98 protein-coding genes, 3 tRNA genes, 1 other RNA gene and 1 pseudogene are annotated in these 105,779 nt (G+C 69.1%); 52 read left to right on the top strand and 51 right to left on the bottom strand.

Going from position 1 to position 105,779, the window contains the following annotated elements; genetic code table 11:
- Nucleotides 1–45: 45 nt before the first annotated feature.
- The 7 genes and pseudogenes from ACPYOG_RS00565 to ACPYOG_RS00595 all read left to right on the top strand — a co-directional run bounded on the left by ACPYOG_RS00565 (nt 46) and on the right by ACPYOG_RS00595 (nt 6,630).
- Complete coding sequence (locus ACPYOG_RS00565; RefSeq protein ID WP_481292410.1) at nt 46–990, top strand: carbohydrate ABC transporter permease; 945 nt, start codon at nt 46–48, stop codon at nt 988–990.
- Nucleotides 987–1,916: a carbohydrate ABC transporter permease gene (locus tag ACPYOG_RS00570; protein WP_481292322.1), complete on the top strand. Its 930-nt coding sequence runs from the start codon at nt 987–989 to the stop codon at nt 1,914–1,916. Before ACPYOG_RS00565 ends, ACPYOG_RS00570 begins: the two co-directional genes overlap by 4 nt.
- A 34-nt stretch (nt 1,917–1,950) precedes the next feature.
- The gene (locus ACPYOG_RS00575) at nt 1,951–2,976 is read left to right on the top strand and encodes a glycoside hydrolase family 130 protein (RefSeq protein WP_481292323.1); all 1,026 of its coding nucleotides are present in this window, start codon (nt 1,951–1,953) and stop codon (nt 2,974–2,976) included.
- Nucleotides 2,973–4,043, top strand: coding sequence for a glycoside hydrolase family 130 protein (locus tag ACPYOG_RS00580; RefSeq protein WP_481292324.1), 1,071 nt, complete (start codon nt 2,973–2,975; stop codon nt 4,041–4,043). The genes ACPYOG_RS00575 and ACPYOG_RS00580 overlap by 4 nt, the downstream gene beginning before the upstream one ends.
- Before the next feature lie 72 nt (nt 4,044–4,115).
- The gene (locus ACPYOG_RS00585; protein ID WP_090041781.1) at nt 4,116–4,457 is read left to right on the top strand and encodes a YciI family protein; all 342 of its coding nucleotides are present in this window, start codon (nt 4,116–4,118) and stop codon (nt 4,455–4,457) included.
- A 16-nt stretch (nt 4,458–4,473) separates the two neighbouring features.
- Nucleotides 4,474–5,738 (top strand): annotated as a pseudogene (locus tag ACPYOG_RS00590) (RNA polymerase sigma factor).
- Between the two features lie 49 nt (nt 5,739–5,787).
- Entirely contained in the window at nt 5,788–6,630 is an 843-nt protein-coding gene (locus tag ACPYOG_RS00595; RefSeq protein ID WP_481292325.1) for an NAD(P)-dependent oxidoreductase, read from the top strand.
- Nucleotides 6,631–6,764: 134 nt separating this feature from the next.
- Here the strand turns inward: ACPYOG_RS00595 and ACPYOG_RS00600 are convergent, their stop codons facing one another.
- Nucleotides 6,765–7,670 (bottom strand): NAD(P)H-binding protein, encoded by a 906-nt coding sequence (locus ACPYOG_RS00600; RefSeq protein WP_481292326.1) that lies wholly within the window; start codon nt 7,668–7,670, stop codon nt 6,765–6,767.
- 66 nt (nt 7,671–7,736) lie between these two features.
- On the opposite strand from ACPYOG_RS00600, the gene ACPYOG_RS00605 reads away from it, so the two are divergent.
- The 6 genes from ACPYOG_RS00605 to ACPYOG_RS00630 all read left to right on the top strand — a co-directional run bounded on the left by ACPYOG_RS00605 (nt 7,737) and on the right by ACPYOG_RS00630 (nt 14,187).
- Entirely contained in the window at nt 7,737–8,072 is a 336-nt protein-coding gene (locus ACPYOG_RS00605; RefSeq protein WP_481292327.1) for a metalloregulator ArsR/SmtB family transcription factor, read from the top strand.
- Nucleotides 8,073–8,277: 205 nt separating this feature from the next.
- Complete coding sequence (locus ACPYOG_RS00610) at nt 8,278–8,886, top strand: hypothetical protein (protein ID WP_481292328.1); 609 nt, start codon at nt 8,278–8,280, stop codon at nt 8,884–8,886.
- A 79-nt stretch (nt 8,887–8,965) separates the two neighbouring features.
- Nucleotides 8,966–9,778 carry an ABC transporter ATP-binding protein gene (locus ACPYOG_RS00615; protein WP_481292329.1) on the top strand — a complete coding sequence of 271 codons (813 nt, stop codon included), beginning with the start codon at nt 8,966–8,968 and terminating at the stop codon, nt 9,776–9,778.
- Nucleotides 9,771–10,538, top strand: a complete 768-nt coding sequence (locus tag ACPYOG_RS00620; RefSeq protein WP_481292330.1) for an ABC transporter permease — start codon at nt 9,771–9,773, stop codon at nt 10,536–10,538. The genes ACPYOG_RS00615 and ACPYOG_RS00620 overlap by 8 nt, the downstream gene beginning before the upstream one ends.
- A gap of 190 nt (nt 10,539–10,728) precedes the next feature.
- Nucleotides 10,729–11,895 carry an acyltransferase family protein gene (locus ACPYOG_RS00625; protein ID WP_481292331.1) on the top strand — a complete coding sequence of 389 codons (1,167 nt, stop codon included), beginning with the start codon at nt 10,729–10,731 and terminating at the stop codon, nt 11,893–11,895.
- Between the two features lie 1,473 nt (nt 11,896–13,368).
- The gene (locus ACPYOG_RS00630) at nt 13,369–14,187 is read left to right on the top strand and encodes a hypothetical protein (protein WP_481292332.1); all 819 of its coding nucleotides are present in this window, start codon (nt 13,369–13,371) and stop codon (nt 14,185–14,187) included.
- A 599-nt stretch (nt 14,188–14,786) separates the two neighbouring features.
- Here ACPYOG_RS00630 and ACPYOG_RS00635 read toward each other — a convergent pair.
- Together ACPYOG_RS00635 and ACPYOG_RS00640 are read right to left on the bottom strand one after the other, a co-directional pair.
- Nucleotides 14,787–15,176, bottom strand: coding sequence for a HepT-like ribonuclease domain-containing protein (locus tag ACPYOG_RS00635; RefSeq protein WP_481292333.1), 390 nt, complete (start codon nt 15,174–15,176; stop codon nt 14,787–14,789).
- The gene (locus tag ACPYOG_RS00640) at nt 15,166–15,471 is read right to left on the bottom strand and encodes a nucleotidyltransferase family protein (RefSeq protein ID WP_481292334.1); all 306 of its coding nucleotides are present in this window, start codon (nt 15,469–15,471) and stop codon (nt 15,166–15,168) included. Before ACPYOG_RS00640 ends, ACPYOG_RS00635 begins: the two co-directional genes overlap by 11 nt.
- Before the next feature lie 352 nt (nt 15,472–15,823).
- On the opposite strand from ACPYOG_RS00640, the gene ACPYOG_RS00645 reads away from it, so the two are divergent.
- Nucleotides 15,824–17,038 carry a hypothetical protein gene (locus tag ACPYOG_RS00645; RefSeq protein ID WP_481292335.1) on the top strand — a complete coding sequence of 405 codons (1,215 nt, stop codon included), beginning with the start codon at nt 15,824–15,826 and terminating at the stop codon, nt 17,036–17,038.
- A 270-nt stretch (nt 17,039–17,308) separates the two neighbouring features.
- Nucleotides 17,309–18,448, top strand: coding sequence for a hypothetical protein (locus ACPYOG_RS00650; RefSeq protein WP_481292336.1), 1,140 nt, complete (start codon nt 17,309–17,311; stop codon nt 18,446–18,448).
- A gap of 308 nt (nt 18,449–18,756) precedes the next feature.
- Here the strand turns inward: ACPYOG_RS00650 and ACPYOG_RS00655 are convergent.
- Nucleotides 18,757–18,832, bottom strand: a tRNA-Lys gene (locus ACPYOG_RS00655).
- A 78-nt stretch (nt 18,833–18,910) separates the two neighbouring features.
- On the bottom strand, nt 18,911–20,002 hold the full coding sequence (locus ACPYOG_RS00660; protein ID WP_481292337.1) for an AI-2E family transporter: 1,092 nt from the start codon (nt 20,000–20,002) through the stop codon (nt 18,911–18,913).
- Between the two features lie 176 nt (nt 20,003–20,178).
- Here ACPYOG_RS00660 and ACPYOG_RS00665 point away from each other — a divergent pair, with 176 nt between their 5' ends.
- A complete protein-coding gene (locus ACPYOG_RS00665) occupies nt 20,179–20,547 on the top strand; it encodes a DUF7882 family protein (protein ID WP_481292338.1) in 369 nt (122 codons plus the stop codon).
- 18 nt (nt 20,548–20,565) lie between these two features.
- On the opposite strand, the gene ACPYOG_RS00670 is transcribed toward ACPYOG_RS00665, so the two are convergent.
- Nucleotides 20,566–20,910 carry a hypothetical protein gene (locus ACPYOG_RS00670; RefSeq protein WP_481292339.1) on the bottom strand — a complete coding sequence of 115 codons (345 nt, stop codon included), beginning with the start codon at nt 20,908–20,910 and terminating at the stop codon, nt 20,566–20,568.
- Between the two features lie 60 nt (nt 20,911–20,970).
- Here ACPYOG_RS00670 and ACPYOG_RS00675 point away from each other — a divergent pair, with 60 nt between their 5' ends.
- The gene (locus tag ACPYOG_RS00675; protein ID WP_481292340.1) at nt 20,971–21,771 is read left to right on the top strand and encodes an inositol monophosphatase family protein; all 801 of its coding nucleotides are present in this window, start codon (nt 20,971–20,973) and stop codon (nt 21,769–21,771) included.
- Nucleotides 21,772–21,811: 40 nt separating this feature from the next.
- On the opposite strand, the gene ACPYOG_RS00680 is transcribed toward ACPYOG_RS00675, so the two are convergent.
- Nucleotides 21,812–22,150, bottom strand: coding sequence for an ArsR/SmtB family transcription factor (locus tag ACPYOG_RS00680; RefSeq protein WP_481292341.1), 339 nt, complete (start codon nt 22,148–22,150; stop codon nt 21,812–21,814).
- Nucleotides 22,151–22,251: 101 nt separating this feature from the next.
- On the opposite strand from ACPYOG_RS00680, the gene ACPYOG_RS00685 reads away from it, so the two are divergent.
- The 5 genes from ACPYOG_RS00685 to ACPYOG_RS00705 all read left to right on the top strand — a co-directional run bounded on the left by ACPYOG_RS00685 (nt 22,252) and on the right by ACPYOG_RS00705 (nt 27,515).
- Nucleotides 22,252–23,184 (top strand): ABC transporter ATP-binding protein, encoded by a 933-nt coding sequence (locus tag ACPYOG_RS00685; RefSeq protein WP_481292342.1) that lies wholly within the window; start codon nt 22,252–22,254, stop codon nt 23,182–23,184.
- Nucleotides 23,185–23,187: 3 nt separating this feature from the next.
- On the top strand, nt 23,188–24,441 hold the full coding sequence (locus ACPYOG_RS00690) for an ABC transporter permease (protein WP_481292343.1): 1,254 nt from the start codon (nt 23,188–23,190) through the stop codon (nt 24,439–24,441).
- Nucleotides 24,441–25,421, top strand: coding sequence for an NAD(P)H-quinone oxidoreductase (locus tag ACPYOG_RS00695; protein WP_481292344.1), 981 nt, complete (start codon nt 24,441–24,443; stop codon nt 25,419–25,421). Before ACPYOG_RS00690 ends, ACPYOG_RS00695 begins: the two co-directional genes overlap by 1 nt.
- Before the next feature lie 92 nt (nt 25,422–25,513).
- Nucleotides 25,514–26,527, top strand: a complete 1,014-nt coding sequence (locus ACPYOG_RS00700) for an adenosine deaminase (RefSeq protein WP_481292345.1) — start codon at nt 25,514–25,516, stop codon at nt 26,525–26,527.
- Between the two features lie 124 nt (nt 26,528–26,651).
- Nucleotides 26,652–27,515 (top strand): ZIP family metal transporter, encoded by an 864-nt coding sequence (locus ACPYOG_RS00705; protein ID WP_481292346.1) that lies wholly within the window; start codon nt 26,652–26,654, stop codon nt 27,513–27,515.
- A gap of 133 nt (nt 27,516–27,648) precedes the next feature.
- Here ACPYOG_RS00705 and ACPYOG_RS00710 read toward each other — a convergent pair whose 3' ends face one another.
- A complete protein-coding gene (locus ACPYOG_RS00710; protein WP_481292347.1) occupies nt 27,649–29,523 on the bottom strand; it encodes an alkyl/aryl-sulfatase in 1,875 nt (624 codons plus the stop codon).
- A gap of 218 nt (nt 29,524–29,741) precedes the next feature.
- Between ACPYOG_RS00710 and ACPYOG_RS00715 the strand changes: the two genes are divergently transcribed.
- Nucleotides 29,742–30,227: a hypothetical protein gene (locus tag ACPYOG_RS00715; protein WP_481292348.1), complete on the top strand. Its 486-nt coding sequence runs from the start codon at nt 29,742–29,744 to the stop codon at nt 30,225–30,227.
- A gap of 67 nt (nt 30,228–30,294) precedes the next feature.
- Here ACPYOG_RS00715 and ssrA read toward each other — a convergent pair.
- Nucleotides 30,295–30,689: a transfer-messenger RNA gene (ssrA, locus tag ACPYOG_RS00720) on the bottom strand.
- Between the two features lie 127 nt (nt 30,690–30,816).
- Here ssrA and ACPYOG_RS00725 point away from each other — a divergent pair.
- The gene (locus tag ACPYOG_RS00725) at nt 30,817–31,485 is read left to right on the top strand and encodes an SIMPL domain-containing protein (RefSeq protein WP_481292349.1); all 669 of its coding nucleotides are present in this window, start codon (nt 30,817–30,819) and stop codon (nt 31,483–31,485) included.
- A gap of 30 nt (nt 31,486–31,515) precedes the next feature.
- On the opposite strand, the gene ACPYOG_RS00730 is transcribed toward ACPYOG_RS00725, so the two are convergent.
- From ACPYOG_RS00730 to prfB, 6 genes are all read right to left on the bottom strand, one after another.
- The gene (locus tag ACPYOG_RS00730) at nt 31,516–32,322 is read right to left on the bottom strand and encodes a DUF5666 domain-containing protein (protein WP_481292350.1); all 807 of its coding nucleotides are present in this window, start codon (nt 32,320–32,322) and stop codon (nt 31,516–31,518) included.
- Between the two features lie 72 nt (nt 32,323–32,394).
- On the bottom strand, nt 32,395–33,135 hold the full coding sequence (locus ACPYOG_RS00735) for a tyrosine-protein phosphatase (RefSeq protein WP_481292351.1): 741 nt from the start codon (nt 33,133–33,135) through the stop codon (nt 32,395–32,397).
- A 60-nt stretch (nt 33,136–33,195) separates the two neighbouring features.
- Nucleotides 33,196–33,672, bottom strand: a complete 477-nt coding sequence (smpB, locus tag ACPYOG_RS00740; RefSeq protein WP_090036476.1) for an SsrA-binding protein SmpB — start codon at nt 33,670–33,672, stop codon at nt 33,196–33,198.
- Between the two features lie 88 nt (nt 33,673–33,760).
- Nucleotides 33,761–34,666 (bottom strand): permease-like cell division protein FtsX, encoded by a 906-nt coding sequence (ftsX, locus tag ACPYOG_RS00745; protein ID WP_090036474.1) that lies wholly within the window; start codon nt 34,664–34,666, stop codon nt 33,761–33,763.
- Nucleotides 34,663–35,685, bottom strand: coding sequence for a cell division ATP-binding protein FtsE (ftsE, locus tag ACPYOG_RS00750; RefSeq protein ID WP_481292352.1), 1,023 nt, complete (start codon nt 35,683–35,685; stop codon nt 34,663–34,665). Before ftsE ends, ftsX begins: the two co-directional genes overlap by 4 nt.
- Before the next feature lie 141 nt (nt 35,686–35,826).
- The gene (prfB, locus tag ACPYOG_RS00755; protein ID WP_090036469.1) at nt 35,827–36,945 is read right to left on the bottom strand and encodes a peptide chain release factor 2; all 1,119 of its coding nucleotides are present in this window, start codon (nt 36,943–36,945) and stop codon (nt 35,827–35,829) included.
- Nucleotides 36,946–37,021: 76 nt separating this feature from the next.
- On the opposite strand from prfB, the gene ACPYOG_RS00760 reads away from it, so the two are divergent.
- The 4 genes from ACPYOG_RS00760 (at nt 37,022) to ACPYOG_RS00775 (ending at nt 40,454) form a co-directional block, all read left to right on the top strand.
- Nucleotides 37,022–38,287 carry an MFS transporter gene (locus ACPYOG_RS00760; RefSeq protein WP_481292353.1) on the top strand — a complete coding sequence of 422 codons (1,266 nt, stop codon included), beginning with the start codon at nt 37,022–37,024 and terminating at the stop codon, nt 38,285–38,287.
- Nucleotides 38,288–38,349: 62 nt separating this feature from the next.
- A complete protein-coding gene (locus ACPYOG_RS00765) occupies nt 38,350–39,387 on the top strand; it encodes an LLM class flavin-dependent oxidoreductase (RefSeq protein WP_481292354.1) in 1,038 nt (345 codons plus the stop codon).
- Between the two features lie 36 nt (nt 39,388–39,423).
- Nucleotides 39,424–39,505: transfer RNA gene (locus tag ACPYOG_RS00770), tRNA-Leu, on the top strand.
- A 199-nt stretch (nt 39,506–39,704) separates the two neighbouring features.
- Nucleotides 39,705–40,454 carry a DedA family protein gene (locus ACPYOG_RS00775; protein WP_481292355.1) on the top strand — a complete coding sequence of 250 codons (750 nt, stop codon included), beginning with the start codon at nt 39,705–39,707 and terminating at the stop codon, nt 40,452–40,454.
- A 47-nt stretch (nt 40,455–40,501) separates the two neighbouring features.
- Here ACPYOG_RS00775 and ACPYOG_RS00780 read toward each other — a convergent pair whose 3' ends face one another.
- The 4 genes from ACPYOG_RS00780 to murI form a co-directional block, all read right to left on the bottom strand.
- Complete coding sequence (locus tag ACPYOG_RS00780) at nt 40,502–41,404, bottom strand: cation diffusion facilitator family transporter (RefSeq protein WP_481292356.1); 903 nt, start codon at nt 41,402–41,404, stop codon at nt 40,502–40,504.
- A 72-nt stretch (nt 41,405–41,476) separates the two neighbouring features.
- Nucleotides 41,477–42,064 (bottom strand): RdgB/HAM1 family non-canonical purine NTP pyrophosphatase, encoded by a 588-nt coding sequence (rdgB, locus tag ACPYOG_RS00785; RefSeq protein WP_481292411.1) that lies wholly within the window; start codon nt 42,062–42,064, stop codon nt 41,477–41,479.
- Between the two features lie 2 nt (nt 42,065–42,066).
- Nucleotides 42,067–42,819 (bottom strand): ribonuclease PH, encoded by a 753-nt coding sequence (rph, locus tag ACPYOG_RS00790; protein WP_481292357.1) that lies wholly within the window; start codon nt 42,817–42,819, stop codon nt 42,067–42,069.
- 28 nt (nt 42,820–42,847) lie between these two features.
- A complete protein-coding gene (murI, locus tag ACPYOG_RS00795) occupies nt 42,848–43,666 on the bottom strand; it encodes a glutamate racemase (protein WP_481292358.1) in 819 nt (272 codons plus the stop codon).
- Nucleotides 43,667–43,733: 67 nt separating this feature from the next.
- Between murI and ACPYOG_RS00800 the strand changes: the two genes are divergently transcribed.
- Entirely contained in the window at nt 43,734–45,053 is a 1,320-nt protein-coding gene (locus ACPYOG_RS00800; RefSeq protein ID WP_481292359.1) for a nicotinate phosphoribosyltransferase, read from the top strand.
- 53 nt (nt 45,054–45,106) lie between these two features.
- Here the strand turns inward: ACPYOG_RS00800 and ACPYOG_RS00805 are convergent, their stop codons facing one another.
- From ACPYOG_RS00805 to ACPYOG_RS00815, 3 genes are all read right to left on the bottom strand, one after another.
- Nucleotides 45,107–45,385: a DUF3039 domain-containing protein gene (locus tag ACPYOG_RS00805; protein ID WP_481292360.1), complete on the bottom strand. Its 279-nt coding sequence runs from the start codon at nt 45,383–45,385 to the stop codon at nt 45,107–45,109.
- 110 nt (nt 45,386–45,495) lie between these two features.
- A complete protein-coding gene (locus tag ACPYOG_RS00810; RefSeq protein WP_481292361.1) occupies nt 45,496–47,073 on the bottom strand; it encodes a hypothetical protein in 1,578 nt (525 codons plus the stop codon).
- Nucleotides 47,049–48,092, bottom strand: a complete 1,044-nt coding sequence (locus ACPYOG_RS00815) for an ABC transporter ATP-binding protein (protein WP_481292412.1) — start codon at nt 48,090–48,092, stop codon at nt 47,049–47,051. The genes ACPYOG_RS00810 and ACPYOG_RS00815 overlap by 25 nt, the downstream gene beginning before the upstream one ends.
- 375 nt (nt 48,093–48,467) lie before the next feature.
- Here ACPYOG_RS00815 and ACPYOG_RS00820 point away from each other — a divergent pair, with 375 nt between their 5' ends.
- The 6 genes from ACPYOG_RS00820 to ACPYOG_RS00845 all read left to right on the top strand — a co-directional run bounded on the left by ACPYOG_RS00820 (nt 48,468) and on the right by ACPYOG_RS00845 (nt 52,773).
- Nucleotides 48,468–49,160, top strand: coding sequence for a phosphocholine cytidylyltransferase family protein (locus ACPYOG_RS00820; RefSeq protein WP_090036450.1), 693 nt, complete (start codon nt 48,468–48,470; stop codon nt 49,158–49,160).
- Nucleotides 49,161–49,210: 50 nt separating this feature from the next.
- Nucleotides 49,211–50,095 carry an ABC transporter permease gene (locus tag ACPYOG_RS00825; protein WP_481292362.1) on the top strand — a complete coding sequence of 295 codons (885 nt, stop codon included), beginning with the start codon at nt 49,211–49,213 and terminating at the stop codon, nt 50,093–50,095.
- Nucleotides 50,096–50,830: an ABC transporter ATP-binding protein gene (locus ACPYOG_RS00830; RefSeq protein ID WP_481292363.1), complete on the top strand. Its 735-nt coding sequence runs from the start codon at nt 50,096–50,098 to the stop codon at nt 50,828–50,830.
- 206 nt (nt 50,831–51,036) lie between these two features.
- On the top strand, nt 51,037–51,288 hold the full coding sequence (locus ACPYOG_RS00835) for a hypothetical protein (RefSeq protein ID WP_481292364.1): 252 nt from the start codon (nt 51,037–51,039) through the stop codon (nt 51,286–51,288).
- Between the two features lie 150 nt (nt 51,289–51,438).
- Nucleotides 51,439–51,750 (top strand): helix-turn-helix domain-containing protein, encoded by a 312-nt coding sequence (locus tag ACPYOG_RS00840; protein ID WP_481292365.1) that lies wholly within the window; start codon nt 51,439–51,441, stop codon nt 51,748–51,750.
- Between the two features lie 27 nt (nt 51,751–51,777).
- A complete protein-coding gene (locus ACPYOG_RS00845) occupies nt 51,778–52,773 on the top strand; it encodes a hypothetical protein (RefSeq protein ID WP_481292366.1) in 996 nt (331 codons plus the stop codon).
- Between the two features lie 42 nt (nt 52,774–52,815).
- On the opposite strand, the gene ACPYOG_RS00850 is transcribed toward ACPYOG_RS00845, so the two are convergent.
- The 4 genes from ACPYOG_RS00850 to ACPYOG_RS00865 form a co-directional block, all read right to left on the bottom strand.
- The gene (locus tag ACPYOG_RS00850) at nt 52,816–53,700 is read right to left on the bottom strand and encodes a glycosyltransferase family 2 protein (protein ID WP_481292367.1); all 885 of its coding nucleotides are present in this window, start codon (nt 53,698–53,700) and stop codon (nt 52,816–52,818) included.
- On the bottom strand, nt 53,693–54,511 hold the full coding sequence (locus ACPYOG_RS00855) for a CDP-alcohol phosphatidyltransferase family protein (RefSeq protein WP_481292368.1): 819 nt from the start codon (nt 54,509–54,511) through the stop codon (nt 53,693–53,695). Before ACPYOG_RS00855 ends, ACPYOG_RS00850 begins: the two co-directional genes overlap by 8 nt.
- Nucleotides 54,512–54,513: 2 nt before the next feature.
- Nucleotides 54,514–55,557, bottom strand: coding sequence for a glycosyltransferase family 2 protein (locus ACPYOG_RS00860; RefSeq protein WP_481292369.1), 1,044 nt, complete (start codon nt 55,555–55,557; stop codon nt 54,514–54,516).
- A 147-nt stretch (nt 55,558–55,704) separates the two neighbouring features.
- Nucleotides 55,705–57,384 (bottom strand): S1C family serine protease, encoded by a 1,680-nt coding sequence (locus ACPYOG_RS00865; protein WP_481292370.1) that lies wholly within the window; start codon nt 57,382–57,384, stop codon nt 55,705–55,707.
- 144 nt (nt 57,385–57,528) lie between these two features.
- Here ACPYOG_RS00865 and ACPYOG_RS00870 point away from each other — a divergent pair, with 144 nt between their 5' ends.
- Nucleotides 57,529–58,725 carry a pyridoxal phosphate-dependent aminotransferase gene (locus ACPYOG_RS00870; protein ID WP_481292371.1) on the top strand — a complete coding sequence of 399 codons (1,197 nt, stop codon included), beginning with the start codon at nt 57,529–57,531 and terminating at the stop codon, nt 58,723–58,725.
- A gap of 13 nt (nt 58,726–58,738) precedes the next feature.
- Here the strand turns inward: ACPYOG_RS00870 and ACPYOG_RS00875 are convergent, their stop codons facing one another.
- The 7 genes from ACPYOG_RS00875 to ACPYOG_RS00905 are packed head-to-tail and all read right to left on the bottom strand — an operon-like array spanning nt 58,739 to nt 64,770.
- Nucleotides 58,739–59,575: a carbon-nitrogen hydrolase family protein gene (locus ACPYOG_RS00875; protein ID WP_481292372.1), complete on the bottom strand. Its 837-nt coding sequence runs from the start codon at nt 59,573–59,575 to the stop codon at nt 58,739–58,741.
- Nucleotides 59,572–61,350, bottom strand: coding sequence for a sensor histidine kinase (locus ACPYOG_RS00880; protein WP_481292373.1), 1,779 nt, complete (start codon nt 61,348–61,350; stop codon nt 59,572–59,574). The genes ACPYOG_RS00875 and ACPYOG_RS00880 overlap by 4 nt, the downstream gene beginning before the upstream one ends.
- A complete protein-coding gene (locus tag ACPYOG_RS00885; RefSeq protein ID WP_481292374.1) occupies nt 61,347–61,763 on the bottom strand; it encodes a response regulator in 417 nt (138 codons plus the stop codon). The genes ACPYOG_RS00880 and ACPYOG_RS00885 overlap by 4 nt, the downstream gene beginning before the upstream one ends.
- Nucleotides 61,756–61,914 (bottom strand): hypothetical protein, encoded by a 159-nt coding sequence (locus ACPYOG_RS00890; RefSeq protein WP_481292375.1) that lies wholly within the window; start codon nt 61,912–61,914, stop codon nt 61,756–61,758. The genes ACPYOG_RS00885 and ACPYOG_RS00890 overlap by 8 nt, the downstream gene beginning before the upstream one ends.
- Entirely contained in the window at nt 61,911–62,684 is a 774-nt protein-coding gene (locus ACPYOG_RS00895; protein ID WP_481292376.1) for a PHP domain-containing protein, read from the bottom strand. Before ACPYOG_RS00895 ends, ACPYOG_RS00890 begins: the two co-directional genes overlap by 4 nt.
- Nucleotides 62,681–63,691, bottom strand: coding sequence for an ATP-grasp domain-containing protein (locus tag ACPYOG_RS00900; RefSeq protein WP_481292377.1), 1,011 nt, complete (start codon nt 63,689–63,691; stop codon nt 62,681–62,683). Before ACPYOG_RS00900 ends, ACPYOG_RS00895 begins: the two co-directional genes overlap by 4 nt.
- The gene (locus tag ACPYOG_RS00905) at nt 63,688–64,770 is read right to left on the bottom strand and encodes a PIG-L deacetylase family protein (RefSeq protein WP_481292378.1); all 1,083 of its coding nucleotides are present in this window, start codon (nt 64,768–64,770) and stop codon (nt 63,688–63,690) included. The genes ACPYOG_RS00900 and ACPYOG_RS00905 overlap by 4 nt, the downstream gene beginning before the upstream one ends.
- Before the next feature lie 119 nt (nt 64,771–64,889).
- Here ACPYOG_RS00905 and ACPYOG_RS00910 point away from each other — a divergent pair.
- Both ACPYOG_RS00910 and ACPYOG_RS00915 read left to right on the top strand, forming a co-directional pair.
- Nucleotides 64,890–64,966, top strand: a tRNA-Met gene (locus tag ACPYOG_RS00910).
- A gap of 103 nt (nt 64,967–65,069) precedes the next feature.
- Nucleotides 65,070–66,206, top strand: coding sequence for an ROK family transcriptional regulator (locus ACPYOG_RS00915; protein WP_481292379.1), 1,137 nt, complete (start codon nt 65,070–65,072; stop codon nt 66,204–66,206).
- A gap of 21 nt (nt 66,207–66,227) precedes the next feature.
- On the opposite strand, the gene ACPYOG_RS00920 is transcribed toward ACPYOG_RS00915, so the two are convergent.
- Entirely contained in the window at nt 66,228–67,418 is a 1,191-nt protein-coding gene (locus ACPYOG_RS00920; RefSeq protein ID WP_481292380.1) for an ROK family transcriptional regulator, read from the bottom strand.
- A gap of 97 nt (nt 67,419–67,515) precedes the next feature.
- The gene (locus ACPYOG_RS00925; RefSeq protein ID WP_481292381.1) at nt 67,516–68,190 is read right to left on the bottom strand and encodes a winged helix-turn-helix transcriptional regulator; all 675 of its coding nucleotides are present in this window, start codon (nt 68,188–68,190) and stop codon (nt 67,516–67,518) included.
- A gap of 119 nt (nt 68,191–68,309) precedes the next feature.
- Between ACPYOG_RS00925 and ACPYOG_RS00930 the strand changes: the two genes are divergently transcribed.
- Nucleotides 68,310–69,824, top strand: a complete 1,515-nt coding sequence (locus ACPYOG_RS00930) for an MDR family MFS transporter (protein WP_481292382.1) — start codon at nt 68,310–68,312, stop codon at nt 69,822–69,824.
- Nucleotides 69,825–69,898: 74 nt separating this feature from the next.
- Nucleotides 69,899–70,195, top strand: coding sequence for a DUF2277 domain-containing protein (locus tag ACPYOG_RS00935; RefSeq protein WP_481292383.1), 297 nt, complete (start codon nt 69,899–69,901; stop codon nt 70,193–70,195).
- Between the two features lie 65 nt (nt 70,196–70,260).
- Here the strand turns inward: ACPYOG_RS00935 and ACPYOG_RS00940 are convergent, their stop codons facing one another.
- Together ACPYOG_RS00940 and ACPYOG_RS00945 are read right to left on the bottom strand one after the other, a co-directional pair.
- Nucleotides 70,261–73,197 carry a UPF0182 family membrane protein gene (locus tag ACPYOG_RS00940; RefSeq protein ID WP_481292384.1) on the bottom strand — a complete coding sequence of 979 codons (2,937 nt, stop codon included), beginning with the start codon at nt 73,195–73,197 and terminating at the stop codon, nt 70,261–70,263.
- 83 nt (nt 73,198–73,280) lie between these two features.
- Entirely contained in the window at nt 73,281–74,420 is a 1,140-nt protein-coding gene (locus ACPYOG_RS00945) for a YlbL family protein (protein ID WP_481292385.1), read from the bottom strand.
- A gap of 214 nt (nt 74,421–74,634) precedes the next feature.
- On the opposite strand from ACPYOG_RS00945, the gene ACPYOG_RS00950 reads away from it, so the two are divergent.
- Together ACPYOG_RS00950 and ACPYOG_RS00955 are read left to right on the top strand one after the other, a co-directional pair.
- The gene (locus ACPYOG_RS00950) at nt 74,635–75,984 is read left to right on the top strand and encodes a zinc-dependent metalloprotease (protein WP_481292386.1); all 1,350 of its coding nucleotides are present in this window, start codon (nt 74,635–74,637) and stop codon (nt 75,982–75,984) included.
- A 99-nt stretch (nt 75,985–76,083) separates the two neighbouring features.
- Nucleotides 76,084–76,953 (top strand): hypothetical protein, encoded by an 870-nt coding sequence (locus ACPYOG_RS00955; protein ID WP_481292387.1) that lies wholly within the window; start codon nt 76,084–76,086, stop codon nt 76,951–76,953.
- Here ACPYOG_RS00955 and ACPYOG_RS00960 read toward each other — a convergent pair.
- A complete protein-coding gene (locus ACPYOG_RS00960) occupies nt 76,898–78,661 on the bottom strand; it encodes an ATP-dependent helicase (protein ID WP_481292388.1) in 1,764 nt (587 codons plus the stop codon). The two genes, ACPYOG_RS00955 and ACPYOG_RS00960, sit on opposite strands and share 56 nt — an antisense overlap.
- Nucleotides 78,658–79,677 carry an NAD(+) diphosphatase gene (gene nudC / locus ACPYOG_RS00965; RefSeq protein ID WP_481292389.1) on the bottom strand — a complete coding sequence of 340 codons (1,020 nt, stop codon included), beginning with the start codon at nt 79,675–79,677 and terminating at the stop codon, nt 78,658–78,660. Before nudC ends, ACPYOG_RS00960 begins: the two co-directional genes overlap by 4 nt.
- A 60-nt stretch (nt 79,678–79,737) precedes the next feature.
- Between nudC and ACPYOG_RS00970 the strand changes: the two genes are divergently transcribed.
- Complete coding sequence (locus ACPYOG_RS00970; RefSeq protein WP_481292390.1) at nt 79,738–80,826, top strand: phosphotransferase; 1,089 nt, start codon at nt 79,738–79,740, stop codon at nt 80,824–80,826.
- On the opposite strand, the gene ACPYOG_RS00975 is transcribed toward ACPYOG_RS00970, so the two are convergent.
- Complete coding sequence (locus ACPYOG_RS00975; RefSeq protein ID WP_481292391.1) at nt 80,757–84,128, bottom strand: ATP-dependent helicase; 3,372 nt, start codon at nt 84,126–84,128, stop codon at nt 80,757–80,759. The genes ACPYOG_RS00970 and ACPYOG_RS00975 overlap by 70 nt on opposite strands.
- Nucleotides 84,125–87,316 carry an ATP-dependent helicase gene (locus tag ACPYOG_RS00980; RefSeq protein ID WP_481292392.1) on the bottom strand — a complete coding sequence of 1,064 codons (3,192 nt, stop codon included), beginning with the start codon at nt 87,314–87,316 and terminating at the stop codon, nt 84,125–84,127. Before ACPYOG_RS00980 ends, ACPYOG_RS00975 begins: the two co-directional genes overlap by 4 nt.
- Before the next feature lie 107 nt (nt 87,317–87,423).
- Between ACPYOG_RS00980 and ACPYOG_RS00985 the strand changes: the two genes are divergently transcribed.
- Together ACPYOG_RS00985 and ACPYOG_RS00990 are read left to right on the top strand one after the other, a co-directional pair.
- The gene (locus ACPYOG_RS00985) at nt 87,424–87,648 is read left to right on the top strand and encodes a DUF3107 domain-containing protein (RefSeq protein WP_481292393.1); all 225 of its coding nucleotides are present in this window, start codon (nt 87,424–87,426) and stop codon (nt 87,646–87,648) included.
- Nucleotides 87,649–87,658: 10 nt separating this feature from the next.
- Complete coding sequence (locus tag ACPYOG_RS00990) at nt 87,659–87,961, top strand: hypothetical protein (protein ID WP_481292394.1); 303 nt, start codon at nt 87,659–87,661, stop codon at nt 87,959–87,961.
- 12 nt (nt 87,962–87,973) lie between these two features.
- On the opposite strand, the gene ACPYOG_RS00995 is transcribed toward ACPYOG_RS00990, so the two are convergent.
- On the bottom strand, nt 87,974–88,690 hold the full coding sequence (locus tag ACPYOG_RS00995; RefSeq protein WP_481292395.1) for a ferritin-like fold-containing protein: 717 nt from the start codon (nt 88,688–88,690) through the stop codon (nt 87,974–87,976).
- A 125-nt stretch (nt 88,691–88,815) separates the two neighbouring features.
- Here ACPYOG_RS00995 and ACPYOG_RS01000 point away from each other — a divergent pair, with 125 nt between their 5' ends.
- Nucleotides 88,816–90,318, top strand: coding sequence for a DEAD/DEAH box helicase (locus ACPYOG_RS01000; protein WP_481292396.1), 1,503 nt, complete (start codon nt 88,816–88,818; stop codon nt 90,316–90,318).
- A gap of 172 nt (nt 90,319–90,490) precedes the next feature.
- Here the strand turns inward: ACPYOG_RS01000 and ACPYOG_RS01005 are convergent, their stop codons facing one another.
- Nucleotides 90,491–91,618, bottom strand: a complete 1,128-nt coding sequence (locus tag ACPYOG_RS01005) for an aggregation-promoting factor C-terminal-like domain-containing protein (protein WP_481292397.1) — start codon at nt 91,616–91,618, stop codon at nt 90,491–90,493.
- Between the two features lie 70 nt (nt 91,619–91,688).
- The gene (locus ACPYOG_RS01010) at nt 91,689–92,561 is read right to left on the bottom strand and encodes a PHP domain-containing protein (protein ID WP_481292398.1); all 873 of its coding nucleotides are present in this window, start codon (nt 92,559–92,561) and stop codon (nt 91,689–91,691) included.
- Between the two features lie 114 nt (nt 92,562–92,675).
- Here ACPYOG_RS01010 and ACPYOG_RS01015 point away from each other — a divergent pair, with 114 nt between their 5' ends.
- Nucleotides 92,676–94,262 (top strand): aminopeptidase P family protein, encoded by a 1,587-nt coding sequence (locus ACPYOG_RS01015; RefSeq protein WP_481292399.1) that lies wholly within the window; start codon nt 92,676–92,678, stop codon nt 94,260–94,262.
- A 23-nt stretch (nt 94,263–94,285) separates the two neighbouring features.
- Here ACPYOG_RS01015 and ACPYOG_RS01020 read toward each other — a convergent pair whose 3' ends face one another.
- The gene (locus ACPYOG_RS01020) at nt 94,286–94,888 is read right to left on the bottom strand and encodes a YflT domain-containing protein (protein WP_481292400.1); all 603 of its coding nucleotides are present in this window, start codon (nt 94,886–94,888) and stop codon (nt 94,286–94,288) included.
- Nucleotides 94,889–94,966: 78 nt separating this feature from the next.
- Between ACPYOG_RS01020 and ACPYOG_RS01025 the strand changes: the two genes are divergently transcribed.
- Genes ACPYOG_RS01025 through ACPYOG_RS01035 form a run of 3 tightly spaced genes read left to right on the top strand, consistent with a single transcriptional unit; the run spans nt 94,967 to nt 97,938 of the window.
- Nucleotides 94,967–96,289, top strand: a complete 1,323-nt coding sequence (locus ACPYOG_RS01025; protein WP_481292401.1) for a magnesium transporter MgtE N-terminal domain-containing protein — start codon at nt 94,967–94,969, stop codon at nt 96,287–96,289.
- Complete coding sequence (locus ACPYOG_RS01030; RefSeq protein ID WP_090036388.1) at nt 96,276–96,797, top strand: DUF1003 domain-containing protein; 522 nt, start codon at nt 96,276–96,278, stop codon at nt 96,795–96,797. The genes ACPYOG_RS01025 and ACPYOG_RS01030 overlap by 14 nt, the downstream gene beginning before the upstream one ends.
- On the top strand, nt 96,790–97,938 hold the full coding sequence (locus tag ACPYOG_RS01035) for an Mrp/NBP35 family ATP-binding protein (protein ID WP_481292402.1): 1,149 nt from the start codon (nt 96,790–96,792) through the stop codon (nt 97,936–97,938). The genes ACPYOG_RS01030 and ACPYOG_RS01035 overlap by 8 nt, the downstream gene beginning before the upstream one ends.
- 190 nt (nt 97,939–98,128) lie before the next feature.
- Here the strand turns inward: ACPYOG_RS01035 and ACPYOG_RS01040 are convergent, their stop codons facing one another.
- From ACPYOG_RS01040 to ACPYOG_RS01050, 3 genes are read right to left on the bottom strand one after another with little or no spacing between them, the layout of a single operon-like run.
- A complete protein-coding gene (locus ACPYOG_RS01040) occupies nt 98,129–99,658 on the bottom strand; it encodes a pyridoxal phosphate-dependent decarboxylase family protein (protein ID WP_481292403.1) in 1,530 nt (509 codons plus the stop codon).
- The gene (locus ACPYOG_RS01045) at nt 99,645–101,036 is read right to left on the bottom strand and encodes an MFS transporter (RefSeq protein WP_481292404.1); all 1,392 of its coding nucleotides are present in this window, start codon (nt 101,034–101,036) and stop codon (nt 99,645–99,647) included. Before ACPYOG_RS01045 ends, ACPYOG_RS01040 begins: the two co-directional genes overlap by 14 nt.
- A gap of 38 nt (nt 101,037–101,074) precedes the next feature.
- Nucleotides 101,075–101,440: a twin-arginine translocase TatA/TatE family subunit gene (locus tag ACPYOG_RS01050; protein ID WP_481292405.1), complete on the bottom strand. Its 366-nt coding sequence runs from the start codon at nt 101,438–101,440 to the stop codon at nt 101,075–101,077.
- Between the two features lie 80 nt (nt 101,441–101,520).
- Here ACPYOG_RS01050 and ACPYOG_RS01055 point away from each other — a divergent pair, with 80 nt between their 5' ends.
- Nucleotides 101,521–102,153 (top strand): O-methyltransferase, encoded by a 633-nt coding sequence (locus ACPYOG_RS01055; RefSeq protein ID WP_481292406.1) that lies wholly within the window; start codon nt 101,521–101,523, stop codon nt 102,151–102,153.
- 84 nt (nt 102,154–102,237) lie between these two features.
- Here ACPYOG_RS01055 and ACPYOG_RS01060 read toward each other — a convergent pair whose 3' ends face one another.
- From ACPYOG_RS01060 to dapE, 3 genes are all read right to left on the bottom strand, one after another.
- Entirely contained in the window at nt 102,238–102,411 is a 174-nt protein-coding gene (locus ACPYOG_RS01060; RefSeq protein WP_018190460.1) for a DUF3117 domain-containing protein, read from the bottom strand.
- A gap of 68 nt (nt 102,412–102,479) precedes the next feature.
- Nucleotides 102,480–103,754: a hypothetical protein gene (locus ACPYOG_RS01065; protein ID WP_481292407.1), complete on the bottom strand. Its 1,275-nt coding sequence runs from the start codon at nt 103,752–103,754 to the stop codon at nt 102,480–102,482.
- Nucleotides 103,723–104,820, bottom strand: a complete 1,098-nt coding sequence (gene dapE, locus ACPYOG_RS01070; RefSeq protein ID WP_481292408.1) for a succinyl-diaminopimelate desuccinylase — start codon at nt 104,818–104,820, stop codon at nt 103,723–103,725. Before dapE ends, ACPYOG_RS01065 begins: the two co-directional genes overlap by 32 nt.
- A 17-nt stretch (nt 104,821–104,837) precedes the next feature.
- Here dapE and dapD point away from each other — a divergent pair.
- The coding region (dapD, locus tag ACPYOG_RS01075; RefSeq protein ID WP_481292409.1) for a 2,3,4,5-tetrahydropyridine-2,6-dicarboxylate N-succinyltransferase at nt 104,838–105,779 on the top strand (942 nt) is incomplete at its 3' end.

Below are 105,779 nucleotides of genomic sequence, written 5' to 3' on the forward strand. Positions count from 1 at the left end.
CCGTCGTCGGCAGCGTCAGATGTGTATAAGAGACAGGTTGAATGCCTGGATGTAGTTGGCGAGTCCCACGAATGGCCGGTCGACGTTCGCGCCCGGCGCCCCGTCGTCCAGCGCATCCTGGGAACCAACCCGCTGGGCTGGCTGTTCAGCGCGCCGTACCTGGTCTTCGTGATCGCGATCTTCGCGTTCCCGCTCTGCTTCTCGGTGTACATGTCGTTCTTCGACTACTTCTTCGCGGCGCCGGGCGCGAACGTCGACCGGCCATTCGTGGGACTCGCCAACTACATCCAGGCATTCAACGACCCCGCCGTGCTGCAGTCGTTCGTGAACGTCGGGATCTTCCTGATCATCAACGTTCCGCTCACCGTGGTGCTCGCCCTGCTGCTGGCCTCCGGGCTCAACAGCATCGTCCGGTTCCGGACCTTCCTGCGCGTGAGCTACTACGTGCCGTACGTCACGGCCAGTGTCGCGACGATCGCCGTCTGGTTGTTCCTGTTCGGGCAGAACGGACTCGTCAATCAGCTGCTCGGGCCGCTGGCGCCCAGCCCCAGCTGGCTCTCCAACCCGGCGCTGGCCATGCCGTCGATCGCGATCTACGTCACCTGGAAGGGCCTCGGGTTCTACATCCTGCTGTACCTGGCCGCGCTGCAGAACGTGCCGACCGAGCTGTACGAGTCGGCCGCGACCGACGGCGCCGGCAAGGTGCGGCAGTTCTTCTCCGTGACCCTGCCGGGCGTTCGACCCGCGACCGTGCTCGTGCTGCTGCTAGCTACGATCACCGGGGCCAACCTGTTCACCGAGCCGTACCTGCTGACCGGGGGCGGTGGACCGGAGGGTCGCTCGACCTCGCCGGTGCTGCTGATCTACCAGCAAGGCATCCAGCAGGGCCACCCGGGGTACGCCAGCGCCATCGGGGTCATGCTCGTGATCGGCGTGCTCATCATCGGTTGGCTGCAGAACCGCTTCGTCGGTGGGAGGAACGAATCATGACCGCACAGACCACCACGACGCCGCGCGGCGGAGGCCGCCGGCCGGGTCGGCGTCCCGGCCGGGGACGCCGCGACCTGGGGACGCCACGGCGGCTGACCCGAGGACAGGTCATCCTGCAGGGCATCGTGCTCACCATCGGCGCGATCGCCTTCCTCTTCCCCTTCTACTACATGCTGGTCGGGTCGCTGCAGAACGCGCCGGACACCTCCATCACCGGAGCCTTCCCGAACCCCGCGAACCTGACACTGAACAACTATGTGCAGATCAACTCCCGCATCAACCTGCTCACCGGGCTGGTGAACTCCGGGATCTTCACCGGCGGCGTGCTGCTGTTCACCGTCGTGTTCGGCGTCCTCGCGGGCTACTCCCTGGCCGTGCTGCAGTGGAGGGGACGCGGCGTCACGTTCGCGCTGGCGCTGCTGGTGCAGACCGTGCCGTTCCAGCTGCTGATGATCCCGCTGTACGTGCTGATCGCCCGCAACTACGGACTCGCCGACAACTATCTCGGGATGATCCTGCCGTTCGCGATCAACTCCGCGGCCGTGCTCATCTTCCGGCAGTACTTCCTCCAGCTCCCGCGCGAGCTGTTCGACGCTGCACGGGTGGATGGCGCGGGCGAGTTCCGGCTGCTGTGGCGCGTCGCGCTGCCGCTCGTCCGGCCCGCCCTCGTGACGGTCCTGCTGCTGACCTTCATCGGCCCGTGGAACGAGTTCCTCTGGCCGTTCCTGATCACGAAGGAGGCGAGCCTGCAGCCGCTGGCCGTCTCGCTGGCGAACTATATCTCGACAGTGGCCGGCTCGACGGCGAACCCGTACGGCGCCATCCTCTCCGGCGCGGTCGTGCTCGCAGCCCCGGTCGTGGTGCTGTTCATCGTGTTCCAGCGCTACTTCACCTCGACCGACCTGGGCTCGTCCGTCAAGGGCTGAGCCGCATCCGCACACCTCGAACATCCAAGGAACCATGGACACGCTCCACACCGCGCCCGCCGAGCACGACGCTCTGCTGGCCAGCTACCGCGAGGCGCTCGCGCACACGAACGCCCTCACCGACCGCATCTCCACCGACCAGTTCTCGGCGCACTACCCCGAACGTCCCGACTGGGCGATCGGACCGTTCGTCCGCGACGACGAGCTGACCTTCCGTCTGGAGGGTCAGTGGGACGACCCGACGGGGGTGGGATGGACGAGCGACTCGATCTTCAACCCGACGGTCATCGAGCGGGGCGACGAGCTGCACCTCTTCTACCGCGCGTCGCCACGGAAGGAGTCCACGGCCAGCCGGATCGGTCACGCTGTGCGCCGCGACGGCAAGTGGCACGACTCCCCCGCCAATCCGCTGGTCTTCCCCACCTTCGCGAACGAGACGCTCGGCTGCGAGGACCCGAAGGTCTACGCACTCGACGACGGCTACGTCCTGTTCTACAACGCCATCTGGCGCCGGGAGGACGGCTCCATAGCGGTGGACATCATGTCCGCCGTCTCCGACGACCTCGAGCACTGGGAGAAGCGTGGGCTCGTCGTTCCCCACGACGTTTCCGAGTACTGGGCGAAGGGCGCAGTCGTCCCCCGCGACGAGCACGGCCGGGCGGTGCGGATCGGCGGCGACTACCTGATGTTCCTCTCGGAGGGATGCGGTGGCCGCCCCACCATCGGACGGTCCTCGGACGGCCTCGACTGGCGGTTCGAGGTGCAGCCGTACCTCGACTTGTCGCCGCTGGCCGGCTCCCTGTTCGAGGTCGCCTGCGCTGTCGTCACCGACGACCGCCTCGTGCTCGACTTCTTCTACGCCGACGAGGGCGGCGATTTCGCCGCCGCCCAAGCGCTCTACCGGCTGGAGGATCCGTTCGCCCAGCGGGAGCTCAACCGGGGAGGCTCGCTCGCCTGGGGCGGCCTCCAGAGGCTGGACGGTCGCTGGACGTTCGCCCAAGGCTGGGATGCGCCCGCAGGCCTCCGCGAACTGTACTTCTACCGGGAGGTGGACGCATGACCGCGTTTCCGTATCGGCTCTCGCGCGCGGGAGTCGTCATGACGCCTGCGCCCGGCGACCCGCTCGAAGCGGAGGGCGTGCTCAATCCGGCGTCCGGCCGCGGGCCCGACGGGGAGCTGTACCTGCTGCCCCGGCTGGTGGCCGAGGGCAACGTCTCCCGTGTGGGCCTCGCCCGGGTGGTGCTGGAGGACGGCGTCCCGGTCGCCGTCGAGCGGCTCGGCGTCGTGCTCGAGCCCGACCGGCCGTTCGAGCGGGGACGGACGAACGCCGGCGTGGAGGACCCGCGCACCACATTCATCCCGTCGCTCGGGCTGCACGTGATGACCTATGTGTCCTACGGTCCCCTCGGCCCCCGCACCGCGGTCGCCGTCTCGGACGACCTCCGCGCCTGGCGGAGGCTCGGGCCCGTCTCGTTCGAGTACGACGACGAGCTCGGGATGGACCTCAGCCTGTTCCACAACAAGGACACCGTCTTCTTCCCCGAGCCGGTCACGGCGCCGGACGGCACTCCGAGCCTGGCCGTGCTGCACCGTCCGGTGTGGGACCTGGACGGGATCCGGGCCGGGGAGGGCGAGCATCCACCCGCCGTCGCGGGCGGAGGAGAGTCGCGGCCGAGCATCTGGATCGCGTTCCTCCCGCTCGCTACCGTGCAGGGCGACCTCCGGGAGCTGACCCGCTGGCGGCAGAACCGTTTCCTCGCCGGTCCCGAGTTCCCGTTCGAGGAGCTCAAGATCGGTGCAGGGCCGGCGCCGCGCCGCGTCCCGGAGGGCTGGCTGCTGCTCCACCACGGCGTCACGGGCCGGCTGGAGCCGGGAGTCGACCAGCAGAAGAACGTCAACTACTCGGCAGGCGCGATGATCCTCGACGCCGACGAGCCGTGGCGGGTGCTCGACCGTACGCGTGAGCCGCTGCTGGCGGCCGAGACCGAGGACGAGCGGAGCGGCATCGTGCCGAACGTCGTCTTTCCGACGGCGATCGAGACCGTGGATGGCCGCGACTGGGTCTTCTACGGGATGGCCGACTCGAAGATCGGAGTGGCGCTTCTGGAGCGCGACGTGTCGAATTAGGGTCAGGCCGTTCGTGTACACGGTGAGAACGCCATCCACTTCCCCGACCGGCGTTCGGAGAGGATCACCACCATGACCCAGTACCTGCTCAGCGTGTACCAGCCCGACGGCCCCATCCCGGAGCCGGAGGTGATGTCCCGGATCGAACGAGACGTGAACGCCGTGAACGCCGAGATGCGCTCCGCTGGCGTGTGGGTGTTCTCGGAGGGGCTGATGCCGCCGTCGTCCGCGACGGTGCTCCGGCCTGCGCACGGGGAGGTTCTGCTCACCGACGGTCCGTTCGCCGAGGGCAAGGAGCACCTCGGCGGCTTCACGATCGTCGACGTGCCCGATCTGGATGCGGCGCTCGAGTGGGGGCGCCGGGTCGCGCTCGCCACGACTCTGCCCATCGAAGTGCGTCCGTTCGCGGGCTGACGGGCACGACAGCCGCATGGACGAGGCCGCCGTCGCGCGAGAGTTCCGGGAGCAGTACGGCCGTGCCGTCTCCGTGCTGTACCGGAGCCTCGGCGACCTCGACCGCGCGGAGGACGCGGTGCAGGAGGCGTTCGCCGTCGCGGTCGCGCGCTGGCCGCGCGACGGAGTGCCGGCGCCTGCCGGATGGATCATCACCACCGCACGCCGGCGTGCCATCGACCGCCTGCGGCGCGAGGCGGTCGGTCGCGGCAAGGAGGCGGAGGCCGAACTGTTGCGTCAGCTCACGGCCGAGCCGCCCCGGGCGGCGGACGACGTCCCGGACGACCGCCTGCGCCTCATCTTCACCTGCTGCCACCCGGCGCTGTCACCCGAGGCGCGCGTCGCGCTGACGCTGCGGCTTCTCGGCGGCCTCACGACCGCCGAGGTCGCCCGTGCGTTCCTCGTCCCCGAGCCGACGATGGCCCAGCGCATCTCACGGGCGAAGGCGAAGATCCGCGATGCGCGCATCGCGTACCGCATCCCATCGAGTCGCGACCTGCCGGCCCGGCTGGGCTCGGTGCTCTCGGTGGTGTACCTCGTCTTAGCGAAGGATATGCGGCGAGCGCGGGCGACCGGCTCGTGCGCGAGGAGCTGTGCGACGAGGCGATCCGGCTGGCGCGGGCGCTCCGCTCCCTCCTTCCGGATGAGGAGGAGGTGGTCGGGCTCCTGGCGCTGCTGCTGCTGGTGGATGCGCGGCGGGCAGCCCGAGTGGATGCCGCGGGCGCCCTGATCCCGCTCCCTGAGCAGGACCGGACCCTCTGGAACGCCGGGCTGATCGCCGAGGGCCACGCTCTCGTCCGCGCGTGCCTGCTGCGGGGACGGCCTGGTCCGTTCCAGCTGCAGGCCGCCATCCAGGCCGTTCACGATGATGCGACGACCGCTGGGGACACGGACTGGCGGCAGATCGTCGCCCTCTACGACCAACTGCTGCGCGCCTCCCCCACACCCGTGGTGGCGCTGAACCGAGCCGTCGCGGTCGCCGAGGTTGATGGGCCGGAGGCGGGACTCGCGGCGATCGAGCCACTCCGCGAGGAGCTGGCCGGCTTCTACCTGCTGCACGGGATCCGCGCGGGACTTCTGCTGCAGGCGGGACGCGGCGAGGAGGCAGCGGACGAGTACGGGGTGGCCGCCGCCCTCTGCGGGAGCGAGCCGGAGCGGGCGTTCCTGCTCCGTCGCCGCGACGCGGTGGCGGGCGGGTCGGCTGCGGGCGAGTCCGCAGCGGGCAGGTCGGCTGCGCTCTGATCCCCCGGCCCCCTTCCTCCCGCTCGGTGGGAAGCGCACAGTGGGGTGCATGGACATCGCCTTCCTCGGGCTCGGACGCATGGGTCGCGAGCTGGTCCCCCACCTGATCGACGCGGGCCATCGCGTCACCGCCTGGAACCGCTCCCCGGGCCCCACCGAGGTCGTCGGCCGGCGGGGAGCCCGCATCGCCGCGACCGCCGCGGAGGCCGTCGAGGGGGTGGAGGTCGTGATCAGCGTGCTGTTCGGTCCGGAGGCGGTCCGCGAGACGATCGTGCAGCCGTCCCTCCCGATTCCGCCGGGCGCCCTGTGGATCGACCTCACGACGGTGGCGCCCTCGGACGCGGCCGACTTCGACGCCTGGGCGTCCTCGGCCGGGGTGCGCTATGTCCATTCCCCGGTGATCGGCTCCCTCGCTCCTGCCCGCGCCGGCCGTCTGGCCGTGCTGATCGGCGGCCGGAAGGATGCCGTCCGCGAGGCACGCAATGTCGTCATCCTCTGGGCCGACCCCGACAAGCTCCGCACCTTCGACTCCCCCGCACAGGCCGCCGTGGCGAAGCTCGTCGCCAACCTGGCACTCGCCATCTCCACCGAAGCGCTCAGCGAGACCCTCCGGCTCGGCACGACGGGAGGACTCTCCGCCGACGAGGTGCTCGCGGTGCTCCCGCTCACGACGATCGCCTCCATCGCCGGGATGAAGGGTCCCGTCATCGCCTCCGGCGACTTCGGGGACACGCAGTTCTCGGCCGCCCTCCTGGCCAAGGACCTCCGCCTGATCCTCGCAACAGCCGATAGTCCGCTCCCCGCGGCCGCGCTCGTCGCCGCCGAGCTGCAGCGAGCTATCGACGCCGGCCTCGGCGAGAGCGACTTCTCCGTCCTGGCCCGGGACCGCTAGCTGCGCCGCCCCCCTTTCCCGCCCCCCTTTCCCGCCGAAGTGCTCGTTGTTGCAGTCGACACGCCGTGCGGCCGCGCAACAACGAGCACTTCGGCGGGGCTGGAGGCCCGTAGGGCGGCGGCCCGCATCTAGCCCTACGCCCGCCGGGCGGCCCACCACCGCGCGGCGCGGAGGTCGCTGAGACCGAACCCTCCGACGGGCAGCGCTGCGCGGATCCGCTCATCGTCGAACGCCCGCGATGGGCGGAGGTCCGCGGGAAGCTCGGCGGCGGGCGGTGCAGCTTCGCTGACGCCCTCCGCCAGCATCCGGGCCTGCGCCTTCGCCACGAGCGGAACCACCATCGTCCACTCCGTCAGCTGGGCGAGCACCCGGATCGTCCAGACGGGGATCGGAAGGAACACCGGCCGGCGCCCGGCCACGCGGGCGATGTGCCTCACCGCCTCGCCGAGTGTCAGCTCGTCGGCGCCCATGACCGCGACCGTCGGCTCCGCGATGCGACCCTCCAGTGCGGCGCGCAGCACGTCGACCGCATCCTCGATCGGGGTCGGACGAACCGTCCGCTCACGAAACCCGACCGTTCCGAAGACGGGCAGCGTCCGCACGGCCCGCGTCACGTGGTCGACCATATGGTCGCCCGGCCCGTAGATCATGCCGAACTTGAGGATGGTGTGGTCCAGTCCTGAGTTCCGGATCAGCTCCTCCGCGGCCCATTTGGTCTCGTGGTAGGCCGACCCGCAGTCGGGCCGTGCCCGGAGGAAGCTGACCATGACGATCCGCTTCACCCCTGCCCGCCGTGCCGCTTCGACGACCGCGCGCGTCCCGTCGACGTGCACGCTCTGGAACGTCTGGTCGCCGATCTCCCGATTGATGCCCGCGCAGTGAGCGACCGCATCGCAGCCCGCGAAGGCCGCTGCGAGCGCGTCCACGTCGCCGATCCGCACGCCGGTACGCCGGGAGACCGCGACCGTGTCCGCCGCGTCGAGGCTCTGAGCGAGGTGTCGCCCGACGAATCCGGTACCACCGGTGATGGCTACACGCACGTTGCACTCCTTCGCTTATGAGCAAGATAGCTAAACACTATCTAGCTATAGTGCTATATTGCAACCATGACCGACAGCGCGACCGAGATCTTCGCCGCTCTCGCCCACCCGACCCGGCGTCAGATCCTGCAAGACCTGAAGGACGGCGAACTCCCCGCCGGCGAGATCGCCGCGCGCTTCAGCGCCACCGGTCCGACCATCTCGCGCCACCTCGCCGTACTCCGCCAGGCGGGCCTCGTCGCCGAGCGCCGCGACGGGAACCGCATCCTCTACTCCCTCGTCACGGATCGGCTCGCGCTCTCCGTCGGCGACTTCCTCTCCACGGTCTGCCCGGAGCAGATCGTGCTGCGCGAGGTCCGCAAGCGCGGCCGCGGCCGCACGCCCACTCCGTCGGAGGCCTGAGCCCAGGAACGTGGTGTGACGCTTTCGTCGACCGTGGAGAGGCAACTGTCAAGAATGAACAACGCACCACCACAATCGAAGGCGACATGACGAGCACCCCTGCTGAGTTGCGGACAGAAATTCGCCAAGTCGGCGTCGAAACCGAAGACCTTCTCCCCGGCGAACGACGCACGGAATGAACGCCATTGGGACGCGACTTCGCACATTGATCGACATCGGAAGTGATGCACTTTTCGACGACACGTTCGCGACACTCGCTACTTCTGACGATGTCGGTGGCTCGCCCGAGTTCCATGCTGCACTGCAATTGAAAAATGGGTTCTATGCATTCGAGTCCGCACTGCTTGTGCGCGGGGTGGGCGACGGACCCGGCAGCCTTTCCGCCTGGAATGGACCCGATCTCTGGAGATCCGCGTACGGGGGCCTGGATGCTGGTCTCACCTTCTTCGCAGAGGACATTTTCGGCGCCCAGTTCGCCCTCGATGGCACCCGCGTGGTCTCCTTCGACCCCGAGACGGGAGAGCGTGATCCCTTCGCCGGGTCTTTGGAGGCGTGGGCAAGCCACGTACTAGCGGACTACTCGATGCTCACCGGTTACCCCCTGGCTCATGACTGGCAGATGGCGCACGGGCCGCTCGCACCGGGATTTCGGCTGGTTCCGCGCATCCCCTTCGTTCTCGGCGGAGAGTTCACGGTCGAAAATCTGGTCCCGATGCGCGACGACGAAGCGATGCGCGTCAGGGCCGGAGTGGCAGCACAGCTCAAGGGCCTGCCGGACGGAACCCAGGTTGAGATCGAGATAGACGGCCCCTAACGCTCCCCGTGACCGTTTCTAGTGAGATTCATAGGGTTCGGTCATCGCCCGACCGAGCAGGTGCCGCCACACTGGCGTTGTGAGTGAATCGGATCAACCGCCATCGACGCCGGAAGCCGTCCCGCCGCGATCACCAGCGTTGCGGGTCGACGACCTCACTGTTGCCTATCAGCAGCGAACGGCGGTTCGGGGCGTCAGCTTCGAGATCGAGAGGGGCGAGATCTTCGGACTCCTCGGCCCCAACGGTGCGGGAAAGACGAGCACGCTCAGCGCGATCGAGGGGCTCGTGAAGCCCAAGTCGGGGCAGGTACTGGTGGATGGCGTCGACGCGCGCAAGAATCCGCTGGATACGAAAGCGCGCCTCGGTGTTCAACTGCAGACGTCCAGTTTCCAGCCGGAACTGAGTATCGAGCAGATCGCCCGGCTCTACGGCGGCCTCTACGGGGTGCGGCTGACACGCGACAGGATCGCAGACAGCCTCCAAGCCATCGGGCTCGAGGAGGACAGGGGCAAGCGTTTCAAGCAGCTCTCGGGTGGTCAACAGCAGCGGCTGGCTCTGTACATCGCCACGATCCACGATCCACTCCTTCTGCTGCTCGACGAACCGACCGCGGGGCTGGACCCGCAGTCGAGGCGGGGCCTGTGGCGCCGCATCGAGCAATTACGTGGTGAGGGCAGCAGCATTCTTCTGACGACGCACTCGATGGAGGAGGCTCAGGCGGTCTGCGATCGTGTCGCGATCATCGATCATGGGACGCTGCTGACGCTCGGCACCCCAGCCGACCTGATCGCGAAACACCAGGACGATCCGCGTGTCCTCGAGGTCGCCCACGGGACAGTGACGCTGGAAGATGTCTTCATCGGGCTGACGGGAAGTGAGATCCGTGACTGAGACCGCCTTCGCTCGCCCCCCGATCGGCCTCGCCCTCCGCGCGCTGCTCCGAGCGGACACGATCGTGCTCCTCCGAAGCACTGTCGCGACCGTTCTGAGTCTCGTCCTTCCCATCGTGATCCTGATCGCCACAACACTAGGGAAGGCCGGATCGCGGCTGGGCTCACCAGCCATCATCATCGGGCTGGCCCTCACCCTCGGCCTGATCACGTCCTGTCTGCTCGGTTACAGCCTGACCCTCGCGCACGACCGCGAAGCGGGTGTCCTGCAACGACTCCGGGTCAGTCCGGCGCCGACATGGACCATCATGACCAGTCGACTCTGCGTGCAGATCGCCTCGAACCTCATTGCCTCGATCATTGTGGTCATCGTCGGCGCCGCCCTGCACGGTTTGACTCCGGGTCCCGGTCAATACGCGTTGGCACTCGCCGTCGCCGTCCTCGGCGCCGCCATGTTCCTCTCCATCGGACAGGCGCTGGTCGCACTCGTGCCATCGACGACCGCGATCAACGCGATCGGTCGGATCCTTTTCATCATCCTGGTCCTGCTGGGACTCGTCGGCTCTTCCGGAATCCTCGGCGACACGATGAAGTCGGTCGCGGCCTGGTCCCCGGTCGGAGCGCTCATGACATTGTTCTCCGACGCTCTGACGGGAGCCGCGTGGACGGATCAGGACGGGTACGCGCTTCTTGCGTGCCTCGGCTACGTCATCGTCTTCGCGTTCCTCGGTATCCGCTGGTTCCGCTGGGAGACCCACTGAGCCGGCGACACGCAGAGCCGTCTGCAGAGGGCGGGCCGCGGCCCAACCCGATCCCGCTCTTTCTGTAGCATGCTCTGAGCAGGCCCATCGGTCACCAACACGGGATCGGCGACCGCGCCGCCTCCGATCAACCGCCCCCGCACGCACCCACCTTCATCCGTCGAGGTGCATTGCGTCCACGAGGAAGATGATGCGCAAAGTAGAACTGGACTCCCTCCGCGGAGCAGCGGCCTTCGCCGTCCTGCTCTGGCACACCACCGCCAGCTCGCTCCACACCTTCCTGATCGGGTCCCAGTTCGCCCCGGTTGCGAGCCCCTTATACAACGCGATCATGTATTCGCCGCTGCGCATCATCAGCGCCGGCCCCGAAGCCGTGTGGCTGTTCTTCATCCTCTCCGGATTCGTGCTCACCCGGTCCGCGGCATCCCCGCACTACCGGTGGGACGCCTACTACCCCAGCCGGATCATCCGCCTCTATCTGCCCATCATCGCCGCCGTCCTCCTCACCGCGCTGACCTTCGTGGTTCTTCCCCGCGAGGTAACGCCCGCCAACAGCCCCTTCGTAGGCGGGCTTCCGAACTCGTACTCCTTCGGCCTCATGGTGCGCGACATGACGCTCCTCAACGGCACGAGCACCGCCAACGTGCCGCTCTGGTCGCTGCAGTGGGAGGTGCTCTTCTCGATCCTGCTCCCCCTGTATGTCCTAGTGGCTCGGGCGCTGCCGAAGACCTCGGTCGTCCTCTCGGTGGCCCTCATCATTGCGAGCGCTTGGTCCGACTCCCTCGTCCTGCTTTACATGCCTATGTTCCTCATCGGCTCGGTTCTGGGCTTCTACTGGGAGCCCATCGCCGACCGGTTGCATATCTTCTCCTCCGGCGGAGCGCGAAGCACGATCATCGGCTCCGCCGCACTCGTAGCCGCCATCTTCGCAATCACCTCGCTCTACACGTTCAACAACTTCATCCACGCGCAGACCGGTGTTTGGGCGTACTTCACGAACAACGCCTTCACGCTGCTGCGTCTCGCCGGCATCTGCCTTCTACTCCTGCTCGCGCTCACCTTCCCACCCCTGCGCGCCGTACTGCGCTGGCGCCCGTTCGTGGCTCTGGGCACCATCTCCTTCAGCCTCTACCTGACCCACGGGCCCATCGCCATCGGACTCGCGTTCGTGATGGGCCCCGGCATTCTCACCACGATCGTGCAGATCGTCGCGAGCCTGGCCGTCGCGATCGGCTTCTACTTCGCGATCGAGAAGTGGGCGCACCGGCTGGCCCGCTACGTCGCACGGGCCATTCGCGAGCGGTGGCAGGGGGCGGCAGTCGCCCCGCACAGCGCCGCCGAGCAGAACCCGGCGTAGGAGCCTGTCCCGATCGCCGGAACCGGGAGCATCACCGCTGGAGACCGCTGAGCCGTAACAGGGAATCACGCTCCTGCGCTCCGCAACGTTGCTGTCTCCGGCAGCTACGGTCGCCGCAGCGCGGATCGGATGGACACGGTTTCTAGCGCTTTTGGCGTGATCCATCTACTGAAAGCCTTGGCTGAGCGCGTTGGCGGATGCCCAGAGAACTGAACACTCGCGGCAGTCAGACGCGCTTCGAGTTCCCCCTCGAGTTCAGCGATATGGCCGGCATCCGCGATGATGTTCACATTCTTCCGTGGCGAGGCGTGGTACGAGTTTGCGCCTAAACCGGAACCCTCCCGCTTCGTTGCACGATCGCGGCCTCAGCCGGTGAAGTGACGAACTTCGCGCCAGGCTGGATCGCGGGCTGTCAGTTCCGCTGGCCCGGTGGCGGCCAGTTGAGCTCGACCGCTTCATAGATGAGTCTGCCGGGAAGATAGCGGTGACATGTTCCGCACTCCAGGCATTCGTCGTCGAAGGTGAGCAGCTCGCCATCCGCAGGACAATGCCATCCGCCTCCGCGGCCGAGGCCCGAGGCAGCCGGCTTCACAGGATCGCTCGCCGCCCATCGCTCAAGCTCGCCCCGAAGATGCGGTGACACTCCCACGCCCTCCCGAGTGCAGGTCAGCCAGTCATCCACCTCTGACATCAGTGACCCACATCGCGGGCAGAACGCATCCATGCCCCGACCCAAAATCACGGCGCCACAGCACTGTCAGCTTCACTCGCTGGGTTGCTCGCCCCAGTAGGGCTCAGTCACGACGATGGTAGCGGCCGGCCAACTCCGCGCGAGAAGCAGCTAACAGACGGATGCCCTCGACAATCCACTCTGATTCAGCGCCCGCGGACAACTTCTCGTCGTCATATCGCGCGATCCACCGCCGCAACGCTTCTTGAAGTGTTGGAGTCAGCCGCAGGTTCTCGATCGGTATGCGCTCGCCGCCGCGGCCGTTGCGCAACCAGAACAGCTCGTTTCCATAGTCTGGCCACCACTCCGGTTGTGCGATCGCGAGAGAAGCCCTCGCGACAGTTGCTTCCCATCGCGCTCGCAATTCTGGAAGGGAGCGCTCGCAAGTACTCTTCAGCCTCCGAGTCGGTGGTGAGCGGTAGCGGCAAGGCTACGGCGAAGGTCCCCCAACGACGTTCATCCGGTTCGATGGCGGTGGTGAACCGTCGTTGCGAGCCGGTCTCCCAAATGAGTCCGGCGATTCGCCCATCGGGAGCTTCCACCCAAGCGTCGCCACAGTCGCCGTACGAGACGAACATCCCGAGCTCGAAGCCGTCTATCTTCGCCTTCGGATAGACGTCAGTGGAAGAGCTTTCGTCACTCACTGTTATCTCGACCTCCACTGAAATGCTAGGCCGCTGCGTCCAATACCCAGGACACGCCGCAACCTCGTTCGAGTCCTCCCGCACGGCAGAATCTCTCGTATGAACGGCGAACTCGCGGCGCTCGTCGCGCTCTGTCTGCACGGCAACGACTGGCTCGCGTCAGGAACCGAACCCGCTCCCGCCCTCGATGCGGAGAATTCGGCGTTCCGGTCCGTCGACTCGGTGCATGTGACGTGCCCGCAACGTCGCTTCCTTGGGCACCACATGTGGGAGGCCGACGGTGTCGCCGCGTGGTTGCAATTCGTGAGGAATACGGGAGGCCGCCGTCTCTCTCTGGTCGTCGGCGACCTACAGCCGTCTGGTCTGCGGGGTGCGGTCGCGGCATCATTCTCAAATGGCGGCCGGTGGGCGCTGGTCGATGACGCCCCTACCCCGCGCCTCTGGCAGTCGCACTGGGCCGTTCACGATCGGAACCGCACGGACAATCGGATCTGGGCTGTGCAACTCAGCGGGTCCCCACTCGGCCGATCCCGGTTCGCGCAACGCGCGCCATCGTCGGCGCGAGACGACCTCCGGGTCGCGCTCGATTCGATCAAGGGATTCGCGGGGTCCGACGCCGTGCTGGACTCCTGGACCATGTGGTTCACAGAGGCTCTGCGTCTCCTCGACGCTCCGGAGCCCGTCATCCCATACAACCCCGACCTCGCCCCAGCGACCTTTCCGCTGGAATCACGACAGTTGCTGGCGGCGGCGGTCAAAGCGTGGGTGTTCGGCGGGATGGGATCGTGGAATGACCTCGGCTTCTCCGACACGGCTCGTCAAGCGGAGTATTACCGCCGTACCGACGCCCTATACCGAAGCGTCCTCGAAGCACTCCTCTCGATCACTAGTGAACAACAACTGTCAATCACGGAATGATTGCGCTCACGACCGTCTCGATTAGCCTGCCAATGGCGTGTCGGAGGCCGGCGAAGAAACCACCACTGGCGTATCGAGCTTCGGCACGAGCGCTCTCGCTCGCTGGATCCCCGCATGCACCGCCGCCCCTGGCCGAACGACGAAGCACCCCCAGCTTTCCATCCTCACCTCCGGTTGCGAGGCAACCGACGGATGAAGGCTATCGATCTCTTGGGTCGAAAGGTTGCGGGACACGATTCGCCTCCACTTGCTGAGAAGCGCCGGCAGCCCCTCGATTCGATACCTAGCCGTCCTGTAAAAACTTGCAGGCCAAGGGACGCGCCCATGAGATGTGGGCGAACGGCCACATCCCACGCCGATCCCGAAAACGAGAAAGCCCCCGATCCCCGTGTTTTCAAGGGATCGGGGGCTTCTCGCCACCTCACGGTGTCGTGGTGCGCCCCCAGGGACTTGAACCCGGATACGGGCCGCCGCAGGGGGTCCGCAAGCTCGAAAATCCGCGGAATTATGCGCCTTTTGGTTGACTAGAGCTCGTTTGGATCTCATACGATCTCACCCAGTTGTGGGCAAAATGTGGGCACGCTGGGAAAGTTTTGGGCCTACGCGCTCGGGCCGGCATCGCGGTCCTGGAGCGACGGCTCCGCCTCATCGACTTCGGCGAGCAAGCTTTCGAACACCGGGATCAGCTCGGGGAGGTCGTCCGTCAGGATCTCCCACACTCGTCGCTGATCCACCTGCGCATACGCGTGCACCAGGATGTTTCGCGTCGCGATGATCGCATGAACGTTCGGGATCCGCGCCGCGGTGTCGGCGTCGGCCGCGCGCAGATTCTTGAGCGCCTCGCCGAGGATCTCGAGTTGCCGTTCGACTGCGGCTTGCAGCACCCAGTCGCCTAGATACGCCGCTTGCTCATGACCTTCTGCAATGGATGCGGCTTTCGTCGCGGCCTCGCGCGCATCCCAAAGGAATGCCGGCGACTCAGGCAGCATAAAGATCCTCGGCGCTGCCGAACGCGGATCGTGCGAAGTATGGATTGCGCACAGCGCCGGCATCGACCAGATCGACCCCGCGACCAACAATCCGCTCCAAGTCTTCCTTCAGCTCGAAGTAGTCATGGAAAAGGCCACCGCGTCCGGGCAGAAAATCGACGAGAAAATCGACATCGCTCTTGTCTGCGTCGAAGTTTGTGCTGAGCACCGAGCCAAAGATGCGAAGTCGCCGGACCCCGTGTGCTTCACAGGCGCGCCCAATCGCCTGCACATCTACAGGAACGGCGGTGATCATGGCAGCGATTATCCCACGAGGGACGAATGGACCGCGAAGAAGGAAGTCTGAGGTACGGAAAAGTGAAGCGGCGCTTCGACGATCTGCCGCCCCTTCTGGGGCAGGTCGTGACCGCCGCATTCTGCGAGCCTGATCACGCGACACCAACTAATCGTTAGAGACGCTAGCAGCGTCGGGGCTAGGTACGGAGTTCTCGTTGTACGTGACCAGCAAAGTAGATCTTCCCGAAGAAGTCGTGGAGGCTCACGCCAACGGAACGCTTGTCTTCTTCGTCGGGGCAGGAGCCTCGGCACCCGCGAGAGCATCGACGTGGCGAAGCCGCCGGTCTACCTCAGCTTGAGATACTTTCGCTGTGTCATATGACTTCGATGTGTTCCTTGGCCGCGAACCTGGTCTGACCGAGCTCGGCGCCGTCCTCGACCAGATCCCTGGGCTTGCAATCTCGGACCCTTCCGCTGACGTGTGGCAGGTCGTTCGAGGGGCGCGGGGCAAGCTTTCGTTTTCACTCGATCTTCCCGTCAGGATCGAGACCGAGGATCTTCCCGAAAGAATCAGTGCGGCTATGTTTGCTCCGCTGTCCTTCATCGCGATCAGTGCCGACGGGGCTGATGAGCGAGAGATTGCTGCTGCTCGTAGGGCAGCCAAAGCCCTGGCTGACAGATTCGAAGGTGTCGCGGTAGACCGTCAGAGTGATGAGATCTGGCCCCGGTCATCGAGGCGTAAGGCGGCGAAGCCGGAACGCAAGACGATTGTGTCGCTTGTCGAGTTCTCGTGGTTCTTGCCAGCGTCTCGCGTGGCCCCCGACCTCATACGGGACTGGCTCGAGTTGTGCCGGAGGCATGTCCCGGAAGTCCTCCCGCGGCGCTACGGCGAATTCGAACCACTCCAAGGCAAGCTCGCCGAGGGCGGCCCAGAACAGTTCTTGCGCGAATGGGAGCTGGCTGACGACACGATGTACTTCGCGGGTTCGCTTCCTGTCACGGGAGGATCCCTCCCCATCGGCGGCGAGCGCAGGAGAGGGCACGGCCGAATCGTCAAGGCGGTCGAGGTTTCCGTGCTTCTCTCTGCGTTCGACGACCCTCGGTGGACATCGGGGTTCCGCCAGCTCTTCGTCGATTTCGCCGAACGATCTGGAAGCGTGTACGCCTATGGCGAGGTGACACGAGGATACGAATGGTCGGGGCGCCAGCCGTGGTTCTCGTTGAGGGATACAGAGCGGACGAGCTACCCCAACAGAGGCGAATGGCTCGGCCTGCTGCCCTACCCGACGTTTTGGAGCTGGTACGGGAATGTGTACCGCCCATACTTGGAGGGCATCGTCCTGCAAGGGACGACTCAAACCCTCAACGGCGGCCTGCTCCACGAGCTGAGCGCCCAGCCGACCGACAGAGATGCGCTGTTTGCGCTCGCGGTCTCAGACAGCGCGCGCACTCGGAGCGGCTGGATCCCAAGCTCTCTGCAACTCAGCTTGCTCCCGAATCCGCAAGGGCTCTACCCGGATCCCATGGCTCCTGCGCAGACCATTCCGGAGGGGCTCCGAGTGAAGCCGGCACATCCCGCCTCTTGAGACTCGATCGGACTGCCTCTCGTGGGTTCTGAGCTGCAGCTACCTCGACCGGCTTTCCGATCAGCTCGTTCCGCGAACAAGTAGCCACTTAGACCAAAGCCCGTAACGAGTCGCATCTCGGCGACGCGAACCGTACTGGCCGAGTCCCCCGAAGCACTGCTAGTCGCAAAGTCGGCCACCAATCCATGGAACAGAGGCTAGGCGATTTTGGAGCCGCCTTCGGTCGTCGCTCTGCTTGTCCGTGAATTCATGCGTCTGTAAGCTCCACGCGTGACCCATGCTGATGCGGCGGACTCGGACTCCGCGAGCGACGGCGCGCCCCTCACCGTGCCGCGTGGGGTGCCATTGAGCATGTGGGAGTGGTTGTTGCCTCCGGTGTTCATCGTCGTCCTGGTCGGAGTGGTCGCCTGGTTCATGCCGGTTGCCTCGCTGAAGCCATACGCGATCACGACTGCGGCGATCGTCGTCGCCGCTGCGACCGTTCATGCAGTCTTCGGCTTTCGTGCCTACACGCGGTGGGACGAGGCCGATGTCAAATGGCACGCACGTTCCATGACGGCGGCAATCGCGACGATCGCTGTCTTCGCACTTCCGTTCGGGTACGGCCTGGCGAGCGCGTCGCTGTTTGCAACGGTCGGCTACAGGGTCGCAGCCGATCGCGGGCTCGGTATTGAACGTGTGCGCTCGGCACTTTCAGTTCGCGCGTGGATCCGCTTGAAAGTCATCGCCCTCATCGTGGGGATAATCGCAATGGTCGCCGATCCACTCGCGTCGGCATTCGGCCTCGGTTTGGTTGCCTGGGCAGTGCTAATCGCGGCGTCATTTGCCTTTGGCTTCACTCGCCGAAGTCAACCTCCAGGCTACGACCCGCTTCCCGTCAGCGCCGGACACGATACCGAGGGCGTGACGGATAGAGGTCTCGCTAGGGTCCTCCGCTTTCGAGACTCAGCGCTTGCCACGAGCGCCAGCAATAATGGCCATCAACCCCTGGAACAGACGTCCGGCTTAGAGCAAGCCTCGAATGAAATCCCTCACGCGAAGACATCACGGGCGGGCGTGCCCACCAGCAGTCGGTTACTCATCAACCGCCCGACAATCTCGTCTCGACGGCCGCGAAAGGCCTCGGGAACCACGCGATCCCAGTCTTCGGCCCGTGGTATGTCAACGAAGCGACCCAAGAAGAACTCGAAGGCGTTACCACCCTCCCGATACTCGACGCTCTCTTTCGTTGAGTATCGGACGCTGAATTCGCCGGCGTCGGTCACAGCGTCAACTCTTTCACTGTTCTGGGGAGGACACGAGGCGGCGCTCCGCTCGCTACTTCTGGCCCGTGGAGCTTATGGCGAGTTAGGATCCGGTTCGCTGGCGGCCCAGTTCTTGTCATCCTCAGAGGCATCGTCCTCGTTGTGAGGCACGGCATTCCAGAAGACCCGCAGGTCCTTCCCACCGCTTAGGCCGCTTGGCTTCGCAGCCCAGTCGAGGAAGCGCTCGATCCGTTCGCCCATGCAGGGACTCTAACGCGGGGCCGCGTCGGCTGACCGTCATCAGTCCTCCGCGGCTCCCGCGTTCCAAAATCGGATCGGCACGGAGCGGCGAGATCAGATGTGGGCAAAATGTGGGCAAACGACCTCATCACGGACCGAGCCGCGAAAACGAAGAAGCCCCCGATCCCATTGTTTCCAAGGGATCGGGGGCTTCTCGGCACCTTCGCGGTGTCATGGTGCGCCCCCAGGGACTTGAACCCTGAACCCATTGATTAAGAGTCAATTGCTCTGCCGATTGAGCTAGAGGCGCATCCGGTCCGGAATCCCGAACCGAGGCTCAACACTAGCATCCGATCTGCGGTTGTCGCCAATCGGAGGAGGCTCCCGATCAGGCCAGATCCTTCCGCGGCATGACGACTTCCCGGATGATCAGGATGATGCCGGCTGAGATCGGAATGGCGACCAGCGCGCCGGGCAGACCGAACAGCGTGGAGCCGGCGAGCGCCGAGATGAGGACGACGGAGCCTGGCACTTGCACGGCTTTGCCCATGACGCGCGGAGTGAGGATGTACGCCTCCACCTGCATGTAGACGAGCATGAGAACGAGCACGACGATCCCGCTCACCGGCGAGTGGATGAACGCCAGCACCGTCATCAGGATGGTCGTCAGCACGGTTCCGATCAGCGGGATCAGGGTGATGAAGAAGGCGACGAGCGCGATGAGGAAGGCGCCGGGGACGCCCGTCGCCAGCAGCAGGATGAGACTGTACACGGCGTTGCAGAAGGCGAGGATCACCATCCCGCTCAGGTACTTTCCGAAGTTCTCCAGGATCCGCTCGGTGTAGCCCTGGAACGCGCCGCGGTGGGACCGCCTGACCAGCCGGTACGCGGCCTGCTTGGTCGAGTCGTAGGACGCGATGAAGTAGATGGTCAGGATGGCGATGAAGAAGCCGGTGGCGGCGGCGTTCAGCACCGAGAGCCCGAACCCGACGAGTCCGTTCCCGACAGTGGCCCAGGTCTTCGGGCTCTGCGCCTGCTGGCCGATCCAGGACACGACCTGGCCGGCGACGCCGTTGCTCCCGGCGTTCACGGCGTCGAACCAGCCCTCGGCCCGGAGGGAGGCGATCTCCTTGGGGATGGCGGTCGCGAGGAATGAGATCTGCTGCACCACCAGGGGCACCACCACCAGGATGATCCCCACCATCACGGCGACGACGATCAGGATGACGGTGACGATCGCCCAGGCGCGGCCCATCCCGCGACGCTGGAACCAGCGGATGAGCGGGTCGAGCCCCACGGTCGCGAACATGGCGAGGAACACCGAGAAGATGATGGAGCGCAGGCCGTACAGCATGAACCCGGTCGCCACCGCGCCGATGGCACCGAGGGCGACGAGGTAGCCGAAGAGGAGCGGACTGCGCTGCAGGATCGAGTCCCGCTGACGGCTCCTGCCGCCCTCTGGGCGCTGGATGTACCGCATGGTGCCTCCACTCCGCCCTCGCGGGCTACCGCGAGCGTATTGGCACCGCAGGGCACCCAACAAGAGGGATGCGCCGTCGGCCCGATTCACGACTGCAATCTCTTCCGCAGACATGTCTTTCGTGCACGAAGAGGTTCACACTGGCAGGACAACCGCGCAGCCCGAGGAGGTAGCGCATGGGAACACTGACGTACGACTCGATCGTGATCGAGTTCGACGACCGGCTGCTGGCCCACCTGCAGATCGTGATCGTCAACAAGCTGCGCCGGCGGGAGTCCTTCGCGATGTCGTGGAGGGACGCACCGGAGGTCGGAGACGGCCGCAGCACCATCTGGCTGGACCCCAGCATCCCGATCTACTTCAAATTCGACGGGTCGCGGGTGCCCGCGATCAACCGGGATTGGGTGGAGCGGCTCGCCGACTCGGCCGCGAGCTCGCACGGGCTCGTCGTGATGGGTGAGGATGGCGAACTGACCGAGCGTCCCGCGCGTCTCGGTCCGGTGGCCGCGCCCGTGCCGATGGGAGTGGTCGTTCACACCCGCTGAACCGCAGGCTGCTTCCGGTCAGAGGCGCTCGTCGTAGTCGCGCGCGTCGGACTCGTTGACCTCCTCGCCCGACTCCGTCTGCGGCTTGTGGGGAGCCAGTTTCGCGGTCAACTCCTGGAGGTGGGCGACGAGGTCAGGATCCTCCAGTTCGGCTCCCATCAGCTCAACCGGCTCGCTGACGATCTGGCTGGCAGGCCCGAGGAGCAGCTCTACGCGGTCGAAGTCCCCCTGCGTCGTGCGCCCGGGGACGAACACGGTGTCCGCGATACCGTGCCGAGCCAGCGCCCGCGCGTACTCGAGCAGGGTCTCCGCCAGAGTGTCCCCGGTGTAGAACGTGCTGCCCGCGTAGACGATTCTTCGCATGCCTCCACAGGTACCCTCTGGACGCCCGCCTGCCAAGCCCGCCCCGCTAGGCTCGACGCTGTGACCGACTCCGCAGCGCCCAGCTCTCTGTCCGACGACCTGGCTCTCGCCCTGCGTCTGGCCGACGAGGCGGACCGCATCTCGCTGGGCAGCTTCCGCGACCGCGACCTCCACGTCGAGACGAAACCGGACCGCTCCCCCGTCACCGAGGCCGACCTGGCGGTCGAGCGCGCGATCCGCGAGGGGCTCGCGGCGGAACGGCCGGCCGACGGCATCCTCGGCGAGGAGTACGGCGTCGAGGGCGACTCGGCGCGGCAGTGGATCGTCGACCCGATCGACGGGACGGCGAACTACCTGCGGGGCGTCCCGGTCTGGGGAACACTGATCGCGCTGGCCGTCGACGGCACGCCGCGGGTGGGCGTCGTCAGCTCCCCCGCCCTCGGCCGGCGCTGGTGGGCGGTGTCCGGTGGTGGAGCATGGACGACGGATGCGCCCGGCGCCGAGCCGCGCAGCATCCGGGTGTCCGGCGTCTCGGACCTCGACGATGCGTCGGTGAGCTTCCAGAGCATCGCCCAGTGGGACGAGGCCGGGTACCTCGACCGGCTCATCGCCCTCACGCGGCGCATCTGGCGCGACCGGGCGTACGGCGACATGTGGTCGTACATGCTGCTGGCGGAGGGTCTTCTGGATGCGGTGGGCGAGTTCGGCGTGAAGACCTACGACCTTGCGGCGCTCATCCCGATCGTCGAGGAGGCCGGGGGCACGTTCACGTCCGTCGATGGCACTCCCGGGCCGGGCAACGGGTCGTCGCTGGCTTCGAACGGCCTGCTCCATCCCGCCCTGCTCGAAGCGCTCGCCTAGGAGGTCCGGTCGGAGCGGACCCGGGGCGGTGCCCGCGTGCTCAGGCCTCGTGGCCGGAGCCGCCGAGCACCGCATCCAAGGCACGGAAGCTCTGCTCGTGGACGAGCCGGTAGCGATCGATCCAGGCGGTCAGCTCTTCGAGCGCACCGGCGTCGAGGTGCACCGGCCGACGCTGCGCCTCGCGCGTGCGGGTGACGAGACCGGCCTGCTCGAGCACCTGGATGTGGCGCGACACCGCCTGCGTCGTGATCGGGAACGGCTCGGCCAGCTCGTTCACGGTCGCCGGTCCCCGGCTGAGGCGGGCGATCATCGCACGGCGCACGGGATCGGCCAGCGCCTGGAACGCGCGGTCGAGCCAATCATCCACTGCGTCCGTCATGCCCAAACCGCCTCTTTATCAACCTGGCTATTGAACAATAGGTCCGACCACTTCGGCCGGTCAAGCCCGGGATGTCACCCGCTGCCCCTAGGCTGACTCCGGTGAGCGCATCCACCCCCACGACCTCGGAGCCGCTGGTCCACATTGCGAACTTCCGCATGGACTTCGGCCGCACCACCGTAATCCGCGATCTGTCCTTCGGCATCGAGCGCGGCGAGACGTTCGGCTTCCTCGGGAGCAACGGCTCGGGCAAGACGACCACGATCCGTGCGCTGCTCGGCATCTACCAGCCGACCGCGGGCGTCCTCCACATCGACGGCCGCCCGTTCAGCCCGGAAGCCGGTGAGCGCCTCGGCTATCTCCCCGAGGAGCGCGGGCTATACAAGAAGGAGTCCGTGATCGACGTGATGGTCTACTTCGGCCGGCTCAAAGGGCTCGGCGCGGAGCAGTCGCGGCGGTGGTCGCGCGAGTACCTGGAACGCGTCGGCATCGGCGAGAAGGAGAAAGTGCGCCTCGACAAGCTCTCCGGCGGCCAGCAGCAGAAGGTGCAGCTCGGCGTGACGATCATGAACGAGCCGGAGCTCCTCATCCTGGACGAGCCGACCAAGGGCTTCGACCCGGTCAACCGGCGCCTGCTCATGGACATCATCGACGACCAGAAGCGCGCCGGATCCACCGTCATGATGGTGACCCACCAGATGGAGGAGGTGGAGCGCCTCTGCGACCGCGTCATCCTGCTGAAGGACGGCGTGGCCCGGGCCTACGGGACCGTGGAGGAGGTGCAGGAGCAGTTCGGGGGCACGGTCATCCACGTCGACCACCGCGGGGACCTCCCCGGCTCCCCCGCGTACCGCGTCCTCTCCGACGACGACGGCCATGCCGAGCTCGAACTGGCCGACGGAGGCGATCCGGCCGAGATCCTCCGGAGCCTGGTGGATGGAGGCGTCGAAGTCTCGCGCTTCGCGCCCACCCGAAAATCTCTCGACGACATCTTCGTCGAGGTCTACGGAGCAGAGAGCCGCGAGGAGGACTGAGCCATGGCCCGTCACAACCTGAGCACCGTCGTGTCGTTCGAGTTCCGGCGCACCGTCACCAAGCGGCGGTTCTGGGCGATCACGCTCATCCTCCCGATCCTGGTGTTCGGGCTCGGCTCGCTGATCATCGCCTCGAACGTCTCGACCGCGCAGACCGCCGACAAGCAGAAGAACGAACGGTTCGAGTTCCTCTACTCGGATGCCTCCGGCCTCATCGATCCGGCGATCGCCAAGGAGTACGGCGGCACCGAGATCCGATCGGACGCCGAGGGAGTCGAGGAGGTGCAGGTCGGCGGGACGCCCGCCTATTTCGCCTACCCTGCCGACCCCGCCAAACAGACCGTGAAGGTCTTCGGCGAGGATGCCGGCATCTTCCAGAACAGCAAGTACTCGGCGGTCGCCCAGTCCCTCCTGTCCACCAGTGTCGAGCACCGGATGGGCAATCCGACTGACGTCGCGGTGCTGCGCGGCGCGGTGAACACCTCCACGACCACGTTCAAGGACGGCAAACCGGCGCCCGGGTTCGAGGCGATCCTGCCGGCGCTGCTGTTCCTGGCCGCGTTCTTCATCGTCATCGTCTTCCTCGGCAACCAGATGCTGAATTCCACCCTGGAGGAGAAGGAGAACCGCGTCACAGAGATGATCCTGACGACGATCAATCCGACGAACCTCCTGATCGGCAAGGTGATCTCGCTGTTCGCCGTCGGCATCATCCAGATCGCGGTCTTCGCGCTGCCGACGGTGATCGGGTACGTGTTCTTCCGCGACCAGCTGCAGATCCCGAGCCTCGACCTGAGCACCCTGGTCTTCGAGCCGCAGAAGATGATCGTCGGCACCCTGATCCTCATCGGCGGCTTCGCGCTGTTCACCGGGGCGCTCGTGGCCGTCGGCGCGATCATGCCGACGGCGAAGGATGCGGCGCCGCTGTTCTCGGTCGTCGTCTTCGCGGTCATCATCCCGCTGTACGCGTCCGGCTTCGCCGTCAGTTCTCCCCAGTCGCCGATCGTGCAGGTGCTGGCCTTCTTCCCGTTCACCGCACCGATCACCGCGCTCATCCTCAATGCGTTCGGCTCGCTGCCGCTCTGGCAGGCGATCGTCATCATCGTCGAGCTCTTCGTGTTGTCGGTCGTGGTGCTGCGGATCGCCGTGCGCCTGTTCCGGTACGGGTCGATCGAGTACTCCAGCAAGGTCAAGATCCGGGATGTGCTCGGCCGCCGCCCGGAGAAGGCGGAACCGCAGCCGATGGGGCTCTCCTGATGCGCGCGGTCGTGGTGCCGCAACCCGGTGACGCCGAGGTGCTGACGCTCGCCGAGCGCCCCGAGCCGGCGCCCACAGCGCACGAGGTGCGCATCCGCGTCACCGCCGCCGGTCTCAACGGCGCAGACATCAGCCAGCGTCGCGGCTTCTACCCCTCCCCGGACGGTGCGCCGGAGTGGCCAGGGCTCGAGGTGTCGGGCATCGTGGATGCGGTCGGCGCCGACGTGCAGGAGTGGCGGGTCGGCGACCGCGTCTGCGCACTGCTCTCCGGCGGCGGCTACGCCGAGTACGCGACGGTCGATGCAGGGCTCGTCCTGCCGGTTCCCGACGGGATCGATCTCGTCGAGGCGGCGGGACTCCCGGAGGTCGCAGCGACCGTGTGGTCCAACGTCTTCGACCTCGGCCGGCTGTCTGCCGGAGAGGCGCTCCTCGTGCACGGCGGCTCCAGCGGCATCGGGACCATGGCCATCCAGCTCGGTCACGCGTTCGGCGCTCAGGTCATCGCGACCGCCGGCAGCGACGACAAGGCGGCGTTCTGCCGCGAGGTCGGCGCGGACGCGGCCGTGAACTACACGACGCAGGACTTCGTGGAGGCCGCACGCGCCTTCACCGACGGGCGCGGAGTCGATGTGGTGCTCGACATCGTGGGGGGCGCCTACATCGCCCGCGACCTGGACGCGCTGGCGACCGGCGGCCGCATTCTGTGCATCGCCACACGCGACCGGACGCCCGCGTCCGTCGACATGGGCCTGCTGATGCGCAAGCGGGCGACGCTGATCGGGACGACGCTCCGCGCTCGCCCGCTCTCCGAGCGCGTCGCGATCATCGCGGCGGTCCGCGAGCAGGTCTGGCCGCTCCTGGCCGAGGGACGCATCCATCCGGTCATCGACTCGGTGTTCCCGCTCGAGGATGTGCCGGCCGCCCATCGGCGGATGGAGTCCTCCTCCCACCGCGGGAAGATCCTGCTCCGCGTCGGCTGAGCGCATCCACTGGCCGGGCGATCCCGCCGGGCGTGGCGGGCTCGCTCCGTCCGTGCACGGCGGCGCCCTCCACGGGTGGGAGGATCGTGAACATGACCGACGAGCTCTCCGACGCCGCCCTCCTCGCCCTGCCGAAAGCCGAACTGCACCTCCACATCGAGGGCACGCTCGAGCCGGAGCTGGCCTTCGAGCTCGCCGAGCGCAACGGCGTCGACCTGCCGTACGCGACCGTCGAGGAGCTGTCGGCACAGTACGACTTCGACGATCTGCAGTCGTTCCTGAACCTCTACTACGCGACCATGGCCGTGCTACGGACCCGGAAGGACTTCGCTGAGCTGACCCGGCGCTATCTCCGCCGCGCGGCCGCGCAGGGCGTCCGCCACGCCGAGTTGTTCTTCGACCCGCAGGCGCACACGTCGCGCGGGGTCGCGTTCGACGACGTGGTCGACGGCCTCGGTGACGCGCTGGACGAGGCGCAGCGCGACCTCGGGATGTCCGGCGGCCTCATCCTGTGCTTCCTGCGCGACCAGCCGGTCGCGTCCGCGGAAGAGGCCCTCACCGCGGGCCTCGCCCGAACCGATCGCATCATCGGGGTCGGGCTCGACTCCGCCGAGGTCGGCTACCCGCCGTCGCTCTTCGAAGGTGTCTACGCACGGGCCCGCGACGCCGGCCTGCACGTCGTCGCACACGCCGGCGAGGAGGGTCCGCCGTCTTACGTCTGGGAGGCCCTGGACCTGCTCCACGCCGAACGGATCGACCATGGCATCCGTTCGATCGAGGACCCGGCGCTGGTCGCGCGACTGGCCGAGGAGCGCATCCCGCTCACCGTCTGCCCGCTCTCGAACGTGCGCCTGCAAGCAACCCCCGACCTTCGCGACCATCCGCTGCTGCGACTGGACGCAGCGGGAGTCCGGGTCACCGTCAACTCCGACGATCCCGCCTACTTCGGCGGCTACGCGGGCCAGAACTTCACGGCCGTCCGGGATGCGCTGGGCCTCACCGCGGACCAGGCGCGGCGCTTCGCCCGCACCTCCATCGAATCCTCGTTCGCCACGGCCGCCCGCAAGGAGGAACTGCTGGCCGAACTCGACAAGTGGCGGCCCTGACAGCCGGGTTTGCGCGTCGTTACGCCTCGGTTGCCAGCCCACTCACAGTTAGGGCAGGCTTACCTTAGGAGGTGCTGCTTTCGCAGCCCTCGCCATCCCTCCCGCCACACCACCTAGGAGATGCATGTCCCCCCTCAGCGTCGTCTTGCTCGGCGCGGTCGCCGGCCTCACCATCTTCTTGGGGCTGCCATTGGGCCGTGTGAAGTCGAGCACCGTCGGGCTGAAGGCCGCTCTGAACGCCATCGCCACGGGGATCCTGCTCTTCCTGCTCTGGGATGTGCTCTCGCAGGCGTGGGAGCCGGTCGATGGCGCCCTGCAGAAGCACGACATCGGCACCGCGCTGCTGAACGGCGTGCTCATGGCGGTGTGCATCGGCATCGGACTGCTCAGCCTCGTCTACGTCGACCGCCACCTGCGTCGCCGCGCGGTCGCCCAGGCATCCCCCATCGCGGCGGCAACACACGGCGGCACGCCCATCAGCCCGCCCGGGTCGGCCGGGATCGCCCTGGCCGCGCCTCCCTCCACGGAGCACGCCGTCGGCGCCCGCCGCCTCGCCCTGACCATCGCGATCGGCATCGGCCTTCACAACTTCGCTGAAGGTCTTGCCATCGGAACCTCGGCCGCTCAAGGGCAGCTCGCCTTCGCCGTCCTCCTGGTCATCGGCTTCGGCCTCCACAACGCGACCGAGGGGTTCGGCATCGTGGCGCCGCTCAGCGGAACGCGCCCGTCGTGGGGCTACCTCGCCCTGCTCGGCGTGATCGGCGGAGGACCGACCTTCGTCGGCACGATCGTCGGCCAAGCGTTCAGCAGCGACATCGTCTCGATCGGCTTCCTCGGCCTTGCCGCCGGATCGATCCTCTACGTCGTCATCGAACTTCTCGCCGTCGCCCGCCGCACGGGCATGAAGACCCTGGTCGCCTGGTGCATCTTCGGCGGCCTCCTCGCGGGCTTCCTCACCGACGCCATCGTCACCGCTGCGGGAGCCTGAGGGCAACATTCGTCACGAATGTGCGTTCCGCGACGCTGTGGGGCAACATTCGTGACGAATGTGCATTCCGCGGCGCTGTGGGGCAACATCCGTCACGAATGCCTGCTCCCCCACCACACTTGTCGCGTGACGCTCAGGGCACGACGATGTTGAACGACGGGTCGCCGGGGGTGAGCACGCCGAGCAGCGAAGCGAGCTCGCGCTGATCGCCGGCGATGTCCATCCCGGGAGACGTCATGTCGCCAGCGATCAGAGCCAGCAGGCGTCCCTTGGACAGGGTCAGAGTGGCCGCAGCCGCCGCCGCATCCGTCATCCGCTTGCGGTAGGTGAGGACGCCGTTCTTCAGCGTGAGCCGGTGGTCGGTGCCCGTATCGGTGATGGCGACATCAAGGGTGAGGTCGAGATCCCATGCCCGCGGTCCGTCCACGGAGATCGCGACCACGTCGAAGATTTGCTCGACGCTGAGCTGTGCGGCGATGGCCGGGCTGTTCGTCGTCGCCGGCGTCCCGAAATTGCCCTCCCGCAGCTCCGTGGCGCCCGACAGGAAGAAGTTTCGCCAGGTCCCGTTCTCCGCTCCGTAGGCGAGCTGCTCGAGCGTGTCCGCGTAGAGCGATCGGGCGACCTCGTTCTCGGCCTCCACGAAGACGGCGTGATCGAGGAGGGTGCACGCCCAGCGGAAGTCGCCCGCGTCGTACGCCTCGCGCGCGAGCGCGATGACCCTGTCGATTCCGCCGATCGCTTCCACATAGCGCTCAGCCTGCTCCGCGGGAGGATGCGGCCAGAGTCGTGCGGGGTTGCCGTCGAACCAGCCCATGTACCGCTGATAAATGGCTTTGACGTTGTGGCTCACCGTGCCGTAGTAGCCGTGGGTGTTCCAGGCGTTCTGAAGGGCGGGAGGAAGCTGGATGGTCTCGGCGATCTCGGCGCCGGTGAAACCCTGATTCAGCAGATGCAGGGTCTGGTCGTGGAGGTACGCGTATAGATCGCGCTGGTCTGCGAGGTATCTCATCGCACGCTCCCTGCCCCAGGTAGGCCAGTGGTGCGACGCGAAGACCACATCCGTGCGGTCTCCGAAGGTGTCGATCGCTTCGGTCAGGTAGATCGACCAGACGTGCGGGTCGCGCACGAGCGCGCCGCGAAGCGTGAGGAGGTTGTGCATCGTATGGGTCGCGTTCTCGGCCATGCACAGCGCCCGGTGCTGCGGAAAGTAGAAGTGCATCTCTGCCGGCGCCTCGGTGCCGGGAGCCAGCTGGAACTCGAACTCGACCCCGTCGATCGTGTGCGTCTCTCCGGTCGCGTGGATCTCGAGGGTCGGCACGATCAGCCCGGCCTCGCCGAGCGACGTCGTCTGCCCGAGCCCCGCTCCCACCTGCCCCCGAGGCCCGCGAGCGAGCGCAGCCCCGTACATGTAGCCGGCGCGACGCGACATGGCCGTCCCCGCGTACACGTTCTCGGCGACGGCATGCTCCACGAACCCCTCCGGAGCGATGACCTGGATGCGTCCCGCTTCGACATCCTCCACCGAAGCGACTCCGAAGACCCCTCCGAAATGATCGGCGTGACTGTGGGTGTAGATGACCGCCGTCACCTGCCGCTCGCCGCGATACCGCCTGTAGAGGGCCAGGGCTGCAGCTGCCGTCTCCGTGGAGATCAGCGGATCGATGACGATCACGCCGCTGTCGCCCTCGACGAACGTGATGTTCGAAAGATCGAGACCGCGGATCTGGTAGATACCGGGGACGACCTCGTACAGCCCCTGACGCGAGGTCAGCTGGGATTGGCGCCACAGGCTCGGGTTCACCGACGCCGGGGCCTCGCCTTCCAGGAAGGCGTAACTGTCGTTGTCCCACACCACCCGGCCGTCGGCGGCCCTGATCACCGCGGGTTCGAGTGCTCCGAGGAAGCCCCTGTCCGCATCGTCGAAGTCGGTCCGATCGGAGAAGGGGAGGGCCGCGGCGACCTCCCGTTGAGCCGCTTCCACAGCGGGAGTCGGGTCGTTCTGCTTCATCACGCACTCCTCTTGCTCGGCCGGCACCAGCCGGGGCGAGGACGCCGACAACGGCGGCGGCGAGCGCAGTCTATACAGAGTGACCCAGCCCTGATAACCCTGATCTCGCGAGTGATCCGCAGGCGTCGCACCCGAAGAATCCGTGAGAGTCTCGCGCTGTTTGGTCGCTTTGTCATCGCGTTGATTCCGTGAGGCGCGCATACCTCTACGCTTCAGATATGGACCAGCCGTCGTACGTCATATCGCTGTACGTCCGACTTCTTTGGTATTGGGTGCTGATCGGCCTCTTCGCGTCGGGTGTCTTCGCCATAGCAGCGGGTGACCTGTGGCTCGGCTTGGGCCAAATGGTCTTGGCGCTCGCGTTCGGCTATTGGATGTTGTTTCGTGTAGCCCATCGTCTTGTGATCGAGGGAGACATCCTTCATTGGTTCACTCCACTGAATCGCGGGGAGGCTCCGCTGGGAAAACTGGTCTCCGTCGCGCCGACCGTCATTCAATCCGTGATGATCTTTTCATTCAGGGGTGGACGCTCAGTCCAGACGGTGAGCAGCCGTGGCTTCGTCGGATTCGCACATGCCGTCGAGGTCGCGGCGCCAGGCGCGCGGATGCGACTGAATGTTGCGGACCGAATCCAAAGGGCGCTGCCGCCTTCCGAACCGTTCCCACGCAGATTGAGCGATTGGGATCCGGACAACGACGGCTGACGCCACCCGAGCGACCGCGCCCCATTGCTGCGATCACACTATTCAACAACGCGCGACAGCGACCGAATGGTGGAGATGGGGGGAATCGAACCCCCGTCCACTGCTGTGGTCATATGCCTTCTACGGGCGTAGCCAGTGCATTCGCTTTCTCGGCCCCGGAATTTGTCGCTGGCATCTACTCCGACGGGCCCAGTATCAGTGGAAGTCCCTCTGCGCCCTGATGCTCAACGCAGAAGCAAGTCCCCTAGCTGACGCCAGGATCCGGGTAGGGAACGATTCCCGGACTGACGGTCTCTCAAATGGCGGAGGTGAACTTACGCCGCGAGGGCGAAGTCGGCCTTGGCCGAGACAGTGCTGTTGTTATTGGCACTTATTTTTTTGCATGGATCGTTAACGAGATAACCATGCGTCCTCGACCCGCTTCTCACAATCTCGCAGACAATGTCGAAACCGATCATCCCCATGAGCGGCCGTGAGGCCGGGTCGCTGTCACGCGCTGTTGAATTGTCCAGGTGCAGATCCCACCGCTAGGCGGCGAGCTTCTCATCTTACAACACCGCCGAGCGGGCGTTTATGTCACGATCGAGGAATGGCTGAGACGATCATCTCCGTCCAGGGCGAGTACGAGCTGCGCTACCCCGCAGAACGCGGCGCCGTGCGGATCCGGGTGTCCTACGACGGCCCCTCCCGGGATGAGGTGCTCGCGCTCACGACGCAGCGGCACCTGTCGCTCACGAGCGAGTTGCGTGAACTGCACCATCCACAGAGCGGACCCGTCACCCAGTGGTCGTCCGACCAGCTGCGGGTCTGGGGTGACCGCCCCTGGACCGGCGACGGTCGCCGGCTCGATGTCGTCCACCACGCCGAGGTCGGCATCGACGCCCTGTTCAGCGACCTCGCGGCCCTGTCGGACTGGGTCGGCACCACCTCACTCCTCGACGGCGTCACCATCGACGGCGTGATCTGGTCGCTGACCGAGGCGCGGAGGCAGACGCTCACGCAGGAGGCCCGGCGACGCGCCGTCGAGAACGCCGTAGCGAAGGCCACCGTCTACGCCACGAGCCTCGATCTGAGCACCGTGAAGCCGTTGGCGCTCAGCGATCCGGGCATGCTCGGGGACGGTTCAGCGCCCGGCCAGCCTCCGCAGCCGCTGTTCGCACGCGCGGTCTCCTCCGGCGAGGGCGCCGCGACCCTGGCGCTGAAGCCGGAGGAACTGACGATCGCCGTACAGGTGCACGCGCGCTTCGCCGCGAGCTGACGACCCGGGACGCGGCCCGAAACGGACGAGCTAGGACCCGGGGGTTGCGGGCGATCCGGGCGTCGAGGGTGGCCGGGTCGGGAACGCGGCGAGTTTCAGGATGCGCGAAGCGGTCACCGAGCCGTCTGTGCCCTTCCCGATGACGATCACCTCGTCCCCCTGGGCGAAGTCGGACTTCGAGGCCGACTGGCCGGGCGTGCCGAAGATCGTCGACGACGTGACCGCCACCTCCACGGACCCGCCGTTCTGCCGGTCGATGGTCCAGGTGTCACCCGAGATGGATGCGATGGTGCCGCGCAGCAGGACGCGTCCCTGCTGGGTCCCGCCGCCGTTCTGGCCGCCGCCCCCTCCGCCGTTGCCATTGCCCTTGCCCTTCCCGGGCTGCCCGGGGAGCCCAGGCATGGGCGCCCCATTGTGTCCGGGCGGGAGGACGTGCGAGATGGTCCGCTCCCCGACATGCGCGACGACGCTGGCCACGGCGAGCGCGCCGGCCGTCACGATCCCGAGGACGACGACGATCGAGAGGACGAGCGTGGCGATCGCGAAGGCGAGCCCGTGCCGCTTGTAGAACGGCTCGCCCAGCACCGCCCGATAGCCGCCGGGGCCGTAGGGCCCAGGGCCGCCAGGCGCCGCGCCGTAGGGCCCAGGGCCGCCAGGCGCCGCGCCGTAGGGCCCAGGGCCGCCAGGCGCCGCGCCGTAGGGTGCGGAGCCGCCCGGCACCGCACCATACCGGGCTGTGCCATTCGGCCCCGCACCGTCTGGCGCCGCACCAAACGGCCCCGGCGGCGTTCGGCCGGGCTCCGACGGAAGCGGTTCGGTGGGCTGGGTGTCGCTCATCCTCTTATGGAACCGCCGCGACCCTTGTCCCCGCTGGGAGCTCGTTATGCGTCCCATGAGAATGCACGCCCATCAGGCCGGCGCTACGAGCACCGATCGCAACCGGACGAGCTCGAACTCATCGAGTCCCGCGTCGAGCAGGTACGCCCGGACGCTGCCCGCGCGCTGCTCGATCCGGTCGATGGTCGTCTCCAGTGCCTCCCTCGGGCTCCCGCCGAGGATGACGCGGAGATCCGGCGTCACCTGGACCCCGTAGCCGCGGACGAGCGCGAGCATCCCCTCGATCCAGGGTCCCGCCAGATTCTCTTCGCTGAGCTCGTAGTCGGCGAGGACGGTCTCGCGGTCGACGCCGACGGCCAGCAGAGCCAGCGCGACGACGATGCCCGTGCGATCCTTGCCCGCTGTGCAGTGCACGACGACGGGTGCGCCGCCGGTGTCGGCGATCTCCCGCAGCGCCCGGACGATCACCTCGGTGTGCTGGAAGACGATCTTCTCGTACAGGTCGACGATGGTCGACCCGATGCTCGACGCGGATGCGCCGGAGCCCTCGAAGACGGGGAGGCGCAGCACGTCCACCTCCAGCCCATCCAGGTCGTCCGGCAGCGCCTCGACCTCGAAGTCGTCGCGGAGGTCGATGACGATGCGGATACCCAGCTCGCGCAGCCCGTCGCGACCGTCCTCGCCGAGCCGCCCGAGCGCGTCCGCCCGGAACAGCTTGCCCGGACGAGTCACGCCGCCGTCGACCGGATACCCGCCGACATCCCGGAAGTTGTAGGTACCGGTGATCGGGATGCGCTGAGCCGTCGAATCCATGCGGCTAGTTTGTCAGTTCCCCCCGACATCGAACTCCCCGGCCGACTACTCCGCCGGCTCTCACTCCCCCAGGTGGCCGCGGGTGGACATCGCGCGCTGCGCCTCGCGCTGGTCCTGCCGCTCGCGCAGCGCCTGCCGCTTGTCGTACTCGCGCTTGCCCTTGGCGACGGCGATCTCGACCTTGGCGCGCCCCTCGTTGAAGTAGATCGAGAGCGGGACGATCGTGTACCCGCCCTGCTTCACCTTGTTCTCGATCTTGACGATCTGCGCCTTGTGCAACAGCAGCTTCCGCTTGCGCCGTGGGGCGTGGTTGTTCCAGGTGCCGTCGGCGTACTCGGGGATGTGGACGGCATCCAGCCACGCCTCGCCGCCGTCGACGAACGCGTAGCCGTCCACCAGCGACGCCCGGCCCAGCCGCAGCGACTTCACTTCGGTTCCGGTGAGCACCAGGCCCGCTTCGTAGGTGTCCTCGATCGTGTAGTCGTGGCGCGCTCGGCGATTGGTGGCCACGACCTTCTGGCCACGTTCCTTCGGCACAGCTCACTCCTGACGTCGGCACGGATCTGCAGTTCGGCGTGTTCGCCGGGCAGCAGACCAGTCTATCCGGTGCCGGATCTCTTCGGGGTCAGACCTTCAGATAGCGTTTGATCGCGAAGTTCGCCGACGCAGCCGCGAGCACCACCCCGACCACGATCACGAGCGGGATCACCAGCCAGGCCTGTTCCATCCCGACGAAGTTGATCGACTTCATGCGCGGGCCCAGATAGTCGTGCACGAAGAAGCGCACGCCAAGAGCGATCACCGTCGACGCGAGGATCGACCCGACGAGCGCAGCGATCACGCCCTCGATGATGAACGGCGTCTGGATGAAGCGGTTCGACGCTCCCACCAGGCGCATGATCCCGATCTCCCGTCTTCGCGAGAAAGCCGAGAGCCGGATGGTGGTGGCGATGAGGAGCACCGCCGCGATCAGCATCACCACCGCTATGCCGATCGCCGTCAGACTGGCGGCGTTCAGGATGTTGAAGATCTGGTCCAGGTAACTGCGCTGATCCACCACGCTCTGCACACCCGGGGTGCCGGAGAGCGTCTCGGTGAGGACGGCCGACTGATTCGGGTTCTTGAGGTTCACCCAGAAGGTCTGCGAGATCATCTCCGGCGTGACGAAGTCCGCGATCTGGCTCCCCTTGAACTCCTGCTTGAACTGCTCATAGGCCTGCTGGTGGTCCTGGAAGTAGAACTTCTTGATGTACGGCGAGAGCTCTGGCGATTGCAGCTGCTTCTTGACCGCCTCGATGGATTGAGTGGTCGCCGCACCGCCCGGGCAGTTGTCCGTCTCGGTGCACATGTACACGACCACCTGAGCCCGGTCGTACCAGTACGTCTTCATCTGGCCGATCTGCATCTGCAGGAGGGCGGCGGTGCCGACGAAGGTCAGCGAGATGAACGTGACGAGGACGACCGAGATGACCATCGACAGGTTGCGGCGGAGGCCGTTTCCGACCTCGGACCAGATGAGCCCGAACCTCATTTCGTCGGCCCCACATTCTGGTCGTCATCGCGCTCGGAGCCCTCGCGGAGGCCGCGCAGGTCGAGGTTGGCGGTGAAGTTGAGGTGCTCCGGCAGTTCCTCCGACGCAGGGGCTGGAGGGACGGGCGCGGTGGCGAACTGCACGGGCGCGGGAGCCTGCTGCGGTACGGATACCGGCGCGGTCGGCGTGGAGGTGGGCGAGTGCGGGCGCGACATCGGTGCCTGCGCGGGCGCAACAGGTGCCGCCGGGGCTGCGGGCATCGCCGCAGCGTAGGCGGGAGTCGCCGCCGAGACCGGCTCATCCCGTTCGAGCGGCTGAGCGATCGGGACGGCGGCGGTGAAGCCGTAGCCTCCGTGACGCTCGTCCCGGACGATCTGGCCGCCGACGAGCTCGATCACGCGGCGCTTCATCTGATCGACGATGCCGGCCTCGTGCGTGGCCATCAGCACCGTGGTGCCACCCGCGTTGATGCGCTCGAGCACCGCCATGATGCCGGCGCTCGTCGCGGGGTCGAGGTTTCCGGTCGGCTCGTCGGCGAGGAGCACCTGCGGCTTGTTCACGACCGCTCGTGCGATCGCGACGCGCTGTTGCTCACCTCCGGAGAGCTCGTGCGGGAGGCGCTGGGCCTTGCCGTCCAGCCCGACCATCTTCAGCACATCCGGAACCGCTTCCTGGATGAAGCCGCGGGACTTGCCGATCACCTGCAGCGTGAACGCGACGTTCTGGAACACCGTCTTGTTCGGCAGCAGGCGGAAGTCCTGGAAGACGACGCCGATGTTGCGGCGGAAGTACGGCACCTTGCGCGACGAGATCGTGCCCAAATCCTGCCCGAGCACATGGATCGTGCCCTTGGTCGGCTTCTCCTCTTTGAGGATGAGCCGCAGGCAGCTGGACTTGCCGGACCCCGAGGCGCCGACGAGAAAGACGAACTCTCCGCGCAGCACTTCGAGGTTGATGCCGTTCAGTGCCGGGCGCGCTGTGCCCGGATACTGCTTGGATACGTGTTCGAACCGGATCATGACCCCTTGAGACTATGCAGTCCCGGGCCGATCCGCAGCAACGACATGCCCGTTGCGGTCAAGCTGACAGTGAGCCGGACGCGCGGTGCGCGTGGTCCGCATCCGGGCTATGAGCCGCCCGGTCCGGCGAGCGGCGACGGCCTAGGCGTTGGCCTCGGCCTTGTTGCCTGCCCGCCAGCGGATCCCTGCGGCGATGAAGCCGTCGAGGTCGCCGTCGAACACCGCGCTCGGGTTGCCGGACTCAAAACTCGTGCGCAGATCCTTCACGAGCTGCTGCCCGTACAGGAAGTAGGAGCGCATCTGGTCGCCCCAGCTGGCCGTGATCGTCCCGGCGAGCTCTTTCTTTTTGGCGGCCTCCTCCTCTTTCTGGAGCAGCAGGAGGCGGGTCTGGAGCACGCGCATGGCCGCTGCGCGGTTCTGGATCTGGGACTTCTCGTTCTGCATGGAGACCACGAGTCCGGTCGGAAGGTGCGTGATCCGCACAGCCGAGTCGGTCGTATTGACCGACTGGCCGCCCGGGCCGGAGGAACGGAAGACGTCGACACGGATGTCGCCCTCCGGAACGTCGACCTCGGTCGCCTCCTCCATCAGCGGGATGACCTCGACGGCGGCGAACGACGTCTGTCGCTTGTCCGCCGAGCCGAACGGGCTGATGCGCGCCAGGCGGTGCGTTCCGGCCTCGACGGAGAGCGTCCCGAAGGCATAGGGCGCATCCACCTCGAAGGTGGCGGACTTGATTCCCGCGCCCTCCGCGTAGGACGTGTCCATCACCTTCACCGGGTACTTGTGCCGCTCCGCCCAGCGCAGGTACATGCGCAGCAGCATCTCGGCGAAGTCGGTGGCGTCGTCGCCGCCGGCGCCGGAGCGGATCGTGACGATGGCTGCTCGCTCGTCGTACTCGCCGCTGAGCAGGGTCTGCACCTCGAGCTCGCCGAGGGCGCTCTGGAGGGATGCGAGCTCGGCACGCGCTTCGGCGGCGGACTCCTCGTCCTCGGCCTCGTTGGCCAGCTCGACCAGCACCTCCAGGTCGTCCAGTCGCCGCTGGATGGCTGTGATCCGCGCCAGCTCGGACTGGCGGTGGCTCAAAGCGCTCGTCACCTTCTGGGCGTTGACGGTGTCGTCCCAGAGATCCGGCGCACCCGCCTTCTCGCTGAGATCCGCGATCTCGGCGCGCAGCCGGTCGACGCCGACCACCGCCGTGATGTCGGCGAAGGTAGAGCGGAGGTCGGCGATCTGAGAGGAGAGGTCGAGTTCGATCATGTCGCGCTCCAGCCTACCGGCCCGTGCCGAGCGGGCGGACGGGGGCACCGCGACAAAGTTGTACGGTGTTAACGAGATGACTTCCGACGAGCGCCCCTTCAGTTTCCGCTCGGTCGCCCTCGCCGCCTTCCTCCCCACGCTCCTCTTCTCCATCGGGGAGGGCGCGATCATCCCGATCATCCCCGTCGCCGCCGGCAACCTCGGTGCCGGCCTTGCGATGGCCGGTTTCATCGCCTCGATGGTGATGCTGGGCGAACTGGTCGGCGACATCCCGAGTGGATGGATCGTGTCACGCGTCGGCGAGCGCACCTCGATGATCGGTGCGGCGGTCATCGCGATCGGGGGCGTCGTGATCTGCCTCCTCGCTCCGAACTACTGGGTGCTGATGGTCGGGATCTTCGTGGTCGGGGTCGCGACCGCCGTCTTCGCGCTCGCCCGCCACGCCTTCATGACCTCCTACGTCCCGGCCCGCTACCGGGCGCGGGCACTGTCGACGCTCGGCGGGATCTTCCGCGGCGGCTGGTTCATCGGGCCTCTGATCGCCTCCGCGGTGATCGCAGGGACCGGATCCACCCAGTCGGTGTTCTGGATCTTCATCGTCAGCTGCCTCGGCTCCGTGATCGTGCTGCTCGCCCTGCCCGACCCCGAGAAGATGTTCGGCCCCTCGCCGCTCGTCACCGACGAGGCCGGCGCGCAGGTGACGACCGGCGAAGAGGAGGCGGAAGAGCGCACCCACGGTCTCTTCCGCACGATCTGGTCCTTCCGCGAGGTCCTGATGCGGATGGGCGCAGGCGTCTCGCTGGTCGCCGCTGTACGCTCGGCGCGCACGGTGCTCATGCCGCTGTGGGCCGTCTCCATCGGCCTGAGCGAGTCCAACACCGCACTGATCATCGGCATCGCCGGCGCGGTGGACTTCGCCCTCTTCTATGCGAGCGGCCAGATCATGGACCGGTTCGGCCGCATGTGGAGTGCCATCCCCTCCATGATCGGCCTGGGCCTCGGCTTCGTGGTGCTCGCCTTCTCGCACGACGTGGATGCGCGCATCGCCTGGTACATCGGCGTATCGCTGTTCCTCTCGGTCGCCAACGGCATCGGCTCCGGCATCGTGATGACTCTCGGGGCGGATCTGGCCCCGAAAGACCGCCCGGCGCCCTTCCTTGGCGCGTGGCGGTTCTCCGCCGACGCCGGGCAAGCGGCCGCTCCCTTGTTCGTGTCCCTGCTCACGGCCCTCGTGTCCCTCTCGTTCGCGAGCGGGGCCATGGGGCTGCTCGGGCTCGCCGGCGCGGCGATGCTGGCCCGCTACATCCCGCGTTACGTGCCCCGCAGGCCCCGCCCGGCCTGAGCGAGGAATACCCTCGGACCGGCTGCGCTTACTTCCATGCAGACGCATGAATCGAGGATGAGATGACCGGGATGATCGAGCTGGGGATGGACACGTTCGGCGACGTGACGCTGGACGCGGACCGAAAGCCGCTTCCGCAGGCGCAGGTGCTGCGCAACGTGGTGGCCGAAGGGGTGCTGGCCGACCGGGTGGGACTCGACTTCTTCGGCGTGGGCGAGCACCACCGCACGGACTTCGCCGTGTCCGCGCCCGAGGTCGTCCTGGCGGCGATCGCCGGTCAGACGGAGCGCATCCACCTCGGCTCGGCGGTGACCGTGCTGAGCTCGGACGATCCCGTTCGCGTCTTCCAGCGGTTCGCCACTCTCGATGGCGTCTCGGGCGGCCGCGCGGAGGTCATCCTCGGGCGCGGATCCTTCATCGAGTCCTTCCCGCTGTTCGGGTTCGACCTCGCCCAGTACGAGGAGCTCTTCGAGGAGAAGCTGAGCCTGTTCGCCGAGGTGCGCAGGCAGGAGCCGGTGACCTGGACCGGCGAATTGCGGCCACCGCTCACCGGGCAATCGGTCTATCCGCACCTCGAGCACGGGCTCCTGAAGACGTGGATCGGAGTCGGTGGAAGCCCGGAGTCGGTCGTCCGCGCCGCACACTACGGCTTCCCGCTCATGCTCGCCAGCATCGGCGGCGGTCCGATGCGGTTCGAACCCCTGGCCCAGCTGTACCGGAACGCTCTGGAGCAGTTCGGACAGGATACGACGCTGCCGATCGGCATCCACTCCCCCGGCTTCGTCGCCGAGACGGATCAGGAGGCCAAGGACACGCTCTGGCCGCATTATGAGGTGATGAGCAACCGGATCGGGCGCGAGCGGGGCTGGCCGCCCGCCTCCCGTGCGCGCTTCGAGCACGAGGCCGGGCCGGATGGCGCACTGGTCGTGGGCTCGCCGGAGACGGTGGCTCAGAAGATCGCGTATGCGGCGAACGGCCTCGGCGCTTCGCGCTTCGACCTCAAGATGAGCAACGGCACACTCCCCCACGAGGACCTGATGCGCTCGATCGAGTTGTACGGCACGGAGGTCGCCCCGCGTGTCCGCGAACTCATGGGATGAGCTAGGGTCGTAGCCGCGCGCAGCGCGCTGCGCACCGCGGGAGTGGTGAAACTGGCAGACACGCAGGATTTAGGTTCCTGTGCTTCACAGCGTGAGGGTTCGAGTCCCTTCTCCCGCACTCACGATTCGTGACGAATGTCGCGTCTTGCCGCGAGTAAGTGCACATTCGTCACGAACGTCGATAGGGATTCGCCGGCGTAGACCTGCGGGATGATCTTTTGCCGGCGGGGCGTGATTCGCACGCTTCGTGCAGGTTCACTCATCCCGCCGACGCTAAACTCGGGCACAGCTTTCCCACCGATCCTTCCTGGAGAACTGTGATCCATCACGCCGGCCTCATCCCGTGGCTCGACCCGAACACGATCATCCATTCGGCGGGTCCGTGGGCGCTGCTGGTGGTCTGCGGCATCGTGTTCGCCGAGACCGGGCTGCTGATCGGCTTCCTGTTCCCGGGCGACACTCTGCTCATCATCTCCGGGCTGCTCACGCACACGTCCACGGTGTTCGGCGTCGACATCTGGTGGGTGGCCCTCGCGATCGCGTTCGCCGCCTTCCTCGGCGGAGAAGTGGGTTACCTCATCGGCCACAAGGCGGGCCCGAGGGTCTTCGAACGCAAAGAGACCGGTCTGTTCTCGATGGAGAACGTGCGCCGCACCAATCACTTCTTCGAGCGCTTCGGCGCCCTCGCGGTCATCATCGCCCGGTTCGTCCCCATCGTGCGCACGTTCGCGCCGGTCGCAGCGGGCGTCGGCCACATGAACTACCGGAAGTACTCGCTCTACAATGCCCTCGGCGCACTGCTGTGGGGCGCCGGGATGACGTACTTCGGCTTCCTGATCGGCTACATCCCGCCGATCGCCACCTTCGTCTCGAGCTACATCGACGTCATCCTGATCGGCGCGGTCGTGGTCACGCTCGTCCCGACGCTGTACCACTACATCCAGTCCACCCGGAAGGCGAAGCGGAACGCTGCGGCCGCGGCAGCGGCAGCCCAGGCGGCTGCCGTTCAGGACGAGGCGGCTGCGCCCGTCGCGGACGAGCCGGCGCCCTCGCGCCCGGAGGCCTGAGCCGCCGCTGCGATTCCGCTCCCGCCCGGCTCCGCCGCGGCGACGCGTCAGCGGTGGAACTCGTCCTCGTGGGCGGCGTGCTCGGCGGGCTCGAGCTGGAACGTGGAGTGCTCCACGTCGAAGTGCTTCGCCAGGCACCCGGACAGCTCGTCCAGCAGGGTGCCGGTCCGCCCCTCCCGGAAGACCGCAGGCTCGCACACCACGTGCGCGCTGAACACGGGCGCTCCGGAGGTGATGGCCCAGACGTGCACGTCGTGCACCGCCACGACGCCGCGCGTGCCGAGGATGTGATCCCGGATCTCGGCCACATCCGTGTCCGCGGGAGCCGCCTCGCTCAGGACGCGCACGACATCCCGGAGCAGCACGAAGGCCCGCGGCACGATCAGCGCCGCGATCAGCAGCGAGGCGATCGCGTCCGCCGGGGCGAACCCGGTGAGCAGGATCACGACGGCGGCGACGATCACCGTGGCCGAACCGACGAGATCGCCGAACACCTCCAGGTACGCTCCGCGCATGTTGATCGAATGCTCCGCCGCCGGACGCAGCAGCAGCAACGCGCCGAAGTTCGCCACCAGGCCGATCGAGGCGACGATCAGCATGGGGATGCTGTGCACCTCGGTCTCGCCTCCGACCAGCCGGCCGATCGCGCCGATCGTCACGACGACGGCGACGACGACGAGGATGAGCCCGTTGAGGAGCGCGCCGAAGACCTCCATGCGCCGGTAGCCGAACGTCTGCCTGTCCGTCGCCGGGCGGGCGGCGACGATCGTCGCGACCAGGGCGATCAGCAGCCCGGCCAGGTCGCTGAGCATGTGACCGGCGTCCGCGAGGAGCGAGAGGGAGCCGCTCAGCCACGCGCCGAGGACCTCGACGACGAGGACCACCGCCACGATGCCGATAGCGATCAGCAGGCGATTGCGGTTGGCCGTGCGGCCGTGGTCGTGACTCATCTCAGCTTCAACGGTAGAGAGAAGTCGGCGCCCCCGCCAGGGGTGCCTGCCAGTTGGGAATGAGTGCCGTTCTCAGCTGAGTTCCCGCAGCGCGGGAACGATGGCGGCCAGGGCCCGCGCTCGGTGGCTCTCGGCGTTCTTCACCTCGGCCGACAGCTCCGCCGCCGTGACGTCGTGGCCCACCGGCAGGAAGATCGGGTCGTAGCCGTGCCCGTTCTCCCCACGCGGCTCGCGGGCGATGGCGCCGGGCCAGATTCCCTGCACGACGGTCGGCTCGCCTCCCGGGACGATCAGCGCCAGCGTGGCGGTGAAGTGCGCGCCGCGTTCCGCATCCGGGATGTCGGCGAGCTGGTCGAGGAGCAGCCGGAGGTTCGCGGCGGCGTCGCCGTGCGAGCCCGCCCAGCGGGCGGAGAAGATCCCTGGTGCGCCGCCCATCACATCCACGCAGATCCCGGAGTCGTCGGCGAGAGCCGGGTGCCCGGTGTGAGCGGCCGCGGCACGCGCCTTGAGGAGGGCGTTCTCCTCGAAGCTGATCCCGTCCTCCACCGGCTCCGGACCGTCGTACGCGACGATCTCGAGTCCGGGGATCTCGTGTCCCAGGATCTCCTGGAACTCCCGGGCCTTGTGCGGGTTGTGGGTGGCGAGGACGACGCGGACCACCGTCACGCCTCCGCGGCGGCCACCGGCGTCAGCGTCGCCGATTGGATGTGCGCGAGGTCCGTCGTGCCGGCGAGTGCCAGGTCCAGCAGGGAGTCGAGCTCCCGCCGGTCGAACGGCGCGCCCTCGGCGGTGCCCTGGACCTCGACGAACAGGCCGCGACCTGTCACGACCACGTTCATGTCCGTCTCGGCACGCACATCCTCGACGTAGGCGAGGTCGAGCATCGGCGTCCCGTCGATGATGCCGACCGAGACGGCCGAGACCGAGTCGATCAACGGCGTGGCCTTCTGCCCGATGAAGCGGTGCTCCCGACCCCACTCGAGCGCCTCGGCCAGGGCGACGTAGGCGCCGGTGATCGCGGCCGTGCGCGTCCCTCCGTCGGCCTGCAGCACGTCGCAGTCGAGCACGATCGTGTTCTCGCCGAGCGCCTTCATGTCGACGACTGCACGCAGGCTCCGGCCGACCAGCCGGCTGATCTCGTGCGTGCGGCCGCCGACGCGTCCCTTCACGGACTCCCGGTCCATCCGCTCGTTGGTGGAGCGCGGCAGCATGGCGTACTCGGCGGTGACCCAGCCACGGCCCTTCCCGGCCATCCAGCGCGGGACGCCGTTGGTGAAGGAGGCCGTGCACAGCACGCGGGTGTTGCCGAAGGAGATCAGCGCCGACCCTTCGGCCTGGCGGCTCCAGCCCCGCTCGATGGTGACCGGTCGCAGCTGGTCCGGGGTGCGCCCATCGGCGCGGGTGATGTCGGTCACGGGATCTCCTGGGTAGGGTGGGGATGATTCAGAGGGGCAGGTCGATGACGCCGGTGTGCACCAGATCGACGCGGGAGACCTCCGGGCCGATGAAGCGGTGGGCCAGGCGGAGGAAGTAGTCGGCGTCCGAGCCGGTGGCCTCGTAGCGGATGGTGGGAGGCAGTGGCGAGCGCCGCTCCAGCCCTTGGCCGACGAGCGTGCGGTAGACGTCTTTCGCGGTCTCGGTGTCGCTGGAGACCAGGGAGACGCCCTCGCCCATCACGTACGAGATCGCGCCCTTCAGGAAGGGGTAGTGCGTGCAGCCGAGGACGAGCGTGTCGATGTCCGCGTCGCGGAGCGGCCGGAGGTAGTCGGCGGTGACACGCAGCACCTCCTCGCCGCTGGTGACTCCGGACTCGACGAACTCGACGAAGCGCGGGCACGCCTGGGTGAAGAGCTGCAGGGTGGGAGCCGCGGCGAACGCGTCCTCGTATGCACGGGAGGCGATGGTCCCCGCGGTCCCGATCACGCCGACGCGGCCGGTGCGGGTGGCGGCGACGGCGCGGCGCACGGCCGGCTGGATGACCTCGATGACGGGCACCTCGTATCGTTCGCGCGCATCCCTCAGCATGGCGGACGAGGCGGTGTTGCAGGCGATCACCAGCAGCTTGACGCCCTGGTCGACCAGGAAGTCGAGCACCTCGAGCGAGTAGCGGCGGACGTCGGCGATCGACTTCGGCCCGTAGGGCGAGTGGGCGGTGTCGCCGACATAGAGCAGCGACTCGTTGGGCAACTGGTCGCGGATCGCGCGGGCGACGGTGAGCCCGCCGACACCCGAGTCGAAGATCCCAATCGGCGCATCCGTCACAGCAGACCAGCCTACCCGCCCGCCGTCCCGGGCCGGCCGCGATCCGCCGGTGGGTAGGCTGGGCCGCGTGATCGAGAGAGCCGCCTCCTCCGCGTTCCTGACCGACCGCTACGAGCTGACGATGCTCGACGCAGCACTCCTCGCCGGCACCCACGACCGCGAGTGCGTGTTCGAGGCCTTCACCCGGCACCTCCCGGCCGGCCGGCGCTATGGGGTGCTCGCGGGCACGGGCCGGCTCCTGGAGCTCATCGAGCAGTTCCGGTTCGAGGATGCGGAGCTGCGGTTCCTGCGCGAGAACCACGTCGTGCGGGACGAGACCATCGACTGGCTCGCCGACTACCGCTTCTCGGGGACCATCCGCGGATATCGCGAAGGGGAGCTGTTCTTCCCCGGGTCGCCGTTCCTCGCCGTCGATGCTCCCTTCGCCGAGGGGGTCCTCCTGGAGACTCTGCTGCTGAGCGTGTTCAACTACGACTCCGCGGTCGCCTCCGCGGCCGCGCGCATGGTGTCGGCGGCGGGCGGGCGTCCTCTGGCCGAGATGGGCTCCCGTCGCGCGAACGAACGCTCCGCGGTCGCCGCAGCGCGCGCGGCCTTCATCGCCGGGTTCTCCGCCACCTCCAATCTGGAGGCGGGCCGCACCTGGGGCGTCCCCACGATGGGCACCGCGGCGCACGCGTTCACGCTGCTGCACGACAGCGAAGAGGCCGCGTTCCGGGCCCAAGTGGATGCGCTCGGCCCCGGCACGACGCTGCTGGTCGACACCTTCGACGTCGAGAAGGCGATCGAGACGGCCGTCCGCGTGGCGGGTCCCGAGCTGGGGGCGGTGCGCCTGGACTCGGGCGACCTCCCGAAGCTCGTGAAGCAGGTGCGCGACCAGCTGGACTCCCTCGGCGCCACGAAGACGCGCATCACCGTCACCAACGATCTGGACGAGTTCACCATCGCGGCACTCGCCGTCTCCCCCGTCGACTCGTACGGGGTGGGGACCTCGGTGGTCACCGGTTCGGGCTACCCCGCCTCGGGGATGGTCTACAAGCTCGTCGCGCATCGCCCCAGCGGGACCGAAGGCGAGTGGATCTCGGTCGCGAAGAATTCGGACGGCAAGGCCGGCGTCGGGGGGCGGAAGCACCCGGTGCGGCGTCTGGACGGGTCAGGGACGGCGGTCGCCGAGGTGGTCCATATCGTCGAGAGAGGCGACACGCCGGATGACACGGGCCGCGACCTCCTCGTCCCCCTCATCACCGACGGGGAGGTGCACGGCGAGCACCTCGGCGCCTCCGGGACGCGCCGGGCGCGTGAACACCGGGAGCTCGCGATGAGCGAATTGCCCGATGAGGCGTTCCGGCTCGGCCGGGGCGACCCGGTGCTGCCCACGATCTTCGAGTGATCGCGGTCACCCGGTCGGGGCGCTGACCGGCGGCCGGCGCCGGCGCCGAACCCTCAGTCTCCCTGCAGTCCCTCGTAGATCTCGCGGCAGGTGGGGCAGACCGGGAACCGCTGCGGGTCGCGGTTCGGCGTCCACATCTTGCCGCACAGCGCCTTCACCGGCTTGCCGGTGACCGCGGACTCGAGGATCTGCTCCTTCTTCACATAGTGCGAGAAGCGCTCGTGATCGCCGGGCTCCTCGTTCTGGAGGAACTCCTGGAGCTCGCGTTCGAGCGTGGTCGCACCGCCGCCGGAGGGTTGTCCGCCCGGCTCGGAGATGCTCGCGTCGTTCATGCCTCCAGTGTAGACACGTGGATGGACCCACATTCGTGACGAATGTCGCGTTCATCGAGCTGGAGGCGCACATTCGTCACGAACGTCAGCAGGGAGGGCGGGCCTCCCGCTCAGTCGTTGCGGTTGGCGAACGCCATCAGCTCCGGCCCGCGGCGGTCGAAGAGGCGACCGCCCAGCCAGAGTCCGATGAACAGCGTCCCGAAGCCGATGACCACCGCAGCGACCGGAGCGACGGCGAGCCAGAACTCGTCGACGGTGAACCCGAGAACGAGGAGGATCAGCACCGGCGAGGCGAGGATCAGGATGGCGAAGAAGCTCAGCGACTGCGCCAGCGCCGCGGAGGCCCCGGAGGTCTGCGGCTGCGTGAAGGCGCTGTCGCCCGGTTTGGTCGCCGGGTAGGGGAAGAGAGCGGACGAGATGCTCGAGAGACCCAGGCCGATCACCAGGATGGCTCCGCTGAGGGCCGCCACGGACGGCAGGACCGCCCAGTCGCCGTACGCGATGGTCGTCGCGATCGAGCCGATCACCAGCACCGGGATTCCGACCAGGACCGGCGGGAACATCCGCCCGGCCCGGTCCGCGATGCCGCGAGCGCCCGACACGAGATGCAGCCAGATGGCGGTGTTGTCGTAAGCGACATCGTTGTGGATGCTCCAGCCGAGGAACAGGCACACCAACGGCAACGGCACGAGGGCGATGAAGTGCGCGGGCAAGCCGGCGAGCGTCAGGGCGACGACGACGAAGACGGGGATCACCGGGACGGGCACCAGAGACACCCAGTACCGGCCGTCCCTCCCCCAGTACGTCATCGACCGTGCGGCGACGGCCGCCGTGGGTCCCCCCGGCAGACGGTCGAACCAGCCGAGGCCGTGGTATGCCTTGGAGCGGGCTTCCCGCTCCGGTGACGCGACGATGTGGCCGACCAGTCCGATCCAGACGAGCCAGAGGACGCCGAGGGCCGCCAGGGCGACGAGCAGCTGCAGCAGCGCCGTTCCCCAGTCCCCCTGGGCGGCGGCGCCGGGCACGGACCACGCAGCGCCGAGCGGCGTCCACTGAAGCCACCCGGCGAACGCGTCGAGCGTTCCCAGGCCGTCGCGGCCCCAGTCCACGGTTCCCAGCAGAACGATCACCGGCGCGATGACGACGAGCACGAGGATGCCGATCACACTCCCGGCCTCGCGCGGGCGCCGCGTCGCCAGGAAGGCGTGGGCGATGGCCGTCGTGACGCGCGAAGCGAGCACGCAGGTGAGCACGGCCACCGCCGCCGAGACAACGGCGAGGAGTACCGTGCCGGGGTTCTGGGACCACGTGATCACCGTCGCGGCGCTGCAGACGATGAGCACGAGCGACGGCACGCCGATGAGCCCGGCCAGCAGCAGCCCGGTGGCGAGGCTGCGATTCGGGATGCCGAACAGCGCGAACTCGCGGGGGTCGAGCGTATCGTCGACTCCGAAGAGCAGGGGAAGCAGCGCGAACGCCGCAACGACCACCGAGCCGATGACGACGAGCACCGTGTGCGTGCCGGAGGCGTCGGAGACGACGCGGGCGGCGACGAGCGAGCCGACCACGAGGACGGTGACGGTTCCTCCGTAGAGCAGGCCGAGCACCAGGCCGAAGACCTGCCAGGGGCTGCGCCGGAAGGCGTTGCCCATGATCCGCAGCTTCAGTCCGAGAAACTGTGCAACCACTCCATGCCTTCCGCTGCCTTGCGACCGCCGGCGAGATCGACGAAGCGCTCTTCGAGCGTCTGTTCGCCCCGGACCTCGTCGATGGTTCCGGAGGCGAGCACCTGTCCGCGCACGATGATGGCGACGCTGTCGCAGACGCGCTGGATCATGTCCATTCCGTGGCTGGAGACGACGACCGTCCCGCCTGCAGCGGTGTAGCGCTGCAGGATGTCGATGATGTTCGCGGCCGAGACCGGGTCGACGGACTCGAACGGCTCGTCGAGCACGAGAAGGCGCGGCGAGTGGATCATCGCTGCCGCCAGCGCGATCTTCTTCGTCATGCCGGCGGAGTAGTCGGCGACCAGCCGGTCCAGAGCGTCTTCGATGCCGAACGCCGTGGCGAGGTCGGTCGTGCGGGCGCGCACCGTCTTCGCGCTGAGGCCGCGCAGCGTCCCCGCGTAGCGCAGGAACTGCGCCCCGGTCAGCCGATCGAACAGCCGGAGCTTGTCGGGCAGCACACCGATGATGTGCTTGGCGCGCACCGGCTCCGTCCACACGTCGACTCCGTGGACGACGACGCGGCCGGCGTCGGGCCGGAGCAGGCCGGTGACGATGGACAGGGTCGTGGTCTTGCCGGCGCCGTTCGGCCCGACGATGCCGTACAGCGAGCCTTCGGCGATGTCGAGCGTCACGCCGTCGACCGCCACTATGTCGCCGTACCGCTTGTGCACTCCGTGGATGGCGAGCACCGTCGGGCGGACGATGAGCGTCTTCGCGGGCTCCTCCACGGCGACCGTGGGTTCCTGTTGCGTCGGGGCCTGCTGAATCGGTGCCTGCTGCGGCTGGGCCTGCGGGCTCGGCGCCTTGGTGCGCGGAGTCGTCCGAGGCTTCGCGGTGGTGGTTCGCGTGCGCGGCGCACGGGTGCTCGTCCCGGCCGCCGCAGCGGCCGTCTTGGCGGGCGCGCGCTGAGCGGTGCTCCGCGGAGTTGCGCCGCGATCGGCCGCGCTCTCGGCGCCCGGCGTGTCGGCGGAATCCGCCATGTTCTCCCCCCTCTGTGAGTCCTCCACGGCTCGCTCCGCTTCCTGGGTCCGCTCGGCGGACTCGGTGCTGGGGGGACGTGCGTGGTCGAAACTCACACCCGCTAACGTACCAACACACGCCTGCATGCGAACCCCCCGGTCCGGAGTGATGCGGTGCGTTACGCCTCGGAATGTCCTGTGAGGAACATAACGACCCAACAACGACCGGGGTCAACCCCTGCCCCCAGGCAGGGGGCACCGGTACTCTGGCTGAGGCATAAAGGCGTGTCTGCACGCGTAAGCGCGGATGAATCCTGGGTGAACCTCCTGGGATCAGACCGGCGGCGACCAACAGGGAGCCACCGATCTGGTTCGCGTCTGACCAAGGAGATGATTGTGACGACCCAGGTAGTGATTCTCGCGGCCGGCATGGGAAGCCGGCTCGGACGGAGCCTCCCGAAGCCGCTGACCGAGCTGAGCGACGGCCGCACGATCATGCAGCAGCAGTTCGACAACATCCACGCGGCTTTCGGCAAGGATGCCCAGGTCACGATCGTCGTCGGCTACAAGCTGGAGCACATCATCGAGGCGTTCCCCGACGCCCAGTTCGTCTACAACGAGCAGTACGACCAGACGAACACCTCCAAGAGCCTCATGCGCGCCCTGCAGGCGTCCGCACCCGGCGGCGTGCTCTGGATGAACGGCGACGTCGTCTTCGACCCGGCCGTCCTCGTCCGCGCGGCCGCCATCGTCGCCCGCGACCAGAGCTTCGTCACCGTCAACACGTCGTCGGTCGCCGATGAAGAGGTCAAGTACACGACGGGTCCCGAGGGCTACATCCACGAGCTGTCGAAGACCGTGAAGAACGGCCTCGGCGAGGCGGTCGGCATCAACTACGTCTCCGCCGCCGACAAGGCGACCCTGCTGCGCCAGCTGCAGCGAGTCGGAGACCAGGACTACTTCGAGCGCGGCGTCGAGCTCGCGATCGAGCAGGACCGCATGCTCGTCGAGCCGGTCGACATCTCCGACCTGTACGCGGTCGAGGTCGACTTCCAGGAGGACCTCGAGCGCGCGAATCTTTTCGTATAGTCGAGGTCGCGTGAGTCCTCACGCAGCTTCGATCAATACGATGGGTTCCCGTGACCAGTATCCCCACTGAGGTACGCCCTGCCCAGCGCTCGCCTTTCACGCGCTACCGGCACGCTCTGTGGTTACTGACCAAGCGCGATCTGCGCGTCCGCTACTCCACGAGCGCCCTCGGCTACGTCTGGTCGATTCTCGACCCGCTCGTGATGAGCGGGATCTACTGGTTCGTTTTCACGGTCATCTTCAAGCGCAACGTCGGTGAGAACCCGTACATCGTGTTCCTCCTCGCCGCCCTGCTGCCGTGGATGTGGTTCAACGGCGCCGTGTCGGACAGCACCCGCGCCTACATCCGCGAGGCGAAGCTGATCCGTTCGACGATGATCCCCCGCACGATCTGGGTCAACCGGATCGTGGCCTCCAAGGGGATCGAGTTCCTGCTGTCCCTGCCGGTGCTCGCGTTCTTCGCCATCCTGAGCGGCGCGCGGCTCAATGTGGATGTGCTGCTCTTCCCGGTCGCGATCCTCATCCAGACGGTGCTGACCGTCGGCGTGGGTTTGATCGTCGGACCGCTGGTGGTGTTCTTCCGCGACCTCGAGCGCGCGGCCAAGCTGGCGCTGCGGTTCCTGTTCTACGCGTCCCCGATCATCTACAGCGCCCGGGACCTGCCGGGAGGCTGCGGGGACGGGGTTGCGGCGCGGCACTGCGCCGCCTACCTGACCACCCATCCCGGAGCCTCGAACGACGTGCTGTTCTCGCTGCACTTCTGGTCGGCGTTCAACCCGCTGACCGGCATCTTCAGCCTGTACCGATCCGCCTTCTTCGGCGAGGAGCTGGACTGGTTCCTGGTGGGCGTGAGCGCCGCGATGTCCGTCGTACTGCTCGGGATCGGGTGGGCTGTCTTCAAGCGCTTCGAGCGCGACGTGCTGAAGGAGATCTGAGTGGCCCCCGTCATCGCCGTCGACGGTCTCGGCGTCCGCTTCCGCCGCAACCGCGGAGCGCGCCGTTCGTTCAAGGACCTCTTCTCCACCCGGGAGCGCCGCATGCGTCCCGACGACTTCTGGGCGCTGCGGGATGTGAGCTTCCACGTCCGTCCCGGCGAGTCGATCGGCGTCGTCGGGCGCAACGGCCAGGGCAAGTCGACCTTGCTGAAGCTGGTCGCCGGCGTTCTTCTTCCGGATGAGGGATCGGTGACGGTGACCGAAGGCGTCGCGCCCCTGATCGAGATCACCGGCGGCTTCGTCGACGATCTGACGGTGCGCGACAACGTCTACCTGACCGCGGGACTGCACGGGATGTCGCGGTCGCAGATCGACGACCGGTTCGAGGAGATCATCGACTTCGCCGAGATCGGCGACTTCGTCGACACTCCTTACAAGCACCTCTCGAGCGGCATGAAGGTGCGCATCGCGTTCTCCGTGATCGCTCAGCTCGAGGAGCCGGTTCTCCTCGTGGACGAGGTGCTCGCGGTCGGCGACCGCGGCTTCCGCGAGAAGTGCTACCGGCGGATCGAGGAGCTCCTCGCCGGCGGCCGGACGCTGTTCTTCGTCTCGCACAACGAGAAGGATCTCCGCCGCTTCTGCGAACGCGGACTGTACCTCGACAAGGGCGCCCTCGTGCTGGACGGCCCGATCGACGACGTGCTCGAGCTGTACAACACCGACTACAGCAGCTGACGGATCCCCTGGTCACAGTAGAATTCCGCTGTCGCGTGGAATCGTCCACAGAAAAAAATTCGGCGAGTTATCCCCGGAAGTGGTGTTCGTGCCCGGTTAAGGGCCATCGGGCGTCGGAGGGGCTGGTTAGCGTCAATCGCATGAATCGTCTCCGGTTTCTTCGCAGTCCTTCCCCGGCCCCTCGTCCCCGGCGCCTCGCCTATCCCGTGCCCTGGCGCGTCGACCGCTCGACAGCACCGCATCTCCGTCTGGTCAACATCGGGCGCGAGACGCTCCGCGGGGTGACGGTGAGCGTCGCCGGTAGCTCCCGGCTGCAGGTGAGCGGCCCGACCTCCGTGCCTCCGGGTGAGAGCGTCCGGGCCAGCGTGACGAGCGCCGATCCCGCACGCGACACCCTCCTCGTCGTGCGCTGGTTCCCGCCCGACGGTCGCGAGTATCTCTGGCAGGTCAGCCTGTGACCTCTGCCCTCGGGTCGCCCGGCGACCCGAGGGCAGGCCGAGCAAATGCGTGGAACGAAAGCATTTCCGGGGAGAAAGGCGTGAGGTCCGGCGATCGGGGTGCAGGCGCTCTTGAGCCGGAGGGTACGCGCGTTCTTCACTGGAAGGACCATGAAGAACCCCGTCGCACCCGCCGCCGAGCTGCTCGGCGAGCGCATCCGCCTCGCGCGCATCCAACTCGGCCTCAGCCAGGAGGCGATCGCGAGCCTCGCCACCATGCACGTCACCAACTACGGAAAGATCGAACGCGGAGACGCGAATCCGAGCCTCTTGACCATCCTCCGGATCGCCACCGTCCTCGGGACCGACATCGCCACCCTCACGGTGGACATCGGCAGCGAACACCTCCCGCCCGGCAACCGCGTGCTCCGCGCAGGCGAATACCTGGAGGAACGCCGGCGTCGCGCGCGCCGCTCCCGGTAGCGGCGGATCGGCCTACACTCTGAGGAGATGGCCAAGAAGCAGCAACCGTTCGTCTCCGTCACGGGAGGTCCGCAGCCGGGCGGGGACACTCCCCGCGCACTGAATGCGACCCTCGATCGCTTCCTCGGCATCCAGCGGCCCGCTGTGATCGCCCACCTGCGAAGCATCCGGCGGCGGCATCCAGACGCGTCCGCCGAGGAGCTCGCGCGGATCCTGGAGCGACGGTACCTGGCCGCAGTGACCAGTGGAGGCGCCGCGGTCGGGGCGACGGCGGTCATCCCGGCGATCGGGACCGGCGTGACGCTGGCCTTGTCCGGGCTCGAGACGGCCGGTTTCCTCGAGGCGACGGCCCTCTTCGCCCAGTCGATGAGCGAACTCCACGGCATCGCCGTCGAGGATCCGGAGCGTGGACGGGCTCTCGTCCTCACCATGATGCTCGGCCGCGAAGGCTCCGATCTCGTCCGTCAGCTCGCCGGCCAGTTCGCCGGGGGCGGAGTGACCCGCACCGCGTATTGGGGCGAGCTGGTCACCTCGAGCCTGCCGTCGATGGTCGTCGGTCCCCTGGTGGACCGGCTGAAGCGGGTGTTCATCCGCCAGTTCGCTGTTCGTGGCAGCGCCGGCATCCTGGCCCGTGCGATCCCGTTCGGCATCGGAGCGGTCGTCGGCGGGACCGGAAACCACATCGTCGGCCGGCGCGTCGTGCAGAACGCGCGCCTGGCGTTCGGGCCTCCTCCCCTCGTGATCCCGGAAGTCCTGACGCCCGTGGAGGGTCCCGGTGCCGTGCGCCGGCTGGGATCGGCCACAGGGAGCCAGGTCGCGCGCTTCGGATCGGCGACGGGGAACCAGGTCGCTCGGATCGGATCGGCAACAGGTACGCGCGTGATCCGCGCGGGCAAGGCGGTGCGCGGTGCCCTGCCTCGGCGGAGCGGGACCGGCGATGCGAGCGATGCCGGGCCGGCGCGCGAGCTGACGGCAGGGACTGCATCCACTGGTCCCGACATGCCGCACGAACCGCACCCGTAACGGCGTGTCGGGACCAGCCGTTCGCGCGAAGCGGGGCAGGGCTCAGACGATCGGCGGGCGCCCGGCAACGGTCATGCGCCAGACCGTGCGCCAGCGCAGCGGGCGGCGGTCGCCCGGATCGGAGCGCCATCCTTCCGCCCAGCCCGCGAACCAGGCGCGCAGCACGGCCGGCTTGCGGAACCAGCGGAGCAGCTGGATGCCCGTCCACGACCCGACGTAGAGCGGCACCAGCACCGCCGGGAGGTTGCGGCGCGCCAGCCAGACGCGGTTCCGGGCGTTGAGCCGGTAGTAGTACGAGTGGCGGGTCGGCGAGACGGCCGGGTGCTCGGCGACCAGGTCTCCGGCGTACCAGACGCGCTTGCCCTGATCCCAGACCTTCCAGGCCAGGTCGATGCCTTCGTGCGCGTAGAAGAACGGGTCGGCCCAGCCTCCCGCACGCTCGAACACAGCGCGCGGGAGCACGACCACGGCTTCCAGCACGGCGAACACGTTGCTCGACCGGCCTGGATCGCCCTTCCGGATGCGCGGGATCCAGCGGCGCGGCGCGGTGCCGCCATCGGGCACGCGCAGCTGCGGCTGCACCATCCCGATGCTCGCGTCGCCCTGCAGGAGCGCGACGGCGTCGGCGAGGAAGCTGCGCGACGGGATGCGCGCATCGTCGTCGAGGAAGAACAGCCACTCCCCCGACACGAGCGGGACACCGGCGTTCCGTCCGGCCGGGATGCCGACGTTCTCGGGCAGCGCCAGCGTTCGCACGTCGTGGGGCAGGGCGGGTTCGGCGGTGGAGGGTTCCCAGCCGTTGCCGACCACGACCACGTCGATGTCCACGCCCTCCTGCGCGAGCACGGACTCCAGCCCCTGCCGGAGCTCTGCCGGCCGCGTGCCCTGGGTGAGCACCACGACGGCGACGGCCGGCTGGTCAGCCACGGACCCGCCGCGATGCCATGATGGCCACGAAGTGCCCCACCAGCGACAGGATCGCCAGCGGGACGAGCGCCGAGAGCAGGATGCGGTCGGCCAGCGTCGAGCCGATGAACAGACCGATGATCGAGAACACGAAGATCAGGATGGTCAGCTCCACCGAGTGGTAGAGGCGGTGGAACGGCACGAACCGGGCCGCGCGACGCAGAGTGGCGACGAGACCGTGCGTCGGCGAGTACTCCGCCTGAGTGTCGGCGAGTTTCGGAAGGCCGGCGCTCGCCCGAGAGACACGCACCAGGTCGTTGAGTGCCTTGTTGAGCACCATGACGAGCGCGAGCAGGGTGCCGAGGTTCGTCCAGAGGAGGTCCTGCGGCGCCTCGAACGGGAGGCCGGCAGCCCGAACGCCCAGCACGATCGCGATGAGGGTCTCGGTCGTGTAGTGGCCGACGGCATCCAGGAAGACCCCGGCCGGCGAAGAGGTGCGGCGCCAGCGGGCCACTTCGCCGTCGCAGCAGTCGACGAGCATCTGCAGCTGGCCGAGGACGAGCGCCACGGCGGCTCCCGCGATCCCCGGGATGAGAAGGGATGCCGCGGTGGCCCATCCGACCAGGATCATCAGCCCGGTGACGCCGTTGGCCGAGATGGACGTCTTCAGCAGGATCCAGGTGACATACGGCGAGAGGTTGCGGAGGTAGAGCGACGCCGTCCAGTGTTCGGCGTTGCGGCGTCCACGCACCTCGGGAGGCTGCGCGACGGCCCTCAGCTCGGCGATCGAGGAGGGATGGGCGCCGTGGGACGCAGCTCCGGGTGCAGTCATGCCTACCTTCCGGTGTGGGCGGTGATATTGCGGGTGAGCGAGAGGAAGCCGAGGATGAAGCCGATCCCCCAGCTGAAGTGGATGCACGGCAAGACTACGAGAAACCACAGGAACGGACGGAATCCGTCGCGGCGACCCCACAGCAGGGCGGAGACCAGGACGAGCGCCACATAGAGCGCCGGGATCGCGAAGCCCCACAGCAGCCAGGGTGCTCCGCCGAGGAGCGCCTGGACGATGCCGGCGACGCCGAGCAGCGTCCCGATCGCCACGCCGAGCACCATGACCGGCGGCGCGAAATAGCGCAGGCCGTTGGAGGCCGGGAAGCGCCGGGCGAGTTCGCCGCGCCAGATGCCGGTCGAGAAGAACTGCCGGGCCAGGCGGTAGAGGTTGGGCCGCGGGCGGTACGTCACTTTGAGCCGGGGGGTGAACCACACCGTGCCCCCGGCGGTGCGCAGCCGGCGGTTGAGCTCCCAGTCCTGGCCGCGCTTGATCTCCTCGTCGAAGAGCCCGACCTCGAGGAGCCGGTCGCGACGGAACACGCCGAGGTAGACGGTCTCGGCCGGACCCGCCTCCCCGCCGACGTGGAGTTTCGTGCCGCCCAGGCCGACGCGACTTCCGTAGGCGCGCGCGACGGCGCGCTCGAAGTCCGTCGTGCCCTGTGCATCCATCAGTCCGCCGACATTGTCCGCGCCGGTCTCGAGCATCGTCTCGACGGCGATCCGTGCGTAGTCGGGCGGCAGGACGCTGTGCGCATCCACCCGGATCACGATGGGGTACTGCGACTCCCGGATGGCCAGGTTGAGGCCCGCCGGGGTGGAGCCGACGATGTTGTCCACGACCCGGATCCGGTCATTGAGCGCAGCGAGCTCCGACACGAGCTCGGTCGTGCCGTCGATGCTCGGCCCGAGGGCGATCGTCACTTCGTGCGGCCCCGCGTAGTCCTGCGCCAGGAGACTGTCGACAGCGGCCCGCACGTGGGTCACCTCGTTGAGCACGGGCATCACGTACGACACACCCGGGAGGGTGTTCACGGTGTCGTCCGGCATCTGATCCTTCGGTGTAGCGGGTCGGCGTCGAGCCTATCAGCCGGGCATCCACGCATTCCGGGAGCCCCCGCCAGCAGGAAGGGCCGCCCCGCGGGGCGGCCCTTCCTGCTGGCGCCGGGTTACCGGCCCGGGGTCACTGATCCGGAATCACTGGGCCGGAAGCGAGCCCAGCGTGACCGTGGCGGTCTTGGTCTGGCCGCTCCGGATGTAGGTCAGGTCGACCTTCGCGCCCGCGGACTCGGCGCGGACCTGAGCGGTCAGATCCGTGGCGTTCGTGATCGGGGTGTTGTTGAAGTTCACCACGACATCGCCGGCCTTCAGTCCCGCATCGGCCGCCGCGCCGCCTGCGGTCACGCTCTTGACGACCGCACCGACGGTCGTCGCCTTGTTCTCGTTGCTCGCATCGCCGACCGAGGCGCCCAGGAGGCCGTGCGTCGCCGATCCGCTCTTGATGATCTCGTCGGAGATGCGCTTGGCGAGGTCCGACGGGATGGCGAAGCCGACTCCGATGCTGCCCGACTGCGAGCCGTCCGAGCTCGAGCCGCCGGCGCTCGCGATCGCCACGTTGATGCCCACCAGCTCGCCCTTGCTGTTCAGCAGCGCGCCGCCCGAGTTGCCCGGGTTGATGGAGGCGTCGGTCTGGATCACGGGAAGCGAGATCGTGCCGGTGCTCTGCTGCTGCTGCTGCTGACCGCCCTGGCCGGGGAAGTCGAAGTTGAACGGGTTCTGGCTGCCGCCGCCGCTGTTGGAGTTGTCCTTCGGCACCGCGGAGGAGGCGATGCTGATGCTGCGGTTCAGTGCGCTGACGATGCCGTCGGTGACGGTGCCGGAGAGCCCGAGCGGAGCGCCGATGGCGACGGTGGTGCTGCCCACGTTGAGCTTGCTCGAGTCGCCCCAGGTCATCGGAGTCATGCCGGAGGCGTTGTCCAGCTTGATCACCGCGAGGTCTGTGGTGGGGTCGGTTCCGATGATCTTGGCCGTGTAGATCTTGCCGTTGTTGTCGGTGACCGAGACGCTCACGTTGGAGGACTGACCGTCGAGGGTGACGACGTGCGTGTTGGTGAGGACGTAGCCGTCGGACGTGAGGACGATGCCCGAGCCGGTGCCGCCGGAGCTCGACGCGCTGACCGAGATGGTCACGACGCTCGGGGAGGCCTTCGCCGCGACGGCGGTCACGGTGCTGGCGTTGTTGGAGTCGTTGACGGTGATGTTCTGGGGACCGGCGACGGTCTTGATCGCCGCATTGCCCGCGTCGGTGGCGGCATAGATGCCGATGCCGGCTCCGGCTCCCGCGACGCCGCCGACCAGCGCGCCGATGGCGAGGGTGGCGATGATCAGGCCGGTGTTCGTGCGCTTGGCCGGCTTGCCGGTGGACGTCGTCGACGCACCCGGGTGCGCGGCGCCGGGCGCCGTGGCGTAGCCCTGCTGGTGTCCGTTGGCGGCGTAGGCCTGCTGCCCGTAGCCGGCGGGCTGGCCGAAGGCACCCGTGCCGTAGTGCGGCTGCTGACCAGGCTGGCCCTGCTGACCCGGCTGGCCCTGCTGCCCGTAGGGCTGCTGCTGGCCGTACGGCTGCTGCTGGCCATAGGGCTGCGGGTGGACGGGCTGCGTCGGCTGCGTGTGCTGCGCCGGAACGGACGGCTGAGGCACCGTCGGCTGCACGGCGGTCGGCTGTGCGTCCGTCTCGCTGTTGGCTGTCTCCGAACCCTCGGCACGGGCCGTCTCGGCGTTCGGCGAGACGGGAGTCTGCTCGGTACCGGCAGCATCCACGACCGCGTCGGTGTCGTGCGCGGGCTTCGCGGGCTCCGGGGTGTTGGGGGTGTCGGTCATGGTTTGCTCCTTCCAAGCACAGACAGCTTGTGACGCGAACCTGAGCGTTCTATTTGCCGATGCTGTGGGGCACCTTCTGCGTCTCGATGACTCTCCACAACGTATCCGATGGGTTGGATGCGAGTAAGGCCGTACCGTGGATGCATGACGATTTCAGGTGGCTGGCGGCGCGCCGCAGCGGGCGCCGGACTGCTCGGAGCCGACGGCTCGGTCCGTCCGACGATCTTCGCCGAGATGAGCGCACTGGCCGTGCGAACGGGCGCCATCAACCTCGGCCAGGGGTTCCCCGACGAGGACGGACCGGCCGAGGTGCTCGAGGCCGCGGTCGCGGCGATCCGGGACGGTGAGAATCAGTACCCGCCCGGCACCGGCATCCCGCAGCTGCGTCAGGCGGTCACCGAGCATCAGCGCCGCTTCTACGGCCTGGAGGTCGACCCGGATCGGGAGGTGCTGATCACGGCAGGCGCCACCGAAGCGATCGCGGCCACCCTCCTCGCGCTGCTCGAGCCGGGCGACGAGGTCGTCACCTTCGAGCCGTACTACGACGAGTACGGCGCCATCATCTCCCTCGCCAGCGGAGTGCACAGGACGGTTTCCCTCGAGCCTCCCGGGTTCCGTCCCGATCTCGACCGGCTGCGCGAGACGGTGACCGATCGCACCCGCGTCATCCTCGTCAACACACCGCACAATCCGACCGGCTCGGTGCTCGACCGGGCGACGCTGACCGCGATCGTGGAGCTCGCCGAGCGGCACGACGCGGTCATCGTCACCGACTCGGTCTACGAGCACCTGACCTTCGGGCCCGAGCACATCCCGATCGAGACGCTGGCGGGGGCCCGCGAGCGGACCGTGTCGATCTCCTCCGGCGGCAAGACCTTCAACACGACGGGATGGAAGGTCGGCTGGCTCACAGCCCCAGCCGAGCTCGTCACGGCAGTGCTGGCCGTGAAGCAGTTCCTGACCTACGTCAACGGCGCGCCGTTCCAGCCCGCGATCGCCGTCGGCCTGAGGCTCCCCGACGCCTACTTCACGGGCATCGCGCAGGCCCTCGCCCACAAGCGGGATGTGCTCTCCGACGGTCTCCGGGCGGCGGGGTTCGACGTGTTCCCGTCCGACGGCACGTACTTCGTCGTCGCGGATGCAGCGCCGCTCGGCTTCCCGGATGCGGTCGAGCTGTGCCGCAGGCTGCCCGAACTCGCGGGCGTGGTGGCGGTGCCGCTGGGCGCATTCAGCCGGGGCGAGTACGCCGCGCGCACCGCATCCCTCGTCCGGTTCGCCTTCTGCAAGCGCATCGACGTGCTCGAGGAGGCGGCGCGGCGACTGGCGGCGCTCCCCCGCTGACGCCGGCTCCCGACTACAAGGGGGTGACGCGGTAGCGGCGCAGGCGCAGCGCCGGATTCCGGTCGCGTACGGACCGCACGCGGGCGCTCGAGATCTCGGCGACCGCGACGCCCGTCGTGTCGGCGAGGCCGGCGATCGTGACGCCCATCGGGTCGACGATGGCGCTCGCGCCGACGCCGATCGCCGGCGGATGGTCGGCCGCCGCGACGTACAGCGTGTTCTCGATCGCACGGGCCGCCAACAGAGTGGTCCAGTGGAACTCCTTCAGCGGTCCGCGCACCCACTCGGCCGGCACGGCCACGAGGTCGGCCCCTGCGTCGGCGAGACGGCGCGTCACCTCCGGGAAGCGCAGGTCGTAGCAGGTCTGAAGCCCGACGACGATCCCGTCCACCTCGAACGTCTGCGGCTCGTCCAGGTCCCCCGGGACGACCCACTCGGACTCCTGCGCCCCGAACGCGTCGTACAGATGCTGCTTGCGGTACGTCGCTACGACGTCTCCGGAGGGCGCCACCGCGACCAGGGTGTTCGAGAACTTGTGCGGTGCGTCCGTCCGCTCCACGAGCCCGGCCACGACGAAGACCTGATGCTCCTGCGCCGTCGCGGCCAGCGCAGTCACGAAGTCGCCGTCGAGCGTCTCGGCGTTACGGGCGAACGACGGCCCGAGCGGGTCGGTGAAGTACGACGAGTACTCCGGGAGGACCACCAGCCGCGCACCCCGGGAGGCGCCGACCGCGACCAGTCCCGCCACCAGATCCCGGTTGTGGATGCGGTCCTCCCCGGGAGCGAACTGCGCCACAGCGACGGCGACCGTGCGGTCGTCGATCGTCAGCTCCGCCGGCCGGTCGGTCACGGCGCCAGCTCCGCCTGCGGAAGCGCTTCGCTCACCGGCTGAGGCGTCTCCACCGGCAGGACGATGCTGATGGAGGTGCCGACGCCCTCCTCGCTGGCGATGTCGAGGCGGCCGCCGTGCGCGGTCACTATGGCCTTCGTGATCGTGAGGCCGAGGCCTACGCCCGGAACCGCATTGCGGGTCGCCGTGGAGGCGCGGAAGAAGCGCTGCGAGAGCCGGCCGAGCTCGACCGCCGGAATCCCGATCCCGGTGTCGGTCACGGCGATCACCGCCTGCGGGCCGTCGGGCCGCAAGGATACCGTCACGGTCCCGCCGGCCGGGGTGAACTTGAGGGCGTTGGAGACGAGGTTGTCGACCGCCTGTCCCAGGCGCACGGGGTCGCCGCGCACGTCGAGACGCTGCTCGGGCACGTCGCTCACCAGGGTCACGCCGGCGTTGCGGGCGATCGGCCGCGCGGACTCGATGGAGGCGGAGACGACGCTGTCGAGCTCAACATCCTTGATCTCGAGGGGGAAGCGGCCGGACTCCACCTGCGCGGTGAACAGCAGGTCGCCGACGAGGCGGAGGAGCCGGTGGGCGTTGCGCTCTGCGACGCTCAGGTACTGCAGCTGCTCCTCCGACAACGGAGCGTCCTCGTCGTCGCGCATCAGCTCCAGATAGCCGAGGATCGAGCTGAGCGGCGTGCGCAGCTCGTGCGAGATGAGTCCGACGAACTCGTCCTTCAGCCGGGCGAACTCGCGGGCCTGGGTCATGTCCGTCGCGACGAAGATGAAGCCGACGCGGTGGCCGTTCTCGTCGAGTCGTGGCGTGGCCGCGACCTGGACGGCGACCTGCTTGCCGTCGGGGCGGACGTAGGTCCAGTCGCGGATGTCGGCGGAGCCGGCGCGAACCGTGTCCACCAGCGCCGAGAACTCGTCGCTGCTGGCAACGGTGGTGAACCGCGCATCCATGTCCTCGATCCGCTGCGCGAGCTCGGACGGCAGGTGGAATTCGGTCACATGGTGATGGCCGTCGAGAACTTGTTTCTCGGTGAGGCCGAGCATCTTCTCTGCGCCCGGATTCCAGACGTCGATGAGGCCGTCGAGGTCGGTGCCGATCACGGACTGCTCGGTGACGGCGTTCCAGATGCTCTGGATGAGACGGTTGGCCGTCTTGAGCCGCGCCTCCTTCAGCACCAGCTCGTCCTGGGCCGTGACCGCCTGGGACAGGAGCGTCTCCTGCTTCTCGTTCGACTCGCGCGCCGCGGCCAGCTGGGTCCGCATCCGGTGGGCGATCTCGTTGATGACGACGGCGACGAGGCAGTAGATGACCGGCGCGAAGAAGGCGCGGACGAAATCCGCCCCTGAATGCGAGAGCCTGCTGAAGAGCAGCGGGGTCACCAGCACGAGCAGGATCACGATCGCGGAGATCAGGATGTTGATCCGTCCCTCTTCGGACGCGATCCAGACGAACGGAAGCAGGATGAGCACCCCGAACGGCGAGGAGGATCCTCCGGTCGCGATCCGGAGCAGCCCGATCGCCAGCAGCGACAGGATCGGCACGAGCACCGCCCACTGCGGGTGGAACCGGTTCCACGGAATGACGAAGGAGGAGATCGACGCCACGACGACCACAGCGCTTCCGATGACGAAGAGCAGGCCATTGCTGACCGGGATCTCGTTCGGTACCAAGGCGATCAGGACGGCGATCGCGAAGCCGACGATGGTCGGCACCTGCTTCATGAACGGCGACGGGGAATCGATGGGGATGCGGCTGAGCCATCGGTCGAGGGTCATGCGGACTCCTCCACCCGCTGCGCATCCAGCTGCAGCATCTCCCGGATGCGGGTGGACAGTGCCCGCGGGCTGAAGGGCTTCACCAGGAAGCTGTCCGCCCGGTCGGCGACCACCCCGTGGTCGGTGAGCAGTTGCACGGATGCCGACACCATGAGGATGAGCGTGGACTGCGTGCGCTCATCGGCGCGCATCGCCTCGGCCACCTCCACTCCGTTGAGCCCGGGCATCGAGATGTCCAGGACCACCAGGTCGACACCGCCACCGCGAACGGCTTCGAGCGCCGCGTGGCCGTTGTCGACGGCCGCGACGATCTCTACACCGGCACGCTTCGCCGCGATGGTCATCAGGCCGCGGATGTCGTCGTCGTCGTCCGCGATCACCACGCGCCGGGTGCGCTCCGCCTGTTCAGACATGCAGGAACACCACCCGGACGACGACGATCGCCGCGCAGATCAGGATCGCGATGCCGCCGAAGAGGGGCAGCCGGAACTCCCAGCGGCGGTCCCGCTCCAGCTCGTCCTCGATGCGCTCACGCAGCGCGTCCGGCGGTTCGACGGGGCTCATCGTGCCTCCTCCGTTTCTCCGGCCGCCGTACGGGCGCCGGCTTCGAGCAACGCCGGAACCCGCTCATAGCGCCCGACGTCGGCGGCGACGTGGCTGTCCGTGGAGGCAACGATACGCGCACCCGCCGACAGCAGAGCGGCGATGGCCTCTGGGCCCGGGCAGTCCCACTTCTCGTTCACCTCGACGATCGTGCCGGTCGCGGCTGCGGCCTGGGCCCAGGCGAGCAGGCGCTGGGCGCCCAGCTGGGATTCATCGAGTCCGACCTTCGGCAGGATCGAGAACCAGTGCGCCAGCTGCGCGTGCGGAGTGCGCTCCATCGCCCGGATGCTCGCCTCGATCATCAGGTCGAGCGCGTCATCGTCGGAGAGCCCCGCCGCCAGGCGTTCGCGTGTCCGGGTGGGCGACCAGGGACCGTCGACCCCGGGGAACTGATGGTCGCCGATGACGACAGCGTCGACACCTCCGCGACCGACCACCAAGCCCTCGGGTGTGTCAACCGAGCCTGCCGCATCCAGCAGCTTCGCCTCGACGCCGGTCAGGACAGTGAGCCCGTCCGGGATGCGCTCGGCGGCCACTGCCGCGACGAACTCGGGCACCCAGGTCGTGGACGCCCGCACATGGTCGGTCAGGCGTACCGTCTCGAGGCCCGCGGCGGACGCGGCGGCGATGTTCTCCGCCGGCGTGCTTCGGGCGTCGTCCGAGAAGGTGGAGTGGACGTGGTGGTCGCCCCGCAGCACGGAGGAGAGCCGGTCGGCTCCCGTCGCGCTCACTCCTCGAAACCCTCGGCGTGCGCCGCGTTCTCGGAGACGAGCACGTCGGCGGGGCTGAGGAAGACGTCCTCCAGGAAGCGGACGTTGGCGAGCTCGGCGAAGTCGACAGCGGAAGGGACGGGGCGGCCGAGGACCAGATCCAGCAGCAGCGACGGCATGTCGACGCCCGCCGCGATGGTGAGCGGCATCGCGCCCGGGAAGCGCGGGTTGACCTCCAGCAGAGCTGGGATGCCGGCCGTGCTGTACCGCAGCTGGACGTTCGCCACACCGGTGAGTCCGATGGCGCGCGCGACGGCGGCGGCGGTGTCCGAGAGCTCGGGCCGGCGCACGGTGCGTCCGGCGATCGAGACCCCCGAGTCCACCCGCTCGCGGGAGCGCGGGACCGCGGCGATGACCTCGCCGTCGAGGCCCGCCAGCACATCCACCGAGAACTCCTCGCCCGGGAGATTCTCCTGGATGATGATGCTCTCGTCCGTCCCGAGCGCCTCCAGCTCACCGCGGTCCGCGATGAGGCGCACGCCGCGCGACCCTGCGCCGCTGCGCGGCTTGATGATGACGGGGAACGTCCAGTCGGCGCCGGCGCCTTCGCGGTTCAGCAGCCGCGTCTCGGGCACGGCGGCCTGGCTGCCGACCCGCTGGACCAGCGCGAACTTGTCCAGGCACGTCACCAGGGTGTCGTGCGACGGCGCGGCCAGTCGTGTCCCGACCGCCTCCAGCTCCGTCCGGCGGGCCGCGAGCCCGGGGAGCTCGACGTCGACGGTGGAGAACAGGACCTGGATGGCGTCGTCGCGGCACATCCCGATCAGCGCATCCACGAACCCGTCGGAGCGTCCGGCCGGAACGATCCGGCGACGGTCCTCCGGGACCAGATACAGGCCGCTGGCCCAGCCGTCCATGTCGGCCGCGAACACGTCGACATCATCGCGAGCCAGCAGGGAACGGATGACGGCGACGCCGGCAGGGCCGCCAGCGCCGGTCACCAGCACGCGGGTTCTGGAGTCGGTCATTCTGCGGTCCTGTTCTGTCGGTATGCGGCCGGCCGTGCCTCGGCCGGAAGGGCGGATGCGGGGATCGAGATGTCCGCGGTGTCCCGCATCACCTCCAGCGGCTCGCAGTTCTTGCCGCCTCCGAACCGCGACCAGTAGCGCGCGGTGGCGAGGACGAAGTCCGGTTCCAGATACGTCCGCAGCTCGGTCTGGGACCGGAAGCAGTCGAGGAGTTGGAGCTTGCTCTCGGTGAACCCGTCGATCGGGACGAACCGGGTGGGGCGGAAGTCGATCGTGGCCGACGGGCTCTGGAAGCAGCAGACCGTGCGGACGGAGCGGGTGGCGACATTCGTGGCGGCGTGGACGGCGCGATGGTCCTGATGCCGGTCGTGCGACGAGTGGGTGTAGACGATGTCCGGCTGCACCTCGGCGACCACGCGCTCGATGATCCCGACGGTCGGGTCGGCCGCCGAGATGTGCGTGTCCTCGAGGTCCTCCAGGAACAGCCGTGCGCCCAGGAGCTCCGCCGAGGCGAGCGATTCATGCTGACGGTTGTTGGCATCGCCGCCGCGTGCGCCTCGCGAGAGCGTGAGGATGACCACCTGGTTGCCGGCCTCGCGGTGAGCCGCGAGGATGCCGCCGACGCCGATCTCCACATCGTCGGGATGCGCGCCGATCGCGAGCACGACCTGCTGCCGCTGGGCCGCACGCTTCACGCGCCCTTCGGCGGCCAGGCGGTTCACGATCGCCACCAGCTCCGCCGAGGCCACCGGCTTGGTGAGGAACTCGTCCGCCTGCGCCCGGAGCGCCGACACCGCGTAGTCGACCGAGACATGGGCGGTCATGACGACCACCGGCATCCCGGGATACTCGGTGCGCAGCTCCGTCAGCAGCTCGAGACCGGACTTTCCCGGCATCTCGATGTCCGTGATGACGAGGTCGGGTTCGAACGCGGCGATCTCGGCCAGAGCGACCGACGGATCCGTGACCGCCAGGGCGATGGCGTCGGCCCGCTTCTCCAGGATGGTCTTCATGAAGAAGGCCACATCCGGGTCGTCCTCGACCACGACAACCCGGTACTTCGTCACGGCACTCGCCATCGCATCCCCTATCTCGGATCGACTCTAGTAGGACGCACGGTCCAGGGGCGCGACGCGCCCGAGACCGTGTTCGCGATTTCATGCACCTCAGGATCCCGTGCTAGTGTTTGTTCTTGTGCCGCGGGGTGGAGCAGCTCGGTAGCTCGCTGGGCTCATAACCCAGAGGTCGTAGGTTCAAATCCTGCCCCCGCAACCAGGAAGGCCCGGACTCGGTGGAGAAATCCCCGGTCCGGGCCTGTTTTGTGTCCCCGGATTGACTAGTGTCGAAGGCGCATGGTCAGGTCCCAGGGAGCAGCACAGTGGCAGACGAGCACGGCAAGGCGACACAGGCCGCCGTCCGCGAGCGGAATCTGACCACGGCGCTGCAGCTCGTGCTCTCGGGCAAGGGGACGGCGACCCGGGCCGGGATCGCCCGCCGGACCGGCCTCACGAGCGCGACCGTCTCCTCCCTGCTCGCCGGGCTCATCGCGGACGGACTGGTCATCGAGGGCGAGCGTGCGGAGAGCACGGGCGGCAAACGAGCCACGACCCTGCGCGTCGCCCGCGAGAGTCACGTCCTCCTGTCGCTGATCGTCCAACCGGGCCTCGTTCGCGGAGCGGTCGTCGACCTCCTCGGCGAGGAGCTGACGGTGACGCGACGACCGGCGGCAGCCGGCTCCCTGGACGAGATCCGACGTGTGACCCAGTCGCTCGTGGCCGCCACGACCGCCCACATCGTCGCCGTGGGCATCCAGGTGCCCGGCATCGTCGACGGCGCGCTGATCCGGGAGTCGGTGCAGCTGGGATGGAGGGATGTGGACCTCGCGCGGGAGCTGGCCGGGATCGTGGAGGCGCCCATCCACCCGATCAACGATGCCGACGCCGAGGCGATCGCCGACTCCGGCGCCTCCGCCGGCCTCGGTGCGAACCAGCTCTTCGTCTCGCTGAGCACCGGGGTCGGAGCAGCCGTCGTGGTGGACGGTGCCGTCGTGAGCGGCGCCGCGCATCGCGCCGGCGAGATCGGGCACGTACCCGTGCTGTTCGGGCCGGACGCTCCTCTCTGCCCGTGCGGCAACAGGGGCTGCCTGGAGGCCGTGGTCTCGGTCACGAGCATGCTCGGACTCCCCCACGGCGCCGACCTGGAGGCGTTCGACCTCGCGGCCCTCGCCGACGCGCCGGAGTCACGCGAACGGATCGCGGAGGGCGCCCGCGTGCTCGCCCGCGCACTCCTGCTGGTCGGAGCCGCGCTCGACGTGCCGACCATCGTTCTCGGCGGCGCGGCGCCGCGGCTGGGGCCCGCGTTCATCGACGGGCTGCGGGAGGAGGCCGCCCGGCGTCCGGTTCGCGCCGCGATGCCGCTCAGCTTCCGCTACGCCCGGGTGTCCCAGGACCATCCGTTCCGCGGGGCGGCGCAACACGCCCTCGCCTCGGCCCTCGGCGTCACCTGGACACCGTGACCGCCATCGTTTCCCGCTGGGTCAGGAGACGCCGAGCTGCGCCGACAGGACCATGACGACGCAGCCGCGCAGGACGATGTCCCGGCCCTGGCTGGTCATCCGTACGGTCACGCCGGAGTGGAATCCCGCCATCGTGCGGTTGCGGAGAGTCTCGCGGAAGGCCTCCAGGACCATGCCGTCGAGGAGGTCCTCGGGACCGGCGAGCACCAGCTCCGAAAGGTTGAGCGCACCGACCACCGGAGCGAGCGCCACGCCGAGACGCTGACCCGCCTCGCGCAGCACCTGTTCGGTAGGGCGTCCGGCCGCCGCAGCGGCGGCCAGGCGCCGCTCCAGGCGGGGGACGGCCAGCCAGGCCTCCAAGCTGTGCTCGCGATCGTACGGGGCGTCCGGCCCCTCATCCGTACCCACGATGACCTGGCCGATCTCGCCGGCGGCGAACCGGCTGCCGAAGACCAGGGCCCCTGCGACCAGCAGGCCGGAACCGACGCCATGGCCGACCTTGACCAGCATCATGTCGCCCTGGGCGTCCGCGAAGCCGTGCTCGGCGAGGACCGCGACGTTCGCGTCGTTCGCCACGAACACCGGCAGGCCGGTCCGCTGCGCGAGGAGCCGTTGCAGCGGCTCGTCCGCCCAGCCGAGGTTGGGTGCGGCGGCGACCGTGCCCTCCGCATCCACGATGCCCGGCGATCCGATGCCGATGCCGAGGACCGGGGCCGTGGCGAGCGCGACGAGGCGATCGACCAGCGTCAGCACCTTCTCCGTGGCGTGCGGCCCGCGACTGTCGGCGAGCTCGATCTCCACCGCATCCAGGATGCGGCCGTCGATGTCCAAGACCGCTCCGCGGAAGACGGCATGCTCGCTGAGGTCGACGCCGATGATCTGGGTGGCGGACCGGTCCACGTCGAGCAGTACCGCCGGCTTGCCGGGCCGGGCGTCGTCGCGCTGCCCCAGCTCGACGACGAGACCTTCGGCGATGAGCTCGGCCACCAGGTCGGAGATGGTCACCCGCGTGAGTCCGGTGCTGCGTGCGAGGTCAGCCCGGCTCACCCGCCCCGACCGATACAGGGACTGCAGGACGAGCGAGCGGTTGTGCCCCCGGGCGTGCTCGGGCAGCACCTTGGTACGCGGGCGGAGCGCGCGTCCGGGCACCAGTCCCCCGTCGAGTTGCGCGCCCCGGTCGGCGGCGTCACGTCTGCCCTGCTCGATCACCATGTTTGTTAGTAAAGCTGACAATCAAAGTTCGGGCAAGCTTTTCGCCCGTCGGATCGGAGAGAATGTGCGGATGCCCAGCGAGAAGCCGGTAGGACGGTCAGACCGTCGCGGGGACGTTGGGACTGTAGGGGACGCGCATCGTATCGGCGAAGCGCTGGAAGAGGGATGCGTCACCCTCGAGCTGGACGACGCCGGTCTCCACCGCCGTCTGAGCATCCAACTCCCCCGCGAGCACATCGCGGATCTGCGGCCCGGCCGTGATGACGAGGTCGGGCTTCTCTGCAGGACCCGGGGCGACCGTGATGGCTCCGTCCCGCATCGCCACCTGGGTCTCGACGTCCCCCACGCGCACGGTGTAACTGAGGTTCCAGTCCGTGGGCACGACGCCATCGCCGGCGGCCACCTGGAGTGCTGATGCGATGGATGCGGTGGTGACGATCTCGCCGTCCCGCGGCGTCCGCATCCCGCCCGCACCCCAGCGCGAGAGCGCATCCAGTGCCGGGCCGAGTTCCTCGCCGCGCGGCGTGAGGCGGTAGGTGACCGAGCGCTCTGCACCAGAGGGCGCCACCCGCTCCACGAGCCCCTCCTCCTCCAAGTCTTTCAACCGGGAGGCCAGGGTGTTCGTCGGGATGCCCGCGAGGCCGGTGACGAGGTCGGAGTAGCGCTGCGGTGCCACGGTGAGGTCGCGCAGGATCAGGAGGGTCCAGCGCTGCCCGACGATCTCCGCGGCGCGCGCCAGTCCGCAGAACTGCCCGTAGTGCTGGTTCGTCATGAATCTCACTTTAGCACTTGACTTGATTAATTGCAGTGTGCTTTATTTTCTGTAGCACTTCATTTTTTGCAGCAGCTCCCGCACCGTACGTCAAGCAGTCGCCAGACAAGGAGAGAGACATGACCGACACCATCGCCCCGCCCGATGCCCAGCCCGCACCGGCACCGGCCTCCGCCGGCGTGGAAGCAGCCGCCTCCGGCCTCGCCGCCCGCAACCGCACCGCCCTGGGGCTGCTGCTCGCGGCTGTCTTCGTGGTGTTCCTCAACGAGACGATGATGGCCGTCGCGCTTCCGCGCATCCAGGAGGCCCTGCACATCGACGCCACCAAGGGCCAGTGGCTGACGACCGCTTTCGCCCTCACGATGGCGGTCGTCATCCCGATCACCGGCTGGCTGATGCAGCGCCTCCGGACCCGCACGGTGTTCACCCTCGCCATGTCGAGCTTCGCGGTGGGCACACTGATCGCAGCGCTGTCGCCGGTGTTCGAGCTGCTGGTGGCGGCGCGCGTGATCCAGGCGGTGGGAACCGCGATCATGATGCCGCTGATGATGACGACGGTGATGACGATCGTTCCGCCGGAGCAGCGCGGCCGGATCATGGGACGCGTCTCGATCGTCATGTCGGTCGCGCCCGCCGTCGGTCCTATCGTGTCCGGTGCCCTCATCCAGGTGCTGCCGTGGCAGGGACTGTTCTGGGTGATGCTGCCGATCGCGCTCGTCATGCTCGCCATCGGGGTCCGCCGCGTTCCCAACGTCTCGGAGACGCGGAATGTGCCCCTGGACACGAGGTCGGTGATCCTGGCCGCATTCGCCTTCTCCGCGCTGGTCTTCGGTCTCAGCCAGATCGGCGCCGCCGCGGTGGGCGGAGCGGCTCTCCAGCCGTGGATCCCGATCGTCGTCGGCCTGGTGACCCTCGGCTTCTTCGGGTGGCGGCAGATCGTGCTTCAGCGCACCGACTCGGCACTGCTCGACCTGCGGACGTTCCGCTCGCGCGACTTCGCCGTCTCCGTCGCCATGATGACGGCCGCGATGGTGTCGCTCTTCGGCGCCTTCATCGTGCTGCCCCAGTTCGCGCGGTACACGCTGGGACTCGACCCGCTCTGGGTGGGCGCGATCCTGCTGCCGGGCGGCCTGCTGATGGGACTCGCCGGCCCGGCCGTCGGACGGCTCTACGACCGCTTCGGCCCGCGGCCGCTCGTCATCCCGGGGTCCATCGGCCTCGCCGCCTCCCTGTGGACTCTCGCGTTCGGACTCGGCGAGGGGTCGTCGTGGCTGGTGCTGCTGGGTGCTCACATCGTCCTGATGCTGTCCCTGGCCTTCCTGTTCACTCCCGCCTTCACGTCGTCGCTCGGGTCGCTCCCGCCGCAGCTGTACTCGCACGGCAGTGCGACCATCGCCACGCTGCAGCAGGTCGCCGGAGCCGCAGGGACCGCGATCTTCGTGGCGCTCTACGCGACAGGCGTCGCTGCCTCCGGCAACCCGAACCCCGACCTGCCGTCCGCGGCAGCGGCGGCCCAGGGATCGCACCTCGCCTTCCTCGCCGGGGGCATCCTGTCCCTCGTCGTGATCGTGCTCGCGCTGTTCGTCCGCAAGCCCGCCGCCGCTGAGGAGCCGGTCCAGCAGCCGGTCCAGTGAACCCACCCGGATCTCCACCCTGACCCGGATCACCGGGGGATGCGTCCCTCGGTGATCCGGGTTATCGTCGGCGCATGTGCCGCAACATCCGCTGCCTCCACAACTTCGAACCGCCCACCACCGACGACGAGGTCCGGGAGGCCGCTCTTCAGTTCGTGCGCAAGGTCAGCGGATCGACCCGTCCCTCCCGCGCGAACACGCCCGCGTTCGAGCAGGCGATCGAGGAGATCGCCGAGGCCACCCGGCGGATGCTCGATCAGCTGGTGACCACCGCGCCGCCGAAGAGCCGCGAGCTCGAAGCGGTCAAAGGCCGGCAGCGGCACGAGAAGCGCATGGAGCGCGAGGTCAGGATCCGCACGGCCTCCGCGTAAGAGACGGGTGACGTCGTCACCGACGCGTCACCCGCCTTCCCTGCTACGTGGCTGCTACGTGCCTGCTACTTGGCTGCCGGCTGGCCTTCCGCCGCGAGGGCGTCCGCGATCGCCTGCTGGAGGCGCTTCTGCGCCTCGCCGTAGGCCGCGAAGTCGCCGCTCTTGAGAGCCGCCTGGCTGTCCGACAGTGCCTGGTTGGCCCGCTGCAGCGCCTGCTGCAGGGCGGCGTTGTTCCCGGTAGACGGCGTGCCGGTCGTGGAGCCGCCCCCGGTCTGCTTGCCGCCGCCCGGCTGCGTCGTGCCGGTGCCTGTCGAGGGGACGTTGTTGTCGCCGGCGGAAGCGCCCGAGTCTCCGCCGAAGAGCGCATCCAGGGCCTGATCCAGCGTGTCCTCGAACTCGATCTTGTCGCCGAACGCGACCAGCACCTTCTGCAGCAGCGGGTAGCTGGTCTCACCCGAGGACCGGACGTACACGGGCTGCACGTAGAGCAGGCCTCCCCCGACAGGCAGGGTGAGCAGGTTGCCGTTGATCACCTCGGACTTGCCCTGCCGCAGCAGGTTCAGGTCTTGCGACACGGTCGGATCGGAGTCGAAGGCGTTCTGCATCTGCCCAGGACCGGGGATGGTGTCGCTCGACGGCAGCTGCAGGAGCCTGAGCTTGCCGTAGCCGGACGAGATCTTGCCCTTCGTCGAGCCCGCGTCGGCATCCACGGCCAGATAGCCCTTGAGCACCGAACGACTGGATTCGCTGGTCCCCTGGGGGATGAAGGTCGAGTACAGCGAGAACGCGGGCGCATCCTGCCCGGGCATCTTCATCGTCAGGTAGTACGGCGGCTGCAGGGCCGGGTTGCTCGAGGGCGACGTCGGGTCGTTGGGCGTCGTCCAGGCGTCCTCTCGGGAGTAGAACGAGCCGGCGTCGGTGACGTGGTACTGCCCGAGCACCGCGCGCTGCACCTTGAACAGGTCGGAGGGGTAGCGCACGTGGCTCATCAGCTGCGCGCTCATGTCGCTCACCGGCTTGACGGTCGCGGGGAACACCTTCTCCCAGGTCTTGAGCACCGGATCGCCGGCATCCCACGCGTAGAGCGTGACCGAGCCGTCGTAGGCGTCGACCGTGGCCTTCACCGAGTTGCGGATGTAGTTGATGTCGTCGAAGGCGTAGGCCGGCTTCGGGGTGTCCTTGTCCGCGGTCGCATCGCTCAGGCTCCCGACATGCGAGTACGGGAACTGGTCGCTCGTGGTGTAGCCGTCGACGATCCACTTGACGCGTCCATCCACGACGGCGGGATACGCCTGCGAGTCGAGGGTGAGGTACGGAGCGACCTTCTGCACGCGCTTGATGGGGTCGCGGTCGTAGAGGATCTGCGAGTCGTTGTTGACGGCGTCGGAGAGCACGATCTGCTCGTCCTGGAACTTCAGCGCGTAGACCAGCCGCTTGAAGACGTTGTCCAGCTTGGGACCGCCGTCGCCGCTGAAGGTCGTGTACGTCTGCTGGGCGCCGTTCGTCCCGCCCGGGTAGTCGAGCTCGACCGGCTTGGTGCCCTTCGGTGCCCCGACGATCGAGTAGGTGGGCGACTGCTCGCCGAAGTAGATGCGCGGCTGATAGGTGCCGAGCGTCCCGCTGGTCGGGATGCCGGACTCCATGAAGACCGGCTGGCCGTCGGGCGAGCGCTGGTTGCCGTAGGCGGCGACCAGTCCGTAGCCGTGCGTGTACACCACGGTGTCGTTGAACCAGTTGCGCGCGGTGCCGGTGCCGAGGCCGGACTGCTGCAGCTCGCGGACCGCGACCACGGCATCCTGCTGGGTGCCGTTCTTCTCGTAGCGGTCGACGTTGAGCTTGTCCGGGTAGGCGTAGTACTGCCGGAACTGCTGCAGCTGACGGAACGACGGGCTGATCACCGCCGGGTCGATGATGCGGATCTGCGCTGTCGTCTGCGCATCCTGTCGCAGGGCGCCCTGCTCCGCCGTGGTCTTCGCGTTGTACGGGATGGTGTCGATGTCGCTCAGCCCGTAAGCCTCGCGAGTGAAGTCGATGCCCTTCTGCACATAGGGCGTCTCGAGCGTCTTCTGGCTGGGGTCGACCTGGAAGCGCTGTACCACCCACGGGAGGATGGCGCCGACCACGAGCGCGGCGACGATGAGCATCGCCGTTCCGACGACCGGGAAGCGCCAGCGGCCGACGAACGCGGTCACGACGAACAGCAGCGCGACGATCACGGCCGCGCCGGCGAGCACCGCCCGCCCGGGAATGGTCGCGTTGACGTCGGTGTACGCAGCGCCGTTCATCATGTCGTTGACGTTGGAGTCCGTCACGGTCGCATAGCGGTCGAGCCAGATGCTCACGCCCTGCAGCAGCAGGTAGAGGGCCGCGACGATCGAGACCTGGACGCGCGCCGAGCGCGAGATGCGCACCTCGCGCCCGGTCACCCGGATCGAGCCGTAGAGATAGCAGGTGGCGAGGGTGGCGAGCAGCGCGATGAGGACCACGGCGGACGCGAAGCCGACCGCGCTGCGATAGAACGGCAGCGCGAACAGGTAGAAGCCGATGTCGAGGTGGAACAGCGGGTCGGTCTTGCCGTAGGAGGTGCCGTTCAGCCACAGCGCCGCCGTCTCCCACCGGCTCGCGGTCGAGACGCCGGCGAAGATGCCGAACACGATCGGGATGCCGTACATCGACAGGCGGCGCAGCGGTTCGATGACCTGCTGATAGCGGTCGAGCTGAGCGTTGAGCTTGGCGTACACCGGCCGCAGGCGGTACGCGAGCAGGATGGCCAGCCACACCGGCACGGCCATCCCGAAGAAGCCGATGAAGAACATCGCGATCCCGGCGAACCACTGGGTGGTCAGCACGTTGAGGAAGCCGATCTGGTCGTACCAGAGGACGTCGGCGTAGAGCCCGGCGAACACGAAGAACAGGATGACCACCGCGACGATCACCCCGAGAGTGATCCAGATGGCCGCGCGACGGCGGCCTGCGGGTCGGACTGCAGCTGGTGAACTCACGTATGGCCCTCTTGGTCTCGCCTGGCGGGAATGGGTCCATCCTAGGCAGCAGACCCTTGGAGTGCGCTGCGGCCCGGCGGAAGTCAGCCCGCGTGGCAGGTGGGCAGGCCGGACGTGCTCGACCCGTCGCGCACCGCCTGGAGGACCTTCAGCGAGTCGGCCAGCGTCTTCACCGCGAACACCTGCAATCCGGACGGAATGTGGCCGGCGACCTCGTCGCAGTTGGAGGCCGGCGCGAGGAAGTAGGTCGCCTTCCCGGAGTCGCGCGCCGCGTACATCTTCTGCCGGATGCCGCCGATGGGCCCGATCGTGCCGGTGTTGTCGATCGTCCCGGTCCCGGCGATCCGCTTGCCTCCGGTCAGCGAGCCGGGCGTCAGCTTGTCCATGATGCCGAGGGCGAACATCTGGCCGGCGCTGGGGCCGCCGACGTTGTTCAGCTGGATCTTCACGTCGAACGGGAAGGTGTAGTCCATCCCTGCTCCGATGCCGATGACGACCTGTCCCTGCGACTCGGTCGGGGTGATGGCGACCATGGACGCAGCGCCGTCGCGGACGATGCCGAGCTCGGCGGGCTTTCCCGCGCCGTTCTTCTTGACGGCATCCCGCAGCGCTTGGATGCTGCGGACCTTCACGCCGTTCACGGACGTGATCTCGTCGCCCACTTTCAGCACCCGCGACGCGGGGCTGCCCGTCAGCAGCTGCTTCACGGCGACGTTCTCGGGGAAGTCGTAGCCCAGCCGGCTGAGAGCCGCAGCGATCGCATCCTGTTGCGAGTCCACCATGGCCGCGGCGTTCTGGGCGTTGGACTGCTCCGTGGTCGTGCCCGGGGGGAAGACGTCGTCGAGCGGCAGCACGGCCTTGCTCGGCTGGAACCAGGCGTCGGCGATCTCGAGCCACGACGGGCTCTGGTCCGGGTTCCCGACCACGGAGACGGTGAGGAGATCGAGTGACCCGGAGGTGGCGTACGTCTTCCGGCCCGGGATGCTGATCAGGTCCTTCGCTTCTCCGCCCGACGGCGATCCGACCTGCTGGTCGGTGCCGAGCGTGTTGAACACCGGCCCCGGCTGCTCGATGACGAACGGAGCGGGGACGAGCGCGAGCACCAGGGCGAGCACCACCGCGACCCCGATCGCGACCCAGCCGATGACGACCCGGCGCGGTGGGGCGATCCGCTCCGCCGCGTGCGCCTGCAGGGCACGATCTTCCTCGCCGAACAGGGTCACAGGGCCGTCCTCTCGCTGGGGTGCTGGTGCGCTGGGGTGCTGGTGGCTCCGCCATGAGCGGGTGTTCGCCACAGGCGCACGGCCCGGATGCGAGCATAGGCCAATTCTCACCCGCCGCCCCGGCACCACCGGCTAGCGTAGATGGCAAGCCTGAAGCCGAGCCCGGCGGCTGCTCGATCCGTGGCCGGCTCAGTTCGAGAAGAGGACGCTCACGATGGCCGACGACCAGAACGAGGAGCGGGACGACGACGAGTTCCGCGAACTGCTGAACCAGTTCCTGTCGGGAAACGGCGCGTCGATCGACCCGAGCCGTCTCGCCGGCGCCGCAGGCCTGCCCAACGATCCGGCCAGCATCCAGGCCCTTCTCGGCCAGCTGCAGAACGCCCTGATGAACCCGGGCGGCGGCATCAATTGGGACATCGCGCAGCAGCAGGCGCGCCAGCTCGCCGCAGATGGCGCACATCCGGTCACTCCGGTGGAGCGCGCCTCGCTCGACCAGGCCTTCCACGTCGCCTCGCTGTGGCTCGACCAGGCGACCGGTGTGGCAGGTCTCAGCAGCACGCCCGAGCTCATCGGCCGGGCGGAGTGGGCGCGACAGACCATGCCGCTGTGGACGCAGCTCGCCGAGCCGGTCGCCCTCAGCATCTCCGACGCCCTGACCCGGGTCCTGTCCGAGCAGGCGCCGGAGGAGATGCAGGCGATGCTGCAGAACGCCGGGCAGGTGATGCGCTCGATCGGCGGCGCGCTGTTCGCCATGCAGCTGGGCCAGGTCGTGGGGCAGCTCTCGAAGGAGGTCGTGTCCGGAGGCGACATCGGCATCCCGCTGCTGCCCGACGGCACGGCGGCGCTGCTGCCGCAGAACGTGGCCGACTTCGGCGACGGGCTCGACATCCCCGCCGACCAGATCCAGCTCTACCTCGCGGTGCGCGAGCTCGCTCACGCCCGGCTGTTCCGGCACGCGAAGTGGCTGCGGCTCCAGCTCATCACCCAGATCACGGCCTTCGCCAAGGGCATCACCATCGACACGGACGCGCTCGAGTCGCTCGCCGAGAACTTCGACCCCTCGAACCCCGAGGAGCTGCGCGAGGCGATGGTCAGCGGCCGGCTCATCCCGCCGCGGACCGAGGACCAGCAGGAGGCGCTCGCTCGACTCGAGACCGTGCTCGCGCTCGTCGAGGGCTGGGTCGATGTGGTGACGGCGAACGCCACGCACCTGCTCCCCCGCGCGGCCGCGATCGCCGAGACGGTACGCCGTCGCCGGGCGTCCGGCGGACCCGCCGAGTCGGCGTTCTCGACACTCGTGGGCCTGGAGCTGCGGCCGCGACGGCTGCGGGACGCCGCCGCGATGTGGCAGGCGGTCACGGATGCCGTCGGCATGGATGCGCGCGACGCCCTCTGGTCGCATCCCGACCTGCTCCCCCAGTCGTCCGACCTCGACGACCCGTCCGTTCTGGTGGCCCGCCTGACCGCGGCGGCCAGCGGCCAGGAGCCGGAGCAGGACGCGCTCGACCAGGCGATCGAAGACCTCCTGCGCGATGACAGGGACCGCCCGACCGAGGGGTGAGGCCGGACCCGGTGAGAGGCGCCTGGGGATAGAGCGTCCTCGGAAAGTCGGTCTGTGGACAACCGCGGAGCGGGCACCTGCGTCCGAGAGGATGCGGGAATGGTCCTCGCACTCGACTCCCGCATCCAGCACGTGTGGCGCACGCCCGACAGCCTCCAGTTCGGCGTCGAACGACCCCTGCTCGTTCTCGAACGCGTGAGTGGTGCGGACGAGCGGATGCTGGCCGCGCTCGGCGGCGGCGTGTCCGCAGAGGGGCTCCACGTGGTGGCCAAGCGCGCGGGCGCACCGCCGGCGGCGGTGAGGGAGCTGCTGGAGCAGCTGACCCCGGTGCTGGCACCTGCGCGCGCCGAAAGGACGGAACCGCCTCTGGTCGTGCTCGATGGCGCGGGGCCGACGGCAGCGACCCTCGAACGGATGCTGTCCGAAGCGGGAGCCGACGTCCGCAGTGGGCTGTCGTGGTCGGACCCGGTGGTCGCGCAAGCAGAAGCGGCCGTCATCGTCGCCGCCTATGCGGTCGAGCCCCAGCGCCACGCACGGTGGCTGCGCCGCGATGTGCCGCACCTCCCCGTCGTATTCGGCGACGCCGGTGTCTCCGTCGGGCCGTTCGTGCGGCCGGGCGAGGGCGCCTGCCTGCGGTGCGTCGACCTGCATCGCACGGATGCGGACCCGGCCTGGCCGGCCATGGCCACGCAGCTGCACACCCGGCCGGCCCCGGGCGAGACGGCGATCAGCTCGGCCGCGGCCGCCGCCCGAGGGGCCGCGATCGTGCTGGCGGGTATCGCCGGCTCGGGCGCGACGGAGGGTGCCGAGGTGCGTGCGGAGGTGCGTGCGGAGGTGCCGGAGGTGCGCCTCGTGGGGCCGCAGGTGCGACCCGGGGTGGTCTGGCGGCTGGAGGCCGGAGCCGTCGAGTGGGTCAGCCGCGCGTGGGAGCCGCACCCGGAGTGCGGCTGCCTCGGTCTCCCGGCGTGACCGTGGGCCGGAGCTCGGAGAGGAACCGCGATGGCTGACGTGAGGAGGGACGACCGGGCTGGTTGCCGCGCGCCGCCCAGCTCAGACGCAGGCGCTCCCGCGCGCGCGTGATGCCGACGTACAGGAGGCGACGCTCCTCGTCCACCTGCTCGAACGTGGTGGCGTAGCTGATCGGGACGAGACCTTCGCTCAAGCCCACCAGGTAGACCGAGGGCCACTCGAGGCCCTTCGCGGCGTGCAGCGTGGCGAGGGTCACGGCGGACATCGTCGGCTCGTGCTGTCCGGCCTGACGGGCGAGCAGCTCGTCGGTGAAGGCGCGCAGCGTGCGGCCGGGCGGCTGCTCGTCGGCGAGACCCATGATGGCGTTCAGCGACTCCCAGCGCTCACGGACGGCTCCGCGTGCCTCCGGCGGCTGGACGGACCAGCCGAGGGACCGGAGCACGTCGCTGACCGACTTGAACAGCGGGTCGTCCGTCGCCGCCAGGCTGGCCGCGCGCAACGACATGACGGCCTGTCGCACCTCCGGGAGGTCGAAGAACCGCTTCGCGCCGCGGATCTGGTAGCTGATGCCGAGATCGCCGAGCGCCTGCTCGAGCGCGGCCGACTGCACGTTCACGCGATACAGCACCGCGATGTGCTCGGGTCGCGAGCCGGCAGCGAGCTCGGCGGCGATCCGCTGGGCGACGGCGCGCGCCTCGGCACGGTCATCCTCGTACGCGGTGGGCTCGGGCACGGGATCCACGTCGCGCGCTCCGCCGGGGAGCTCAGCAGGCCGCAGGGTCAGTGCGCCGGAACGGCCACGCATGAGCCGGTTCGCGACGTCGATCACCGAGGGCGTGGAGCGGTAGTTCTGCTCGAGGCGCACAACCGTCGCTCCGGGATGCTCCCGCTCGAACCCGAGCAGATAGTCGCTGCGGGCACCGGCGAAGGAGTAGATGGTCTGGCTGGCATCCCCGACGACGCACAGATCGGTCCGCGTGCCGAGCCACAGGGAGAGGAGCTGCTGCTGCAGCGGCGACACGTCCTGGTACTCGTCGACGACGAAGAACCGGTACTGCTCGCGCACCTGCAGGGCGACGGCGGGCTCCGACTCGATCATGCCGGCGCAGGCGAGCAGCACATCCTCGAAGTCGATCTGCTTGCGCTCGTCCTTGAGGTCCTCGTACTTCTGCAGAAGGGCCGCCACCTGATCCGCGGTCAGCGAGCCCGGCGTCGGCCGGCCCGCCGCCGAGTACTGCTCGATCCCGAGACCGGAGACCTTCCGCCACTCCACCTCGGCGGCCACATCCCGCAGCGTCGCCGTGTCCACACGCAGCTTGAGGGATTCCGCGGCCTGCCCGAGCACCCGACCCTTCCCATCGAGCACGGACGGCAGCTGGCCGCCGACCACCTGCGGCCAGAAGTAGTTGAGCTGCGACAGCGCCGCCGAGTGGAAGGTGCGGGCGGAGACGCCGCCGGCACCGAGCTGACGCAGGCGTCCCCGCAACTCGGCTGCGGCGCGGCTGGTGAAGGTCAGGGCCATCACGCGATTCGGCGCATACGCGCCGGAAGCGACGCCGTAGGCGATCCGGTGCGTGATCGCGCGCGTCTTGCCGGTTCCGGCACCGGCCAGGATGCAGACCGGACCGAACAGCGCTTCGGCTGCGACCCGCTGCTGCGCGTCCAGACCGGCCAGCAGGGCATCCGGCCCGGAGAGCGCGGTGCTCACGGCGCGGGCGGCTCGTCCAGCGGACCGCCGTACCAGTCCTCGATGAGGGCGCGCGCGATCGACGACCGCCCGGGCAGGATGATCTGCTCCCGCGCCTCCCACAGCTCCTCACGGCTGAACCAGCGGAGGTCGAGGATCTCCTCGCCGTCCGGGTCGAGCGCAGCCGGCTCCTGATCGTCGGCGAGCCGCGCGGTCATCCCGATCATCACGGACGCGGGGAACGGCCACGGCTGAGACCCCTTGTAGCGCGCATCCACGACGCGGATCCCCGCCTCCTCGAAGATCTCGCGCTCCACCGCCGACTCGAACGACTCCCCCGGCTCCACGAACCCGGCGAGAAGCGAGTACCGGGAGTGCTCCCACATGGCGTTGGACCCTAGCAGCAGCCGGTCGTCGGCATCCAGAATGGTGACGATCACGGCCGGGTCGGTGCGCGGGAAGACCTCGGAGCCGTCCTCGAAGCAGCGCCGGACCCAGCCTGCCTGCTCCACGACGGTCGGCATCCCGCAGCGCGGGCAGTGCGTGTTCGAAGCGTGCCAGTTGGCCATGGCCAGCGCTTCCGTGAAGAGTCCGGCATCCCGGTCGCTCAGCGCGGTGGCCACCGTGCGGAGGTTGCCCCAGCGCGCCTCGTCGGGCTCGAGCTCCTGAGCAGCGGCGTCCGTCAGCACCTCCAGGACGACAGCACTGCCGGACGGTTCCGCAGCGGTCGCGACCGTGGTGCGGCCGAGATATACGCGCAGGAGGGCGGAGGTCACCCGGTCGACGGGCAGCAGTTCGAGTTCGGCGGGACCGGCGTCGGGCGCCGACCATCCGTCGGCGGCCGGGGTCGCGGCGGCGACGCTCTCGGCGGTGAGGAGAGCACGGCCCTTCCATAGGGCGAGCACCCGCGTGCCCGGTTCCTCCCACAGCTCGTCGAACAGGGCCGGACGCGAGCGCTCCGCATGGTCGCGGTCGGTCGCATGACGCGAGAGCGCCAGAGCCGCGAGCGGCGGAGCGGGAGTCGGGGCGGACGACATCGAGGTCCTTTCGGGGCGTGGCGGACGGCTGTCGCAGGCAGGTCCACTTAGCCTAGGTGCATGGCCAGATCCCATCTCACTCTAGCCGCGCTGGCCACCTCGGCCGTTCCCGGCCTCGACGTCACGGGCGCCCGCAGTTACAGCCTCGGCGGCGCGGGCGACTTCGATTCGGCACTGCTGACGACGACGGATGGGAGCGCCGTGATCGTCCGCGTTCCGACCTCGCAGGCGGCGGAGACCGAACAGAGCGCCGACCTCGTCGCGCTGCGCGCGCTCACCACCGGCATCCGCAGCCGGCTGCCGTTCGACGTCCCGCAGTTCCTCGGCCAGGCGCCGGTGGCCGGGACTCGCGCGCTCGTCTACGACTACCTGCCCGGCCGGCACATCGCCGTCGAGGAGGTGCCCCCGGGCGACGGGCTCGCCGGCTCGATCGGGCACGCCATCGCCGCGATCCACGCGCTGCCGACTGCGTTCGTCGGCGAGGCGGGCCTTCCCGTGATGTCCGCGACGGAGTGCCTCGCTGCTGCGAACTCGGTGATCGAGTCGGCCGCATCCACGGGACTCCTGCCGACCGCGCTGCGGGACCGCTGGCGCGACGCGGCCGCCGACCACTCCATCTGGCAGTTCCAGCCGACCGTCATCAACGGCGCGCTGACCGCCGACTCCTTCCTGGTGGAGGACGACGGGGTCACGGCGGTCCTCGGCTGGTCGGCCCTTCGCGTCGGCGACCCGGCCCGCGATCTGCACTGGCTGCTCGCCATGAACCCGGACGCGACCGACGGCGCGCTCGGCGCCTACGCCTCCACCCGTCAGGTCGCCGCCGACCGCCAGTTCACCCAGCGCGCGATGCTCTACGCCGAGCTCGAGGTGGCTCGCTGGCTGCTGCACGGCCGCGAGATGCGGGACCAGTCGATCATGGACGACGCGGTCGCGATGCTCGACGGACTCGTGGATCGGGTGCACAGCAACGCGATGAACCCGCTGTCGACGGCCACCGGACCGATCCTGGCGGTCGGCGACGTCGAGGCCATGCTCGACCGGACCCCCGGCGACCATCCAGCCGCCGACGGCAGCGGCGGTTACCGCCGCTCGGGCGGGATGAAGCCGGTGGCCGACGACCAGAGCGACGTCAGTTCCTCCTCCGCGTAGAGCCGCTCCGGCCGGATGACGCGGTCGTCGGCGACGAAGTAGAAGACCGCGTCGATGCGCTCCGGGTCGACCCCGGCGTAGCGCGCGAACGCGAGCCGGTAGAGGGCCAGCTGCAGCTGCTTGCGCTCCAGGTCGTCGGCGTCGCGCGGTGCCTTCCCGGTCTTCCAGTCGACGATCTGGTAGTCGTGCCGGCCGTCCTCCGCACGGTAGACGGCATCCAGCTTGCACACGATGACCTGCCCGGCGAGCGTGATGTGGATCTCCAGCTCCACCTCCTCGGGGCGGCGGCCGGACCACGGGCTGCGCTCGAAGGTCGCCTTCAGCTCCTCGAAACGCTCCGCCTCGAGCAGGTCGCCCGCCGGGTCGTCCAGCTCGGCCGCGTTCGCGTCGAGGACATCGGCGGCGCCCGCGACGGTGCCGAACCGGTCCTCCACCCACTGATGGAAGAGGGTGCCGAGCCTCGTCTGCCGGTAGGGGCGTTCGGGCATCGGCCGGCGGAGCGACGCGGCGACGCCCGCCGGGTCCGTGACGTAGTCCTTGAACCGGGACGCCGGGATGCGCGCGGGCAGCTCGACGAGGCCCGCCTCCTGTTCCCGTCTGGCACGTTCGGCCAGCAGCAGGTCGAGGTCCCGCGCGTAGACGCCTCCGTAGCCCGCGCCGCTCTCGCGCGCCCGGCGAACCGCTTCCGCTGCGGCTTCCACGCGCCCCCGGCGCGCGCCGAGGGGCTCCAGCGGCCAGGTCACGGTCGCGGCGCTCAGCGTGAGCGGATTCTCGTCGGGCTCGTCGCAGTCCGGGAACGCGTCCTCGGGCAGGAGACCCGCCTCCTGAAGCTCCAGCAGGTACGAGCCCGGACCGCGGGGCCGGGTCTGCGTCGACCAGTACGACCCGCTGAGCAGCAGCCGCTCCTTCGCGCGGGTGACGGCGACGTAGATCAGCCGGCGCTGCTCCTCCAGGTGGCGGGCCACGTTCTCCTCCTCGAACGCGGCGATGGACTCGTGGACGTCTTTCTGGGTCTCTGCGGTGCGCCAGGCGATGACCGGCAGTTCGGCGGAGTCGCCACGGAACTCGTTCGGGAGCTGCCCGAACGAGAGCCAGCCCTTGCGGCTCTGCGGCGGACCGGGGAGCTCGCCGTCGACGAGCCGGGGGACGGCCACCACATCCCACTCCAGCCCCTTGGCGCCGTGGATGGTGAGGATCTGGACGGTGCCCGGCTCCGGGTCCTCGCTCCGCGGCGCCAGGTTGTCGCGCTGCTCCGCCTCCGCGAGCCAGGACAGGAACGAGCCGAGGGTCGCCTGATCGTCGACCGCGAGGTACGAGGCCACCTGCTCGGCGAACGCGTCGAGGCTCGCGTGGCCGACTTGCGCGGTCTCGTTCGCGGCCACCTCGATGTCCAGGAGCAGCTCCTGCTGCACGAGCGTGACGAGATCGAGCAGGTCCAGGCCCGCACGCGAACGCAGGTGGTCGAGCCGGCGGCCGGCGTCGCGCATCCGGTCGAGTCCCTCCGGACTGAAGCCGTCCAGACGGCTGTGGCCCGCGGGCGCCTCGACGACGAAGTCGAGCGCATCCACGAGGGACGCGGACTCCTCGCCGGCGACCGAGCGCCGCAACCGGTCGCGGAGCTCCGGGTCGAGCTTCTGGTGCCGGTGGTCGCGTTCGGCCAGCCAGGAGGCGACGTCGCGGAGCGCCGCGATGTCCTTGGGGCCCACTCGCCACTTGGCGCCGGTCAGCAGGCGGATCAGCTCGGAGCCGGCCGTCGGGTCGTGCATGACGCGCAGTGCGCTGAGCAGGTCGGCGATCACCGGCTGCTCGAGAAGTCCTCCGAGTCCGAGGACGTGATACGGGATGCCGTGGCGATCGAGCGCGCCGGTGAACACGTCGATCTTCTTCAGGGACCGGCAGAGCATGGCGGCGCTGGGGGGCGAATCGTCGGGTCCGAGCCGGCGCACCCGGTCCCCCAGCCAGCGGGCGACGAGGTCGGCCTCCTCCGCGACCGTCTGCTCGAAGACCGCGGTCAGTTCCCCGGCGACCGCCCCGGGCCGCGGCTGCAGCTGCTCGACGTGCACCGGGGAGGCGGCCGTGAGCGGATCCACGAGAACGTTGGCCGCATCGAGCACGCGCGTCGGGTTGCGCCAGCTGGTGCTCAGCGCGTACTCGTCCGCGGCGCCGTGGTCGCCACGGCGCTCCCCCGTGAAATCGCTGGAGAACCGGCCCAGGTTCGCGGCGCTCGCGCCACGCCAGCCGTAGATCGACTGGTGCGGGTCCCCCACGGCCATCACGGGGCGGCCGGTGAAGAGGGTGGAGAGTAGCCGCGTCTGGACCACCGAGGTGTCCTGGTACTCGTCCAGCAGCACCACCCGGAAACGGCGCCGGTAGTCGGCGACGACCTCGGGCATCCGCTCGCACACCGCCAGGGCGAACGCCACCTGGTCGGAGTACTCCACGAACCCCCGGCGGCGCTTCTCGTCGGCGAACGCGCGTGCGAGGTCGAGGAGCGGTGGCAGCGAACCCACGGCCTCGACGGCCGAGCGGACCGAGGCGTACAGCTCCTTGACCCGGCCGTTGCCCGTCGGCAGCTCGGCGATTCGCGCGAAACCCTCCACCATCCGCTCGACCTCGGACGGGTCGGCGACGTTCTCGCTGAGCGCGCGGCTCACGGCGACGACCGCCGAGGTCACCGCATCCACGCCCTTGTCCAGTTCGACCAGGCGCTCGTCGCTGCTGGTGACGACGAGCCGCCGGGCGAGCTGCCAGGCGGACGCCTCGGTCAGCACGGCCGACTCCGGCTCCCGCCCGATCAGCAGTGCGTTCTCGCGGAAGATCGCGTTGGCGAACGCGTTGTAGGTCGCGACCTCCGGCGCCTCGAACGGGTCGAATTCGACCTCGGTCACCCCCGAGGCGACCAGCTGCTCGATGCGGGTGCGGATGCGGCCGGCCAACTCGCCCGCGGCCTTGCGTGTGAAGGTCAGGCCGAGGATCTCGGGGACCCGGACGTGACCGTTCGCGAGCAGCCACACCACACGGTTGGCCATGGTCTCGGTCTTGCCGCTGCCCGCGCCGGCGACGACGATCGCCGGACGGAGCGGTGCCTCGATGACCGCCTGCTGCTGCGCCGTCGGCATCGGGAGGCCGAGCGCCTCCGCGATCTCGGCAGCGCTCAGGGCGCGCGCCGGCCGCCGGCGCGCTTCGCCGCCGTGCTCATCCCCGGCGAGCGAGAACGCCTGCTCGACCAGGTCGAGTGCTGCCTCGTCGTTCGCCCACTCCAGAAGGCCTTCGTCGTCGACGTGCGTCGCTTCGTCCGTCATGACCCTCCTCCGGCACTGACCGCGGGGACCAGGTGGATGCGGTACTCGTACTTCCCGTGCGGGTCGCGTTCCCCGAGGTCCACCACACCGGCGAAGCTCGCTGCGGCCATGCCGTCCGCCGCCCGGGCGACCCGCTCGCGGAGCCGGTCGAGGCCCTCGTCGTCGACGCGGTCCTGCCCGAACTCGCGGTAGCCCTTGCCGCGAACCCCTTTCGCCACGAAGAGCAGCTTCGCGCCGCCGGACGGCAGGTTCTCCGCCTCCTCGATGACGCCGTGCTCCAGTGCGAGCTGGTACGCGCCGAGCTGCGCGTGCCCGGCCGCGTCCGCCGCGCTCGGCGTGCGATTTCCCGTCTTCAGGTCCACGATCACGACCGTCCCGTCCGGCGTGCGCTCGACCCGGTCGATCGTGCCGCGCACGAGCGCCCGGCCGATCCGGAGCTCGAACGCGCCTTCCGACCCGAGCAGGGTGCCGCCCGCGCGCTCGAAGTCGCGGAGGTACTCCGACACGCCGGCCGAGAGCGTCCGGGTGCGACGGCGCTCTTTCTCCTCCAGCCACGGGGACTCGAACGCCAGCTCGCCCCAGCGGCGCTCGACGCCCTGCCAGAGGCGCTCCACGCTGAGGTCGCGGTCCTCACTGGTGCTCGCCTCCTCCATAACGGCGTGCACGACCGTGCCGATGCCGGCGGCGAGACCGTTGGGCGAGGCGGCCATCGTGTCCACGAACCAGGCGAGCGGCGACTTCTCGAAGGTCTCCAGCCGCGACGGCGACACCCGTACGACCGCCTCCGGATCCTCGAGATCCACCAGCGGCTCGCTCGTCGACGGCTCGAGCAGCCCGTACCAGGAGGAGGGATCGGCACCCTCCACCTCCGCATCGGCCAGCCGGGCGAGCGCCGCGGCCGCGTCGGGCGAGCCGTTGGTGACCAGACGGCGGCGCAACCGGCCGACCATGCCGCGGAGGGAGAGCGGATGGGCGCCGTCGTCCACGTCGTCCGTGCCGAGGTCGCTTGCGAGGCGCAGGAAGGGCGAGGGCTGCTCGTCGTCGTTGGCCGTCGCCGTGAGGATGACCTGGCCGCGCGCACGGGACACGGCCAGCGCGAACATCCTCAGCTCGTCGCCGAGCACCTCCGCGCGTTCGTCCTCCGTGCCCGTGGAGCGCCCTTCGACGGCGTCCGCAAGCTCCTGGGGATGCAGCAGCGAGCCCCGCAGCCGCAGGTTGGGCCAGACGCTCTCCTGCAGTCCGGCGACGGCGACGACCTCGAACTCGCGGCCGATGGCGGCGCTCGGTGTGCACACGAGCACGGCGTCGCCGGCGGTGCGGGCGGCAAGGGTGTCCTCTGGCACTTCGGCGCCGAGCAGTTCGACGACGAAGTCGGAGGCGGGACGCTCGGGGTAGCGCTCGACGAACCGGCGTGCCGCGGTGAAGAGGGCGACGACGCCGTCGAGGTGCCGGTTCGCCTCGTCGGCGACGATCCCTGTGCGCTCCGAGTGGTCGAGCCAGCGCGCGGCCAGCCCGCTGCGCTCCCAGATCTGCCACAGCAGCTCTTCGATGGAGCCTCCGTCGGCGGCCTTCTCACGGCCGGACCGGAGGGTCTCGGCCAGCCGTCCCGCGCGCCGGGCGGGCGCAGCGTCGATCGTGGCGAGGTGCGCGGGATGCTGGAGCGCCTCCACGAGCAGCTCGTCACCGGGCCGGTTGCCGTCCCCGGAGAGCTCCTCCTGCCGGAGGGCCAGCCGCAGCCGGCGCAGGCTCACGCTGTCGAGGCCGCCGAACGGGCCCAGCAGCACCTCGGTCGCGACGGCGGGCGTGAGCTCGATGGCCCCCAGTTGCACGCCGGCGATCGTGACGAGCTGTCGTGCGGCGAAATCGTCGCGCAGCGGCCGTCCGGCGATGCTCGTCGTCGTCGGGACCTCGGCCACCGCGAGCGCTCGCGCCAACGCAGGCACGTGGGCCCCCGAGCGCACGATGACCGCCATGTCCCTCCAGGGGACGCCGTCGAGCAGGTGCCGTTCGCGCAGCTTCCGGGCGAGGCGCGACGCTTCGGACGGGGCGGAGACGGCCACCAGGCGCACGACCTCCGGACGGGGCGACGCGTCGTCGGCGTGCGCCTCCTCGTCGTGCGGGTTCTCGCGAGACGGGCGCCCGGCCGCGGCGATCCGTTGCACACCGGCCGCCGCCGTCCCGATCCGCTCGGTCACGCGCGCCGTCAGTTCGCGGAGGACGGGCGTCTGGCGGTGCGCCGTCGTCAGGACGAACCGTGTCACCGGCACTCCGAGCCGGCCCTCGAGCTGACCGAGAGCGGTGGCCTCCGCACCGCGGAACGTCGTGGAGGCGACGTCCGGGTCGCCGAAGGCGATCACCGCGATGCCGCGCTGGGCGAGCGCGCGCAGAAGCGCCAGGGTCGCCACCGTCGCCTCCTGGAGATCGTCCACGAACACCGCGCGCAGGCGGTCGAGCGAGCTGCCCTCGCGCACCACCGTGACGGCGGAGGCGATCAGCTCGGCCGCATCCACGAAGCCGCCACGGTAGCTGTCGACCACCAGCTGGTACTCCGTCATGAAGCGGGCAGCGGCGCGCCACTCGTCGTGGCCGGTCATCGCGCCCAGCTCCGACAGCCGGGACGGCGTCATGCCGCGTTCGGCGCACCGTGCCATCAGCTCGCGCAGCTCGGTGCGGAAGCCGCGCAGCATCCGCACCTCTGCGACCAGCGGCTCCGGCCAGACGGGACCGGTTCCGTCCTCCATGTGGCCGCTGAGCAGTTCGGCGATGATCTGGTCCTGCTCGCCGCCGGTCAGGAGGCGTGGCGGCTCGAGCCCGCCGCGCCGCGCGCGCTCCCCCACCAGCTGGAAGGCGAGGGAGGTAGCCGTGCGAGCGAGCGGACCCTGCGTCGGCACGCCCAGACGGAGCGCGAGGCGGTCGCGGAGAGCGGTCGCGGCGGTGCGCGAGGCGCTGAGAGCCAGCACCTCATCGGGAGCATGGCCGCGGACCAGGACACGCTCGGCAAGGGCCTCCACCAGAGTGGTGGTCTTGCCCGTCCCGGGAGCTCCGAGCACGGCGGCGGAGGTGGAGTCCGGCAGCGCGAGGACCTCCGCCTGGGCGCCGTCGAGCACCACGCGGCCGGATGCGGCGGCCCCGTCGGCAGCCGCGTCCGGGCGCGCCGGAGGCCGCATCAGGAAGCCGCGAGCGATCATGCCATTCACGGTATCGGCGTCCGCCGACAGAGAACGCGACCGGGCGCCGCGAGCCGTGTGCCGTAGTCTGAACTCACACCCGCCGGTCAGATTCGAAAGGCACCCACGTGGAGATCCGCATCGGAATCGTCAACGCCCCCCGCGAGCTCAGCTTCGAGTCCTCGCAGTCGGCCGAAGAACTGGCGGGGCAGGTGCAGACGGCGCTCAGCAGCGGCTCCGAGGTCCTGAAGCTGGCCGACGACAAGGGTCGCCTCTACCTGGTCCCGACCGCCGGCATCGGCTACGTCGAGATCGGCACAGAGGAATCGCGCCGCATCGGCTTCGTCGGCTAACCTCCAACTCGTGGAACTGCTCTTCGTCGTCCTCGGCGGCGCCATCATCGGCCTCGCCGGACGCTACTTCCTGCCGAACCGTCACACGCACGGCTCCGTCCTCGTCCCGGCGATCGGAGTGGTCGCCGCGTCCGTCCTCTGGGTCGTGCTCACCTGGGCCGGCCTGAAGTGGAACGGCGGGTGGATCTGGTGGATCACCCTCCTCGGCACGGCGCTCGTCGTCGCGGTCTCGGACCTGGTGGTGGGTCGCATACGCGCCGCACACGACGACCGGATGCTGCACTCGCTCGCCAAGGGCGCGGTCGCGCGCTGACGCCTGCCGTTCTCAGGCGGTCAGGCCCAGGGCATCCATCCTTCGGGTGTGCGCCGCGATGAGTTCCGTGAAGATGGGCTCGATGCGTTCCTCGTCGGTGGCACGGTTCCCCGACAGGTGCAGGGCCGACCGCGCGACGAGCAGCGTGTCGCCGACGAGGCGCCGGCCCCACATCGCGAGCCGTGAGGCCAGGCGCGGGTCCGCAGCGATCTGCTCGCGCAGGACCTCCAGCACACCCTCCTGACCGGAGTCAGAACCGAGCAGGTGCGCGAGCCGCGGACCGACATCGCCGGGCAGCCCGGCGGCCAGCCGGATGAAGAAGTCGTCGAGCAGCCCGCCGGTCACCAGCGCCGACAGCAGCGTCTCGCGCCAGTCCGCGCCGACGATCAGCGCGCCGAAACCCTCGATCGCGTCGGCGAACGGTTTCATCGCCTCGGCGGGGTCGTCGCCCCTCCGGCGGATCTCCGCCACGATCCCCTGATGCTTCGAGAGCGCGTCACCGGCGGCGGCGGAGATCCGTCCCTTCGCCCGCAGGTCCTCCGTCTCGGCGGCCACCAGGGACAACGTCTCGAACTGCTCCAGCTGCAGGTACGCCGCCTGGCCGAGATACGGCAGGAGGTCGGGCATCACCTCGTGCAGATCGACCCGCACCGTGGCCACCGGGCGCGCCCGTTGCGTCAAGCGCGGAAGCTCGACGGAAGGCCGTCGCCGGGTGAACCATGTTGACACGCACAGCAGTGTATCGGGCCGGTCCAGTAGGCTGTTGACCGCCGTCGGCGCAGGATCGACGGCCCTGCGCCTGCGACAGAGAACATGGCGTGGACCCTCCCATCGAATCGACAGGCATTTCGCACGTGACTTTCTCAGAACTCAACATCGACCAGGACATGGTGGATCAGCTCGCCGCCAAGGGCATCATCGAGCCGTTCCCCATCCAGACCCAGACCATCCCGCTCGCGCTCACCGGGCAGGACATCATCGGCCAGGCCAAGACGGGAACGGGCAAGACGCTCGGCTTCGGCCTCCCCCTCATCCAGCGCCTCGGCCTCAACCCCGAGCCGGGCGTGAAGGCACTCGTCGTCGTCCCGACGCGCGAGCTGGCCATCCAGGTCTACGAAGACCTCGAGACCGCCGCAGCCGGCCGTCCGACCTCCATCGCCAGCATCTACGGCGGCAAGGCCTACGAGGGCCAGATCGCACAGCTCAAGGGCGGCGCTCAGATCGTCGTCGGCACGCCGGGCCGTCTGCTCGACCTCGCTGGCCAGCGCCTCCTGAACCTCGGCAACGTGCAGGAGATGGTGCTGGACGAGGCTGACAAGATGCTCGACCTCGGGTTCCTCGCCGACATCGAGAAGCTGTTCGCGCAGACGCCGGCCACCCGCCACACCATGCTGTTCTCGGCCACCATGCCCGGGCCGATCGTCGCGCTCGCGCGCCGCTTCATGACCCGCCCTGTGCACATCCGCGCCAGCGACCCGGACGAGGGCCAGATCCAGGCGAACATCAAGCACCTGATCTACCGCGCCCACTCGCTCGACAAGGACGAGGTCATCGCGCGCATCCTGCAGGCCGAGGGCCGCGGCAAGACCGTGATCTTCACCCGCACCAAGCGCGCCGCCGCGAAGCTGGTCGAGGAGCTCAACGACCGCGGCTTCAACGCCGCCGCCGTCCACGGCGACCTCAACCAGGAGCAGCGCGAGCGGGCCATGGCCGCATTCAAGGCCGGCAAGAAGGACATCCTGATCGCCACCGACGTCGCCGCGCGCGGCATCGACGTGGACGATGTGACGCACGTCATCAACCACACCATCCCGGACGACGACAAGACCTACCTGCACCGCGCCGGCCGTACCGGCCGCGCCGGCAAGACCGGGATCGCGGTCACGTTCGTCGACTGGGAGGACCTCCACAAGTGGGCACTCATCAACAAGGCGCTCGAGTTCGGTCAGCCCGATCCGACCGAGACGTACTCGTCGTCACCTCACCTGTTCAGCGACCTCGACATCCCACAGGGTGTCAAGGGCCGGCTGAAGCCGACGCCGGCCGTCAAGGTCGCCGAGACGCCGCGAGGCGGCCGCACGGACTCCACCGGCCCTGAGGGCGGTGACCGCTCCGGCGGCCGCGACCGTCGTCGTACCCGCGGATCCGGCCAGGGCGCCGGCCAGCACGCCGGCGGCCAGAGCGGCGCCGGCCAGCACGCCGGCGGCCAGGACGCCGCGTCGGCCGAGGCCGGCGAGCCGAAGGCCGCCGCCGGGACGCACGACGGAGGCGGCGCACAGCACCGCGACGGCAACAGCGCCCCGCGTCGCCGCCGTCGCCGCTCGCGCGGCGGCGCTCCCGCGACCCCCGCCAGCTGACCCACCAGCCCCGACATTCGTCACGAATGTCGCGTTTCGCTCAACCGAAGCGCACATTCGTGACGAATCTCGCGCCCCGGGCCAGAGCACACATTCGTCACGAATGTCGCGTTTTCGGCGGTCAGAATGCACATTCGTGACGAATCTCGCGCCGTCGCGGCAGAGGAAGCGGTCAGTACCAGTTGGGGTCGTGACTCATCTCGAAGTTCCAGGCCCGGCACGGAGAGCCGTAGGAACGGTTGATGTAGTCGAGACCCCAGTTCACTTGCGTGTTCTGGTTCGTCATCCAGTCGGGCCCGGCGGACGACATCTTGCTCGCCGGCCAGGCCTGCGGGATGCCGTAGGCGCCGCTCGAGGTGTTGTAGGCGTCCGCGCGCCAGCCCGACTCGTGGTTCCAGAGCTTGATCAGGCAGTCCATCTGGTCGCCGCCCCAGCCGTATGCCCCGAGCCGGCTGGAGGCGTAGGCCTGTGCGGCCGCCGGGTCGACGTTCATGCCGGGTGGCGGCGCGAAGCCGTCGGCGCTTCCACCCGGGTTCGCCGCTGCGGCCGCTGCAGCGGCCGCGGCCTGGCCCTGCGCGAACTTCTCCTCGACAGCCGCCACCGTGTTCTTCAGCGTGGCGAGCTGGGCATAGAGGGTGTTCGCGTGCTGCTTCTGGTCGGCGAGCTGGGCGTCTGCCGCCTGCTTCGCGGCCGTGGCCACCTCGAGCGCCTTCTTGGCCGCCGTCGCAAGCTGATCGCGGACCTTCTGCGCATCGGTCGCCTGCGCGCTCAGCGACGTCGCGACGTTGCGCTGGGCCGTCGCCTGCGCGAACAGGGAGCTGGACTGGTCGGCCAGCTTGGACACCGCACCCAGCTGGTAGAGCAGCGAGTCCGAGCCGGACGCATTCGGGCTCAGGAACAACCGCAGGGACACCCCGGAGCTGCCCGCCCGGGTGAGCTGCTCGGCGAGCCTCCCGCTCTGCGCCTTCAGCTGATCCGCTTTGGCGGACGCGTCCTGGGCCTTCTGCGCCAGGTCCTGCGCCTTGTCCGTCGCCGCCTTCAGGGCCGCCTCGGCGGCTCCGTACTCGCCGAGGCGCTTGACCGCGAGGTCGCCCGCCGCGTTCGCCGCGGTCTGGAGACTCGCCAGTAGCCCGTTGATCCGATCCACCTCGGCCTGAGCGGCGGCCGCGTTGTTCTTCGCGGCCTGCACGTCATCCCACGAGGGATAGGAGTCGGCGAGCGCGGGCGTCGCGCCCGACGCCACCACCAGCGCCGCCGTCAGGGCGATCGCGACCGCCGATCCTCGCCAGAACCGCCTCACCCGCGCACCTCGCCTTCTCGCCCCGACTGCGTGTTTCTCGAATTCCCTCCCCCAGGCTAGGGGCACAGGGTCAGGGAGCGTAGAAAGGCGACGCGCCTGTCGCTTCTTCGATCATCGCATCCACGACCGACGGATCGGTCGTCCTCTCGCCCAGCCGGTTCGGCTTTCCTGCCCCGTGGTAGTCGCTGGAGCCGGTGATCCGGAGGCCGTAACGCCCCGCCAGCTCGCGCAGCCGCTCCACGCCGTCCGCCTTGTTCTCGCGGTGGTCGAGCTCCAGCCCGAAGAGACCGGCGTCGACGAGCCGGCGCAGTCGCTCCTCCGGGATGACCCGGCCCCGTCCTCCCGTCGCCGGATGCGCGAGCACCGGGAGCCCGCCCGCGCCGCGGATGAGCCGAACGCCGGTCAGCGGGTCCGGTGCGTAGTGCGGCTGGAAGTAGCCGCTGCGCCAGTGCAGGATGCCCGCGAACGCAGCGCTGCGGTCGGAGGCGAGGCCCCGTGCGACGAGTGCGTCCGCGATGTGCGGACGGCCGACGGTAGCGCCCTCCGTCGCCTGGGCGAGCACGTCGTCCCAGGTGATGTCGTAGTCCTCCGAGATGCGGCGGACCATGTCCTCGGCCCGGCGCATCCGGCCGTCCCGGATGCGGACCGTCTCGGCCGTGAGCGCCTCGTCCGTCGGGTCGAAGAGGTACCCGAGCATGTGGACGCTGGCGAACTCGATCCGGGTGGACAACTCCATGCCGGGGATGACGGTGACGCCGACCCGCTGACCTTCCGCTGCGGCGTCCATCCATCCCGCGGTCGAATCGTGATCGGTCAGGGCGACGGTGCCGAGGCGGGCCACTGCCGCCGCGCGGACCAGTTCGGCGGGGGTCTCCGTGCCATCGGAGACGCTGGAGTGGGTGTGCAGGTCGACGGGGCCACGGAACCGTCGCGCATCAACCATGGTGACCATCCTAGGATGGCGGCGGCACCGCGTCGGATGGCCGTAATACCGGCATGGGACGGAGACCGAAGCGTTCTTCGGCGCAGCGTCGGCGGCGGGTGGAAGAATGAACCCATGTCCTCCCAGCCGAGCACCCCCGCGACCGCAGCGACCGCACAGACCCCGGAGGCCGCACAGACCCCGGAGGCCGCAGCGACCCCGGAGGCCGCAGAGACCGAGCAGGCGCCCCGCGCGACGCAGAACCGTTCGACGACCCCCGGCTCCGACACCTTCCGCCGCTACATCGCAAGCGGATGGGCGTCGAGGCCGGAGGTCCTCCCCGAGCCCCGCAGGCAGGCGCAGTACGCCGCCGCTCGCCGGGCACGGGTGTCGGAGCTCTTCCCGGGCAAGCGGCTCATCGTCCCCGCGGGGCGGCTGAAGCAGCGTTCGAACGACACCGACTTCCCGTTCCGGACGCACTCTGCCTTCGCGCACCTGACCGGGTGGGGCTCGGACGCCGAACCGGGGAGCGTTCTCGTGCTCGAGCCGACGGCGACCGGTCACGAAGCGACGCTGTACTTCCGCGAGCGCGCAGGGCGCGACTCCGACGAGTTCTATGCCAACCCCGAGATCGGCGAGTTCTGGATCGGCCCCCGCCCGTCGCTCGCGCAGGTCGCGAGCGACCTCGCCCTGCCCACGCGCGGCATCGCCGAGGTGCGGTCGGTGCTCGACACGGTCGACGGGGAGACGGTCGTCCTGCGCGAGGCCGATCCGGCGATCACCGACGAGGTGGACGGCGCGCGGATGCTGCTCTGGGACGACACCGACGGCGAGCGCGACCCCGAGGACCACAGCGAGGACGACCGGCTCGCCCGCGACCTCTCCGAGCTGCGCCTGGTGAAGGACGACTTCGAGATCGGCGAACTGCGCGCGGCCGTCGCTGCCACAGCGCGGGGCTTCGACGACGTCATCGCCGACCTTCCGCGCATCACCACGCACCCGCGCGGCGAGCGGCTCGTGGAGGGCGTCTTCAACGGGCGCGCCCGCGCCGACGGCAACGCGGTCGGCTACGACACGATCGCGGCGTGCGGGCCGCACGCGTGCATCCTGCACTGGACGCGCAACGACGGTCCCGTGGTGCCGGGCGACCTCATCCTGCTCGATGCGGGCGTCGAGCTGGACAGCTACTACACGGCCGACATCACACGCACTTTCCCGATCGACGGCACGTTCACCGAGACGCAGCGCCTGATCTACGAAGCAGTGCTGGAGGCGGCGGATGCGGCGTTCGCCATCGTACGGCCGGGCATCCGGTTCCGCGAGATCCACGCGGCGGCGATGGAGGTCATCGCCCGGCGCACCGCCGAGTGGGGGCTGCTGCCGGTGAGCGCCGAGGAGGCGCTGGACGCGGAGAACCAGCAGCACCGCCGGTACATGGTGCACGGGACCAGCCACCACCTCGGCCTCGATGTCCACGACTGCGCGCAGGCGCGACGCGAGCTGTACCTCGACGGCGTGCTGCAGCCCGGGATGGTGTTCACCATCGAGCCGGGACTGTACTTCCAGCCCGACGACCTCACGGTGCCGGAGCGGTTCCGCGGCATCGGCGTGCGGATCGAGGACAACATCCTCGTCACCGAGGACGGCGCCGAGAACCTGTCCGTCGCCATCCCGCGCACGGCGGACGATGTCGAGGCCTGGGTGCGCCGCCTCTCGAGCTGACGCGCACCTCTCCCCCGGCGGCGTTATGCCGGCGGTCCCGGAGGGTTGTCGTCGCCGGCGGGCGGAGCCGGCGGCGGGTCCGAGGGATGCTGCGGCTGGGCGGGCGGCGTCCATCCGGGGGCGGCGGCGTGCTCGGCGGCGCCTCCACTCTCCAGAAGGTTGCGGGCGCGGTTGCCGAGCTCGGAGTCGACGAGCACCGAGTAGCTGGTGGCGATGACCTGCATGACGGAGGTGTAGTCGCGACGGCGGCGGTTGATCGCGTACGAGACGAGGCCGAACAGCATGCCGAAGCCCGCGCCCATCAGGAGCGCGGCCAGGACGAACGCCAGGCTGACCGTCGGCGAGAAGACGATGAGCAGCAGCCCGAAGAAGATGCCGAGCCACGCACCGGAGGCGGCGCCGGCCAGCGCGACCCGGCCCCAGGTCAGCTTGCCGGTGACGCGCTCGACGCTCTTCAGGTCGCTCCCGAGGATCGAGACCTTGTCGACGGGGAAGTCCGCGCGGGCGAGCACGTCGACCGCCTGCTGCGCCTCGGGGTAGGTCTCGAAGGTGGCGACGATCTCGCCCCGCGGCAGGGTCGGAAAGAGGAGACGGTTGCGGCCGTTCATCGGACCAGGTGTGCTCATTCCGCCATTGTCCCATCCGGGCCCGGGCGCCGTACGGGAAACAGCCCCCGATCACCCGTGAGGGCTTAGGTTATTAGGGTGAGTTCGACCAGAGTGTTCGTCGCCCGTCTTGCCGGGACGGCCGTGTTCGACCCCGTCGGTGACCGGGTCGGCAGGGTGCGCGACGTCCTCGTGGTGTATCGCAAGAACGACCCTCCGCGCGTGGTCGGGCTGATCGTCGAGATCCCCGGCAAGCGCCGCGTCTTCCTCTCGATCGGCCGGGTCACGAGCATCGGCAGCGGTCAGATCATCACCAGCGGCATCATCAACATGCGCCGCTTCGAGCAGCGCGGCGGCGAGGTCCGGGTGATCGCCGAGCTGCTGGGCCGGCGGGTCGTCTTCACGGACGGCAGCGGCGAGGCCACCATCGAGGACGTCGCGATCGAGGACAGCGACAGCGGCGACTGGGCCATCAGCCAGCTGTTCGTGCGCAAGCCCAAGACCGGCGGCTCCCCCTTCGCCAAGGGCGCGACGACGTTCGTCACCTGGAGCGAGGTCCGCGAGAAGCAGAACCGCGGTGAGGCGCAGTCCGCCGAGCAGCTGATCGCGACCTACTCCGAGCTGAAGCCGGCCGACCTCGCCAACACGTTGCTCGACCTGCCGCCGCAGCGGATGCTGGAGGTCGCCGAAGAGCTGCCGGACGACCGGCTCGCCGATGTCCTGGAGGAGATGCCGGAGAGCGAGCAGGTCCACATCCTCGCCCAGCTCGACGACGATCGCGCCGCCGACGTGCTCGACCAGATGCAGCCGGACGACGCAGCAGACCTGATCGCGCAGCTGTCGGATGAGCGCGGAGAGCACCTCCTGGAGCTCATGGAGCCGGAGGAGGCGGAGGACGTCCGCATGCTCCTCAGCTACAACCCGGACACCGCCGGCGGCCTGATGACGACGGAGCCGATCATCGTGTCCGCCGACGCCACCGTCGCCGAGGGCCTCGCGCTCATCCGCCGTCACGAGCTCGCGCCGGCGCTGGGCGCCGCCGTGTGCGTCACGCTTCCGCCCTACGAGGCTCCGACGGGCCGCTTCCTGGGCGTCGTGCACTTCCAGCGGATGCTGCGCTATCCCCCGCACGTGCGGCTCGGCACGCTGCTCGACCCGGGACTGGAGCCGGTGACGGCCGACACGTCCGCTGCCGAGGTGTCGCGTATCCTCGCCTCGTACAACCTGGTCTCCCTGCCTGTCGTGGACGACAAGCACCGCCTCGTCGGGGTGGTGACCATCGACGACATCCTCGACTATCTGCTCCCCGACGACTGGCGAAGTCAGGACGAGGACGAGCCCGTGAAACGCGCGGAGCCGTCCGACACCACCGGCAGCATCCGCATCGTGAACGGAAGGAGGGGCGGAAGTGGCACGAGGTAGGCAGGACACCGGGCTCGACGCCCCCAAGGGTCTGCGCGCGCCGGTGCTCCGGCGCGACTCGCTCAATCACAGCGACCGGTTCGGCCGGTTCACCGAATGGATCGCGCGCGCGATGGGCACGCCGTGGTTCGTCCTCGGGCTGACGGTCTTCGTGATCCTGTGGATGGCGTGGAACACGCTCGGTCCGAAACCGTTGCGGTTCGACTCCGCCGACCTCGGGTTCATCACCCTGACGCTGGTGCTGTCGCTGCAGGCGTCGTACGCCGCGCCGCTCATCCTGCTCGCACAGAACCGTCAGGACGACCGCGACCGCGTGCAGATCGAGCAGGACCGGCAGCGGGCGGAACGCAACCTGGCCGACACCGAGTACCTGGCCCGCGAGGTGGTCGCGCTGCGCCTGGCGGTGAAGGACATGGCGACGAAGGACTTCATCCGCGCCGAACTGCGCTCACTGCTCGAGGATCTCGAGAGAAGCGACGCGGGCGAGGGCGAACAGGCCCGTGTCTGAGGGCGTGCTGACCGAGGCGGTCCGCGGCGCCCTTGCCGCGGTGCTCGACCCGGAGATCCGGAAGCCGATCACCGAGCTCGACATGGTCGGTGGTGTCGCCGTGGATGCGGACGGGCGCGCGTCGGTCGGGATCAAGCTGACGATCGTCGGCTGTCCCGCGGCTGACGCGATCGAGCGCGACGTGCGGGCAGCGGTCGAGAGCGTCCCCGGGGTGACGGACGTCGCGGTGGACGTCACGGTCATGACGCCGGCCGAGCGCCGGGCGCTCACCGAGAAGCTCCGCGCCGGGCGGCCGGCGCGCGGCGCGCAGTTCGGCCCGGACTCGCTCACCCGCGTCTACGCGGTGACCAGCGGCAAGGGCGGCGTCGGCAAGTCGACCGTCACGGCGAACCTCGCGGTCGCCCTCGCCGAGCGCGGGCTGCGGGTGGGGATCGTGGATGCGGACGTCCACGGCTTCTCGATCCCGGGCATCCTCGGCCTGACCGACGAGAACGGCGTGGCTCCCCGCCCGACGCGGGTGGACGACATGATCCTGCCCCCGGTCGCCTACGGCGTGAAGGTGGTGTCGATCGGGATGTTCGTCGACTCGGCCTCCGCCGCGGTCGCCTGGCGCGGGCCGATGCTGCACCGCACCATCCAGCAGTTCCTCACCGACGTGTTCTTCGGCGATCTGGATGTGCTGCTGCTCGACCTGCCGCCCGGCACCGGCGACGTGGCGATCTCGGTCGGTCAGCTGCTGCCGACGGCCGAGGTGCTCGTCGTCACGACCCCGCAGCCGGCGGCGGCCGACGTCGCAGAGCGCAGCGGCGTGGTCGCCCGGCAGACCGGGCAGCGGGTGATCGGAGTGATCGAGAACATGGCCGGGCTGGTGCAGCCGGACGGGACCGTGCTCGAGCTGTTCGGCTCCGGCGGCGGCGCCGAGGTGGCGCGGCGGCTGTCCGCCGGGCAGGACGAGGAGGTGCCGCTGCTCGCCAGCGTGCCGCTCAGCATCCCGCTGCGTTCGGGCGGAGACGTCGGTGCGCCGATCGTGGTGACCGACCCGGGCGATCCCGCGGCCGTGGCGATCCGCCGCGTCGCGGAGCACCTGGCCACGCGCAGCCGCGGCCTCGCCGGCCGCAAGCTCGGCCTCTCCGTCCGCTGACACCCGCCCAGCCTCCCGAAGCCGCGCCGACCCGCACGCGCGGGTTCCGCCGAGGTGCTCGTTGTTGCACCCGCGGGTCAGCCGAGGTGCTCGTTGTCGCACCCGCCGACGGCGTGTCGCGTGCAACTACGAGCACTTCGGCGGAAGGGCGACGCGAGAGGTGAACCGGCCGGCGGGCGCAGGCGGGGTGTCAGGCGTCGGGGTCCACGGCCCGGGCGAGGAGTTCCGTGAGGAGGCGCTCGGTGAGAGGGCGCGGCAGCGCCTCGACGAGGGCGAGGAGGGGCGCCTGCTCGTCCGGGAGACTCGACCCTGCGCGACCGAGACCGATCGAGCTCAGGATGTGCGCAGCCGTGGCCGAGTCGAGTTCCGTGACCGCACCGGACGCGAGGCCCGCGGTCACCTCGCCGGGAAGGGCGGCGAGCACGGCCTCCCGGTCGACGGGAGGCACGCCGCGCACCTCGTCCGCCGCTCCCCGGAGGGCGGCCTCCAGCTCGTCGATGCGTCCCTCGGTCACCGGGGTGACCGAGAGGTGGGTGGTGTGCGGGAGGCGGGTTCCGTCCGCCTGGACGAGTCCGGGCTGCAGCTGCAGCACCCAGCCGCGGCGGCGGACGCGGTCCGCCCAGTGATGCGGGTCCACCCGGCGCGATGCCGGCTCCGCCGGGTCCATCGTGACGGCCAGCAGCGGTCCGGTCGGCTCACCCAGCACACGCAGCCCCTCGATGTCGCCCACGATGTCCTCCAGCGCACGGGTCGCCCGGCGGCACGACTCGGCGAGGCCGGCGAAGCCCCGGGCGCCCAGCGCCTGGATGATCGCCCACGATGCCGCGAGCGCGCCGGCCGACTTGGACCCGAGCAGCGTGGCGTTGACGACCGGATACCCGGGCCATCCCGTCGTGGCGAAGTACTGCCGGCGCTGCCGGTCGCGGCCGCGCTGCAGCAGCACGCTCGCACCCTTCGGCGCGTAGCCGTACTTGTGCAGGTCGGCGGAGACGCTGGTCACCCCGGGCACACGGAAGTCCCACGCGGGCAGCGCCGACCCATCCCGCGCCCGCCAGAACGGCAGGATCCAGCCGCCGATGCACGCATCCACATGGCAGGCGACACCGGCCTCGTCGCAGGCGGCGGCGACCTCTTCCACCGGGTCGAGCGTGGCGTAGGGATACGACGGCGCCGACACGACGACGAGCGCCACCTGCGCATCGATCCGCGAGATCAGCCGGGAGACGTCCACCCGGCCGGTGGACGGGTCCACCGGAACGAGGTCGAGAGTCACCCCGAAGAGCGCTGCCGCCTTCTGGAACGCCGCATGCGCCGTCACGGGAGCCAGCAGCCGCGGCGTACCGGAGCCGCCGCCCGCCCGCCACACGTCGCGTGCGGTCTTCACCGCGAGCAGGCACGACTCGGTCCCGCCGGAGGTCACGGACCCGACCACCTCGTCGCCGCCGTGCAGCAGCTCGCGGGCGAAATCGATCACCTCGCGCTCCATGACGGCGACCGAGGTGAAGGTCGTCGGGTCCAAGCCGTTCACCGGCTGCACCAGCCGCATCGCCTGCGCCGCAAGTTCGTCGAGCTCGGGCCTCCCGGAGTCGTACACGTAGCTCAGCACGCGGCCGCCGTGGGTCGGCGCATCCGCCGCCCGGAGCGCCGCCAGGCGGCCCAGGATCGCCTGCTGATCGAAGCCGACCGTGCTCCCACGCACCTCGGCGTCAGACGATGGCATCGATGTCCCCCTTCCGCAGCCGGTACCGCGCCAGCGGCACGAGGCTGATCGCGATCAGCAGAGCGGGGATGACGCTGAAGCTCAGCACGATCCCCGCGACCGCGCTCCCCGGCTGCGACCCGCCCGCCGCTGCGCCGGCCACGGTGGATGCGGCGGCCGCAGCGCGCGACACGTACCCGCTGACCGCGAGCACCACACTGAGAACCGTCGCGCCGAGCGCCATCCCGGTCGTCTCCCCCGCCGTCCACATCCCGCCGAACGTTCCTGCTCGCCCGTCGCCGTTGCGGCGGGCATCGTGCGAGATCACGTCGGGCAGCATGGCCATCGGCAGCGACTGCATCCCCGCGTAGCCTGCGCCCACCAGCGCCACCGGCGCGTAGACCCAGGCGCCCGGCGCCCAGAGCAGCCCGGTCATCGACAACGCCGCGACACCGAACAGGATGCTCGCCACGGCGAAGCCGCGCTCCTTGCCGATGCGCCGTGCCACGACGCCCCACAGCGGGGTGACGATCAACGCCGGCGCGATCAGGGCCACGAAGAGGAACGTCACCGCGTCCTCCGAGTGGAGTACCCAGGTCGCGATGTAGTTCGCCCCGGCCAGCATCATCCCGGTGGCGAGGCCCTGCAGCAGGAACGTGAGCAGCAGGGCGCGGAACGGCTGGCTGTCACGCAGGACGCGCATCCCGGCCCGGTAGTTCGAGCGGAGCGTGGCGAACACGTTCTCGCGCGGCGGCGGCGTCTCGGCCGGAAGCCCGCGCGGCGCCACGAAGGCCGAGAACAGCATCCCACCGCCGATCGCCACCCCCGCGACGAGAGCCATCAGGAAGTAGCCGGCGAAGGAATTCCCGCCCCCGAGCGACCGGAGCGCCGGGCCGCCGGCACCGAACAGCAGGATCGCGAAGGTCAGCACCACGACGCGCCACGTGAGCAGGCGCGTCCGCTGGTCGTAGCCGGATGCGAGCTCCGCCGGGAGCGCGATGTACGGCACCTGGAACAGGCTGAACGCGGTCGCCGTCAGCACGAACGCGAGCAGCACCCAGAGCGCGGCGACGGCCCCAGGCGTGCCCGGAGGGACGGCGAACGTCAGCAGGAAGAACACGGGAAGGGTCAGCGCGCCGAGCAGCATCATCGGGCGGCGCGATCCCCGGACGGCGAGCAGCCGGTCGCTGCGTGCGCCGATCACGGGATCGATGACGACGTCCCACACCTTGGCGACCGTCACGACGATCCCCGCGACGATCGCCGCGATCCCGAGCGAGTCGGTCAGGTAGTAGACGAGCACCAGTCCGGGCAGCGTCGAGAAGCCGCCCGTGCCGAGCGAGCCGACGGCGTACCGCGTCACAGTCGCCCGGGTCAGCGTCTGCTCCGTTGCGATCATGTCCGCAGCGTAGTGGATGCGCGCCCGGCCGCGCCGCGTCAGGTGGCTTCGAGATCGAACGGCGGCACAGCGCCGGCCGCCAGCGGCGTCCTGCCTTGCGCATACACCGACTGCGTCACCGGCTTGATCGCGCTCGGCGCCTCCGCCGGAGCGTCGTCGAGGAGCGCCTCGCGGATGATGCGGCGCGGATCGTACTGCCGCGGGTCCAGCTTCTTCCAGTCGACCTCGTCGAATTCGGGGCCCATCTCGTCCCGCATCCGGTCCTTCGCGCCGTTGGCGAAGTCCCGCAGCGAGCGCACGAGCTGCGCGAGCTTCCCAGCGTAGGTGGGCAGTCGTTCCGGGCCGATGAGGAACACCGCGATCACCGCCACGATCAGCAGCTTGTCGAAGGTCAGCCCGAACATCTTTCCAGGGTATCGCGGCGGTGCCTGCACGGATGCCGCGCACGCCGACCGTATCCTGAGGGTTGATCGACGGGAGCACAGTGTCAGACAAGGACTCGAACTGGAGGTTTGCCGACGACGTCGTCGTCGAGAGCGATGTCATCGCCCGCGCCCGGCAGCAGTCGCTGGAGCTGGGCGTCGACCCCATCTCGCCGGCCACCGGCGCCCAGGTCGCGGTCGTCGTCGCCGCGACCCACGCCGAGAACGTCGTGGAGATCGGCACCGGCGTCGGCGTCTCCGGCCTCTGGCTGCTCACCGGAGCGCCCGAGGCGCAACTGACGTCGATCGACGTCGAGGTCGAGTACCAGCAGCACGCACGGGCGTTCTTCACCGAGGCGGGCGTCGGCGCCAACCGCGTGCGCCTCATCCCCGGCCGTGCCCTCGAAGTGCTGCCGAGGATGAACGAGAACTCCTACGACATCGTCTTCATCGACGCCGACCCGCAGTCGGTCATCGAGTACGTCGAGCACGGTCTGCGGCTGGTGCGTCCCGGTGGGACCGTCCTGGTGGCCCGCGCCCTGTGGCGCGGACGCGTGGCGGACCCGGCGGCGCGAGACGAGATCGCGACGGGATTCCGCACGCTCATCACCGAGACGTCCGCTTCCGGCGCCGTCATCAGCGCCCTCTCCCCCGCCGGCGAAGGGCTGCTGCAGCTCACCAAGCTCGCACCCTGAACCTGCGCCCCACGCACGAGAAGAGGCTCCGATCGCATCGATCGGAGCCTCTTCTCATCTCGGCGATTCGTCGCCGGCGCGATGTCAGGCGGAGGTCACGACGCTCGCAAGGGCGTCATGAAGCTCTTTGGCTTCCGCATCGTTGACGGAGACCACAAGTCGTCCCCCACCCTCGAGCGGCACACGCACGATGATGAGCCGTCCCTCCTTCACAGCCTCCATCGGCCCGTCCCCGGTCCTCGGCTTCATGGCCGCCATGCAGCTCCCCTTTCGTGGATGTGCTTCTATTATCCGACATCGTTGCCGACGTGCGGAAATCGTAGGGGTCACGGAGGTGACCAATCGTATCCGTCGATCGACCAGCAGATGGCCACCCATCCCACCTGCAGCGCGATGAAGAGCACCGCCAGCGCCACACGGTAGACGCGGCTGCGCGGAAGCGCCAGCACGCCGAGCAGCGGGAACAGCGGCATCAACAGCCGGAAGGTGCTCGACTGCGGGAAGAAGACCGCCAGCAGGTAGAGGGAGTAGGCCACCACCCAGAACCGGAGGTCGACCCCCAGCCGGCGCACCGCCGGCGAGAAGAGCAGGATGCCGAACAGCGCCAGGAGGACGACGAGCGCGGCGATGCCCACCCATCCCGGGATGCCGAGCATCGCGCTCGCCCACCAGTCGGCCCCCTGGAACCACGGCGTGAAGGGGACGAGGTGCGTGAAGCCGATGTACGGCGCGCGCCAGGCCAGTTCGGTGTCGGTGTACGCCGTCCACGATCCCGTGCCCACCGCAGCGATCGCGGGCCACGCCAGCCCGGCGAGCCCGCTGAACACCGTCAGCCCCACGCTCAGCACCCGCTCCCTCACCGGGAACGGGTGGTCCCGCCGTCGCACCCACCGGTAGATCACATGCAGCCCGAGGGCCAGCGCGAACGCCAGCCCGCTCGGCCGTGTGAACGCCATCGCGAGCACGACCGGGAACATCCACCCGTACCTCCGCTCCACCAGGAACAGCAACGCCGTCGCCAGCAGAAGGAGGGACAGCGACTCCGCGTAGGCCACCTGGAACAGCGGCGACACGGGCGACACGCAGAACAGCACGACGGCGAACAGGCTGGTGGATGGGCTGAGCCCGACCCGGCGCATCAGCTGATGGAAGACCAGGGCCGCCCCGGCACCGGCCGCGAACGAGACCAGCACCGCTGCGACCGGCCACGGCAGCCGCGTGACGAACATGACGACATCGACGAGCCCGGGGTATCCCGGCAGGAACGCCCAGGCGTTCTCGCTCACGTGGACGCCGTCGCTCGTCGGCAGCGAGGCGGGGTAGCCGAAGCCGGCGACGATCTGGTACCAGCGGCCGTCCCAGAGGTTGGCGAACGAGAAATAGTCCGGCGAGGCGGAGGTCCAGGCGTTCTTCCCTTCGCCCGCTGCAAAGCTCAGGAGGATGACGGTGGTGACCGCACGCGCTCCGAGATAGACCGCCAGGACGCGCACCCACCACAGCGTCCACCACGGGCGGCTCTCGGCGCGCCGGCCCGCTCCGCGGTCCCTGGCTGCGTGCAGTGCGTCCGGCTCAGCGGGCGCTGGTGCCGATGAGCCAGGCACGCAGACCCTCCTCGACCGCGACGATCTGCTCCACATCCACCCGCTCGTCGTCGGCGTGCGCCTTCAGCGGGTCACCGGGGCCGTAGTTGACGGCCGGGATGCCCAGGGCGCTGAAGCGGGCCACGTCCGTCCACCCGTACTTCGGCTTCGCCACGCCGCCGACCGCGGCCACGAACGCCTGCGCGAGCGGCGCATCCAATCCCGGGCGGGCACCGTCGGCACGGTCGACGACGGTGATCTCGTAGTCGCCGAACAGCTCCTGCAGGTGCTCGATGGCCTCCTGCGAGGTGCGCGACGGAGCGAAGCGGTAGTTGACGTGGACCATGCACTCGTCGGGGATGACGTTGCCGGCCACTCCCCCGGAGATCCCGACGGCGTTGAGCCCCTCTTTGTACACCAGCCCGTCGACCTCCACCTCGCGCGCCCGGTAGCCCGCGAGGATGTCGAGGATCGGCGCAGCCTTGTGGATGGCGTTGTCGCCCACCCAGCCGCGGGCCGAGTGCGCGCGCAGGCCGTAGGTGCGGACCTCGACGCGCAGGTTGCCGTTGCAGCCGCCTTCGACCACCCCGTTGCTTGGCTCGCCGAGGATGCCGAAGTCGCCGACGAACAGGTCCGGCCGGTTGCGGGCGAGGCGCCCCAGTCCGTTCAGCTCGGCGTTGATCTCCTCATGGTCGTACCACATCCACGTCACGTCGACGGCGGGCTCGGTGAGCTCGGCCGCCAGCTTCAGCTGCACGGCCACACCCGCCTTCATGTCGACGGTGCCCCGGCCCCAGAGGTAGCGGATGCCGTCGTGCTCCTCGAACCGGGTCGGCAGGTTGTGGTTGAGGGGGACGGTGTCGATGTGGCCCGCGATCAGCGCCCGGCGCTCGCGGCCGAGGTTCGTGCGCGCGACGATCGCGTCGCCGTCGCGGATCACCTCCAGATGCGGCAGGCCGGCGAGGGCCGCCTGCATCGCGTCGGCCAGTGTGCCCTCGTTCCCGGAGACGGACTCCAGATCGCAGAGCTGACGTGTCAAGTCGATGGAGGAGGCGGTGAGGTCGAGAGGAACGCTGCTGAGCTGCACCCTACTAACCTAGGGGCATGCCTTCCGACGTGCCTGAAAGTTCCGCCATGCCTGCCGCCTCGGGCGCCGCCGCCGCCCGCTCGGCGTGGGGGTACGGCCTCGCGACCGTCGCCGCCGACGGCACTGTGCTCGACACCTGGTTCCCGGAGCCCCGGCTCGGTACGCTGCCCGCCGGCCGCGACCGCTGGATCGCGCCGGCGGAGCTCGAGGAACTGGCGGGCGACGACCCGCGCCGCGCCGTGCGCATCGACATCGTGACCGTGGAGATCGAACTGGATGCGCCTCCCGCCTCCACGCCCGACGCCTACCTGCGCCTGCACCTGTTCTCGCATCTGCTGGTGCAGCCGAACGGTCTGAACCTGGACGGCATCTTCGCCCACCTGCCGACGGTGGCGTGGACGAACGCGGGCCCGGTGAACCCGGCCGACCTCGACCGCCTGCGTCCGCGCCTGCAGCGCGCGGGCATCCAGGTCTCGGGCATCGACAAGTTCCCGCGCCTGCTGGATTACGTGACGCCGGAACGGGTGCGGATCGCGGACGCCTCCCGCGTCCGCCTCGGAGCCCACCTGGCGCCGGGCACGACCGTCATGCACGAGGGCTTCGTGAACTACAACGCCGGAACGCTCGGCTCTTCCATGATCGAGGGGCGCGTGTCGCAGGGCGTTGTGGTGGGCGACGGGTCCGACATCGGCGGGGGCGCCTCCATCATGGGGACCCTGTCCGGCGGAGGCACGCACCGCGTCTCGATCGGCGAGCGGGCGCTGCTCGGCGCGAACTCGGGCATCGGGATCTCGATCGGCGACGACTCCGTCGTGGAGGCCGGACTCTACGTGACCGCGGGCACCAAGGTCGTGCTGGTCGGCGAGGCGCGCACCGCGGACGGCCGGCCTCGAACGGTGAAGGCGGCGGAGCTGTCCGGGATCTGTCTCTTATACACATCTGACGCTGCCGACGACGGA

The sequence above is a fragment of the Leifsonia sp. HAY1-4F genome (genome assembly GCF_056755275.1).

Bases quoted from the DNA above. Each gene is read 5' to 3' on its own strand.
- ACPYOG_RS00570 (WP_481292322.1), top strand. From the start codon at position 987: ATGACCGCACAGACCACCACGACGCCGCGCGGCGGAGGCCGCCGGCCG.
- ACPYOG_RS00575 (WP_481292323.1), top strand. From the start codon at position 1,951: ATGGACACGCTCCACACCGCGCCCGCCGAGCACGACGCTCTGCTGGCC.
- ACPYOG_RS00580 (WP_481292324.1), top strand. From the start codon at position 2,973: ATGACCGCGTTTCCGTATCGGCTCTCGCGCGCGGGAGTCGTCATGACG.
- ACPYOG_RS00585 (WP_090041781.1), top strand. From the start codon at position 4,116: ATGACCCAGTACCTGCTCAGCGTGTACCAGCCCGACGGCCCCATCCCG.
- ACPYOG_RS00595 (WP_481292325.1), top strand. From the start codon at position 5,788: ATGGACATCGCCTTCCTCGGGCTCGGACGCATGGGTCGCGAGCTGGTC.
- ACPYOG_RS00605 (WP_481292327.1), top strand. From the start codon at position 7,737: ATGACCGACAGCGCGACCGAGATCTTCGCCGCTCTCGCCCACCCGACC.
- ACPYOG_RS00625 (WP_481292331.1), top strand. From the start codon at position 10,729: ATGCGCAAAGTAGAACTGGACTCCCTCCGCGGAGCAGCGGCCTTCGCC.
- ACPYOG_RS00630 (WP_481292332.1), top strand. From the start codon at position 13,369: ATGAACGGCGAACTCGCGGCGCTCGTCGCGCTCTGTCTGCACGGCAAC.
- ACPYOG_RS00635 (WP_481292333.1), bottom strand. From the start codon at position 15,176: ATGCTGCCTGAGTCGCCGGCATTCCTTTGGGATGCGCGCGAGGCCGCG.
- ACPYOG_RS00640 (WP_481292334.1), bottom strand. From the start codon at position 15,471: ATGATCACCGCCGTTCCTGTAGATGTGCAGGCGATTGGGCGCGCCTGT.
- ACPYOG_RS00660 (WP_481292337.1), bottom strand. From the start codon at position 20,002: ATGCGGTACATCCAGCGCCCAGAGGGCGGCAGGAGCCGTCAGCGGGAC.
- ACPYOG_RS00665 (WP_481292338.1), top strand. From the start codon at position 20,179: ATGGGAACACTGACGTACGACTCGATCGTGATCGAGTTCGACGACCGG.
- ACPYOG_RS00670 (WP_481292339.1), bottom strand. From the start codon at position 20,910: ATGCGAAGAATCGTCTACGCGGGCAGCACGTTCTACACCGGGGACACT.
- ACPYOG_RS00680 (WP_481292341.1), bottom strand. From the start codon at position 22,150: ATGACGGACGCAGTGGATGATTGGCTCGACCGCGCGTTCCAGGCGCTG.
- ACPYOG_RS00690 (WP_481292343.1), top strand. From the start codon at position 23,188: ATGGCCCGTCACAACCTGAGCACCGTCGTGTCGTTCGAGTTCCGGCGC.
- ACPYOG_RS00695 (WP_481292344.1), top strand. From the start codon at position 24,441: ATGCGCGCGGTCGTGGTGCCGCAACCCGGTGACGCCGAGGTGCTGACG.
- ACPYOG_RS00700 (WP_481292345.1), top strand. From the start codon at position 25,514: ATGACCGACGAGCTCTCCGACGCCGCCCTCCTCGCCCTGCCGAAAGCC.
- ACPYOG_RS00705 (WP_481292346.1), top strand. From the start codon at position 26,652: ATGTCCCCCCTCAGCGTCGTCTTGCTCGGCGCGGTCGCCGGCCTCACC.
- ACPYOG_RS00710 (WP_481292347.1), bottom strand. From the start codon at position 29,523: ATGAAGCAGAACGACCCGACTCCCGCTGTGGAAGCGGCTCAACGGGAG.
- ACPYOG_RS00715 (WP_481292348.1), top strand. From the start codon at position 29,742: ATGGACCAGCCGTCGTACGTCATATCGCTGTACGTCCGACTTCTTTGG.
- ACPYOG_RS00725 (WP_481292349.1), top strand. From the start codon at position 30,817: ATGGCTGAGACGATCATCTCCGTCCAGGGCGAGTACGAGCTGCGCTAC.
- ACPYOG_RS00730 (WP_481292350.1), bottom strand. From the start codon at position 32,322: ATGAGCGACACCCAGCCCACCGAACCGCTTCCGTCGGAGCCCGGCCGA.
- ACPYOG_RS00735 (WP_481292351.1), bottom strand. From the start codon at position 33,135: ATGGATTCGACGGCTCAGCGCATCCCGATCACCGGTACCTACAACTTC.
- ftsX (WP_090036474.1), bottom strand. From the start codon at position 34,666: ATGAGGTTCGGGCTCATCTGGTCCGAGGTCGGAAACGGCCTCCGCCGC.
- ftsE (WP_481292352.1), bottom strand. From the start codon at position 35,685: ATGATCCGGTTCGAACACGTATCCAAGCAGTATCCGGGCACAGCGCGC.
- prfB (WP_090036469.1), bottom strand. From the start codon at position 36,945: ATGATCGAACTCGACCTCTCCTCTCAGATCGCCGACCTCCGCTCTACC.
- ACPYOG_RS00760 (WP_481292353.1), top strand. From the start codon at position 37,022: ATGACTTCCGACGAGCGCCCCTTCAGTTTCCGCTCGGTCGCCCTCGCC.
- ACPYOG_RS00765 (WP_481292354.1), top strand. From the start codon at position 38,350: ATGACCGGGATGATCGAGCTGGGGATGGACACGTTCGGCGACGTGACG.
- ACPYOG_RS00780 (WP_481292356.1), bottom strand. From the start codon at position 41,404: ATGAGTCACGACCACGGCCGCACGGCCAACCGCAATCGCCTGCTGATC.
- ACPYOG_RS00805 (WP_481292360.1), bottom strand. From the start codon at position 45,385: ATGAACGACGCGAGCATCTCCGAGCCGGGCGGACAACCCTCCGGCGGC.
- ACPYOG_RS00815 (WP_481292412.1), bottom strand. From the start codon at position 48,092: ATGGCGGATTCCGCCGACACGCCGGGCGCCGAGAGCGCGGCCGATCGC.
- ACPYOG_RS00840 (WP_481292365.1), top strand. From the start codon at position 51,439: ATGAAGAACCCCGTCGCACCCGCCGCCGAGCTGCTCGGCGAGCGCATC.
- ACPYOG_RS00845 (WP_481292366.1), top strand. From the start codon at position 51,778: ATGGCCAAGAAGCAGCAACCGTTCGTCTCCGTCACGGGAGGTCCGCAG.
- ACPYOG_RS00855 (WP_481292368.1), bottom strand. From the start codon at position 54,511: ATGACTGCACCCGGAGCTGCGTCCCACGGCGCCCATCCCTCCTCGATC.
- ACPYOG_RS00860 (WP_481292369.1), bottom strand. From the start codon at position 55,557: ATGCCGGACGACACCGTGAACACCCTCCCGGGTGTGTCGTACGTGATG.
- ACPYOG_RS00865 (WP_481292370.1), bottom strand. From the start codon at position 57,384: ATGACCGACACCCCCAACACCCCGGAGCCCGCGAAGCCCGCGCACGAC.
- ACPYOG_RS00870 (WP_481292371.1), top strand. From the start codon at position 57,529: ATGACGATTTCAGGTGGCTGGCGGCGCGCCGCAGCGGGCGCCGGACTG.
- ACPYOG_RS00880 (WP_481292373.1), bottom strand. From the start codon at position 61,350: ATGACCCTCGACCGATGGCTCAGCCGCATCCCCATCGATTCCCCGTCG.
- ACPYOG_RS00885 (WP_481292374.1), bottom strand. From the start codon at position 61,763: ATGTCTGAACAGGCGGAGCGCACCCGGCGCGTGGTGATCGCGGACGAC.
- ACPYOG_RS00890 (WP_481292375.1), bottom strand. From the start codon at position 61,914: ATGAGCCCCGTCGAACCGCCGGACGCGCTGCGTGAGCGCATCGAGGAC.
- ACPYOG_RS00900 (WP_481292377.1), bottom strand. From the start codon at position 63,691: ATGACCGACTCCAGAACCCGCGTGCTGGTGACCGGCGCTGGCGGCCCT.
- ACPYOG_RS00905 (WP_481292378.1), bottom strand. From the start codon at position 64,770: ATGGCGAGTGCCGTGACGAAGTACCGGGTTGTCGTGGTCGAGGACGAC.
- ACPYOG_RS00920 (WP_481292380.1), bottom strand. From the start codon at position 67,418: ATGGTGATCGAGCAGGGCAGACGTGACGCCGCCGACCGGGGCGCGCAA.
- ACPYOG_RS00925 (WP_481292381.1), bottom strand. From the start codon at position 68,190: ATGACGAACCAGCACTACGGGCAGTTCTGCGGACTGGCGCGCGCCGCG.
- ACPYOG_RS00930 (WP_481292382.1), top strand. From the start codon at position 68,310: ATGACCGACACCATCGCCCCGCCCGATGCCCAGCCCGCACCGGCACCG.
- ACPYOG_RS00935 (WP_481292383.1), top strand. From the start codon at position 69,899: ATGTGCCGCAACATCCGCTGCCTCCACAACTTCGAACCGCCCACCACC.
- ACPYOG_RS00950 (WP_481292386.1), top strand. From the start codon at position 74,635: ATGGCCGACGACCAGAACGAGGAGCGGGACGACGACGAGTTCCGCGAA.
- ACPYOG_RS00955 (WP_481292387.1), top strand. From the start codon at position 76,084: ATGGTCCTCGCACTCGACTCCCGCATCCAGCACGTGTGGCGCACGCCC.
- nudC (WP_481292389.1), bottom strand. From the start codon at position 79,677: ATGTCGTCCGCCCCGACTCCCGCTCCGCCGCTCGCGGCTCTGGCGCTC.
- ACPYOG_RS00970 (WP_481292390.1), top strand. From the start codon at position 79,738: ATGGCCAGATCCCATCTCACTCTAGCCGCGCTGGCCACCTCGGCCGTT.
- ACPYOG_RS00975 (WP_481292391.1), bottom strand. From the start codon at position 84,128: ATGACGGACGAAGCGACGCACGTCGACGACGAAGGCCTTCTGGAGTGG.
- ACPYOG_RS00980 (WP_481292392.1), bottom strand. From the start codon at position 87,316: ATGATCGCTCGCGGCTTCCTGATGCGGCCTCCGGCGCGCCCGGACGCG.
- ACPYOG_RS01010 (WP_481292398.1), bottom strand. From the start codon at position 92,561: ATGGTTGATGCGCGACGGTTCCGTGGCCCCGTCGACCTGCACACCCAC.
- ACPYOG_RS01015 (WP_481292399.1), top strand. From the start codon at position 92,676: ATGTCCTCCCAGCCGAGCACCCCCGCGACCGCAGCGACCGCACAGACC.
- ACPYOG_RS01020 (WP_481292400.1), bottom strand. From the start codon at position 94,888: ATGAGCACACCTGGTCCGATGAACGGCCGCAACCGTCTCCTCTTTCCG.
- ACPYOG_RS01040 (WP_481292403.1), bottom strand. From the start codon at position 99,658: ATGCCATCGTCTGACGCCGAGGTGCGTGGGAGCACGGTCGGCTTCGAT.
- ACPYOG_RS01045 (WP_481292404.1), bottom strand. From the start codon at position 101,036: ATGATCGCAACGGAGCAGACGCTGACCCGGGCGACTGTGACGCGGTAC.
- ACPYOG_RS01050 (WP_481292405.1), bottom strand. From the start codon at position 101,440: ATGTTCGGGCTGACCTTCGACAAGCTGCTGATCGTGGCGGTGATCGCG.
- ACPYOG_RS01060 (WP_018190460.1), bottom strand. From the start codon at position 102,411: ATGGCGGCCATGAAGCCGAGGACCGGGGACGGGCCGATGGAGGCTGTG.